Origin of the sequence: Clostridium culturomicium, assembly GCF_000821305.1 — a bacterium.
Lineage (GTDB): Bacteria > Bacillota > Clostridia > Clostridiales > Clostridiaceae > Clostridium_J > Clostridium_J culturomicium.
In genome coordinates this window covers 173,015-288,357 of record NZ_CCXK01000016.1, presented here as the reverse complement: position 1 = coordinate 288,357, position 115,343 = coordinate 173,015, and the positions used below count along the sequence as shown (strand labels likewise).

Here is a 115,343-nt window from a genome sequence, read left to right as displayed (position 1 = left end):
GGTAACGCCAACTCCTGTAAGAGCTAAGTCACCAACACCTGCCATATTACCGATATAAATACGGTCAACTATGTTGTAAAGAACGTTAATTAATTGAGCTAGAATAGCAGGTAAAGCTAAAGTAAACATTAGCTTAGGAATATTTTCTTTACCTAATTTTTCATCTTGTGAATTTGACATTGTTTTTCCCCCTTATTTGATATTATTGTCAGCATATTCATTGAGATTATTAAGTATTTTAATAAGCTTAGTTTCGAAGTCCTCAATCTCTTCAGAAGAAAAGCCTTTAAAATTTATATTTCTCATGGCATCACGAGCTGTTTCATATGGTTCCTCTAATGAACGAGCTTTTTCAGTTAAAACTATACGGATAGCTCTCCTATCTTCTGTACTTAGTATTCTTTTTACATTGCCTTGTGATTCAAGTCTATCAAGCATACTAGTTAAGGTAGTCTTTGCTAATCCTGTTTTTTTGCTTAACTCACTGATGGTTATATTGTCTTCAAGCCAAAGCGTAAAAAGAATTCTGCTTTGAGGACTATTGAAGACCTCAATTCCATTTTCAACAAGAAGGTTTCCAAAAATTCGTTCTTGCAGCAGCTTAATTTTTGCAATATATATTCCAATTGGTTCGTTATTTGCCATTTAATTCACCTCCGAATAATACTAGATAAAATAGTTCTATGTAGTATTATATATCTTTTAAACTATTTTAGTTGTTAATAAAGTGTTAAAAATATTTTGATTACTGGTGGATTGATTAAGTAACAGCATGAGAAATAAGGTATAATTAAAATAAAGTATATTAAAATTTAAATTATTAGGAGTTTTTAAATGAATAGAATTTTATTTGTAGAAGATGATGAAGCATTAGCATTAGGAATTGAGTATACATTACAAGAAGAGGGATATGAGGTTGTAAGAGCGAGTACAGTTAAGGAGGGAAAGGCGTATTTTGATAAAAAAGATTTTGATTTAGTTCTATTAGATATAAATTTACCTGATGGAAGTGGATATGATGTGTGCAAATACATAAAATCTATTAAAGATACACCTATAATTTTTCTTACTGCTTTAGATGAGGAAGTAAATGTGGTTTTAGGACTTGATATGGGAGGAGAAGATTATATTACAAAACCCTTTAGGGTAAGAGAACTATTATCCCGTATTAAAGTGGCTTTAAGAAGAAATTCTAAATTTGAAAAAAATAGCCTGATTATAAAATGTGAGGATATTATTTTAAATACAGCTAAGATTGAAGTATTAAAAAAGAATGAAAGATTAGCATTAACAGCTAAGGAATATAAGCTTTTGTTGATATTTATGAAGAGTCCAGGTGTAATGCTAAGTAAAGATGAAATTCTTAATGAATTATTTGAGGATGAGGGGGCTTTTGTTGAAGATAATACTCTTTCAGTGTACATAAAAAGATTAAGAGAAAAGATTGAAGAAAATCCATCTAAGCCAGAATATATTATTACAAAACGTGGCTTAGGGTATATGTGGAATAAAGATATTCAATAAAGTAGGAGAAGTATATGAAAAACTCAGTAAATCCTGAAGTGAAAAAAAGTTCAGCCATAATATTAATAGTGATAATTTCTTTTAGTTTGATAATTAATTGTGCACTATATTTTAGTTTTAACGGTATAAAACATAGTTATATTAATGGAAGGGCCGCAGTTATTGGGAAAATAACAGAAACTCATCCTGAATTAGCAAACGCATTGGTTAAAGCCTCTTTTGAAAGTCAAAATGAAGAAATTATTGCCAGAGGAAATGAAGTTTTGGCCACTTATGGATATGATGAAAATATAAAATTTACATTTTTACCAGCTATTAATGCTGCTTTTAAGGAAAGTATGCTTATATTGTCAGTCTTGGTGTTGGTATTAGGCATAGCTATTCTTGTACTAAATTATTGGCAGTATGAAATTATATATTCTAGAGTTAGGCTATTAACTAAAGCTTCTAAGGAAATACTCGAGGGCAACTATGATATGAATATTTATAAAGAAAAGGAAGGAGACTTTGCTAAATTGTTCTTTGGTTTTAATAACATGAGAACTATTATTCAAAGTCAGATGATTGATTTGAAAAAAGAAAAAGAGTTTTTGGTAAATCTTTTATCTGATATTTCACATCAGCTAAAGACACCGTTAGCTGCGTTGATTGTGTATAACGATATTTTAAGTAAACCAGGTTTAAATGAGGAAAATAAAAATAGATTTTTAGAAAATAGTAAAAAGCAGCTTAGTAGAATGGAATGGCTTATAAAAAGTATGCTGAAGCTGGCAAAGGTAGATGCTAGAGCAATAGAGTTTTGTATAAAAGAAAACAATCTTAATCAAACAGTTGAAGACGTATTTGAAACTTTAAAGTTAATGGCTCAAAGGAATGAGGTTCAATTGTGGCTTGATGAAGCTTCGCTATCAGGTGAAATTTGTGCTGAATACGATGAGCAATGGCTGGAGGAAGCACTAATTAATATTATAAAAAATTGTATAGAACATAGTGGTGGGGGAAATGTTACAGTAAGTTTAGAGGAAACGCTGATTAATACAAAAATTATTATTAAAGATAATGGAGAAGGGATTGAAGAAAAGGATCTTCCAAATATTTTTAAAAGATTTTACAAAGGTGGAAAAAGTGATTCTGTTGGAATTGGATTATCGTTAAGCAAATCTATAATTGAAGCTCAACAGGGTTATATTGAGGTTAGCAGCAAAGTTAATGAGGGAACGGAGTTTAAAGTTATATTAATGAAAAATATTAAATAGGGGAAAGGGTATGGATATGTATTTCAATCGGATATTTTGGGGGATGATTCTAGTTTTTTTTAATTTGAATATTGGAACCATGGATGTACTCCCTAATATTATTGGAGTGATCATGATAGCTACGGCATTAAATGGTTTACATGAAACAAAAGATGAAGAAGCCTTTAAAAAAGGTGAGATCTACGGGTGGATTATGGTTGGCTTCGAGGCTGTGAATTTGGTTTTCAAATATACTGGATACAGCGATCTAGAGGAAGCTAATAGTTCTATATTATTTGTTATATACGGTCAGATTTCAGCAGTTATTAGAATTGTATTACTATATTATATTTTAAAAGGAATATTTAATTTAGGTGAAAAAAATGGCAATTTAGAAATTAGTTCTAAGGCTAAGGAAAGATGGCACCTATCATTTGCCTGCACGGTTGCCTTCTCAGTTTTAACAGCCTTTAGTTTGAATTTTAAAAATGGATTGTTAGACGGGATGATAATTATTTTAGGTATAACTATGTTTATAGTAAATATTTTAGTTATGGCGATAGTGAGAAAAGCTGCAAAAACATTTGTAGAAAAAGATACGAGCACTAGTATGTAGGGATGGTATGTATGATGAATATAAATAAAAAGTGTATTATCTTTCCCATAGTTTTTGTTTTAACTGTTTGGGTGTTTAATATTATAAGATACCAAATATATTTCTTAGATAAGCCTATTTTTATTAAAGAGTGTGTGGAGAAAAATGTATCAATTGAATCTGATAATAGTGAAATAAATCCATATGTAAAATTTGGATCGAAGGTATTAGAATTCTATTATATAGATGATTTTTCTAATAACACTTATATTACCGATAAAATAGATTATAGAACTATTAGTTTTCCAGAAATTAATTCACAAGAATGTTTTTCTAGCAATGGGAATTTTGGAGGAAGTACTTTCGATATGTTTAATCAAGGAAATCAGGTTACTGGAGTCGAAATATATCCTTATAGATTAAAGGTTTTGAGTGTTGATTTAGGACAAGTTTTTTTGAATGATGGAAGAAGTATATATGATCTATTAGAGGAGAAAAAAGAGATTGTTATAACAAAGATACAGATAGGTAGTGGAGAGTATAGTAGAATTGTTGATATAGGGAATGTAAAGATAAGAGATGTAACAGATCAAGAATTAAGAACAACCTTTGTTAGAGAGATGTATGGTACTAGTGGTGAAATGAACTGGAGTAATATAAATTATGAAGCCTTGAGAAATATTAAAATAACAGAAGTGAATGCAAATTTATTGGATATATCAGATAAATATCTTAGTGTTAAGTTGAATGATCAAGATATAAGTGATATAAAATTTCCAATAGAAATCAAGGAGGGAGAGAGCTTTAAAGTTAGTTATAAAGTGAATCTTTGGAGAGAGGATAAAAATAAGCTTGAACCTAAATTAATTGAAACACTATTAAAAGTTAAAATTATTGATACAAATAAACAAGCTGAAGAGGTAATAATACCAGTTAGCAATTGGTATTATAGTATTGCTGGATACTTAGAAAAAGCAGGAAATCTAAATAAATTGTTTAAGGAATAAAGGTATGGCTGTCATTATAAGAAACAAATGACAGCTATTTCTATAGGTAAAATAGAACAGTTTATAAATTTATGTTATTATGTACAGGATAACTATAATATTGTTATGAAAAATGATACAATGGCCATATAATGGGGGGGAATGTAATGACAGAAGTTTTATTAGTAATAGTGTTGATATTATTAGTTTTGAATATATTTAGCACATTAGCATTAAAGAATAGAGGAAACGGATTAAGTGAAAAGAATATTGACGGGAGATTTGCACAAGTAAGTCAGAAGGCTGACTTACTTGATAAGAGTATTGAAAGGCTTGAAAGAGCTTTTAGAGAAGAAATGCTTAGAGGAAGAGAAGAAGCTCGAAAAGGGGAACTGCAAGCTCGTTTTGAGTTAAATCAACAGGTTCAATTAATGAAAAATGATGTTTTGAAAAGAATGAGTGAAATTGCAGCTTTTCAAAAAAATCAATTAGATATATATTCTGAAACAATGGAAAAATCATTGAAATCTTTTGAAAATCAATTTTCTAAGAGTGTTAATGATTTTAATGAATTACAAAAAGAAAAGTTCACTGAGTTAACGATTAAACAAGGAGAATTAGTAAAGTCAACTGAAGAGAAGCTTGAAAAAATGAGAGAAACTGTAGATGAAAAGCTTCAAAGTACTTTAGAGAAGAGGTTGGGTGAGTCCTTTAAACTAGTAAGTGATAGATTAGAAATTGTTCATAAAGGTTTAGGTGAAATGCAGTCTTTAGCCATGGGAGTTGGGGATTTAAAAAAAGTTCTTTCAAATGTAAAGACCAGAGGGACTTTAGGAGAAATACAACTCAGCAGAATTTTAGATCAGATTTTGACAAAGGACCAGTATGATATCAATGTTGTAACAAAACATGGGTCTAGGGATAATGTAGAGTTTGCCATAAGGCTTCCAGGTAAAGATGATAGTAATGAGGTAATATACCTCCCTATGGATTCAAAATTCCCGCTGGATGTTTATCATAATTTAGTTGATGCTTATGACACCGGTGATTCTAAATTAATTGAAGAAGCATATAAAAAGTTAGAAACATCAATCAAAAAATCTGCTAAGGATATAAGAGATAAATATATTGATCCGCCATATACTACTGATTTTGGAATAATGTTTTTGCCAATAGAGGGACTTTATGCAGAAGTTGTAAAGAGAACTAATTTAGTAGAAATACTTCAAAGAGAATATAGAATAAATGTGACAGGTCCAACAACCTTAGCAGCACTTTTAAATAGCTTACAAATGGGATTTAAAACTTTAGCAATAGAAAAGAGATCTAGTGAAGTATGGAAGGTACTTGGTGCAGTAAAAACTGAATTTGGCAAATTTGAGGATGTGTTAAAAGCAACACAGAAAAAATTAACTCAAGCGAGCTCAGATTTAGATAAACTTGTAGGAACTAGAACTAAACAAATAAATAAAAAGCTTATGGATGTAGAAAGCTTAAGCAATGAAGTTACTGAAACAATTATGGATACAATGCAGATTACAGAAGAGGAGAATTAGTTTAACCCCTGACGTGCAATTGCTTTGTAATTAAAGGGAGATTATTTATGGATGCTTTAAGAGAGGTAAAAGAAAGGCTGTCAATTTTCAAAAATTTATATGATAGTATAAGATTAGTAAACCCAATTAATGATTCAATTATTAATCATGAGTGTGAAAACTTAAGTGTAAAAAGCGGCTTTTGCTATGACATATGGAAAAGAAATGAAAGATGTGAGAATTGTATTTCAAGAGTAGCCTATGATAAAGAGGAAACAGCTGTTAAAATTGAATATAGTGAAGGAAAAATTATATTGGTTATTGCATCTCCATTAATCATTAAAAATAATAAATACGTTATTGAAATGATTAAGGATGTATCGCAAAACGGAAGAATTTCAAACATGGACACAAATTATGAAGAAAGTGTATTGGGATTTTTAAATGTTATTAAGGAGCGCACTGTTAAAGATGAATTAACAGATGTATATAATAAGGCTTATATCAACGAAAGATTGCCAAAAGACCTAAGAATAAGTGTAAACGAAAATTTATCCACTTCTGTTGTGATGATTGATTTAGATTATTTTAAAAACATTAACGACACATATGGCCATGTTATTGGGGATAAGGTGTTAAGAGATTTTGCAGCTATAGTAAAGAATTATACAAGAAGTGATTCTATGTATTGGATAGGAAGATATGGTGGCGAGGAATTTATCCTAGTACTAAATAATGCTGATGAAGATATTGCTCAAAATATTGCTGAAAGAATTCGAAAAAGAATTAATGATAATATATTTAAATACGACGATGTTGAGATAAGAATAACTTGCAGCTTGGGTATATATAGTTCAAACGGTAAGGATATAAATATGGATGATGCTGTTGAAAAAGCAGATAAAAATTTATATAAAGCTAAAGCGAGCGGAAGAAATAAAATTGTAAATTAATAAATAAACCCAGCTGATTTTTTAGCTGGGTTTATTTATTAATCCTTCTTAAATTTTAAAATATTATCTGTAAAGATACCATCGCAGCCTAACTTTTCTAGGTTCGAAGCTACTGAAGGTTTATTTACAGTATAGGAAAATACCTTAAGTTCATTGTCGTGAGCAAAATTAATTAAAGCCTGATCCACTAAATAAACATCTGGATTAATGGAGTAGGCATTTACCTTTAAAGCGAAATCCAACATGGTCATTTTGTTATTGCCAAAAAGTACACCTAGTTTTATTAAATCATCTAATTCACGTAAGATTTCAAGGCTTTGAGGATTAAAGCTAGAAATTAAAACTTTATTTTGCAGATTATATTTTTTTATAGTAGCTAAAACATCAGCTTCTATGTTATTATAGTGGATTAAATCTGTCTTAAGTTCTATATTTATAAATAAATTTCCACTTTTAAGAATCTCAAGAACTTCGTTCAAGGTAGGAAGTTTGCAAAGTTTGCTGTTTTCAAATTCAGGATTTTTACATTTGAAGTTTTTTAGTTCTGCAAGGGTAAAATCCTTAATCAAGCCACTTCCGTTAAAGGTACGTTTTATATCTTCATCGTGTATAACAACAAGTTCACCATCTTTAGTTTTATGAACATCAAATTCTACAGCTTCAGCACCAGCTGTCATTGCTTTATCAAAGGATAATATAGTGTTCTCAGGATAAATTTCACTTAAGCCTCTATGGGCGAAGTAAATCAAAATTGATCACCTCCGTAAGTATTTGAAATTATTTAATAATCATATTATTAATTACACATTATATTTAGAAAGTCCTTCTTTTTAAATGAATAAGGAAATTTAAAGTTGCATGTCATATTTTAATTTAGCAAACTTGTGAAGAGAAATTAGAGGAGATGTGAAGATATTATAATAAGTTATATGTAAAAAAAATACTATTATTCATAATAATAAAAATAAAACTTCTTTTAGGATTAAATAAAGACTCCCATTGAGGGATTCACTCAATGGGAGAAATGTTTAAGTTAATTGAAGTAATAAAGTTGAATTAATTAATATGTTGACTTTGAAAACCCTGACGCTCTACTGAATGTTTTTTTGCTGTTCTATTATGATTTTTACCTGTTTCACTGGTTATAGGAGTTTGATAATTACACTTCTCCATTCTTGCTTGTTTATTATCAGGTTGACTATCTTTTGCCATAAATGATTCACTCCTTAATATAGATTTAGTATTAGTTTTAGCATATTGATGTTTTTTATAATAAGTTTTAAAAGGTAAAATTTCCTTTAAATGAGTTTTATATAATTTTTTATAATCAAGATAAAGAGAGGAAATATAAATGTATAGGTGAATAGATGAATAAAAGCAGATTCGATTTTATTTCGAATCTGCTTTTATTAGTTATATTAGAAATTACTTTTTGAATATTTTTGTGACCATACAGAGAAAGTAGTTTTAAAATTTGTGGAAGCATTTTCTTTGGTATAATCATAAAAGTCCTGTAGAAAATTTGCTCGAGTAGTATCATCTGTTAAGATTATTCCTCCAGCGTCTAACTGTTCATCTAGAATTTCATTCAAGGATTTAAGATTACTTTCCTTCATCATTTGAAACATTGCCATAAACATAGTGGTTCTTCCTTCACCGTGGTCACAGTGAAAGTGAAGATGAGTAGTTGGTGGTGTTTTAACAACAAAAGTAACAAAAGAGTCAACCATTGAAGGAGTAGGTATGTGCCCATCTCTTGTAGCAAATAAAACATAATTAAGGTCAGCGCTTTTAGCTAGAGCTAGCTCTACTTGAGATTTTTCTACCTTGATTTCTTCACGAAAGGCTCCACGTTTATTGAAGATGTTCTCAACGTCACCAGGTTTCATTGCTCCGAATTTTTCATTTTCGCTGATTAAAGTTTCTTCTGAATCAAAACCGTTGTTTAAGAGTCGTTCAGTACTATAAAAACTCACGGCGTCATCATTAAGAAAACCGTGGGATTCTTGGCGCAAATCTACAATATATGTATCAATCACATGAATATGATTTTTAAGGTTTTCAATTTGACTTGGTTCAAATTGAGCACTTCCAGAGATGTTTAATGACGGTAAATCTCTATAGCGTTCTGGAAGAGGAGCATCTCTATCGGTATCCATAACAAGAAAGCCTTCTTTTACATTAGGAGTTGGCATGGGTGAGGGTTCAGTTAGAGTAAAAGCACTTACGGGAATCGAGGATAAGGCAATGGTCAATATCATTGATATGCAAAGAAGTTTTTGAAATCTAATCATATATAATCCTCCTAAGTGTTGAAATAATATATTTTGGTAATTTTATTATCTATCAATATAGAAGTTTTATACTATTGAGTATGTAAAAAGAAAATACATTTGTATAATGGAAAGTAAGAATATTGAATTTTATTATTGTATATGATATAACGATAATATGGGTAGTATAGCAATAACTGCACCATGCTTACTTTAACTATCATCAAAGTTTAATTGATGATAATTCAAATTCTCATGGCAATATGAGAATTATAGATTTCACGGACAGCTCATATCTTTAAGAATGAGACTTAGATGGCAAATCACTCATAAATGTAGTACAAGCTTCATATTTAGACATTAGCTAAAATATGAAAATTGTGTAGAAGGTAAATCTTTATTTGTGGGATTTAGCTTTGTTTAGTTTTATCTATTTTGATTATTCAAGTTAATAGATCAAGACTAATAAAATTATGAAAAATAAAATTCTTTAGGCAAAATTAAATGCCTAAATAAATTTTAGGGAGTGATTGTTATAAAATTTGGTTTTATTGGAGCCGGTAAAGTTGGATTTTCTTTAGGAAAATACTTTGTTGAAAATGGTATTCAAGTTTCAGGATATTATAGTCGAAACCATATTTCATCAAAAGAAGCAGGAAATTTTACAGGTACCAAACAATTTTTAACTTTAAATGAGTTAATAAATGAAAGTGATGGAATCATAATTTCTACTCCAGACTTTGAAATAAAAAGAGTTTGGAATGAAATAAAAGAGTTGTCTATACAAAATAAATTAATATGCCACTGTAGTGGTTTGTTATCTTCGGAAATCTTTTCAGATATAAGTAAGTTTGATGCTTACCCCTATTCTATCCACCCGATGTTTGCCATTTCGGATAAATATTTTTCCTACAAAAATCTTAATGAGGCCTTTTTTACAATCGAGGGTCATGAGAAATATATGGATAATTTAACTTTTTTATTTAGCAGCTTAGGTAATAAAGTTAAGGTTATCGATAAAAACAACAAAAGTCTATATCATTTAGCTTCTGTTATCAGTAGCAATATGGTACTAGGACTTATTAATAGTGGAGTAAATTATTTAAAGCAGTGTGGCTTTGAAGAAAATTTAGCACTAGAAGCTCTTTATCCTCTTATTTTAAATAATATAACTAATATTAAAAGTAAGGGCTTAGTAAATAGTCTGACGGGACCACTTGAAAGAGGTGACCTTGATACAATCAAGTCTCATTCAGAGAATATTAATGGCTTAGATAAAGAGTTGTATGAATTATTATGTAGGAATTTATTATCTTTAGCAAAGGAAAAAAACAAGCATAGGGATTACAGTAAAATCGAAAAATATTTGGGAGATGAGAAGTGATTATGAAAAATACTATTGTGACTTTTAAGGATGCTAAGGAAAGGTGCGAAAAACTAACAATGCTTACTGCTTATGATTATTCTATGGCAAAACTCATTGACGATGCTGGAGTTAATGGTATTTTAGTAGGGGATTCCGTTGGGATGGTATGCCTAGGGTATGAAGATACGATCTCCGTAACTATGGAGGATATGATTCATCATACAAAAGCTGTTTCTAGAGGTGTAAAGAATGCATTAGTAGTTGCTGATATGCCATTTATGTCCTATCAGACTTCAGTATATGATGCAGTTGTAAATGCTGGAAGACTTATGAAGGAAGGAAGAGCTCATGCAGTAAAACTTGAAGGTGGAATTTCCATGTGTGACAGAATAGAGGCAATCGTTAAAGCGTCTATACCAGTGATGGCACATATAGGATTAACACCTCAATCAGTTAATGCAATTGGTGGATTTAAGGTTCAAGGTAAAAATGAAGAAGCAGCAAAAGAGCTTATTGAAGCGGCTAAAGCAGTTGAGAAAGCAGGAGCCTTTGCTATTGTTTTGGAATGTGTACCTTCAAAACTTGCAGCAATAATAAGAAAAGAGGTATCAATACCAACAATAGGAATTGGAGCAGGTTCTGAATGTGATGGACAGATTCTTGTATACCAAGATATGCTTGGTATGTTTAGTGATTTTACACCAAAGTTTGTAAAAAAGTTTGCCAATGTGGGAGAGAAAATGACTGAAGCCTTTAGGGAGTATATAAAGGAAGTCCAAGATGGAACTTTTCCAGGGCCGGAACATGGATTTAAAATCAGTGAAGAAGTAATCACAAAGTTATATTAATTAACTCCAATTAAATATGAAAAGAGGAAGCATAATGAATATATATAATAAAGTGTCACAGGTTAGAAATCAAGTTAAGGAATGGAAAAGAGCTGGCTTATCAGTGGGTTTTGTACCAACCATGGGGTATCTTCATGAAGGTCATGAAAGTTTGATTAGAAAAGCTGCTAGTGAAAATGACAAGGTAGTTGTGAGCATATTTGTTAATCCAACTCAATTTGGTCCAAATGAAGACTTAGAAAAGTATCCAAGAGATTTGAAGAAAGATTCATTAATTTGTGCAGGGGCGGGTGCAGATTTGATTTTTCATCCAGAGATTGAGGAAATGTATGTCAAGGATGCATGTACATCTGTTAATATGAATGGATTAACCGACGGCCTTTGTGGAAAAAGTAGACCAACTCATTTTAGCGGAGTATGCACTGTAGTTACTAAATTATTTAATATTGTTCCTGCAGATAAAGCTTATTTTGGGGAGAAGGATGCACAGCAATTAGCCATAATTAAGAAGATGGTGGAGGATTTAAATATAGATATTCAAATTATTGGATGCCCAATTATAAGAGAAGAAGATGGACTTGCTAAGAGTTCAAGAAATATTTACTTATCTCCTGTAGAAAGAGAAGCAGCGTTAGTTTTAAATAAATCACTTAAAGTGGCTAGAAAAGCTATAGAAGCTGGAGTGAAAAATACAAGTGATTTAAAAGGGTTAATAGTAGATATGATTGAAAAAGAGCCTTTAGCTAAAATAGATTATGTTGAAATTGTTGATAGCAGGTCGTTGAAGGAAGTAGATTTTATTGAAGAAAATGTTTTAGTAGCTTTAGCAGTTTATATTGGTAAAACAAGATTAATAGATAATTTCACATATTTTATCTAGTATTCAATTAAGGTAAATTAATTTTATAGGAGGACATACAATGAAGGTAACAATGTTAAAGGGAAAAATACACAGAGCTACTGTGGTGCAGGCTGAACTAGATTATGTGGGAAGTATTACAATAGATGAAGATTTATTAAAGGCTGCGGGGATTTTAGAATATGAAAAGGTTCAAATTGTTGATGTGAACAATGGAAATAGATTCGAAACCTATACTATAGCTGGAGAGCGTGGTAGTGGTCTTATATGTTTAAATGGAGCAGCAGCACGATGTGTACAAGTTGGTGATAAAATAATTATTATGAGTTATTGTGAGATGGAGAATGATGAAGCAAGAGAACATAAGCCTTCCGTAGTATTTGTAGATGAAAATAATAAGATATCAGAAATAACAAATTACGAAAAACATGGTCAATTAAGACGATAGCAAAAAAACTCCTTATAACAAAATGCGTTATAAGGAGTTTTTTTTATAAAAATACAAAAAATAAACTAAATTTATTTATATTTTAAATATATATTCACAATATATATTTAAAATATATATTATAATTAAGATATTATGTTTAAATGTGCTGTACATAGGGAGGAAAAGACTTGAGTAAATATATTGAATTTATAGATGTGAAAAAAGTATATAACATGGGAGAAGTTGAAATTAAAGCATTGGACGGTGTTAATTTTTCCATTGACAAAGGGGAATTTGTTGTAATTGCTGGTGCCAGCGGTGCAGGAAAAAGCACAATATTAAACATTCTAGGGGGAATGGACACATCAACCTCAGGAGAGGTATATGTAGATGGAAATAGAATAGATAAATATAGTGAAAAGGAATTAACTACATATAGAAGATTCGATATTGGATTTGTATTTCAGTTTTATAATTTAGTACAAAATTTGACTGCTATAGAAAATATAGAATTGGCAACTCAGATCTGTAAGAATCCATTAGATCCAGAAGAAACCTTAGAGGCTGTTGGGCTGAAAGAGAGACGGAACAATTTCCCAGCTCAGCTTTCGGGAGGAGAACAGCAAAGAATTGCAATTGCAAGGGCGTTGGCGAAGAATCCTAAATTACTATTATGTGATGAGCCTACAGGAGCCTTAGATTATAACACAGGAAAAGCTATTTTAAAGCTGCTTCAAGATATGAGTAGAAAGCTTGGGATGACGATTGTTGTTATTACACATAACTTAGCACTTACAGCTATGGGAGATAAGGTTATACATGTTAGAAACGGTAAGGTTAGTGACATGTATGTTAATGATAATCCTACACCAGTTGAAAGGATTGAGTGGTAACATGAAAAGTTCATTAGCTAAGGATATGATACGAGATATAAAAAATAGTTTAAGCAGGTTTATATCTATAGTAGCAATAGTTGCAATTGGAGTAGGTCTCTTTGCCGGGGTAAAGGTATCGTCTCCGGTTATGAAAAATAATGCTGACAAATATTATGATGAGCAGAATTTTATGGATATTCAACTGGTTTCGACCTTTGGACTTACAGATGATGATGTTGAATCGATTCGAAATTTAAAGGGTGTAGAAGGGGTATTTCCTACCTATTCCATGGATGTTCTTTCAAATTTTGATGCTGTAGAAGTTGTGTTAAAGGTTCATGGTTTAGATTTGAATCATTTAAATAAAGATGATAAAGATTATATAAATAGACCAGTTTTAGTAGATGGAAGATTCCCAGAGAATATTAATGAGTGTGTTATCGAGGCTGAGGTACTTGAAAATTACAATTTGAAAATTGGTGATGTAATTGAGGTAGCTTCAGGAAAAGAAGCAGATATAAGTGAAAGTTTAAAAGAAGATAAGTTTACCATTGTAGGAACAGTTCATAGCCCAATTTATGTTTCCTTTCAAAAGGGCAGCAGTTCTATAGGAAGTGGACAGATAAATGGATTTATTCTTGTTGCAAATGAGGCATTTAAAACACCGGCATATACAGAGGTTTTGTTAACAGTAGAAGGCGCTAAGGGCCTTCAGACCTATGATAAAGAGTATGATGAAACTGTTGAGGTGATTTCTGACAAATTAGAAGCTGTTGGTATTGAAAGAAGTAAAATTAGATACTTAGAAATTCTTGCAGAGGCAAAGGATAAGATTGCTGAAAGTAAAGAGGAACTTCAAAAGGCTAAGGATAAAAGTTCAGAGGAGCTAGCAAAGGCAGAAATAGAGTTAAAGGATGCCGAAAGTAAGCTTACTCTTGGAGAAAGTGAATTAGCTGGAAAAGAAGAAACATATAAAGTAACAATTGCAGGAGCAGAGGCAAAGATTTCAGAGGCGGAACAGAAGTTAAGTGAAGGTGAAGCAACATATAATGAGCAATATGAGGAATTTCAGAACTCTAAGGAAGAAGCAGAGCCTAAAATTGCTGAAGCTGAAAAGCAGATAGCTGAAGGTGAAAAGGCTATTTTAGCCATTGAAAGTTATATTGGAGAAATAAAAACTGAAATTGCTAATGGAAATTTAACTGATGAACAAAAGGCCATAGCAGAAGAAAAAATTCAACAGCTTTATGGTATTGTAGAACAATCAAAAGGTGGATTAGAATCTGCAAAAGCGGAGTTAGAAGCTCAAAAGGCTATGTTAACAGATGGAGAAAAAAAGTTAGCTGAAGCTAAAGCAGAGTTAGAAGCTGGTAAAGCTGAATTAGAAATTCAAAAAGCAAATTTCGCCCAAGAAAAGATTAATGCTGAAAATCAATTTGAGAGTGCAAAAGGTGAATTGAATTCAGGAAGAATAGAGTATAATAAAGGAAAAGAAACCTATATTCAGTCAAAGGCAGATGCAGAAAAGCAGATTGCAGAAGTAGAGGACAAGATAGAAGATGCTGAATATAAGCTAAATAATTTAGATGAGCCAGAATGGTATGTGTTAGATAGAAATACTAACTATAGTTATGTAGATTATGAAAACTCTGCAAATAGTATAAATGCAATTGCACAGGTGTTTCCGGTATTTTTCTTCATAGTAGCGGCATTAGTATGCTTAACTACAATGACTAGAATGGTTGATGAACAAAGGGGATTAATGGGAACGCTGAAGGCTTTAGGCTATAGTAAAATTGCTATAGTGTCAAAGTATATTGTATATGCAGTTGCTGCCAGCTTGACGGGAAGTTTATTAGGTATTGCAATAGGATTTACGTTATTCCCAACAGTAATATATAATGCTTATGGAATAATGTATCAATTACCAAAAATAACTTTAAGTTTTAACTGGAGTTATGCTATAATTTCAACTTTAGCAGCTATTTTAGTAACAACTGGTTCGGCGTTAATAGCATGTTATAAGGAATTAGTTGCAACTCCTGCGTTATTAATGAGGCCTAAAGCACCTGCGATGGGTAAGAGAATTTTATTAGAGAGAATTCCGTTTATATGGAATAGGCTAAGCTTTTTAAATAAAGTATGTGCAAGAAATATTTTTAGATATAAAAAGAGATTCTTAATGACGGTAATAGGTGTAGCTGGCTGTACTGCACTTCTGTTAACTGGTTATGGAATCAGGGATTCTATAAGAGCAATAGTTAATGTTCAGTTTGGTGAATTATATCATTATGATATGACTGTAAGCTTAGATAAAAATTTAAGAGATAAAACTTACGATAAAATTATTAATACTGTATCAAATGAAGCTGATGTGGAGGATTATATGATGGTTAATTACTCCAACATTAAAGTTTCAAATAATGAAACAAAGAAAGAAGCTATTTTGTTTACACCTAAGGATTTAACAGAGTTTAAGGATTTCATTACCTTGAGAAAGAGAAGTAATAAGGAAGCGATAAATCTTACGGATGACGGAGTTGTTCTTAATGAGAAATTAGCTAAACAACTGGGTGTAAAAGTTGGAGATAATGTTAACCTTACTAATGGCGATGATGATACAAATAAAAAATATGAGGTTAAAGTAATTGGAATTACTGAACAGTATATATATCATTATATTTATATAACTCCAGGATTATATAAACAATTATTCGGAGAAGAGCCACAATTTAATGATATAATTGCGAAAATAAATGATAAAACAAAAGAAGGAGAAAATAAATTAGCCACAGATTTAATTAATAATGATGAAATAGTGTCTGTAAGTTTTAACACAAGTCTTAAAGCGAATTTTAATGATACAATTAAAAGTTTAAATTTAGTAATTATCGTTATGATAATATCTGCTGGAGCTTTAGCTTTTGTAGTGTTATACAACTTAACCAATGTTAATATTAGTGAAAGAATAAGAGAAATAGCAACTATAAAGGTATTGGGTTTTTATAACAATGAAGTTGCATCCTATGTGTATAAGGAAAATACTTTATTAACATTTATAGGAATGTTAGTAGGGCTAGTTTTAGGTGTGCTGCTTCACAGATATATTATGGTTACTGTTGAATTGGATAATATAATGTTTGGAAGAACAATTCATTTTATTAGTTATGTATGGGCAGCCATATTAACAATGATGTTTGGAGCCTTAGTAAATTTTGTAATGTATTTTAAATTAAAAAATGTACCTATGGTAGAGTCTTTAAAATCCGTTGATTAGTTAAGAATATTATTAACGCATAGGGTAAAACTAATATAAGAAGAACTTAGTTTGATTAAATGAGTTTCAATATTAAATGCTTTAGGTGTACAAAAGAAGTGTTTAGAAATGAATTAATAATCAAACTAAGTTTTTATTTATGTTTATACATAATATGTGTTCCATAAGTTACAATTATTTCTATAATATAGTAGAATAATATTATAAAAGTAATTTTGGGGAGGGTATTATGAAAGTAATAAATGAAGACAATTTTGAAAAAGCAACTGATACAGGTTTAGTTTTGGTAGATTTCTATGCAACATGGTGTGGTCCTTGTCAAAGGCTAAGTCCTGTTTTAGAGGATCTTCAAGAGGATTTTGACGGAAAAGCAAAGTTTTATAAACTTGATATTGATGAAAGTAGAGCGCTTGCAAGAAAATTTTCTGTTATGAGTGTACCTACAATGATTATATTAAAGGATGGACATCCTGTTGATAGAATGATTGGATATATGCCACCAGAGGATATTAAAAATAAATTAGCAAAACATCTGTAGTAAAAATTTTTAATTATGGTTAATATCACCTTGATATTTTTATTGAGGTGATATTTTTATGTTCAATTATATTGTATAGCACAATGTGATTGATAATAGTGCTTAAAAGTGAGTGTTTTATCAAAGACTTTCAAATTAAAAGAAAGAGAGAAATGAAGAAAAATGAAGCAAGGTGGAAAAATAATGTAGCTAATTCGAAATTAACAGTGTTAAAAGTGATACATAATAATTGACTAAGCGAGAAAAGTGATATACAATAATAACAAATAGTACAACAGTTAAACGGGGGTTTATTATGATAAATGTTGGTATAAACGGATTTGGAAGAATTGGAAGAACTTTTCTTAGGATAGCTTGTGAGAAAAATAATAAGAATTTTAATATAGTAGCTATAAATGCTAGAGCAGATGTGGAAACATTAGCTCATTTATTTAAATATGATTCATGCTTTGGAGTTTTCAATGGAGATGTAAGGACTACAAAAGATTCGATGATTATTAATGGAAAAGAGATAAAAATAACACGCTGTAATATGCCAAAGGATATTCCATGGGCTGAGTTAGGCGTTAATGTTGTAGTTGAATCTACAGGTAAATTTAAAAGTAAAGAAGAATTAATGGGACATGTTGAGGCTGGAGCTCAAAAAATAGTTCTAACCGCACCTGGAAAGGACGAGGATATTACAATCGTAATGGGTGTGAATGATGAAAAGCTGGATATTGAAAAGCATACTATAATATCTAATGCATCATGTACAACTAACTGCTTAGCTCCAGTGGCAAAGGTTATAGATGAAAACTTTGGAATAGAAAAGGGATTTATAACAACTGTTCACTCTATGACTAATGATCAACAGATTCTAGATAAGTCTCATAAAGATTTAAGAAGAGCAAGGGCAGCTGGAGAATCTATTGTGCCTACAACAACAGGTGCTGCTAAAGCAGTATCAAAGGTATTGCCACAACTAAAAGGAAAGCTTGATGGTTTTGCATTAAGGGTTCCAACAGCGGCAGTTTCTATTACGGATTTAGTTTGCCAGGTATCAAAAAATGTTACAGCAACAGAGGTTAACCAGGTTCTTAAAGTAGCAGCAGAGGGAGAATTACATGGAATTTTAGGGGTTTGTGAATTACCTTTAGTTTCTATAGATTTTAAAGGCGATAGTCGTGCTTCAATTGTTGATGGTTTGTCAACAATGGCTAATGGAAATATGATAAAGATAGCTGCTTGGTATGATAATGAATGGGGCTACTCTTCAAGAGTATTAGATTTAACAGAAAAAATATCAGAGTTATTAAGTGCAGAGAAAAATAAAAAGATAGCATAAAAGTTATATTGTAATTTAATTAGGATAAAATGTGATAAGGTTAAAAATACAAGAAATTACTTATATAAAGTAGTTTCTTGTATTTTTTTACAATGAAATTTTGTTTATATTATATTATAATGGTTGAGACTATAGTTGAGTAGGTGAGATAATGATAAATAAATTTTTACCAATATTTAAAAAGGATATGATAGAAAGAGGATGGGATCAAGTAGATTTCATTATTGTTACAGGAGATGCATATATAGATCACCATAGTTTTGGGACAGCCATAATTTCCAGAGTGTTAGAAGATGCGGGTTATAAGGTTGGTATTATAGCACAGCCAGCTTGGAATGATACTAAAGATTTTATGAAGCTTGGAAGACCAAGACTAGGGTTCTTGGTAAATGGTGGGAATATGGACTCCATGGTTAACCATTATACAGTATCTAAAAAGCTTAGAGATAAAGATTTTTATTCTCCAGGTGGAAAGATGGGATTAAGGCCTGACAGGGCTACAATAGTATACTGCAATAAAATTAGAGAGGCATATAAAAGTATTCCAATAGTGATTGGTGGTGTTGAGGCAAGTCTTAGAAGATTTGCACACTATGATTACTGGAGTGATAAGGTTAGAAAATCCATGCTAGTGGATAGTGGAGCAGACCTGCTTATTTATGGTATGAGTGAGAAGCAAATTGTAGAGGTTGCAAATTGCATGAATGATGGATTACAGGTAAGATATATAAGACACGTACCAGGTACTTGTTATATAGTAGATGATATTAATGATGTGGCAGATTATATAGAAATTCCATCTTATAAAGATGTTTGCAGAGATAAAATTGAGTATGCAAAAGCTTTTAAAATACAATATGAAGAGCAGGATCCTGTGAGGGGGAAGGTTTTAGTACAAAAACATGCTAATCGCTTTGTGGTTCAGAACCCGCCAGAGATGCCGCTAACAAGAGAAGAATTAGATCATGTATATGGTCTTCCTTACGTGAAAAATTATCATCCATGCTATGAAGCTCAGGGTGGTATAGCTGCTATAGAAGAAGTTAAATTCAGTGTTGTAAGCTCAAGAGGGTGCTTTGGAAATTGTTCTTTTTGTGCTATAACTTTTCATCAAGGAAGAATTGTTCAAAGCAGAAGTGAGGAGTCTATCTTAGAAGAGGTAAAGGAGATAACGGAATTACCAGACTTCAAGGGATATATTCATGATGTTGGTGGACCAACAGCAAACTTTAGACGTCCTGCATGTAAAACTCAATTAAAGCATGGAGCATGTAAGAATAAGCAATGTTTATTCCCTAAGCCATGTAAGAATATTGATGCAGACCATACGGAATATTTAGAGCTGCTTAGGAAGGTTAGAGCAGTACCTAAGGTGAAAAAAGCCTTTGTTCGTTCAGGATTAAGATATGATTACATTATGGCAGATAAAAATGATGTTTTCTTTAAGGAGTTAGTAGAACATCATGTAAGTGGACAGTTAAAGGTCGCTCCAGAGCATATATGTGAAGGTGTGTTAAAATACATGGGTAAACCTGCTGGGAAAACTTATGGTAAATTTGTGGATAAATTTAACAAGATTACTAATGAAGTGGGAAAAAAACAGTATATAATTCCATATTTAATGTCAAGTCATCCAGGAAGTACATTGGATTCTGCCATTGAACTTGCTGAATATCTTAGAGATATTAATTATCAACCGGAACAGGTGCAGGACTTTTATCCAACACCAGGCACTCTTTCTACAACCATGTTTTATACTGGGATTGATCCGTTAACAATGGAAAAGGTATATATTCCTAAAAGCAAAATGGAGAAAGCAATGCAAAGAGCTTTACTTCAATTTAGAAATCCTAAGAAATACGATATTGTATATGATGCCTTAATTATGGCAGGGCGTGAAGACCTTATTGGAAATGGACCAAAATGCTTGATAAGACCAAGAAGTCAAAGAAATAACAATTCTAAAAGAAACAATAAAAGTAAGGGGACAGATGTTAGAAAATCTAGATCTTCAACATTTAAAGGCAAAGATAAGATAGCGGGGAAAACGAAAAATAAGTTTGATGGCAGAAAAGGAAAGTCATCAATAAAAAATAATAAAATGAAAAAAACAAGAGTATAAATTATTATGGAAACAGTAGTGGATCATCGATTCACTGCTGTTTTTTCAGTAGACAATAAATGAGATAAGATGTAAAATTATTATTGAATATTCTGATTTTTTTAAAAATGGAGGGGAAATACATGAACTCTACAATAGATTTAATAAATAAGAGGGTATCTTTGAGAAAGTATTCAGAAAGAGAAGTAGCTCCTGAAGTTTTGGATGTGATACTTAATAGTGCCATGAGAGCACCAACTGCAGGAAATACAATGATGTATTCAATGATTGTTATTAGAGATGAAGAAAAGAAAAAAAGGCTTTCACAAACATGTGATAATCAGCCTTTTATAGCAAAGGCACCAGTGGTGATAGTTTTTGTAGCTGACTCTCATAAAATGAATAAATACTTTAAAGTTAGTGGAGTTGGAGAATATTGCGAAAAAAATAATAAAAACTTAAATACTCCAGATTTAGCTCAATTATTCTTAGCGGCAGGAGATGCTTTTATTGCAGCACAAAATGCTGTTGTTGCAGCAGAATCATTAGGACTCGGTACATGCTATATAGGAGATATTGTTGAAAATTATGATACTCATAGAAAATTATTAAATCTTCCTAATTGGGCGACTCCGGTAGCAATGTTATGTTTAGGTTATTATCCTGAAGATTATCCGAGAACTCCAAAAACAAGATTTGATAAGAAGTATGTTGTTTTTGAAGAGGAGTATAAGGAATTGACAGAAGAAGAAATTTTTGAAATGTATAATGAAAATGACCGAAATGTTCCAATACCTAATGTATATAATGCGGAAAATTTTGGTCAATTACTTTATGGTAGAAAATTTGGATCAGATTTTATGAAAGAGATGAATAATGGCTTAATTAAAGCAGTAGAAAGTTGGATGAAAAAACAAGATAAGTTTTAAAAATAAATTTAAAATGCCAAAATGTATTAATCTAATTTTGCAACCTTTATTATAATTAAGATGAAAATAGGAAACAATAAATAAAAGAAATAAGGTTATATTAAATTTTTAAAACAAAAGAAAATAAGTTTTAAAAATTCAGCTAATATTTAAATTTTTCATTGTTAAAGGGGTGGAGGTATGATATAGTTAAGCCATTGATGTGTCGAGGAGGAATTAATTTTGCAAAAGATAAAAATTATTTCAGATAGTGCATGCGACTTGAGCTTAGAAACTGCTAAAGAGCATAATATAGGAATATTACCTTCAAGAGTAATATATAAAAATAAAGAATACTTGGACAAGGTTGAAATAAGTCCAGAACAGTTATATGCTTCCTTAGCTGAAGAAGTACCAACGACTTCATTACCTAATATGGAGTATTGCAAAAATGTTTTCGATGAAGTTAAAGCTGAAGGATATACTGATGTTATAGTTGTCACTGTTTCAAGTAAATTATCAGGAACCTTAAATAGTTTGAAATTATTAGCTGAAGATTATGAGGGGCTTAATTTTAGTTTCTTTGACACAAGAACTTTAGGATATCCTCAAGGAACAATAGCTCTTGAAGCTGCTGAAATGGTGGACAAGGGAATGAAGGTTGAGGAGATCTTAGAAAAGCTTGAAGATGTTAGAAAAAGAGTTTTTGGGTATGTTGTAGTTAATACATTGGAATATATGGTTAGAGGTGGAAGAATTAGCAAAATTAAAGGTACCTTAGGTGAAATGATTCACTTAAAACCTATAATATCTTCAAATGATGAAGGTTTATTATATAGGTTTTCTCAAAGTAGGGGACGAGTTCAATCTCTCAATAAATTGAAAAAAATCTTGGAAGAGCACTTAGAAAAGTCACCTTGTAAGGTATGGGTTTTAAGCGGAGATGCAATGGAAGAAGCTAAAGCCTTTTTTGATAGTTTTAAAAAAAATTCACGTGTGGAAAGTATAGCTTTAGAAAATATTGGACCAGCTATGGGAGTTCATACAGGACCAAAATCTTTAGGACTTTCGATTCTTCAATTAAATAAGTAAATTAATAGCAGAACATTTCTTTGTGAAATGTTCTTTTTTTATGAAAAAATATGTTGACAAAATAGTACGATGGGTGTACTATTTACTTAAAGGTAAAGTACGAATGTCGTACTAATTATTTTTAATCTTTGGTAAATAATAATAAACAAATGATTTCTTATATAAAATGATGGAGGCTTGTATAGTTTAATGAAGAAAATTGAAAGTCTCTAATGTATTTCATAAAGATTTAATTATAGTATTTTGTTTTAAGGGGTAAGTTAAATGGATGATAGAGATAAGCAAATTGAAGAGTTTTGCAGTTTATGTAAAATGTTTGTAAATCCTTGCAAAGAGGAGGAATTAAAGGAAGAATTTCCGAGAATATATAAACTGACGTCTATGGAAGTTAGCATAATTAATATGGTTTATGGCACTGAAGATATTATATTAAAGGAAATATGTGCCCAGTTAGATATTCCTAAAAGTACATTAACTAGTGCCATAGACAGATTAGAAAGAATGAATTATATTAATAGAATTATCAGCATAAGAGATAGAAGATCCTATGGATTAAAGCTGACGGAGGAAGGATGCAGAGTTCGTGATGAACAGCTTGCCTTTGAACGAAAACTATATGGTTATTTATTAAATGCCTTAGATACAAATGAAGAAAGAGAGCTGCTGATGCAGCTTTTAAGAAAAATGATTAATAATATATAGTGCAGAATTTTATGTTTTAGAAGGGAGAAGACGTTATGGAAAATGAAAAGTTAACTTTGAGAGTACAACAAAGTTTAAATGATGCTTATGATGAAGCAGTAAGATATAATCATCAGCAGCTTGATATAATCCACTTATTTTCAGCACTTTTAAATCAAAAGGATGGATTAATACCAAGTGTATTTGAAAAAATGGGTGTAAATTTAGAAGGTTTAAAAAGCAGGGTCGCTTTAGAACTTAATAGAATGCCACAAGTTTTGGGAGAAGGAGCTCGTTCTTCAGGAATTACAGCAACAAGAAGAATAAATGAAGTGCTATTAAAAGCAGAAGATATTTCTGCTAAGTTTAATGATTCATACATTAGTGTTGAACATGTTATGTTAGCTATTATGGATATAGATGCTAAAGGGACAGTAGGTAAAATTTTAAAAGAGTTTAATATAACAAAGGATAGATTTATGGAAGTCCTATCACAGGTTAGAGGAAATCAAAGAGTTGACACTAATGATCCTGAAGGTACTTATGATGCTCTAGCTAAATATGGAACAAACCTTGTGGAGTTAGCTAAAAATCACAAGCTTGACCCTGTTATAGGAAGAGATGAAGAAATTAGAAGAGTAATTAGAATTCTTTCAAGAAGGACAAAAAATAATCCTGTACTTATCGGAGAGCCTGGGGTTGGTAAAACTGCTATAGTTGAAGGATTAGCGGAAAGAATAGTAAGAGGAGATGTACCTGAAGGCTTAAAAGATAGAATAATATTCTCACTCGATATGGGAGCATTAATTGCAGGAGCTAAGTACAGAGGTGAATTTGAAGAAAGACTCAAAGCTGTTCTTAATGAAGTTAAAGGTGCTGATGGAAAGATAATCTTATTCATAGATGAGATTCACACCATTGTAGGTGCTGGAAAAACTGATGGAGCAATGGATGCTGGAAATTTAATCAAGCCAATGCTTGCTAGAGGAGAACTTCACTGTATTGGAGCAACTACTTTTGATGAGTATAGACAATATATCGAAAAAGATAAGGCTCTTGAAAGAAGATTCCAACCAGTTATAGCAGACGAACCTACAGTTCAAGATACAATTTCTATTTTAAGAGGTTTGAAGGAAAGGTTTGAAATTCATCATGGAATAAGAATACATGATTCAGCCATTGTTGCAGCGGCAAAACTTTCTCATAGATATATTCAGGATAGATTTCTACCGGATAAAGCTATAGATTTAATTGATGAAGCAGGAGCAATGATAAGAAGTGAAATTGATTCTCTTCCAACAGAGTTAGATATGGTTAGAAGAAAGTTATTTACACTTGAAACTGAAAGAGAAGCACTTTTAAAGGAAAGTGATGAAGGTTCTAAAAAAAGATTAGAAGAGCTTCAAAAGGAACTTGCAGAATTAAAAGATAAAAATGATGAAATGACTGCTAAATATGAGAAGGAAAAATCAAAAATTCTTGAAATTAGAAGCCTTAAAGAGCAGCTGGATGAAGCTAGGGGCAAGGTTGAAATGTATGAGCGAGAGTATGATTTTAACAGTGCTGCTGAGCTTAAATATGGTACTATTCCACGTTTAGAAGCTGAAATAAAAGAAAAAGAAGAAAAGATGAGAGAGAGATATGATACTGCCCTTCTTAAGGAAGAAGTAACAGAAGAAGAGATTTCTCAAATCGTATCTAAATGGACTGGAATACCAGTTTCAAGATTAGTTGAAGGTGAAAGAGAGAAGCTTCTACGTCTTGAGGATGATCTTCATAAGAGGGTAATCGGACAGGAGGAAGCAGTTACTGCGGTTTCTAGTGCAGTGATTAGAGCAAGGGCTGGAATGAAGGATGAAAATAAGCCGATAGGTTCCTTTATATTCTTAGGACCAACTGGTGTTGGTAAAACAGAACTTGCTAAAACTCTTGCTAAAAATTTATTTGATAGCGAAGATAATATTATCAGGATTGATATGTCTGAGTATATGGAAAAATATGCAGTATCAAGATTAATTGGAGCGCCTCCAGGATATGTAGGATACGAAGAAGGCGGACAGTTAACTGAGGCAGTTAGAAGAAAACCTTATTCAGTAATTTTATTCGATGAAATTGAGAAAGCTCATGAAGATGTATTTAATATTTTCTTACAGATTCTTGATGATGGAAGACTTACTGATAATAAGGGTAAAACTGTAGACTTTAAAAATACAATAATTATTATGACATCTAACATAGGAAGTAATTTCTTATTAGAGGATAATGGTGAAGTTACTGAGAGAACAAGAAAACTTGTGATGAATGAAATGAAGCATAGATTCAAACCAGAATTCTTAAATCGTGTGGATGATATAATTATGTTCAAACCATTATCCATGGAAGGAATTAAACAGATAATTGAAATCTTTGTTAATGATGTGAGAAGAAGACTTGTTGAAAGAAATATTACGCTTATAGTGGATGATTTAGCAAAAGAAGTTCTTGCAAAAGAAGGATATGATCCTGTATATGGAGCAAGGCCGCTTAAGAGATATATCGGTAATGTCCTTGAAACGATGATAGCTAAAAAAATTATTGCCGGGGAAATTACTAATGGATGCACTGTAGCAGTTACGGCTGATGGGGAAGATAAAATAAAAGTAGAAGTAACTAGTTTAGATAAATAATTATTTTGAAGCCTCAATATAATTTTAATATTGTATTGGTGGCTTCTTTAAAATTTGTTTGCGAATAATAGGTATACATGCTATACTAACAAAGTAAATATTTTATATTAAGCATACTAATATCTAAGCTATAAGAGCAAGTCTTATAGCTTTTATTTTTGCATAGTATGATTAAATAAATTTTGGTAAATTTAATATTGTAGAGATTAATGGTTAAGTTATATAAAAGTTATTTAAATAAATTTTATATAAACAGAAGGGGAAATTTATGAAAAGTGGATTTGAAGAATATAAATTAAATGAAAATATTTTAAAGGCATTAAACAATCTAGGGTTTGAGGAGCCCTCAGAGGTTCAAAAGGCTACTATTCCGGCTCTTTTAAAGCGTGAAGATATTATTGTAAAGTCGCAGACAGGAAGTGGAAAAACTGCAAGTTTTGGAATTCCTTTATGCAATGAGGTGGAGGTTGAGAACTCAAAGATTATGGCTTTAATACTTGTTCCAACAAGAGAATTAGCACTCCAAGTTAAAGAAGACATTTCGAACATAGGTAGATTGAAAAAGGTAAGATGTGCCGCGGTATTTGGGAAGCAACCTTTTAATGAACAGGTTAGAGAGTTGAAGCAGAGAGTACATATTGTAATTGGCACACCGGGTAGAATTAGTGACCATATGAATAGAGGAAACCTTAATTTCGAAGCTTTGAAATTTGTAGTTATTGACGAAGCAGATAAGATGCTTAATATGGGTTTCATTGATCAAATAGGTGATATTTTAAAAAAGCTTCCTAAAGAGAGAACTACAGGTTTATTTTCAGCAACAATTCCAGATACCATAGAGCAATTATGTAACAAATATATGAATAACCCAAAGATGATGGAAGTGGTATCTCAAGTATTTAATAGAGAAAAAATAAAAGAAACCTATCTTCCTATGGAGGTTAAAGATAAGGATAAGGTTCTGTGGAAGAATCTATATGCTCTTCAGCCAGATGCAGCTATTGTATTTTGCAACACAAAAGATAAGGTCAAAGATGTGTATAGCAGACTAAAATCTGAAGGAATTTCAGTGGAGCAGTTACATGGTGATATGGAGCAAAAGGATAGATTAAAAACCATGGAGAGATTTAAAAATAAGGAATTTAAAGTGCTAGTAGCAACAGATATTGCGGCAAGAGGAATTCATGTAGATAATATAACCCATGTAATTAATTATGAAGTTCCAATGGAAAGAGAAAGTTATGTTCATAGAATTGGAAGAACGGGAAGAGCTGGAAGAGAAGGATTTGCAGTGAGTTTTGTTGCACCATATGAAAGAAAGTTTTTAGAGGGAATAGAAGAATATGTAGGATATAAAATTGAAAAAGGTGAATTTCCTAGCGATGATGCAGTAAAGAGTGGAAAAGTGGTTTTCAAGGAAAGTCAAAAGTCATTAAATAGTGGTGGAAGAATAAAAAAGCAATTAATACATGATGAAATAACTAAAATTTATTTAAGTGTGGGTAAAAAGAAAAAAATCAGAAATATTGATATAGTTGGAGCTTTAAGCAATCTTCCAGAATTGACGGGAGAAGATATTGGGATAATTGATGTGCAAGATAATGTGACTTATGTTGATATTTTAAATAAAAAAGGCAAGGTAATATTAAAGAATTACAAAGAAGTAATTGTAAAAGGTAAGAAAGCAAGAGTTGAAAGAGCAAGAAAATAATGTAGAAATTTATATTGTGTTATTTATGGTATCATGTTATACTAGAGAAGTAGAAATACAAAATAAATTTATAAAGATTAACAATAAAATGACTTTCTCCATTTCAGAGATTAGTTAGTTGTGTGTGAATCTTTAAAATGGAGGAATTAAAATGGCAGATAAAAATTTAACATGCAAAGATTGTGGAGCAGAATTCATATTCACTGAAGGCGAGCAAGCTTTCTATGCTGAAAAAGGATTCGAAAATGATCCAGTAAGATGCAACGATTGCAGAAAAGCAAGAAAAGCACAAAGAAACAACAGATAATTATATTTGAGTTTCAGAGAGTTATGATTTATTTCATAACTCTTTTTTTATAAATTTATAAAATTTAGAATGGTAAAAGAAGAAAATGAAAAGGTTTAAAAATCCATATTTTATGTAAAAATGAAATGAATATTCGAAAAATACTTGAAAATATAATTGTGTAATGATAAAATTAAATCATAAAATATAACAAAGATTTCACATATCTATTACTTTCTCCTTTTTTAGAGAATTAGTTAATTGAATGTAAATCTTTAAAATTGGAGGAATAAAAATGGCAGATAAAACATTAACATGCAAAGATTGTGGTAAAGAATTCATATTCACTGAAGGTGAGCAAGCTTTCTACGCTGAAAAAGGATTCGAAAATGATCCAGTAAGATGTGCTGATTGCAGAAGAGCTAGAAAAGCTCAAAGAAATAACAGATAATTTTGCAAGCAGGAGACTATAGGGGTTAAACTCTATAGTCTTTTTTTTATAAAAAAGACATCCATTTAATAAAATTATGGATGTCTAATTTTTTTATATATTTATACTGGTAGATTTAAAAGTACTACGGATAAACTAAAGAATAAAGTTAATGCAATAGCATCAACAATAGTTGTGATTAATGGACTTGCCATAATAGCAGGGTCAAGCTTAAGTTTCTTTGCTATTATAGGTAATATTCCACCTACTAATTTAGCAACTATTACGGTGAAAAATAAACTTATGCATACAGTTAAAGAAATTAAAAAGCTTACTTTTTCAAAGAAGTAAATCCTAATAAAATTTACAATAGCAAGAATACTTCCTGTTAAAAGTGATACTCTGAATTCTTTGAACATAACTTTGAATCCATCTGATAATTTAATTTCTCCTAAGGCTAGTCCTCTAATAACTAAGGTAGAAGATTGAGAACCTGCATTTCCACCAGTATCCATAAGCATAGGTATAAATGAAGCAAGGATAACAACAGATGAAAGTACATCTTCAAAGTGTCTTATTATATTGCCAGTGAAAGTGGCAGAAATCATTAGTACTAAAAGCCAAAGAATTCTATGCTTTGCAAGATCCCATACACTTGTTTTTAAATATTCTTCTTCATTTGGCTCCATTCCGGCCATTATTTGAAAATCTTCAGTATTTTCTTGATCGATAATATCGACAATATCATCAATTGTTATTATACCTACTAGTCTCTTTTCATTATCAGTTACAGGTATAGAAAGTAAGTCGTATTTTTTAAACAAATGAGCAATATTTTCTTGGTCATCTAAAGTATTTACTGAAATAAATTCCTTTTTCATTAAATCTTCGATGAGAATATCATTTGAACTAAGTATTAGTTTTCTCAATGAAATAATTCCTAAAAGTACACGATTATTATCAATTACATAGCAAGTATTAATAGTTTCTTTATCTATTCCTGTTTTCTTAATATGATTTATAGCATCAGAAACAGTCATACTTTGTTTCAAATCAGCATATTCGATAGTCATTATGCTTCCTGCAGAACTATCAGGATAATTTAAAAAGTTGTTTATGATCTTTCTTTTAGTTTCATCTGTATTTTTCAATACTTTTTTTACCACATTTGCTGGAAGCTCTTCAAGAAAATCTACAGTATCATCAATGTATAGGTCATTTATAATATTAGATATTTCACTATCGGTTATAGAGTTAATTATATGCATTCTTTCTTCGTGATCTAAATATGCAAATACATCTGCAGCCATATCCTTTGGAAGAACTCTAAATGTTTTTACAACAGATTCCTTGTCGATACCTTCAAGAAATGATGCGATATCAACAACATTTTCCTTTTCAAGTCTTTCTTTTGCTTCTATGAATTTTTTTTCATTAATTAGTTTTAATATATTTTCCATTGTTATACCTCCCTAAAATTACCAAATTCCTTTTGGAACTTAAAATAAATTATGTTGGTTGTAGCAATAAAAACAATGGAGAAATAAAAAGGCACTAAACTTAATGTATAGTGCCATGAAAAATATGTAAAGTTACTATTATCACTAATATTTTGAGCGTGACAAATAAAACTAGCTTAAACCTTCATTTTAAGAATTTATATTTCAGTATAAAAATTGAGTTGACCTATTTTATAGAAAAAGGTATAAATCAATTATATACAAAATGAAGTGCAAGAATTTACATATGATAAATATTCATAGCTTGACATTAAGTTTGTTATGTGGATTAATAAATCTCCATCGCTGACAGGACTACTACCATCTTCCATGTTTCTTACACCTCCGTAAAATCAAAATAAATATTAGTTTATAGAAATAAAAAATCCCACGTTAACTTAAACGCAGGAATGTATAAACAACAACATTTCTCGTTCAAGTTTTAGCTCTGCAAGGCAATGAAATTGCATTAGATTAAGCCTTCTTTGTTCGGCCAAACCTGCTAACCAGTTAAGAATGTTTCCACTCTTTTACGGCAGCAACCCGTATCCTTGTAGTAACCTCACCTACCGAGGGATATAAAATTAAGTGGAACTTAAGTGAGAGTCTAAATCTATGATTTAGATACTCAAACTTACTCATTTGAATAAAATGAGAATGAGTTTCCTTTACTAATGTTAGACTTAGAATGAAGAATTGTCAACTGTTTTTTAATAATTTATTTAAGTTTATCATTTTTTCGCTGTTTAATAATTTTGGACTAAAATAAGAAATACATATTGCACCAATAGGAGCAGTTAGTAAAATAGCAACTACGGATATGGCAAGGATAGTATCACCAGAAGCAACACCAAGAGATAATGGTACTGCACCCATAGCAGCTTGCACAGTAGCTTTAGGTATATATGAAATCATGCAAAAAATTTTCTCTTTTGTCTCTAGATTAGTGTTAGCTAAAGAAATCCATACACCTATACTTCTAAAGAATAATCCTATAATAATTAATAATATACCAATGACACCTGCTTCAAGGGCAACAGAGATGTTAACTTGTGCTCCAACTAAAACGAAAAGTAAAATTTCTGCAAGAGACCAGATTTTATTAAAGCCTTCTGAAAGGTCTTTTGAAATTTCAGGTTTCTTATCCATGAGGATGAATGATAAAGTCATTACTCCTAAAAGGCTAGCAATAGTAATAATGTGTTCTAGGGCGGTTTCTAAATAAGTAATGAAAATTGCAGCAGCTAAAACCAGTAACATTTTACGAGTACTATTAATATTAAGTCGGTCAAAGATTTTAGTTAAAATTAGTGCTACGACTACACCTAGACCTATTCCTAAAAGGATGGAAATTGGTATTCCAAGAATTTGTCCAGCAATATTAATATTTTCTCCTCCATATAAACCCATAAACACAGTCATTATTGTTATTGCAAATACGTCATCTATGGAAGCAGCTGCAAGAATAAGTGTTGGGATATTCTTATCAGTTCCTCTCTTATTATTAATAAGATTAATCATTTGAGGTACAACAACAGCTGGAGATACAGCGGCAATTATAAATCCTAAAATACCTCCTTGAATGAAGGTGAAATCCAATAACATAGTTGATGCAACAGCAATTGCAAAACCTTCAAGTATACCAGGAATGCAGCTCATTTTAAGGGCTGGTTTTCCAATGTCTCTTAATTCAGATCGCTTTATACCAAAGCCAGCTCTAAGGAGAATGATAATTAATGCAATTTTTCTTAAATCTGCAGAGATATTTAGCAGATTATCATTGATTAAATTTAAAGAATAGGGGCCAATCAGAATTCCTAATAATAACATTCCTAAGAGACCGGGAAGTTTGAATTTTTCAAATAAGTAGCTAGAAAAGATTCCTAGCAAGATAATTAAGGCTAAAGATATTGCCATAATAATAACCTCCTTTAAAATAGTTTTTCAACTTAAAATTTATTCATACATTATAGGCATTTCTTGAAATAAGAAGTAGATAAGTATTTTAAGCATAAAAAATCTCCTACAGTTACACTTATAGTGTTGCTGTAGGAGTCATTAGCATTTGCAGTTAAGGTGAACTCCATCACCTAAGTATTCAATTAATATCATTATACTAGATAAAAGAAGATTGTTCAAGGAATAAAAGTGTTTCGTATGACGAAGTTATTGTAGTATTTGAATTTCACTTATGGTATTATGGTATTTATAGAAGAAATTTACACTTAGGGAGGTAAGGATATGTTAGTTGAAAAATTAGTTAATGCTTTTGGTGTAAGCGGATACGAAAAAGAAGTTAGAAATGTAATTAAAGAAGAGGTTAAAGCTTATGCGGATGAAATCACTGTAGATGCGCTTGGAAATTTAATAGTATTTAAGGGAGGAATTGGTGAAAATAAGAAAAAAATAATGGCTTCAGCTCATATGGATGAAATTGGATTCCAAGTGATTAAGATAGATGATAAGGGATTCATTACAGCTAGAGCTTTAGGTGGAATTCCAGTAGCAGGAACAAATATGGGAAGAGTTAAATTTAGAAACGGTGTTGTTGGTTTAGTATCTTCAACTATTGCTGCAAAAGATTTAACTACAGATACTAAAAAATTATTTATAGATATTGGAGCAAAGGATAAAGAGGAAGCAGAGCAGTATGTAAGAATAGGAGACGTTGCTGCTTATGTTGGTGATTATGCAGAGCTAAAAGGAAATAATATAACAGGCAAAGGTCTTGATGATAGAATTGGGTGTTATATTTTAATCGAAGCTTTAAAGAAAATAGACAAGCCTTATAATGATTTATATTTTGTATTTTCAACTCAAGAGGAAGTTGGATTAAGAGGAGCAACAGTTGCTGCAAATAGAATAAATCCAGATCTTGGAATAGCTTTAGATGTAACTATTGCAAGTGATTATCCTAACTCTGGAGAAGGCAGCAATAAAGTTGGAGCAGGAACTGCAATAAAGATTTCCGATGGATCTGTAATATGTAATGAGTATCTTGTTGATGAAATGATTGCTTGTGCAAAAGAAAATGAGATTAAATACCAGCTTGATGTTATTGATGGTGGTGGAACAGATGCAGGTGCAATCAATAGGTCTAACTATGGGGTTAGGGCAACAGGTATTTCAGTTGCAACAAGATATGTTCATGGACCAAATGCTTTAATAAGCATGGATGACACAAATGCATCAATAGATTTATTAGCAAAATATGTAGATAGAGAGTTTGATTTTGATAAGGAATAATTAAACCATTATTCTTTGTATCATATGACTTTAAAGTTTGACAGAAGGAGTTTCTAAAGTTAGAGACTCCTTTTGTGTTAAAGGGGGAATTTATAATGCATAAAGACAACATTATAGATAATTATCATGGAAGATTAATATGTGATTCATACAGATGGCTTGAAAATATTGAAAGTGAAGAAACTCAGGAGTTTGTGAGGTTACATAATAAGGTAACTAGTGACTATATTAGTGAATACGAGGATTTTTACAAAATAAAAGAAGAGATAACTAAGTATTCAGCCTTTGATAAGGGGGGAGTGCCTGTTAAAAAAGGAGAGTACTATTACTTCTTTTATAAGGAAGCTGCTGAAAATCAACCAGTACTTTATAGGGCAAAAGAACTTTGGGGTGAGAGAGAAGTTCTTGTTAATCCAAATGAATTATCAACAGAGGGAATTTGTGCAATAACAGGTTTTTGGGTGAATGACAAGAAGGATATTATTGCTTATGGAATATCTGAAAAAGGTAGTGATTGGCAGACAATATACTTTAAAAAAATGTCAGATGGACAATTGCTAGAAGATAAACTTGATTGGTGCAAGTTTGCAAGTCTCTGCTGGATTAATGAAGGGGAAAATGTTATTTACACAAGATATCCTAAATCTTATGCTATGCATGATCATAGAATTACATGTCATAACATGGTATCTATCCATAGAGTGGGAACAACTCAAGATGAGGACAAGGATATAATTGATGGTGTTGAGGAAAGTGAGTATTCATATCATTTACAAGTTACTGAGGATGAAAGATATTTAATTATGTATAAAAACAGGCCCTTTGGAGAAGGTTCAGTAATGATTATGGAACTTTCAGATGGTTTGGAAACAAGGGTAGATGAGGTAAGAGAAAATATTAACCTTTATTTTAGTACTATAATAGCAGATAAAGAAGAAAGCTTTCAGTTATTAGGTAATGTGAACAATAAGCTTTACTTTTTAACTGATTATAAAGCAGAAAATAAAAGGATTGTAGAAATAGATATTCTAAACTCTAAGGAAGAACAGTGGAAAACCATAATAGAGGAAAACTCAGAAGTACCAATTGAGACAGCAGAATTCACAGGAAGTCATATTGTACTAGTGAATATGGAACATGGACATCATACTCTTCTGAGCTATGAATTAGGTAAGGTGGAAGGGAAGAGTATTGAACTGCCAGCAATGGGTGCTATAGATGATATTAAAGGGTGTGACAAAGAAATTTTTGTAAGCTTTTCTTCCTTCTTTATTCCAACAACAATTTATAAACTTGATCTGGATAGTAATGAGTTGAAGGTAGTATGGCAGCCACAGCTTGACATAGATTTTGATGACTTTATAACAGAACAGGTTTTTGTAACATCAAAGGATGGTACTAGGATCCCTATGTTTATTAATAGAAGAAAGGATATGAAATTAAATTCTCAAAATAGAACGGTTTTATATGCCTATGGAGGATTTAATTTAAATAGGATACCAGAATATAGGGCTGCGGAGATTGTTTGGACTAAAAGAGGAGGCATATATGCAGTAGCTAATATTAGAGGTGGTAATGAGTATGGAGAAAAGTGGCATAAAGCTGGTATGATGCACAATAAACAAAACTGTTTTGATGATTTCATCAGTTGTGGACAATGGCTTATAGATAACAAGTATACATCAAATAAAAAGCTGGCTATAAGAGGAAGAAGCAATGGCGGTCTTTTAACTGCAAGCTGTATGGTTCAAAGACCGGATTTATATGGTGCTGTAATTTCACAAGTACCAGTGATAGATATGCTTAGATACCATAAGTACACTGTGGGAAGGTATTGGATTCCAGAGTATGGTGATGCAGAGAATAATAGAGAAGACTTTCTCAATATGATAAAGTACTCCCCACTTCATAATATAAAGTATGGAAGCATATATCCACCAGTATTAATTGCAACGGGAGACAGTGATGACAGGGTTTTACCATGTCACTCATATAAATTTGCAGCAACCCTTGAAGAAGCAATGAATACAAAAGACAGAGTATTTTTAAGAGTGGAGAAGGATGCTGGCCACGGTCAAGGAAAGCCTTTATCTAAGCTAATTGATGTTGAAGTAGATATATATAGTTTCTTGGAAAAAGTGTTGGGGTAGAAATAAAATTACATTGAAATGTGATTTGTAAGAATAAAGCTAATAAGTTGAAAGTTTATAAGGGGGAATTTTAGATGCTATTTAAAAATGGATTAGTATTTTTACTTGAGGAAAAAGGATTTGCCAAAAGAGATATTTTAGTTGAGGATGGAAAAATAATAAAGATTGAAGAAAACATAAGTGGAGATGAATACATTGATTGCACTGATAAATATGTAATGCCAGGACTTATTGAGGCACATTCACATATAGGGCTTTTAGAAACAGGAATTGGCTGGGAAGGTGCAGACGGAAATGAAGTTTCAAATCCAGTGACACCAGGTATGAGAGCCATTGATGCAATCAATCCCTTTGATGTTGCCTTTGAAGCTGCATTAAAGGGGGGAGTTACGGTTGCATGTGCTGGACCTGGAAGTGCCAATGTTATTGGTGGTCAATTTACTATTATAAAGTTAGTGGGAAATGTAGTTGAAGAAATGATTATAAGGGAAACTGCAGCTATGAAGTGTGCCTTTGGAGAAAACCCAAAGAGAGTTTATGGAAAAGCTAATAAGGCTCCAGTAACAAGAATGGGCATAGCATATCTTTTAAGAAAAGCATTAACTGATGCTTTAAATTACAAATTGAAAAAGGAAAAGGCATTAGCTGAAGGTGAAAAATATTTTGCTGTAGATTTAGAAATGGAAGCACTTTTACCTGTTATAAACAGGGAAATACCATTAAAAGCTCATGTTCACAGAGCTGATGATATATGTACTGTTATAAGGATCGCAAAGGAATTTAATTTAAAGCTGACTTTAGACCACTGTACAGAAGGATTTTTAATTTCAGATTACTTGAAAGAACAGGGGTATCCAGCAATAGTTGGACCATCTTTTGGAGCTAAGGGAAAAGTTGAGACAAAAGATAAAGGCTTTTTTAATGTGAAGGTATTAAATGATGCTGGAATAAAGGTAGCAATAACTACAGACCACACAGTTACACCACAGGATTCATTAATCATGTGTGCTGCATTAGCTGTTAAGGCTGGTTTAAGTGAATTTGATGCCCTTAAGGCAGTAACAATTAACCCTGCAGAAATTTTAGAGATAGATAACATAAAAGGAAAAATTGCAGTTGGGATGGATGCAGATTTAGTAATTTGGGACAATAATCCTTTAAATCTTCAATCAGAAGTAGAACATGTATTTATTGAAGGTGAGGAAATTTTGCTTTGGTAACAGAAGAAGAATTAAGCATGCTGAAGTTATTCAATGAGGATAAAATTATAAGTAAATAATAAATAACGGGGAAGTTAAAACCCCGTTATTTATTTAATTAAACAAAAATTATTTTGAAATATCCTTCATAACTTTTTAAAATTCTTGTTACTAAGTGTACAGTGATAGTATAATAAAAATAAGTAAAAATTACTAATTATTGGAGTGTAGGAAGTGGGGGATATAAATGTTGGATGCATACAGCATAATTAAAAGGGGAAATATTACGTTGCACTATGTAGGACTTGATAGAATGATTGTAGCAGATACAATTGAAGTACTTAATAATGCATATAATACTTTAGCTGAACATCATGGTTTGCAAGATAAAAAAATAATGGTAAGGGTAATAATTACTCCAAGTCGAAAGGATTATGATAGTATCTTAAGTAAAGAAGTTAATCTTCCTATGGAAGTTCCAACAAAGAAATCAGAAGTTTTAAGAGTACATATTAATAATATTCTTCTTTTATCTACCTTTGCATATGGACCAGAGTCAACGGTGGAATTTACAAGGGAAGAGTACTATAAAAGCTTGATAGAAAGCATGAATAAGGTATTTGAAAACTTCTTAGCTATTCAATTATTTTAAAGGGGATTTTGTTAAGGTATAGAGGAAAAAATAAAGCCAGCTGTTTTAAAGTTAAACAGCTGGCTGAAGTTTTTTATAATGATTCTTTTTTTCCTAATATATAAGTTAAAACAAAACCTGCGACAAATGAAATCACAGAGAAAATTCCCATTGTACCAAGAGTAAAGCCAGGATATACGGAGAAAATTGAACCAAGAATTAATCCGCAGATAGCGAAATAAGTTGGTTGAGGGAATTTATTTAAAAGTGCTTCTATAACCTTAGTCATTGTAATAATTCCTACTAACACACCAAGACCTATTGGAATAAGTAGAGGAATATTGAAGGTGGATACTGCAGTAGTAAATGTAGTGTAAAGTCCAAGAATTAATAAAACTAAAGAACCACTTACCCCTGGAAGTATCATTGTAGCAGCAGCAATGAAGCCAGCAGCAAATAAGCTTATGAAAGATTTAACTGAAAGGGTTGTCATTACGGCAGTAGTTGTATCACCTTCAGTAAAGAAAGACATTGCAATCATAAGTCCTAGTGTAATTAAAAACCAAATAGAGTTTATTGCTTTAACTTTATCTTTAGTTGCTCTTTTATAAAGCAGAGGGAAAGAACCAAGTATTAAGCCTATAAAGAAAAATTTGGTAGGCTCTGCATAGTTATTTAAAAGAGTAGTAATCAGCTTGCTAAATAGAATAATTCCTAGAGCAGCACCAATGGCAATTTCTCCAAGGAAGAAGATGCTTTTTTTCCAATCTTTAAAGAATGTATTGATAGAATTAAGAAGTCTATCGTAGATTCCCATAACTACAGCCATGGTTCCACCACTAACTCCTGGAATTACATTAGAAACACCAATGACCATTCCTTTAAAAATATTCATTATATTGTCCATATTAAATCTCCTTTGTATGTACTTTTGTTCAAAAGAATAACAAATACAATTATATTAATATTATCTGTAATTTGCAAATTAATTAGTAGTATTTAACAGAAAAATTACAGATGTAATATTAAATTAGCATTTAACACATACTAATGTCAGTTTAAGTATAAGGATGTGTGAATATGGATTTATCAAGGAATATTGAGGAAAATTTAAAGATTATAAAAGAAAGATTAAATGTTGATAAAAGTTTTGATTTAATAAATAGAAACATAATTATTGGCGGAAGAAAAACAGCCTTATTTTTTATTGATGGATTTATAAAAGATGATGTCATGGAAAAAATTATGGAGAGTTTTTTTAAGATAACTCCTGAGCAAATGGATGAAATGGCAACGGCAAAAGGATTCAGTACAGCAATTGTTCCCTATGTAGAGGTTGATACACTTAAGGATATAGAAAGTATCATTTCCACTCTTTTATCTGGACCTACAGTTATGATTATTGATGGCTTTGAAGAAGCTATAATCATGGACCTTAGAACTTATCCTGCAAGAACTTATGGAGAGCCGGAGAAGGAGAAGGTTACAAGAGGATCAAAGGATGGCTTTTTAGAAACTATAGTATTTAATACAGCTCTTATAAGAAGAAGAATTCGAGATCCAAGACTGACCTTTGAAATGCTTTCTGTTGGAACTAGGTCTAAAACGGATGTGGCTATTGGGTATATAGAGGGTTTAGAAGATAAAGCACTTCTTGATAGAACCAGAACTAGAATTCAGAATTTGAAGGTTGATTCTTTAACCATGAATATGGAAAGTTTAGTTGAAGCATTGATTAAGCATAAGTTTTTCAATCCATTTCCTAAGGTTAGGTATACAGAGAGACCAGATGTGGCTTCAGCACAGATTTTAGAAGGAAATATTGTTATAATAATAGATAATAGTCCGGATGTAATGATATTACCATCTTCATTTTTTGATTTTGTTCAGGAAATTCAGGATTTTTACTATCCACCTATTATAGGAACCTATCTTAGAATTATAAGAAATTTAATTGCTATATTTACATTACTGTTAACACCTACTTGGTTGTTAGCTATGCAGTATGCAGATAAATTACCAGCGGCGCTAAAGGTTCTTACGGTGGCTGAAATGAATTCTGTTCCATTGGTAATTCAATTTTTATTACTTGAAGTTGCCATTGATGGATTGCATATGTCATCCCTTAACACACCTGGCGTATTAGGGAGTACATTAGGCATTATTGGTGGATTAGTACTAGGTGATTTTGCTATAAGATCTGGATGGTTTGTGCCAGATACAATATTATATATGGCAGTAATAGCTGTGGGAAGTTTTACTCAACCAAGCATTGAACTAGGTTATGCGATAAAATTTTGTAGAATGCTGCTTTTAATATTAACAGCATTATTTAGTTATTGGGGATATATTGGAGGGATAATATTAATTGTTATTATTATAGCTTCCAATAAGACTCTTACAGGAAGAGGTTATTTATATCCTTTAATCCCTTTTAATTGGACGGCTATCAAGGGAAGGTTCTTGAGAAAATCTTTAAAGCATAGAGATAAACAGGAATAAAAAACAATAAGGTAATGAATAAATAATATTTTATGGTTAATTATGTAAATATGAGATTGCATAATTAACCTTTTTTTATTTTGATTTTTTAGTGTTTTATGATATACATATTTATGTAAAATAACTATATATCATGATATAATCAAATAAAGGATTAGTTCTTTCTTATACATAGAAACAAATGAATAAGATTTATAAGACTGAAAGGTTTTAGAGGGGAGCAGGATATGTGGGAAAAGTTCAGAATAGATAAAAAAATGGACATAGACAGGAAATATGTAAAAATAGGAATTGTTGTGTTGGTAGTTGGAATATTCCTTTTTGCAGCATATGAAGTTATAAGCAGAAGTGGAATATACATTACGGTCACAAAGGACTTTTTTCTAGGATTCCTTAGGATTATAAGACCGATAATTGTAGCAGCAGTTTTTACATACTTATTATTTCCACCAGTTTGCTACATAGAAAGAATACTTATGTCTATTTTTCAGAAAAAAGGAGTAGACAAGTATAGATGGGCATATAGGATGGCTAGTATAACAATTGTTTTCATAATAATTATTTTTTCAGTTGTTATAATATTTAATTATATAATTCCGCCATTGCTTGACAATGCGAGATCTTTAATTGAAAATATTCCACAATATGAAAAGGTGGTTAGAGATGGGTTAGTTACTTTAAGCTCCTACTTTGAAAGCTTAAATCTTGATTATCAAAAGATAACCTCTTATTTAGATAAGATTACAGCTATATTTGCAACTTTTGGGGAAAGAATAGTTTATGTTATAACAAATAGTATTTCAGGGGTAAGTTCATTTTTAGTGGATTTTGTTTTAACAGTTATATTTTGTTTTTACTTTCTAAAGGATAAAGAAATGTTGTTTGATACCGTTAATAAATTTGGAAAGGCGTTTATACCTAATAGAATTGGGAAAGCTTTAAAGCGTTTTATTTTTGACTTAGATGAAGTAGTAGGGTGTTTTGTAAGGGGAGTCTTACTAGATGCACTGATAGTTGGAATCGTGTCATCCATTTTAATGCTTATAATTAAGCATCCATTTGCAATTCTTGTGGGAATAATCGCAGGAATATGTAATGTGCTTCCATACATAGGACCAGCAATAGGTGCAGCCACAGCGTTTATTTTAGGAATGTTTTCAAGCATTACAGTTGGAGTATGGGGAGGAGTTTTACTTCTTTTATACCAGCAGATAGATGGTAATATAATACAACCTAAAATCGTTGGAGGAAGTGTGGGTGTACCACCAGTATTTGTACTTGTAGCAATAACCATTGGAGCAGGTTATTTTGGAATAATCGGTATTTTGTTAGCGGTACCAACAGCAGCAATGATTAACCTATATATTCATAGGGCATACAAAAGAAAAGGAATTGAGTAATAGCTTATAAGCTAATGTTAACTTAAGGAGGATAATTATGAAAAATATTTCAGCAACAGAGCTTCAGAATAAAATTAAGGAAAATGATGACTTGGTTATCTTGGATATTAGAGAAAAGGAAGATTATGAAAGGGGCCATATCGAAAATGCAATTTTATTAGCTCAAAATGAGGTGGTTCATGAAATTGAGAATATTGCATTTGAGAAGGATACACCAATTTGTGTATATTGCTATAGTGGGAATAGAAGCAGCAGAGTTGCAATGATTCTAGAGTATCTAGGTTATAGTGAAGTTTATAATTTAGGCGGAATAGATAAGTGGACTTTTGAATTAGTAAGTAAATAATTGATAAAAGCAGGAATTGTTATATTCCTGCTTTTATTATTTAATAAATTAATCTTTTAAAATAAAGTTGTTAAGGATATTTTGACTGAAGTTAAGGGTTTTTGAATCTATATCATCAACATTAAATATTGTTTTAGGATCGTTGGCAATAGCCCTTATTGAAAAATAAGGAGGTAGCCTAAAGCCTTTATTAATGTTTAGAGCTCCTATAAGTTGCTTAGCAACAGAATCACTGCCAGAGTTACCAGATACAATTACAGCAAACATATATTTTTTATAGAAGCTGCTACGTCGATAAAGAGCAGTAAGCCGGTTTATTACAGCGGTGAGATTGGCGGCAACAGCATCATTATAGTTAGGGCATAACCATACAATTACGTCACTTTCATCTATGGAAGGCATAACAGCATCAGTAATAACTCCACCATAGAAGCAGCCTTTTTTCTTGCCGTAATGTAAACATAATTTATATGAACATCCAAGACAGTCTAGAACTTTTCCATTTTCAATCTTTATTTCTTTAATTGATATTCCACTGAGATGCTTAGAAACCATATGCCATAAATCCAAAGTATTTGAAGTTTTGTGGGTACTTGAATATAAAACTAACATTTTACCGTTGGATATCTTTAAAGAATTATCAACCATTAAGCGTTTTACAAGCCCATTGCAGAGAGCATAGCAGATTTCTTCCAGGGGCATGTGCATAGTTTTTTGCCAGGTAGAAAAATTTTTTAAGGAAGCAGTAGCTTCAACTAAGGGGTGGCCAATAAAGGCACATCCAATATTGTTAGTTATATAAACTATATCTTGAGCAATACGTTTAGTGCCATGGTCATCAATACTGTATATCATTAGAGCTCCAGTGGAACCTTTTAAAGAATCTCTTCCTCGCTCTAGTAATTTAGCAAGAAATTGTATCATTGGTATGTCATAACCAACATCTTCAACCTGTGCTACAAAAATGAGTTTTTTGTAAGTTAAATTTGGAATGTTATTTATGTCATCAATAATTTGATGAGGGATATCTTTTGTACTTCTTTCAACCATGTTTTGAAGAATTTTAGATATATTTTTATTTGGTTGAATAATATATAATTCATTCATGATAATCCCTCCTTGCTTATTTAAGTTAGAAGCTTCTTCTCATTTCATTCGAAGGCGTGCTTTTACAGAGTAAATTCGAGTAGCCAAATTAAAATTTGGAGAGTTGATTAATGAAACTCCTTCTCATATACATTCGAAGGAGTAAGTTCGCATAGACCAAATCATAGATTTGGATGCTCACTTAAAAGAGTATAGGTCTCTTCAAGCTTTTTCATTAATAGGCTTGGAATAGGTACTAGTTCATTCTCTGTGCAGCCATGAATATATCTGTTTTTACATCCCATAAAAGTACCGCCTAAGAAGTTAGAGGAATAGTGATAATTTCCTGCTATAGTATCTAGAAGGCTTAAGGTTCCCGAGGATAGGGCTGGTGCGATGTAGGGTTTGAAGCCTGAACTTCTAACCTCTAAATTTGCACTTTTAGTCTTTTGGGTTAAAAGATTAGTTAAATCTTCATTGAAATTTTCTATGCTGTTTGCAATAATTAAACCTTCTCCATGAGGACCGTAGGCTCTGCCTTCTGTAATGTAATTTGCAGTTTCACAATTTAATGAGCTATAGTAAACAGCTCTTGCATTCATTACACCTAAGCCATAACCTCTTATTTGTTCAGGTGCCAAACCCTTGTAATCCATATTTCCTTTTTCATCTCGGTTGCTGTCTTCAAATAAAGATTTACATAATAAATCTACAGGGTCGGAAACAACTGCAAAAACTCCTTTGAAATTAGCATTACGAGCCAATTTTCCATAATGTTTAAGAACTTTTCTATTACCTTCGAATTGAACAAGTCGAACATCCTTTTCTTCTTTTCCTATGGGTGGAACACCCACAGATACACAGAATACAAACATATCGCAATTGAATAATTCAGATTCCTCTAGGACTTGAATTTTAAGATTGCTTTCGTTACCATTTGCAGATAGTATCTGTGAAAGTTCAAATTTTAAACGGGTTACCTTGTTTTTATCTAAATCAAAAATTCCTAGAGTGTTTATGGAATTTGTGCCTAAAAGTTTCAAGCCTGTTAATAATGTTGCTCCAACATCTCCGAGTCCAACTACATTTATGTTCCACTTCTTTGGAGAAGAGTAGGTGAATACATCTTCATAATTTGGATAATTTGGATTAACTGAGATTACAACTCCTTCTTTAAATTTTTCTTCAAGCCAGCTAGGAACCAAGCTATTTTTATCAGAGCTATTATTTAAAGATGAGAGAAGCATTAAAGTTTCATTTTCCAAGAAACACATAGATTTATTTGAAATAATGAAGGAGCGGCGAGATATTTTAGGATTCATTGGATTTAAAATATAAATTTTACCTGAGTGATTTTTTGCCTGTTCTTCGGTTATTATTTGATAATTTGGTTTATCTATTAGTGTTTTGCTTAAAATTAGATTGTTTTTAAAAAGGTAATAATACATTTATAGTTTCCTTTCCTGAAGTATATTTTCTAATCTGATAAGTAATTCTAAGTCTTTTTCTACAAGATTTGATGGGGTAGAAGATAAATCATATTCGATACCTTTACCTATATCAGGACTTCTTGGAACAGTTATTACTTCACCCAGAGACGCAAGAGTCAGGCTACGGCCATAAAGTTTATGATATTCTCCTTCCAAGGCTTTTAAAATCTCAATGGAATTTTCTAAGCAGCATTTGGAAAGATTATAAATTTTATCATGAGAAACTCCTTTAATGAATTCTGGATAAGAGTATGGAAGAATTGAATTAATGGATGGAATGAGATTACGCTTAGGGAAATCACCTCTCCAAATTGCATCGCCTCCAAGAAAAGGGTAAAGTGCATTTTCGTTAAACCATAATTTTAATCTGGGAATAAAGTATACACTTGTAACTTGCCTGTTCTGAATATCCATTAAATCTTTACCTCTACCAGATAGTATTCCACAATGAATTTTATTTACGTTAATTCCTGCTTCAGTTAGAAGAGGATCCAGAGCTCTCATCCTATAGCCCTTATGAAGAATATTATCAACTAAGAAAATAGGTCTGTTAAAGGATTTAATCATCTTCATCTGGTTAATTAATGGCATATAGTAAGGAGCTTCTCCAATGAAGAAGGTTTTCATATCTCCAGCATAGTATTTTTCAGTATGAAGAGATTTAGTCACAGTATTTGGCACTACATATCTATCAAGGATGTCACCATATGGTACACACATGGTTTGGCCATACTCTTTAGGTTCCTTAATTTCAGTGCTAACTTCATTTTCGTGACAGATATTTCCAATCATCTTTTCATGTAAAACTTCGCTGTTGACGCAGAGTAAGAGCTCGTTTGGATAAAGATTTGCCAAATTGTTTTCTAGAGTTTTTCGTCTTTGATTAATAATATTTTTTATTTTGGAATTGCTTCTAAAAGGTTCTTTTAAGATGTTTTCCATATCTAAATTTAATACGCAAGGGCTGGTCATATTTACAGCTAACATTGGAAGTGAATAGTTATTTACACCAATGTTTTTGAAACCTTGAGATAACATTATCTCTATAAGTTGACTGCTGTAAAGAGACTCATGGTTTGGATTGAAAACAGCATACTCATAGTCCTTAGCAATAACATGGGCTAATGTTTCTGTTAAAATGGTTTGCTCCATTAATTTGCTTTTATCCTTATGAGCAATATAAATTCCATCAATAAATATTATTCTTCCTACTGATGTGCTTCGTAATTCTCTAGACGTTGTTTCATTTTGTACTTCTCTGTATAAATTATTTGATCTTACCCAATGTATCATGGAAAGAGCTAAAATTTCCTTGGTTGATGAATTCTTTATTAACACTATTTTAGGAGATTCTTTTTCTTTAAGACTAATCAAACAAGTTTTAAGGGCTTCGTTATTGTTTGTATGATTAAAAATATTTTCGATTACAACTTCATCTATATAATCTAAATAATCAAAATCAAGTATATTTAAATTAAAGGAAACCTTATCAAGAGGCTCTCTTTGATAAAAGCCTTTTTCATGAATATACTGTGATACCAAAGGATCAAGAAGCATTGATACATCCCTGTTTTTATCAATGTAACTTCTTATCTGACTTGAGCTGATAGTGGAGTACTTTTGAGGTAAATTTAATGTAAGAACTTCTCCTGTTATACATGTTTTAGCTTCTTGAAGCTTTTTTGTGTTTCCACGTTCAAATATTATATGCTTAAACCCATGAATAGAGTGTTCTACAGGAGTTTTTTTATAACAGGAAGCATTTAAAAGAACATCACTACCTGCAACAAAGTGAACTTCAGAACCTATGAAAGATTCTTTAAGAGTTTTTAAATCCATCGGATTAGCAATATTTATTTGAAGATTTTCAGGATAAATATAAATATTAAATTCATCACAAATAGAAAGATTGATTAAGTCTTTTCTTATAAGGTTAGGTAGTGTTTTCTTAGACCAAGAGAACTCATCTACAGCTAAGTAAACTTCAAAACCCAAATCTCTGATTGATTTAGCAATGTTTTTATGACCTAACGAAAATGGATCAAAGGTACCAGGAAAAAAGGCTACTTTATCAGGTTTCTTTATAAGGATACGTCCTTTAAAAAAGTTATAGTCGGAGATAAACCTATATATATGATTTAAAGCAGCTGCATTAGTTAAAAGTAAAAGGCGGTCATTTTCGTTATTAGATATAAGAGTAATTAGCTTTTTTGCACATAACTTAAAAATATGAAGTTTATTTTCTAAAGATAAGTTTGAAGTACCGAAGATATCTCTGCCTAAGGCTGTTATTGCTGCTTGTTTAACCTTATTAGTATAATGTCCAATACCATTTAGCAAAATCGCTAAAAGTTTCTTTAAGCGGTTATTATATATTTCATCAGTTTCATCATATCTTTCCTTATATACCTCGTAATTAGCTATGGTGGTTCCGATAGCTTTTAGTATAAGGATTTTAACATCTACATTAGCTGTTTTAATCTTGTACTTTAAATCCTCAATGATTTCATCTAGTTCTTCAGGCTCAAGCCATAAAATAACTAAGCCAAGGAAAGGCGGGATATACTCAGTAAATCTCTGACCCTCAATTTCTAATCCCCTTAATAATTCGATGGCAACTTCATTTCTTTCTGAAGGACTTAATATTGGCATTATCTTCAATATTGATGATCCAGATTTATTTCTTACTGATTCATATTCACTTACCTTAAGCATGTTACAGAGATGGATACAGGTGTGAAGTCCTGTATAAGGTGCTTTAGTAAGAGTAAAATCTAAAAGGATATCTATTTGCTGTTTTTTTACAAACCAGTTTGTTGCAGATTTTAAGTTGCTTAGGAATAGCTCAGGAACCTTTGAATAATCTGATGAGCAGTATTCACTGAAGCGGGTTTCTTGCTCCGTCATTTCAAGTAATTTAAATATATTCATATATAATAGATTTTCAGAAGGATTTTTGCTTTTTAAATTAACAGGAGAAACATATTTAATTATTATATTTTTTATTTCAAGGTTAGTAGCTATTCTAGGAATTATATCTTTTAAACTTTCAAGGGCTGCAAGACGCAGTATCGGACTTTTCTTTGAAGTTAATCTTAAAATAAATTCAATGATTGGAAGTACCTCTAAGTTTGAGTTTTCAAAGGAAATGAATTTTGCAGTATCAAGGAGATAAAGCTGAGTATCAAAGGTTAAGTTTTCGCCTTGATAATGTTTTAGGATAATACTTCTATATGAATTAAGGAGCCCATATCTGCTATTATTAAATAGTGATTTTACCATTGTTTTTGTATTGTATCCTATCCAGGTTTTGTGAGCAGGGATTAGTTTGCTACTTGGATGAAGCATTAAGTTTAAATATTCATCAAATAGTGAAAAGCTTGTTATTGATGGCATTTCTAAAGATGCACTCGCGGGAAGTTCCTTTCTGTATACCTCATCAAAAATAGCAATTAATCTTCCAATCAAATAAGCAGAGTAACGACGTATATCTTCATCGCTATGAGTTAGCGTTTCATATAAAAAGTTAATGGTTTGAAGTTTTTGTTTTTGAGTAAAGTAAGTGCAGTATTCATCTAAAACATTAATGTATTGTCTCAAGTTTTTAAAATTCATTTCACTTCTAGCTTGTTCTAGAATAGCATTTAATGAGTACTCATCACGAAGTATATACATTAGATTAATATTATGAGATATGGTAAGATTTTTCATTGTCCGAATTAGTTCATTACCATGAATTAATGAATATGAAGGCACTTCAAGGGTGCTTAAATAATTTGGTGATTTATCTGGATCAGTTGTCACATTAATGCTGTGAAGATACATCTCAAAGTCAAGGAGCTTTGTGTAAACACGCTTATAGCGATTTTCTTTTTTAGAATCTACATTTTCAAGCTTATCAAGAATTACTTGAAAGGAGTCTTCAAGGGAAAAAACAGTCATTTTATTATCAGGAGAGGAATTTTTTACTCTGAAATCACAATAAATTAAAATCAATGATTCTAAAGATAGATTTTCTAGCTCTAAATCCCAGGTTGAGTGATTTATGGCAATATTTCTTATGTAGTTAATTCCGTGATTTTTAAACCAATGATCTGTATAATAATAATGATAGTGAGGAACCCTCTTTAATTCTTCACCTTTGCAGCCGTACTTTCCAATATCATGACCTGCAGCAGCACCGGATACTCTGCCTAAGTCTATAGGTATACCTTTTGCTTTTAATTGTCTTGCTAAGAACATGGATAAATAGTGAACTCCACAAATATGATCTAAGGTATTGAATTTGAATAATTCACCATTAAGTTTCATCATTTCATATACATAGCCGTTATTAAAGGCTCTAAGGAATTTAACATACTCTTCTTTATATTCTAATTCATTAATATCCTCTTCGGTTAATAGAATAATTGGATATTTGCTTTGCCAGTTTAAATCATTAGAGAGTGTCTTTTCAATATCACAAAGAATTTTGAAAATCTTCAAATAGACTTCGCAGCTTAAATTGAAGTCAGGGTTTAGATTTATATTAATAGCTTCTTTGAAGTTTTTGGAAAGAGCATAGCTATAAATGTATTCCAGCCAATTTTCAGGGCCATGGTTCCATAGCTCAGTAAGGAGCGGTGTACACAGAGTTAAAACCTCTGAAGCTTTAATTTCTCCACTAGATAGAATTTCTTGAAGTGCATAGAGAAATTGTGGAGAGTTTATATGTTTATCCAATAAAGCTGGGGAAAGATTATCATGTTTTGTAAAATGTGCATTTGTTAAGCTTTGAAGTAATCTTTTTTTTATATCTTTTAGCTGTAAAAATTCCATAGAACCTCCTTAAAAGTAAAAAGATTTAAAATATTTATAAAATTATTTTACCATTAGCTAATAATTAATTCTAATTAATTATTTATAAAGGATTTTGAATTGAGGAATTATAGTGAAGAGGGTCAATTGAAATTTCATAAATATTTTTAAAATTGCTTTTAATTTAAAAAATTTTTTTGTATAATTTAAATAATTTACTTTTGGAGGTTTTAAATTTAATGATAGATATAATAAGAAAAACAGATATTTCACTACTACATTTTATTAATTCAAAGTTGAGATGTAAGGTTTTAGATAAAATTATGCCGATAATAACCTTTTTTGGCTCAGCATCCTTTTGTGCAATTTTTGTTGTATTAACGATTATATCCAAGAATAGGGATATAAAAAATCTTGGAGTTATATCCTCACTTTCTATCATTATCTCTAGTGGTATTACACACTTTATAAAAAGAATAAAGAATAGAATAAGACCTTATATTAATATTCCTGATATAATTGTAAACAAAATTGGAGTAGATGATTATTCTTTTCCGTCAGGGCACACAACTGCTGCATTCTCAATAGGAATGAGTATAGCACTTAAGTTTACTGGATTAGCTACTGTTTCATTAGTATTAGCTGCCTTGGTTGGTTTTTCAAGAATTTATTTAGGGGTTCATTATCCTACAGATGTAGGGGCCGGAGTAGTTGTAGGTTCAGCCAGTGCATTTTTGGTTAAGGTGTTAATCTAATACTGAGTTTAAAGATAAACCATATTTAAATTTATTTTATATTTGATTTAAGTACATGTTGATATAGGATATTTTTGGGATTACCTTATGTGAAAAGTCCGTAACGATTAGTTACGGACTTTTTCTATGAAAAAATCATCAATGGACTTGCCATCACATTGGTAAAAATCAATATTTAAAGCTTTTGCTAATGTTGGAGCAATATCAATAAGATTCATATTATCGATAAAATACTCCTTCTTAAAAGCTGGACCTGATGCCATAAAGAAGGTATCTAAATTTGGATTTTCTGGAGAATATCCATGGGTTCCAGTTAAAGATTTAGCATTTTTAGAGGATGATATTATTGAATTAGTATTTATTTTTTCAGAGAAAGCAAATCCTTTTTCAGCTTCTAACATGAAAGCAGCATGAGGGTCACAGCCTAAGGAAGTTAATTGGTTGTTGTTATAAATTGATTTAATTCCATTTTCAGAGTTAGAAGCAAGTGAATCCAGGAGGTTTTTTACTTTATCTAACAGCAATTTATCGGAAGGGTCATTTATGTAAATATAAGCACTTCCATCACAGGATTTTAAATAAGCCTTCCATCTAAGTATTTTATTATTTTTATCAGTAATAAGAAGTCCTTCTTTTTTGAATAAATTATTTACATAAATAATTTTATTGAAATCTTGAAATCCATGATCACCTAATACAATGAAATTTGTTTTATCAAAAAGATTAACTTCTTTTAAAGTGGTAATTAATTTTCCTATGCGAGTATCATGCCTTTTAAGTGCTTCATAAGCTTCAGGGGAGTTTGTTCCATAATCATGACGTTGGGTGTCAAGATCTAAAAGGTGAACCATTAAAAGATTTGGTTTGTAGCTTTTAATAGTATCTACAGCACAAGCTAAAGCAAAATTATCTAACTCAGGTTCTTTAATCCCTTTTTTTATATTTGAATATTTCCTAAAGAGTTTTAGCTGATAAGTGATACTTCCACTTAAAAGGGAACTCATTTCTTGAGGTATATATTTTTTATAAGAAAAAACTTCAGGCATATTGTATTTTATGGATGAATTTGCACTTACAGGCCAAAATATAGAAGCAACAGTAAGATTGTTTTCTTTAGCAGCGTCATATAAGGTTGGGGTTTTAATATATTTTCTATACCAAAACCATGGACATAAGTTGTTAGATGGTTTTAGAAGTTTATTATTTATAATGCCGTGGTTTTTTGGATAGTTACCTGTAACTATTGTAGTATGGGCTGGATAGGTTAATGAGGGATAAATTGTTTTAACTCTTTTTGCAAAAACTCCGTAATTCATTAACAAAGAAAAATTAGGAAGTTTTTTTAGAATTTCTATATCATCTGCTTTTAAAGCATCTAAGGAAATTAAAATCATATTATCTACTAAAGGTTTGTTCATATTATTTCTCCTTAACGTTAATATACAAATTATGATATACTAATTTTATTATTTAATCCACAAGTGAGAGTGCTAATATTTTATTTAGATACTTGAGTTTATTAATAATGCATAGGGTTGTACAAGGGAGGTTTATTATTATGAAGATGACTCATAGAGAGAGATTTGTTGTGAAATTTCATGAGGTTGATTTTAGGGGAAAGGTTAAATTATTTACTATAATGGATTATATCCAGCATACGGCAGAGGTACATGGAACAAGTATAGGGCTGGGATTTGAAAATATGATGAATCATGGATTGTTTTGGGTAGTATCAAGGATGAAGCTTAATATGGAGAGGTATCCAGGAGCTTGTGAAGAGGTAATAATTGAGACTGAGCTTGCAGGATGTGAGAAATTATTCTGTGTAAGAAGATTTACAATATTAGATGGTAAAGAGAATATAATAGGTAATGCAACTTTATATTATTTGATGGTAGATGCAAAGACTAAGTTCCCTCAAAAACCAAAGGTATGTCCAATTGATATTATAAATGTTGATGTGGATAATAAAGGACATGAAGGTTTGAAAAAATTAAAAATGCCTGGAGATGAACCTTTAGTTATTAATAGAGCTTTATATTATAATGAAATAGATGCAAATAACCATGTTAATAATGCTAAATATGTATCTTTTGTAGAAGACTGCTTTTCATTAAAGTGGCATGAAGAACATGAAATAGCAAGCATGCAGATAAATTATGTTAAGGAAATAAAGGCTGAGGATACACTGAAGTTAAATATCTATTCAGAGGAAGTAGCAGAGAAAATATACTATATAAATGGAACTAATGAGGATTCATTATTGGAATTCTTCCAGTGTAAGGTTAATTATAGATAAAAAATTGGGATATAGTATATCCCATTTTTTTATGAAATAATAGATTTGTTTTTATCTATATTATGATCAAAAATTATATCCATGTAGTGGAATAGAACTCCGGTTCTTAAGCCAGATTCACTGAGAATAATTTTATCAAAATTTAAATATTTAACAAAGTTATTGATAATTTCACAGCCACCTAAAATAATATCACTTCTTTTAGATGAGAGCCCCTTAAGAGCTTTTCTTTCACTTAATGATAGTTTTTTTAGAAAATTGCATAGAGAATTTAATTCATCAAGCGACATTTCAGTAATGAAGTTATTAGGGAGTGACTTTACATTTAAATTATTATAAATGTTTCTAAAATTTTTCAAGGTACCACCAATACCAATTAAAGTTGAATTATTAAATTCATTAATCCATCTTATTTTTGAAAAAAGTTCATTAAAATAATCTTGTGTATATTCACAGAAAATAAATTTACCATTTGAATCAACATGGATTTTTTCAGTAACATTTATGGCTCCTAGTGGAATGCTAGCTGAAGTAACAAAAGAATTGTTAATTACACCAATAAATTCTGTGCTTGCACCACCACTATCAATAATTATGCCTTTAGGAATGTTAAAGGTCTTTTTTACACCTAAGAATGCAAGGTAAGCTTCTTCATGAGATGATAATAGTTTTATGGGAAGACCAAGTTTAGTTTTTATTAAGTCTAAAATATAGTGGTTGTTTTCAGCAGATCTTAAAGCTTCAGTTGCGACTGCAATGATACTAGAAGCTTTAAAGGTATTTGAAATACTTATATATTTTTTTAAAATTGTTAAAGTATCTGCTATTTTTATGTTGCTTATTACTTTATTTGTTGCTAGTTCAGAGCCTAATCTTAGATGTTCTTTATCTTCGTATAGAATACGAAACCTGTCTTTGCTTGGTATATCTACTATAAGTAAATGAATTGTATTAGAACCAATATCAATGATGCTAAGGGTACCCATATTACCTCCAAAGAAAAGCCTTTTATTATTTATATGTATTTTATAAATCACATATGTAAAGTTAGTTTCTATTTGTAAAGATAAGATAATTTATAAAGTAACATACAATTTAGTTAAAACAGCAAGTTAGATTTTATTGTCTAAATTATTCTTCAAACAATTCATAAATCCTTTTTAACATTTTATATATAGCAAAAAATGAAAGAATATAACAAAATTTGAGGGAAATTAGATAGATTATAATGTTTTTAAAAGAAAAAAATGAAAAATAAATGATACGATGGGATTTTATTTGCGTATAAATAGTATAATAATCACAAACATATAGAATTTGAGGAGGAACGATTGATTATGAAGAAAATACTTAGTGTTATTTTAGCTGGAGTTATGGTTTTAGGTTTAGTAGGATGCGGAAGTAAGGGTGGAGATTCTTCATCTACTAAAGATGTACCTACAGCTGATTTAGTTAACACTGTACTTGAAAATGAAGAAATACAAATGAGAATGCTAGGTCCGGTTGAGGGAGAATTAGCTGAAACTACTTTTCACTTAAAGCTTGACGATATTGAAGAATATACTATACAAAAAGGTATGATGAACACTGGTCTTGAAACAGTAGCTGTAATAAAAGCTAAAGAAGGCAAAGTAGATGCAGTAAAAGCTTCTTTAGAAGAATATTTAAAAGATTTAAAAGCATTAGCGCTATACCCAGGTGAACCAGAGGCAGTTGAAGGTGCAGCATTAGAAACAGCAGGAAATTATGTTATATTAACTGTAGTTCCAGATTATGATGAAACAGGAACTAATTTCTCTGAGAAAGCAGCTAATCTTATAAAGGATGCTTTAAAATAAGAGTTTAGATAATAGATGTTTTAATGCCTTAGAAGTGTATTTATATGCATTTTTGAGGCATTTTATTATATATAGTGTAGTTAAGCAACAAAAATAATAATGAATAGGGAAAGATTTATGTGCTTCAAGAATTCTTGTTAAGCATAGTTTAAAGAAGGAGCAGTAATGGTTTTTAGTAGTATATTGTTTATATTTAGATTTTTACCAGTAGCACTTATATTATATTTTTTAACTCCGAAAAAGTATAAAAATTTTACTCTTTTGATTTTAAGCCTGGTATTTTACTCATGGGGAGAGATAAAGTACATTTTTATAATGTTTGCATCGATCTTTGTTGATTATTTTGCTAGTCTTGGAATAGAAAAGTACAGGGGAAAAAAGAAAGCAACAATATTGTTTTTATGTATATCTGTTTGTTTTAATTTGGGAATGTTATTTTTCTTTAAGTATTTTAATTTCTTTATAGATAATATAAATAGTATTTTTGATTTAGCATTAAATCATGTGAAAGTGACATTACCATTAGGGATAAGTTTTTATACCTTTCAAACTATGTCCTACACCATAGATGTTTTTAGGGGGAATGTTAAAGCAGAAAAAAATATTATTAATTTTGGGGCTTTTGTATGTTTATTTCCACAATTAATTGCTGGTCCAATTGTAAAGTATACGGATATAAATAAGGAGTTAGTCGAAAGAACAGTTGATAAAAATCAAATTCAAGAAGGTGTAGAATTATTTATAGTTGGACTTGGTAGAAAGGTATTAATTGCAAATAATATAGGAATGCTTTGGACAGAAGTTGAAGCATTGGGGTTTATGAGCATATCAACACCTCTTGCATGGCTTGGGATAATTGCATTTGGCCTTCAAATCTATTTTGATTTTAGTGGATATTCCTTAATGGCAATAGGACTTGGAAAGATGCTTGGATTTAATTTTCCAACGAATTTCAATCATCCATATATAGCAAGGAGCATGTCTGAATTTTGGAGAAGATGGCATATTACTTTAGGTTCTTGGTTTAGAGAATATGTTTATATACCTTTAGGTGGAAATAGAGTCTCTAGTGGAAGAATAATGCTTAATTTATTTATTGTGTGGTTTTTAACGGGATTTTGGCATGGAGCAAGTTATAATTTTATTATGTGGGGACTTTTTTTCTTCATATTAATTTCCATAGAAAAACTAGGATTTATTAAAATTTTAAATGAACATAAAATTATTTCTCATGTATATGTAATTTTATTTTTAATCATTGGATGGGCTTTATTTGCTGTGACGGATTTAGCAAGGCTGAAAGAATTGATGACTATAATGTTTAACTTTAATGGTGGCACAGATTGGATATATTATTTGAGAAATTATGGTGTTACATTAGTTTTAGCTATAGTATTTTCAACACCTTTAATTGAAAATTTATATAAAAAGGTTGTAAGGAATAAAAATATAAATGCAATTATAATGATTTTAATTTTCATTGTTGCAGTAGCATATCTAGTGGATTCAACTTATAACCCATTTTTATACTTTAGATTTTAGGAGGGAGATTATGAAGAAGTACCCTTTATTATATGCATTTATAGTATTGTTATTTTTATTAACTATTTTTGACCTTATTAATCCAGAAAAAATATATTCAGAATTAGAAAATAGAAAGCTGGCTTCAAAGGTGAAATTTACAGTTGAAGGAGCGATTAATGGTTCATTTTCAAAGAAATATGAAGAATATATAAATGACCAGTTTATTGGAAGGGATTTATGGATAGATCTTAAATCAAGAAGTGAGTATGTTCTTGGTAAGATTGAAAATAATGGAGTTATTTATGGGAAGAATAACTATCTTTTTGATAAGTTTGATGCTTTAGATACGGATAGAGTTATAACCAATATAAATGCATTAAATATTTTTATAAAAAATGCTGAAGAACTGGGTAGTGATGTATCTGTAATGATTGTTCCTAGTTCCTATGAAGTTTATAAAGAAATGCTTCCAGAAGAAGCACCACTTATAAATCAAGAGGAAGAAATAAAGTTTATATATAATGAACTTGATGGTGGAAGAAAACTCAATATAGTAAAGTTGTTTCAAGAAAATAAAGAAAATCAGCTTTACTATAAAACTGATCATCATTGGAATATAAATGGTGCTTATTTAGCTTATAAAGATTATATTGAAGAAATAGGTGAGAAGCCAATAAATTTAAATGAACTTAAAGAAAATAATGTTGATAACTTTTATGGTACATTCTTTTCTAAGGCAAAGCCTTTTAAATTGGAACCTGATGTATTAACATATTATGATATTTCTAATATTGAGATGAAAATAGGAGCAGAAACTTATGATAGTCTTTATGATTTTTCATATTTAAATGCGAGAGATAAATACTCTATTTTTTTAAGAGGGAATAATCCATTAACAATAATAAAAAATAGAGACTTAAATAATGGTAAGAAGTTACTTGTAATTAAAGATTCCTTTGCAAATTCAATGGTACCATTTTTAACACAAAACTTTGAAGAAATTCATGTTATAGATTTAAGAGCTTTTATGCCACAATTATCTAATTATATTAGTGAAGAAAAATTTAATAATATATTAGTTTTATATAACTTTATGAATTTTTCAAAGGATACAAACTTGATTAAATTTAAATTTTAATCTTTATAAAAAATGAATATTAAAAGGAACTTTAAAGGTTTCATTTAATATTCATTTTAATTATTAATTAAAGGTTTCAATAAACAAGAAATTACTATTAATATCACTTTTTAGTTCAAATACCTCATCATTTATTTTTAATCCATCGGCACCCACTAAAGTAAGTTCTTCTTTAGTATTATATCCTTTAAATATGCTTCCACCAAAGCCTTGAAGTAAGTAGGCTTGACGATGTCTATTCACTTTGAAATCTGTAATTTCGCCAGAATTTAAGCTTAAGGAATAAACATTGATATCACAATAGGATCTTATAGGGGCAAGTCCATTTTTGGAACTTATTCTATATTTCCATTGATTTTCGGGAATATTTTCGTCTATAGAATATAATACTTTAGGTGTATAATATTCAATTTGAGACTTAACTTTAGCATCGGTAGACATATAAGGCTCTGTATTAATCTCTATAAAATCAACTAAATCACAGCCGTTATTGAAAATTTCATAGGTTATACCTTGTCCGGCATTTATATAAACTATATTTCCTCGGGTTAATTCTTTGGTATTTCCTATATTATCAGAATACTGAAGAGAACCGCTAATTATATATATAATAACTTCTTCTTTTAATTTAAAGTTATTATGCGTTCCAGAGCGAGGAACTAAGGTAATATTTTTTATTGATTTTATACAGCTTTTTTTACCATTTTCTTTAATAGAGGGTGACAAATTATAAGTAGTTTTTATATATGATAAATCTTCATCCATATCAGATGCATTAATCCTTCTATTATTCAAAATATTACCTCCTTATAAATATTTGCGTAAAACACAAAGAAATTTTAATATAATTCATTATAATTAAATAAAGCAACCTTTATTTAATATTAGTATCTGCAGTTTTCGCAATTAAATAGTAGGTATGTTTTGCACTGATTATATAAATGTTTAGTTTCTTTGTAATTCATACTAAGTAAAAATATTATATGATAATATGGTAATTTTTAAATAAAATATGGTAATATTAATATAGTATATTCAAAGCATGAATTTAGGGGGCGTAAAAGTGGTAAAATTTTTAAAAGAATGGGCTGCACCAGTTATTATTGCAGTTGTATTAGCCGTTTTGATAAATAAGTTTATATTCTTTAATGTGGGAGTGCCAACTGGATCAATGTATCCGACAATAAAACCAGGAGATAAAATTTTTACATTAAGAACATATAGAGAATCTTCAATTAAAAGAGGTGACATTTTAGTTTTTCATTCTGAAGAAGTTGATAAGGATTTAATAAAAAGAGTCGTAGGATTGCCAGGCGAGACAGTTGAAATTCAAGCCGATGGAAGTGTTTATATAAATGGAGAATATTTAGTTGAGGAGTATGTTAAAAATCCAAGTGATAAACAGGGATTATTTGTTATACCAGAAGACTGCTATTTATTCTTAGGGGACAATCGAGGAGATTCTATTGATGCAAGATATTGGAGCAATCCATATATCAACTTTGAAGATATTAAGGGTGAAGCTAAATTTGTAATTTTTCCCTTTAATAGATTTGGTAAATTAAAATAAATGTTAAGCATTAAAGACAAGTGAAATTACTTTTCTTTAATGCTTTTTTATGTGGAAAATAGATAGTATTTACAACGAAGATAAAAGTTAAAATCTCTGAGATTAAATATAAAATTTACTGAAAATAACAAATAAATTAAAAAGTATTTTAAAAATGTCGAAATATGTTAGAATTAAATGGATTTATATTTATACATTTTATACATAGGAGGAAAGTACCATGGACGAAAGAAGAAAATTATCGCATAGCGCCTATGGTGGAATAAATGGAGAAGAATATATACCTTTTATACCAACATCTCAAGCTATGCCGGAATTAAGCATTTATTCAATAATTATGGGAGCAGTATTTGCAATGATATTTGCTGCAGCTAATACTTATCTTGGATTAAAGGTTGGACTTACAATTGCAGCAGGTATTCCTGGAGCAATATTGGCTACAGGATTATTAAAAGGTCTATTTAAAAGAAATAATATATTAGAAGCCAATATGGTTGCGTCTATAGCAGCAGTTGGAGAATCTATAGCAGGAGGAATAATATATATCCTGCCAGCAATTATATTATGGGGATTAGAATTAAAAATCTCAACTATTGTAGTTGTAACTTTATTAGGAGGACTTGTAGGAATATTTTTTGTTACACCTCTAAGAAAGTTTTTAATTGTTGAGGAGCATGGACATTTAGTTTATCCAGAATCTATGGCTGCAGCTGAAGTTCTAGTAAACGGAAGTGAAGGCGGAAGTGGGTTCAAAACAGTTCTTTTAGGACTAGGAATTGGTGGAGGATATAAACTTGCTTCTGGAGGATTTGCTCTTTGGAGTGAAAGACCAGAATGGGTTATGAAATCTTATCAAGGTGCGGTATTTGGGATAGATACCTTAGCTTCACTTTTAGGAGTTGGATTTATAGTAGGAACAGAAGCTTCATTATATATGTTTGGTGGAGCAGTTGTTGCGTGGCTTGGTTTAATACCACTTATAAAATACATAGGGACAGGCCTTACGGAACCATTATTCCCATCAACACAATTAATTTCTGAGATGGGAGCTTCAGATATATGGAGCCAATACATAAGATATATAGGAGCTGGAGCAGTTGCAGCTGGAGGATTTATATCTTTAGGTAAATCAGCGCCAACAATTATTAAATCTTTTAAATCTGCTATGGCAGGTTTAGGTAAAAAGTCTGGTGAAAAAGTAACAAGGATTAATGAAGAGCCACCAATTACATGGGTTATTGGAGCAGCAATTTTAGTGTTTATTTTATCATGGATATTACCACAGGTTAATGCTGGTTTCATTGGTTCATTAATGATTGTTATATTTTCTTTCTTCTTTGCAGTTGTTTCAGCAAGGATGGTTGGGATAATCGGAGCATCAAACAATCCGGTATCAGGAATGACAATTGCAACGCTTCTATTTGTTACAGCAGTTTTGAAATTAACTGGCAACATAGGTCAAAAGGGTATGGTAACGGCTGTTCTTGTGGCTGGAGTAATCTGTGTAGCAATTGCAGTTGCAGGTGGAACAGCACAAAGTTTAAAAACTACCTTTATTATTGGTGGTTCACCAAAGCAGGTCCAAATAGGAATGTACTTAGGGTTGGTATTTGGAGCTGTTGTAGCTGGAGCAGTATTATTAATGCTTAACAATACTTATGGAATAGGTTCCGAATCAGTTCCAGCACCACAAGCAACATTAATGTCTATGGTTATTGAAGGGGTAATGACTGGTGAATTACCATGGGTATTAGTATTTATAGGTGTTTCAATTGCTGTATTTGCAGAATTATCTGGGCTTCCAGTACTTCCGGTTGCTCTTGGGTTGTATTTACCAATACATTTAAGTGCGGGAATACTATTTGGTGGTATAATGAGAACTTTAGTAGAGAGAAAGTTTAAAAATGATGAAAATATGATGAAGGCTAAAGTTGAAAAAGGTATTCTAATTTCATCAGGGTTAGTAGCAGGAGATGCTTTAATGGGTATTGTAGTTGCTGGCTTTGCTACTTTTGGATTAGATGTTGCCTTTGGAACAAAAATACTTCCAAGCATAACGCAGAGTCCCATATTCGCAACAATTATTTTCGTAGCACTTGGAATACTTATTTATACAATTTCTTGTAAGGAAGATAAATAAAATTAATTTGGAAATAATAAATAATAATGTTAAGAGCCGTTAAGGCTCTTAACTAATTCATAGGTGGTTTAAATGAAAAAAAATAATAACTCAAAAGGGAATATCAATGAAGAAAGCAATTTTCTAATGTATGTCCCAGTGATAATACACGAAAATTATAAGGTAAGTGATAACAATATAGTCACTCTATATTTTGAACATAATAAACTTGTAGAAAAATTTGCACGCTGGCTTGTTAAGAAAAGCAATATAAGTGATATAGAATTAGATGAAAGATGTTCGCATGCATGGCTTTTGATTGATGGTGAAAAAAACATATATGAAATTGCTGTAAAAATGGCTGAGATGTGTGGAGATTCAAAAGAAGTAGCCATTGAAAGATTGGTACATTTCATAAGGTATATCTTAAAAAAGAATTGGATAAAATTTAAGAGTATAAAGTCTCAATAATCTTGACTGATTTACTCTATAGTGTATAATAATTATTTGAACCAAGCTAATATTTTCTATTTAAATAATCATTTAAAAATTTTTTGATAATATTTGTAGTTGATTTAGCATATTTGTGGTTATTTTAATAATAAATGTATAGAAAGCAAATTTTCAATAGTAGAGGTAAGAATATGATTATTGAGGATATTAAAGTAGGAAGAATTACGGTTCCTCTGAAAAAACCATTTAAAACTAAGCATGGAGTTTATAATTTTTCTAATGAAGTTGTTGTGAAAATTTATACTTCAAATGGCATTTTAGGAATCGGAAGTGCAGCTCCTGCTCCTAGAGTTACCGGTGAAACGGAAAGTTCAATTGTCGGAGCTATAAAGCATATTGCGGAAAATATTAAAGGGTTAGACCTTACATGCTTCCAATACGTTTTAAAGGTTATGGATGAATGTATAAGAGGAAATAATAGTGCCAAAGCAGCTGTTGAAATAGCTATCTATGATCTTTGGAGTAAACATCTTGGAGTACCTTTATATAAACTTTTGGGCGGATTTAATTCCAGTATTGTTACTGATATGACAATTATGGATGATGCTAAGATGGAGAATATGGTTAATGCTGCTTATGAAGCTACAAGAGAAGGATATACTCATATTAAAATAAAGCTTGGAAATAATATTGATTCAGATTTTGAAAAAGTTAAGTTTATCAGACGTGCAATTCCTAAGGGGGTAAAGATTAGAGTTGATGGTAATCAAGGTTGGACACCTAAGGAAGCAGTCAGATTAATTAAAAAGATGGAACAATTAGATTTAGATATAGAGTTTGTTGAACAGCCAGTAAAAGCGTGGGATGTTCAAGGGCTAAGATTTATTAAGGATAATGTTGATACCATGATTGTGGCTGATGAATCAGTATTTGGTTCACCAGAAGCTTTTAGGGTTATACAGGATAGAGCCTGTGATTTAATTAATATTAAGCTAATGAAGTGCGGCGGCATACAAAATGCAACCAAAATATATAACATGGCAGATACCATGGGAATTCGTTGTATGGTTGGATGTATGCTTGAAAGCAAAATTGGAATAACAGCTGCAGCAAGCTTTGCAGCTTCAAAGGGAAATATGATAATTGCTGATCTTGATACAATTATATATTTTGCCGACGATCCAATCGTTGGAGGCGTGACCTTTGAAGGAAATAGAATTATGCTGCCAGAAGAGCCAGGCCTTGGTATAAAAGAAATACGAGGTTGGGAAGAAATATTATAATGAGGATGTTGAAATTGCAGACAGAGGGCATAATGCTTAATGTCTGTGTTTCTTATTATATAGAAAAATAATATAAAGGAAGCTCCTTCTTATATGAATTCGAAGGAGTAAGTTCGCCTTAGCCAAATCAAAGATTTGGAGGCTCACTTAAGGAGGGTGATTTTATGACAGATGGAATTAAGAGTGAAATAGAAAAACAATTACAATTTGGCCTTGAGGAAGAAAAGCTAAAAGAAGTAATTGAAATAATTAATGCTGAAATATTAAAATGTGTTGAAAGAAGACAATACATTACAAATACTATATTAGAATACAGAAAAAATATTCTAGAAGAGTATAAGGATGACGAAGATAAAGTAATAGAGTACTTCGACCATGAAAACTATATCAAAGAAGAGAGCTTTAGAAGTACAGATAAAAAGCTTAAGGAATTAACTATCTTAAAACCGTCCCCATATTTTGGAAGAATAACCTTTAGAGAAGAGGATTATGGAATTGAAGATATTTATATCGGAAGATTTGGTGTAACTTTAGAGGAAACATTTGAACCCCTTGTGGTTGACTGGAGAGCGCCAATAGCTGCTTTATTTTATAATGGTACAGGGGATGAAGGCCACTATATGTCACCTAACGGAGAAGTAGATGTATCAATTCTTGGAAGAGTGCAGTATATAATTAAAAAAGGCAAATTAGAAGGTTTATTTAACTCTAATATAGAAATTAAAGATGATATGCTTCAGATGGTTTTAAGTAAAAACTCTTCTGATAAACTTAAAGATATCATTATGACAATTCAAAAGGAACAGGACGATATTATAAGACAGGATAAAAATAAAATTGTCGTGGTTGATGGAGTTGCAGGAAGTGGAAAAACAACTATTGCCCTACATAGAGTTGCCTACTTAATTTATAATTACAGAAAATTAATTGAGAATAAGGTATTAATTTTAGGGCCTAACAGAATCTTCATAGACTATATATCTAATGTTCTTCCAACCTTAGGAGAAACGGGAGTATACCAAACTACATTTTTAGATTTAGCCCTTGATATGATAGAAGTAGACGATGCTATTGATGTTAAAGCTGTAATGGAAAGAATTCTTAGTGGAGATAAAAAACTAGAGGAAACAATTAAGTATAAAAGAAGTCTAAAGTTTAAAGAAGACTTGGATAACTTGATAAATGAACTTAGTATTAATGGATACCCTATTAAAGATGTGGTATTTAAAGATAAGGTTTTAGTTTCTAAAGAAGAAATAGATAAAATGCTTCAAGAAGAATTGATTAATTTACCTCTATTTAGAAGAGCAAAAAAAATAAAGAGAATTTTATTTGCGAAAATTAAGGATGCCAGGGATGAAGCTTTTAGAGAAATAGAGAGTTGGTACAAAGAAAAGAAAGCTTCTTATACTCAAGAGGAATTATTGCTTCAATTAAATCATTTAGATTTTGAAAGAAGAATAAAGATAAGAGAGCTTATAAAATATGTAATGGACATAAAAGTTAACCTTAATTATCTTAATGAAAAGCCTATTGAGGAAATTTATGAGAAGTTTAATGGACACAAAGACTATACTGAAGATGATTTAGTTGGAATCCTATATTTAAAAATAAAACTTATGGGATTAAAAATAACTAGGGAAATTAAGCACCTTGTTATTGATGAAGCTCAGGATTATTCGACCTTACAATTTGAAGTGTTAAAGGATTTAACTAATACTAAATCTATGACCATTGTAGGTGACAGTAATCAACAAATTCTCCCTAAAGATGGGGCATCTTCTCTTCAAGAATTACCAGCGATATTTAAAGATGAACAGGTTGAAATTTTTAAGCTTAATAAGAGTTATCGTTCAACGAAAGAAATAATGGAGTATAGCAATAAATATTTAAATGATGTGTCTATAGTTCCTATGGTGAGAACTGGTGAACCGGTGGAAGAAGTTGAAGTGGCTGGAGATAATGAAGTTAAAGCAGCTGTCATTGAGGCAGTGCAGAATTTCAAAAAAGAGGGTTTAGAAAACATTGCGGTTATATCCAAGGATTTAACTTCTGCAAGCAAGTGGTTTAAGCTAATGGAGAGTGAGGTTTCTGCAAGGCTCATTGAGAAGGAAAACGTTCATCTAAATGAAGGAGTTATGGTAATGCCTTCATACTACGCAAAAGGACTTGAATTTGATGGAGCTATAATAATTGATGAAGAAATAAATCATAACTTTAAAGATAACTTAATGTACATTATGTGTACGAGAGCTCTTCATAAATTAAAGGTAATTAAAAAAAGTAAATAAACATAAAACATATGCCACTACACTTAACAGTTTTAAGCTAAGTAGACTTATACTGTTAAGTGTAGTGGCATTTTCATTTTAGACTGTTAAATCTTTTTCATATCCTTCTATTTTATTCAAAACTTCTTCATAAATTTCATCGGCTTTTGTGAAGTCCATGTTAGGTGCATAGAATCCTTCAAGATCATCATGAAGTGATTTTGCACATTTTATACAGTCTAATCCTTTTTGAAGGAGAATATAGAATATAGCTCTAACATCCATAATTGAAGATAAATTATATCCAATGGAATCTTTATCAAGATAATCTTCCAGGTCATATATAATTCCTTCACCTTCAAAGCTCATTTTGTTAATCTCATTACTAGTTAGAATAGCTGTGTTTAACTCAGGGATAATTAGATGTTCAATGTTTTGTGGGCAAAGAGGAGTATGAAGTATTTCAACATTAAAACCACGTTTAACTGATTCATCTGCTATATATTGAAGAATAGATGTTTTTCCTGTACCAGGACCTCCCTTCAATACATAAACTTTAGAAAAGTCTTTTATTATAGTAGGAATATAAGTAACAATCCCCTTAGGAGTAAAGGCAGTGGCAAAGAGGTGCCTTGCTTCGCCAGGCTCACTTAAAGCGTCGGGAAGAATTGTTGTTTTAAGTTCTTCTTTAAGAAGGTTAACTTTATAAATATCAAGAGCATTATTGTTGAAGGTATACCAATCTTCGTAGATTGATTTTGCGGCTCCAAAGAATCTATAAGCTCGCCTAAAGGTATTTCCTATTTCACCATTTACTTTTAAAACATCTTGTTTTAAGGACTTGAAATTTTCTTCCTTTAGGCATACTCCCATGTTTACAATATCATCAACAGCGCCAGGATTTATTGGATCTATCATATGAGGAGCTGTTCCATCAAGAAGTGCAACATTTAATTTCTTTATTAAAATTCCATCTAAAGAATCACTGTCAGAAGAACAGTGATGGAATTCAACATCAAAGCCTTTATCTAAGTAAACTTTTCCGATTTTTTTCATTAAAGAAGACTTACCAGTACCAGGACCTCCTTTTAAACAGATAATTCTTGTAGCCTTTTTCTGGGAGATAATGTAGTTAAAATGAGAATAGAAGCCTTGGCCTGTATTACCACCTAAAAAGTAGTGAGTAGCTTTTCCAGTCATATATTAATCCTCCAATATTTGTTTACATATTATACTATGCAAGAATTTAAAATATGTAGAGTAAAGAACAGTGATTTTATAAGAAAAAAACATCTATATCTTTGTAGACATAGATGTTTTGGGATTATAGCTCTATTTGTTAAGACGTGTTTAGTAATAAGATGGATCGACAGTTACGATAGCATTATGATTTGGCTGGATTTTTTTAAGCTCCATATTGATTTGTTGCTGCAGCTTTAGCTGAGATTCCTTAGTGATAACAAAGTCATGATTAACTACTACATCAAAAATAAGATTTTTGTAATCTCCTTCACCAACTACTCTGAAGTCATGGAAGGAATTGATAAAAGAAAACTTATCCAATACAGTCATTAATTCGTCTTTAGCACTTAGTATTTCTTCATCTTTTGTAGTAACTGGATCCATGTGAATTAAAAGATGAATATCAAGCTCTGCAGATATTTCTTTTTCAGCTCTATCAACAACTTCATGAGCTTTTACCACAGAAATGTCTTCAGGTATTTCTGCGTGAATTGAAGCTATTATTCTTCCAGGTCCATAGTTATGCACCATTAAATCATGAGTTCCATCGATATGTTCATAAGCTAAAAGCATTTTATGGATATCTTTAACTAATTCCTCATCAGGAGCAACTCCAAGTAATGGATCAAGAGTATCTTTTATAAGGTTATATCCAGCATAAAGAATAACTAAAGACACAATAACTCCTATATAACCATCGATAGGAAGAGTGGTGAATTTTGAAATAAGTAATGAGATCACTACTGTAGAAGAGGAAACAACATCGCTTAGAGAATCTACTGAAGAAGCTTTTAAAGCAGAAGAATTTATTTTATCTCCAACAGTTTTATAAAATTTGCTTAACCATACTTTGAATAAAATAGAAACTAACAATAGTATGAAGGGAACCCATGCAAATTGTACAGGAACAGGGTTTTTAATTCTGTCAATAGAAGTTCTGATAAACTCAAATCCAACCATTAAAACTAAAAATGCCACAATAAGACCTGAGATATATTCAATTCTACCATGTCCAAAGGGATGCTCTTTGTCAGCTGGTTTACTTGAAAGTTTAAAGCCAAATATAGTAACCATAGAAGCTCCAACATCAGATAGGTTATTTACTGCATCTGCTATAACGGCAATACTGTTGACGAACAAACCAACAGAAAGCTTAATTAAAAATAAAAATATGTTTACAACAATACCTACAATACCACCAAGGTATCCATAATCAGAACGAACCTTTTTACTTCTAGTATCATTGCTGTTCTTTATAAATTTTCTAATTAGAAATTCTGAAATCAATTAATACACCTGCCTAAATTAAAATTATAAGGATAGTATAAATTACTACCTTAAAAGTAAATTATAACAAAAAAAGTTATGAAAGCCAAATCAATAATGCATGATGTGAAAGTTTCACTGACCAAATCAAAGATGTGTAGTTTCATTTATTAGTATGAACTATATTTTAATATAAATTAAAGATTATAAGATTTTAAAGGAAAGTTGAATGAAAATTTGGTATACTAATGGTAATGTATTTGGTTAAAGGAGGAAATAAAATGAAGGAAGAATTAAAATATGCACAGCAGCTGATTGATTTTTTATATGATAGCCCTACAGCATTTCATGCAGTAGCAAATGTAAAATCAACACTTGAAGACAATGGGTTTGTTGAGGTGAAGGAAGCTGATAAATGGAGCCTAGAAAAAGGCGGTAAGTATTATACAACGAAAAATGATTCAGCATTAATTGCATTTACAGTAGGAAATGGTGAAGTAGAGGAAAATGGTTTTAAGATTGTAGGAGCTCATACTGATTCACCAACTTTCAGGATAAAACCAAATTCTGAAATGATCTCTGAAAATAATTATGTGAAGCTTAATACTGAGGTATATGGCGGACTAATCAGAAGCACATGGATGGACAGACCATTATCTGTAGCAGGAAGAGTTGTTGTAAAAGGAGAAAATCCACTTTATCCTGTATCAAAATTAGTTAATATTAAAAAGCCTATATTAATAATACCGAGCCTTGCTATACATATGAATAGAGAGGCAAATTCAGGCTGTGAATTAAACCCTCAAAAGGATACGCTGCCACTACTTGCAATGGTGACTGAAAAATTAGAAAAAGGAAATGCTCTTTTAAATGCAGTGGCTAAAGAGTTAGAAGTAGCAAGAGAAGAAATTATAGATTTTGATTTATTCCTATATGAGTTTGAAAAAGGTTCTATCGTTGGTTTAAATGATGAGTTTATATCAGCAGGAAGATTAGATGACTTACAAATGGTTCATGCAGGAATAGAAGCTCTTATACAAGCTCCAGTTACTTCAGGTGTTAACGTGATGGTTTGCTTTGATAATGAGGAAGTAGGAAGCTCTACAAAGCAGGGGGCAGATTCTGATATGCTTGCAAATGTATTAGAAAGAATTGTTCTATGTTTAGGAAAGGGCAGAGAAGATTTCTTTAGAGCTTTAGGAAAATCATTTATTGTTTCAGGAGATAATGCTCATGCAGTTCATCCTAACAGCCCAGAGAAGGCAGACCCAACTAACAGACCGATAATAAATGCTGGTCCTGTTATAAAAATAAACGCAAACTGTGCATACACTAGTGATTCTGATTCATCAGCAGTATATGAACTGATTTGTAAAGAAGCTGGTGTTCCAGTACAGAAGTTTGTTAATCGTTCAGATGTTAGAGGAGGGTCAACTATAGGACCTATTTCTTCAACTCACTTAAATATACGTTCTGTTGATATTGGAAATCCAACTTTAGCGATGCACTCAATTAGAGAATTAGCTGGTGTTGCAGATCATACTTATGTAACTAAGTCCTTCGTGAAATTCTTTAGTTTATAATAAAAAAGATACAGCTTGATAAAATTCAAGCTGTATTTTTATTGGAGTGATTTTATGTATCAATTTTATGTTATTTTTTAGTATCGAGAATATCTGAATCTTCATTATAGGTGTAGTCAAATTCAGCATTAGAAATATTATTTGCAACGATTGGATCAACAACATGGTTTGGTAGAAGAACGTAATCTTCAAGGGAGTAAGATTTAACAGGGGCTTCACTAGCTTCTAAAAAATCTCTTTCGTTTGGTCCATATTGTTTAGATTTAGTATTAGTTTTATTGTTTTTATTATCCATAAAACTTACCTCCTTTAATTGGGTATATATTTAAATATAAAATATGCTATCAATGGATTTAGTTTGTGCTATATAAACAAATAAATACTATATAAATAAAAAATATTAAAAGATTTGAATTGCTTTATCACAGAGAAAGAACTATTGACATAAGTTATTATAAGAATTATAATAATAAAAAATATTAAAAAATCGTTGAAGCGAAGTAAGTAGTATTAAAAACAGATTTAAAGAGAGTGATAGCTGGTGGGATTATCATAATTATGCTTAATATGAATGGGTCGCTGAGATGCTGGGTGAATTTTAAGTAGCTTAGCACGTTAGCTCACGTTACAGAGCTAGGATATGAATGTATCTTAAGGAGATGAAAGCTAAGCTTTCAAGATAGGTGGTACCGCGTAATTTATGCCCTATGGAATTATTTCCATAGAGCTTTTTTTATTATATTGATGAAATGAAGGGAGAATTAATTATGGATGAAAAGAAAAAAGTAATTGTTAGTGGAATAAAGCCTTCTGGCGATTTAACTTTAGGAAATTATTTAGGAGCTATAAAGAACTGGGTTAAGCTTCAAGATGAGTATGACTGTTATTTCTTTATTGCAGATTTACATGCAATAACAGTAAGGCAAGTACCAGCAGAGCTTAGAAAAAGAAGTTTAGAGGTTTTAGCTATTTATATTGCTGCAGGGGTTGACCCAGAGAAGAATACTATGTTTATTCAATCACATGTACCAGCTCACTGTGAGGCTTCATGGCTTTTAACTTGCAACAGCTACATGGGAGAGCTTGGCAGAATGACTCAATACAAGGATAAATCAAAGAATAAAGAAGGGGACAGCATAAGTGCAGGTCTTTTCAACTATCCAGTTTTAATGGCAGGGGATGTTCTTTTATATCAAGCTGATTTAGTTCCAGTAGGAGTTGACCAGGTACAGCATTTAGAATTAGCTAGAAATATAGCTGAAAGATTTAATAGAGCTTACAGTCCAACATTTACAGTGCCTAATGCTTATATAGGAAAAGCTGGTGCGAAGATTATGGATTTACAAAATCCAACTAAGAAAATGTCTAAGTCAGAAGAAAATCCAAATGGATATATCTTAATCTTAGATCCACCAGAAGTAATAAGAAGAAAAGTTTCTAGAGCTGTTACTGATAGTATTGGTGAAGTAAGATTTAGTGATGACCAGCCGGGAGTTAAAAATCTTATGACTATATTAAGTACTATAACAGGAATGACAATGGAAGAAATTGAAGCTAAGTATGAAGGTCAAGGGTATGCGCAATTTAAAAAAGATGTGGCAGAGGCAATAGTTGAAGAATTAGAACCTATACAAGAAAAAGTTAAGGGATTATTGAGTGATAAAAAGCAGTTAGAAGAAATATATAAAGCGGGAGCTGAAAAAGCTAACTACATTGCAACAAAAACTTTAAGGAAAATGCAGAAGAAAATAGGTTTAGTTCAGTACTAATAAAAGCCCCAATATAAAATTTCACTAAGGTGAAAAGCTTATATTGGGGCTTTTATATATGATTATTTAGACTCAGTATCGTCTTTTAATTCAGCTTTGATGTTTAGTATATCAAGAACTTGTTTTGCTCTTTCTTTAGTTGAACCTGTTAGGGTTGTATAAGAAATAGCTTCTGTTTTTAAGAAAGATAAGATTGCGTTATCTACTGCTATTGCAATATCTTCATCCTGCCATCTAACTCCATCTTTTTCATATCCAAATTCTCTACCAACATAGAAAATATGATCATAGTTTTGGATATCTTTAATCGCAAGACCATATAAATCTTTAAGGATTTCAATTTCTTTGTTAGTACGAGTTTTGTCTCCAAGCATAAATCTTGCGTAAATATAAGGTACAAAAGTTGCATAGTCAGTTAAAGCGTAATCAAAAACTGAAAGCTCTGCCTCTAATTTGAATTGACCAAGGTAAATTCCATATTGCTCTGAAATTGTCTCAATCATACCTTTTTCTCTTAAATAATCTGTGCTGTACTCAGCTGCACATCCAACATTAAGTCCAGCAATTTTCATATCTACATAAAGTTGTTGCATAAGGGTGGTTTTACCACAACGTGGGCCACCTAAAATAGCTACTCTAACAGTCATAATTATAGCCTCCATATTCTAATAGAATATTATTATAACAATAGGGAGTAGATTTTTCAATAATAATCCCTATAAAAACACATACATTACTGTAGGTTTTCATAAGATTGTATGGAAAATTGTCAAATTATGATGAAGTTTTTTAAAAAATATAGTATAATTTTAGTGATTTGATTTATGCAAGAAAAGGTGTATAATATATTAATGATTTACTTGATACATTGGGGGGTGATGTTATGGAGAACGGGAAAAAAATATACGTAATGCTTAGCCAGACTGGCACATACTTTTCAAGGCTTATAAAGTTTTATACTGGATATAATTATAATCACACATCCATTGCCCTAGATAAAGATTTAAGGGAATTGTACAGCTTTGGACGTAGAACAAGCTATTTTCCATTCTTCCCTGGGTTTGTTAAGGAAGAAATTGATGGCGGGATATTTAAGATGTATGATAAAACAACCTGCAGAGTATATGAACTTACCGTTACTGAAGAAGAGTATAATGAAGTGAAAAAAATAATTGATGGATTTAACAGTGAGTATGATAAATATAAGTACAGTTTTTTAGGAATTCTGGCTATTATGCTTCATATACCACATGAAAGACGATATCGTTTTGTATGTTCACAATTTGTGGCTCATGTGCTTAAAGAAGGAAAAGTGGTTGAGTTTGATAAACCAGTTTCATTAATTAAACCAGAGGATTTTGATAACTTAGAGAATGGACATGTTGTTTATACTGGATTGTTAAGAAATTATGCAGTTAGCTAAAGAGGAATTATATTTACTTAATTTAAATTTTTATATATTTTAAAGATTGAAAAGCAGCAAGAAACAAAACCTTGCTGCTTTAATTTTGTATTAATAAATTTTTTATAATATTATTTGTGTTTATAAGTTATATTATGTTATTATATAAATTGTGTAAAAAAGAGAAATAATAATATGGATTCTTAATTATAGATGTTAATTTGATAAAGGAGTTAATTATAAATGGCTGATTATATAAATGAAATAGAAAAAAGAAGAACCTTTGCAATTATATCTCACCCAGATGCTGGTAAAACAACACTTACTGAGAAGTTGCTTTTATATGGAGGAGCAATAAGACTTGCAGGTTCTGTTAAAGCAAGAAAAACTTCAAAACATGCTGTATCTGACTGGATGGAAATTGAGAAGAAGAGAGGAATTTCCGTTACTTCTTCTGTAATGCAGTTTGAATATGAGGGATATTGCATCAATATCCTTGATACTCCTGGACACCAAGATTTTAGTGAGGATACTTATAGAACTCTTATGGCGGCAGATAGTGCGGTAATGGTTATCGATGGAGCAAAAGGGGTAGAGGATCAAACAAGAAAGTTATTCCATGTAGCTAGTATGAGAGATATTCCTATATTTACATTTGTAAATAAGATGGATAGAGAAACTAGAGATCCTTTTGAATTAATGGAAGAGATTGAAAATGAGCTTGGAATAAAGTCATATCCAATTAATTGGCCAATAGGAACTGGTATGCACTTTAAAGGGGTTTATGACAGAGAACATAGACAAATTCATATATTCAAAGCTGGTGACCACGGCCAAGTAGAGGTTAGTGAAACAATTATAGATTTAGATGATGAAGCTACAGCTAGGGAAGCTATTACTGATAGTCTTTATGAAAAGCTACTCGAAGATATAGAATTACTTGATATAGCTGGAGATGAGTTTGATGAAGAGAAGGTTAGAGTAGGAGATCTTACTCCAGTATTCTTTGGAAGTGCTTTAACTAACTTCGGAGTAGAACCCTTCCTTGAAAGCTTCTTAAAGCTTACAACATCACCATTAGGAAGAAATTCAGATATAGGGGAAATTGACCCAAAGGAAGATAACTTCTCAGCTTTCGTATTTAAAATTCAAGCAAATATGAATAAAGCTCACAGAGATAGAATAGCATTTATGAGAATATGTTCAGGGCAATTTGAGAAGGGAATGGAAGTATTCCACGTTCAAGGTGGGAATAAAATTAAACTAGCTCAGCCTCAGCAGTTCTTAGCACAGGATAGAGAAATTGTGGATAATGCTTATGCTGGAGATATTATAGGTGTATTTGATCCAGGTATATTCAGTATAGGGGATACTCTTTGCTCACCAAGTAAGAAGTTTAAGTTTGAAGGAATACCAATCTTTGCTCCAGAACATTTTGCTAGAGTTAAAGCTGTTGATACTATGAAGAGAAAGCAGTTTATTAAAGGGGTAACTCAAATTGCGCAAGAGGGAGCTATTCAGGTATTTAAAGAACTTTATATTGGAACAGAGCAGATTATCGTTGGAGTTGTTGGAGTTCTTCAGTTTGAGGTTCTTGAGTTCAGATTAAAGAATGAGTACAATGTTGACATCAAAATGGAGATGCTTCCATTTAGAAATATTAGATGGATTGAAGCATTAGAAGGTAAAGCTGAAGATTTAAGTATTACTAGTGATTCTAAAATAGTAAAAGACTTTAGAGACAGAGACCTTATCATATTCCAAAATGATTGGGGTATCAGTTGGGCTTTAGATCACAATAAAGGCTTAGTGCTTTCTAATATTGGAAAAGGTGAATAAGTTATAGATTTTTAGGCATGTAGTAGGATTATACTACATGCCTTTTTAATTTTGAAATAAATTAAGAGGATATGGAATGATGTTTTTTTATATTATTCTCTATTTGTTAGGAGTGAGTTTCATTTAACTTACTTCTATTTTTCATTTTTTCGGGAAAGCTAAAGGAAAATACTTATTATTAAATTTTTTATATTTGTGTTGACAAAATGGAAAATGAGGATTAATATAAAGATACACCCCCCCCAGGGGAGGGGAGTAGGAGGTAGAAATGAGCGAAGAAAGAAAAAAAGCACTTCAGCTATTGAAAACAGCTAGAGGTCAGATTGATGGAATCATAAAAATGATTGAAGAAGATAGATATTGCATAGATGTATCTAATCAGATTTTGGCATCTCAATCACTTGTAAAGAAAGCTAACTTAGAGGTTCTTAAAGGACATTTAAATCATTGTGTGAAGGAAGCTTGTACTAGCGATAATAATGCTGATGCCAAAATTAAAGAAATAAATAGCATATTAGAAAAAATTATATGTAAATAAGAAGGTGATAAAATGGAGAATAAATCTTTTAAAATAGAAGGGATGACTTGCTCAGCTTGCGCTAATAGAGTAGAAAGAGCAGTTAAAAAATTAGATGGAGTTGAAAGCTCAGTAGTTAACTTTGCAACGGAAACCTTGACTGTTAAATATGATAATGGAAAGGTTGGAGCTGACAATATAGTTGGTGCAGTTACAAAGGCTGGATATGGAGTAAAGAAAAATATGAAACTTCATAATTTCAAAGTAGAAGGAATGACTTGTTCGGCATGTGCTAATAGGGTAGAGAGAGTCACAAAAAAATTATCAGGGGTAGAGAGTTCCTCAGTTAATTTTGCTACAGAGAAGCTTACAATAGTAATGAATGAGGATGAAGTTAGTTACGGAGATGTAAAGGCGGCAGTTGAGAAGGCTGGATATAAACTTATAAGAGAAGAAGAAAAGGTTGATGAGGGAAAAGAAAAAAAGAAAGATGAAGCTCATACCTTGTTGATGAGATTTATATGGTCTTTAGTATTTGCAATTCCACTTTTAATAATAAGTATGGGTCATATGGTAGGGATGCCTCTTCCAGCGGTTTTAGATCCAATGATAAGTCCACTTAATTTTGCTCTAGTTCAACTAGTATTAACTGTACCAGTAATGCTAATAGGATATAAGTTTTACAAAATTGGAATTAAAAATCTTTTCAGATTAAGTCCAAATATGGATTCACTTATAGCAATAGGAACACTAGCAGCTTTTGTATATGGGATATTTGCAATATATAAAATTCAAGGCGGAGACCATGGATACGCTATGCACTTATACTTTGAGTCAGCAGCGGTTATTCTAGCTCTTATTACTCTAGGAAAATATTTAGAAGCTGTTTCAAAGGGAAAGACATCTCAAGCTATAAAAGCACTTATGGGATTAGCTCCAAAGACTGCTAGAATCATAAGAGATGGCAATGAAATAGAAGTACCATTAGATGAAGTAGTGGCAGGAGATATAGTTTTAGTTAAACCAGGGGAGAAACTTCCAGTTGACGGAGAAGTTATAGAAGGAAGTACAGCTATTGATGAATCAATGCTTACAGGTGAAAGCTTACCAGTAGAAAAAACTGTGGGAAGCAAAGTTATTGGAGCAAGTATCAATAAAACAGGCTTTATCAAATATAAGGCTACAAAGGTTGGGAAAGATACAGCCCTTGCTCAAATAATAAAACTTGTGGAAGATGCACAAGGTTCCAAAGCACCAATAGCAAAACTTGCAGATGTTATTTCAGCATATTTTGTACCGATAGTTATAGGATTAGCAATATTAGCAACAGTAGGATGGTTAATTGCGGGTGAATCACCAGAGTTTGCCATGACAATATTTATAGCAGTCCTTGTAATAGCATGTCCATGTGCCCTTGGACTTGCAACTCCAACAGCAATTATGGTTGGAACAGGAAAGGGTGCAGAAAATGGAGTTTTAATTAAAGGTGGAGAGGCCTTAGAAGTTACTCACCAGCTTAAAACTATTGTGTTTGATAAAACAGGAACAATAACTGAAGGAAAGCCGGTTGTTACAGATGTTGTAACTGATGGATATTCAGAAGATGAGATTCTTGCTTTAGCAGCTAGTGCTGAAAAAGGATCAGAACATCCACTAGGAGAAGCTATAGTAAAAGGTGCAGAAGCAAGGGGATTAAGTCTTAAGTCTATAGAAAAGTTTAATGCAATCCCAGGCCATGGGATAGAAGTTATTATTGATGGGAAAGATATTTTCCTAGGAAATAAAAAATTAATGACAAGAGAAAAAATTGATATAGAACATCTAGGCGAAAAATCAGATACTTTAGCATCAGAGGGAAAAACTCCAATGTATGTAGCTATTGATGGAAAACTTGCAGGAATTATAGCAGTTGCTGATACTGTAAAGCCTAGCAGTAAAAAAGCTATAGAAACTTTACATGAAATGGGTATTAAGGTTGCTATGATAACTGGAGATAATAAAAGAACAGCAGATGCTATTGCAAAGCAGGTTGGAATAGATATTGTTCTATCTGAAGTTCTTCCAGAGGATAAATCTAACGAAGTTAAAAAGCTTCAAGCAAATGGCGATAAGGTAGCTATGGTTGGAGATGGTATTAATGATGCTCCAGCTCTTGCGCAAGCGGATATAGGAATAGCTATAGGTTCAGGAACAGACGTTGCAATTGAATCAGCAGATATAGTTTTAATGAGAAGTGATTTAATGGATGTTATTACAGCAGTTAAATTAAGTAAAGCAACCATTAGAAATATAAAACAAAACTTATTCTGGGCCTTTGGATATAACGTGCTAGGAATTCCAGTTGCAATGGGTGTATTACACATTTTTGGAGGACCACTTTTAAATCCAATGATAGCAGCTGGTGCTATGAGTTTAAGCTCAGTATCAGTACTTACTAATGCTCTAAGGCTTAGAAGATTTAAAGCTTAATATATAAAAATTAATAATAAATATTAGTAAAATTATAGGAGGAATAAAAATGAAAAAGAAAATATTAATTGAGGGAATGAAATGTAATAACTGTGTAGGTCATGTTAGAAATGCATTAGAAGAGATGGAAGGTGTTTCATTACTAGAAGTTAACCTTGCAGAAAAGTATGCTTTAGTGGAAACTGAGATTGACAATTCAGTTTTAAAGGAAGTAATTGAAGATGAAGGCTACGATGTAGTTGGAATTGAATAGGATAGAATAAAGATAATAACCTTCTTTTGGGTTAGTAATAGATAACACTTATAGATTTAAAGTCCAAATTTAATTTATAAGTAAATAAAGATGCTTTTAATTAAAGCATCTTTATTTTGTTTTAATAATTTTATTAATTTATTAATTAAGTATACAATAATAGAGAATATAATTGAAATAAATATAATGAAGGTGAAATATATGTTTTTCATAGGTGTTTTTGGAATTGAAAATAAACAAAAGGAAATATGTGAAGTTAATCAAGTGCAGTGTAAAAATTGTGAAGGAATTTCATCAGGCAAATTATATAAAACTTTTCAATGTTTTCATTTTTTCTTTATTCCAATAATAAAATGGAATGAGGAGTATTATTTAAAGTGTAATAGCTGTAGAAATATATTTAGAATTTCTTCTGAAAAGGGAGGAAATTTTGAAAAAGGCATGGGGGAAGAGTTAACTTATTGGGATTTAGAAGAAGTTAAAAATAATTATGGTAGTGATGCAACTGAGGATAAGATAATTTGCCAAAGTTGTGGAGCTAGTATTGATAATAAATATAAATACTGTCCTTATTGTGGTAATAAGATGTAAATTAAATGTTAATTGACTAATTTAAAGTGATTAAAATAAACTTTACAGGGTAGTAATTAGAATATGAAATGCAATAAGATTAAATTATCTAAAAAGGGGTGATATTAACCAGTGATTTTCATATATATGAGTAAGAAGATTTTCTTTACACAGTATTAAGTTTAGAAAATCAATCATATATTTTAAATTTAATATAGCAATTAATTTAATTTATCAGAATATTGAAAAATATTTTAAATATTGTATAATTAAATTAATTAAACTTATTGTATTTTATTAATAAAAAGTTTGGGGGCGTTTAAAATGATTCAAGTATTTTGTAAAGAAAAAGGCTCTGGAAAAACAAAAGCATTAATAAACTTAGCAAACTCTAAAGTAAATGAGTGCAAGGGCAATATGGTATACATTGATGATGACAATAAGATGTTATTGAAGGTTGATAAGCAAATTAGGTTTATATGTTCTACAGATTTTAACATTCACAACTATACTGATTTTTATGGATTTATCTGCGGAATAATTTCCAAGGATTATGATGTTGAAAGCATATTTATTGATGGAGTTTTGAGCGATGTGTGTAGGGACCAGCATGATATTAATGAAATACTAAATAAGTTAGATTACTTATCAGAAAAGTTTAAAATTGATTTCTATGTGAACATTAGTTGGAAAGAAAATAGCATACCTGATACTATTAAGAAATATGTTGTTTGAAGAAAATTTTTATTTTCCCTTGCAAAGTAGTTGCTTTGATAGTAATATGTATTTAAAATATAATATTTTAAAGACGATGATAAAAAGAAGTATCTAGGAGAATTTTAAAGAGAGCTGATGGGTGGTGTGAATCAGTAAAGGACTTAGTGAAATACATTTTTGAGTCTTAGGCTGAAATAATAGTAGGCTGTTACGGGTTCCTAACGTTATTAAGGAAGAGGAAATTAAAATTAATTATTTAATTTTAGTTTTGAAATTTGGGTGGTACCACGATATTTTCGTCCCTAGTATTTTATATACTAGGGGCTTTTTTTATTGAAATAAGATTAGGTAATAAAATGCTTAAGAAAAGATACCATAAGGTATATAAGTAAGCATAAGAAGAATTAGGAGGGTATTATGAGTAATAATGTTTATGATGTGTTAAAAGAGCGTGGCTTTTTAAAGCAACTTACACATGAAGAGGAAATGAGAGAAATACTTGGAAAGGAAAAGGTAACTTTCTATATAGGATTTGATCCAACGGCAGATAGCCTTCACGTTGGACACTTCATTGCTATGATGTTTATGGCACACATGCAACAGGCTGGTCACAGACCAATAGCGCTAGTTGGTGGAGGAACTGCCATGATTGGAGACCCATCAGGAAGAACTGATATGAGAAAGATGTTAACAAAGGAAGACATCGATCACAATATAGCTTGTATTAAGAAACAGTTATCAAAATTAATAGATTTTAGTGATGGAAAAGCAATATTAGAGAACAATGCTGATTGGCTTTTAAACTTAAACTACGTTGACTTCATAAGAGACATAGGAGTTCATTTTTCAGTTAATAAAATGCTTACTGCTGAATGTTTTAAGCAAAGATTAGAGAAAGGATTATCATTCCTTGAGTTCAATTACATGTTAATGCAAGGATATGATTTCTTAGTATTGAATCAGAAGCACAACTGCACAATGGAGTTAGGTGGAGATGACCAATGGTCTAACATTTTAGCAGGTATGGACTTAATAAGAAGAAAAGAAGGAAAGTCAGCTTACGGTATGACTTGTACACTTCTTACTAAGAGTGATGGACAAAAAATGGGTAAGACTGCTGGTGGAGCTGTATGGCTTGATCCAGAAAAGTTCTCACCATTTGATTTCTACCAATACTGGAGAAATGTTGATGATGCAGACGTTGATAAGTGCTTAAGACTTTTAACTTTCGTTCCAATGGATGAAGTAAGAAGACTTGTAGCTTTAGAAGGTTCTCAGATCAATGAAGCTAAAAAGGTTCTAGCATTTGAGGTTACAAAGCTTATCCACGGAGAAGAAGAAGCAGAAAAAGCTAAGAAGGCTGCAGAAGCTTTATTCAGTGGTGGAGCTGATATGAGTAACGTTCCAACTGTTGAAATAAGTGTAGATATGAAGGATGGATCTATTTTAGATATTATTGCTTCAACTGGAATTGTACCATCTAAAAAAGAGGGTAGAAGATTAATTGAGCAGGGTGGACTTACAATTAACGATATAAAAATTGATGATGTAAATGCTACCTTCAATGAGAGCTATGTTGAAAAAGATGGTTATGCTCTTATAAAAAGAGGTAAGAAAAAATACTATAAGTTAGTTATAGCTTAGTATTTTGAAATAAAATGTAAATAAATTTAAAGAATAAGGAGTAGGCTTTGGCATACTCCTTATTTTAAATGAAACTCCTTCTCATATGCATTCGAAGGAGTAAGTTCGACAATCCAAATCATAGATTTGGGTGCTCACTTATGGTATAGTTTAAGAGACATATTTTCTTGATACCAGATTTAGAATTATTTATGATTATATAGATAACTAGTTATTATAGGACGAGTTTTGGTCAATATTAGTAAGTGAAGGACTAAATTTTTGATTTAGTTACTGGAGCTTAAGTCAGTAGAGTACTCCTTAGAATAGACACAGAAGGAGTTTCTAAGTAAATTAAAAATAGTAGGTGATATAATGGCATTATATGCAATTGCGGATCTTCATTTGGCATCTTCAGGAGAAAAACCTATGGACATCTTTGGTGAGAAGTGGAGCAATCACCATGAGAAGATAAAGGATAATTGGCTGGGGAAGATAACAGAAGAAGATACGGTTTTAATAGCAGGCGATATTTCATGGTCAATGAAAATGGAACATGGAATTGAGGATTTAGAATATATAAATAAGCTGCCAGGAAAAAAGTTCTTCGTAAGAGGAAATCATGATTATTGGTGGACTAGTATTAATAAATTAAACTCTATGTTTGAAGGAATGAAGTTTATTCAAAATAATTTCTTTACCTATGGAGATTACGCAGTATGTGGAAGCAGAGGCTGGATATTAAAGAACAATCCTAAATTTAATGAACATGATCAAAAAATTTATGATAGAGAATTAATTCGTTTAAAGCTTTCTTTAGATACAGCGGTAAAGGCTGGATATGAAAAAATTATGGTTATGATTCATTACCCACCGATAGTACCAAATCAGTTAGATAATGAGTTTACACAGTTATTTGAGGAATATGGTGTGGAAAAAGTTATTTACGGACATCTTCATGGATGGGGCCTTGCCAATGTGTTTGAGGGCGAACATAATGGGGTGGAGTATATATTAACTTCATGTGATTATATTCATTTTAATCCTATAAAAATTATGGAGTAATTATATTAAGTGAAAAATGAAAAATGATAGATTGAAGAAAGAGTTTCTATAGATAATAAAAGATATAGAAACTTCAAAGGAATTTCAACCTTAGTGTTCAGCTTTAATCTTTCATTTTACATAAATATTAAAAGGAGTAATGGGAATGGGATTATTTAGTGGCGTTATGGGCAATGCATCAGAGGTGAACGTAAATAAAATTCAAGATGACTATGGTAGATTATTAGGTTCTAATGAGCAGATTGAGAAAGCCTTTAAGCTTATAAGAGACATGATGATTTTTACTAACAAAAGATTAATTATCATTGATAAGCAAGGGATGACTGGTAAGAAGGTTGAATATCATTCAATACCTTATAGAGCAATAACTAACTTTAAGGTGGAAACAGCAGGACATTTTGACTTAGATGCAGAGCTTAAAATTCATATTTCAGGTATGTCAATGCCAATTGAAAAAACTTTTGGAAGTGGATGTAATATTTATGAGGTTCAAGCACTGTTAGCAGAGTATTGTTGTAAATAAGTTGAATTTTAATATTTAAAGTAGAAATAAGGTGTGAACTCTCATTTTAATATGAGAATACACACCTTATTTTTATATGCGTTTCTTTATTAATTTATCTATGGAGCATTTGTGATAGCTTTAACAAAAATATAATATAGAATTAAAATTATTTTGAAATATATTGAAATTATTATAGGATAATGATATTATTCATATATAATTAAAATTAAATAGGCAAATTTAGAGAAATCTAGAGACGCAAAGCTATAGGGACTAAGGTTTATCTAGTTGCTATCATTGCTAACACTCCATGGGAGCTAAGCATTGCTACTGTATGGATAAGTTCTTCTAAGTTTTAGACAAGAGTAAGATATTCATTTTAAGGAAACTCCATCTGAAGCTAAGAATTACTTGATAACTATGTCAGCCAGTTGCCAAAGAGTACATTATACTTTTTGTTTCAAAATGAATTAGTATTGTTACGTCTATTAATTATGTAAAATATTAAATTCAAAAGAATAATATAAAGCTGCTCTTTTTGAGTAGCTTTTTTTAATGTAACTCTACGGGAAATAATAATTAGGGGGTAAAAATGAATAAAAGAAAAATAGCAGCCATAATGGCAGCCACAGTAATTATTAATTTTTCTGCAACATCAATTGAGGTTTTCGCAGATGAAATGTTAAGAAGTGAAACTTCCATAGTAAAAGAGAAATCCACTAAAGCAACTATAAGTAAGTTTGAGTTATCAAACCACAGTAATATAGATGCTTATAATCAAATGTTCAAAATGGATAACTCCAATATTGAATCAATAACTAATAATGGTGGGAAATATGGTTCTTCAACTATTGATAAAGCTATAGATGAAGATTTTAGTACCCATTGGGAGACAGGAAACCCAAATAAGGCTGAGTTTACAAATGAGGTTGTTTTTAAATTAAATGAAATAACTACTTTAAACAGAATAGTATATGCAGCAAGACAATCATCGGCTAAAGGTAAAGGCTTCGCCGAGGAGGTAGAAATTTACGGATCACTTACTGATGAAGGAGACGATTTTACTTTAGTAAGTACTGGTGAATATAAGGGCTCAACTGGGGATACAGTAGAGATTAAATTTAATCCGACTCAATTTAAGAGAATAAAGTTTAAATTTATAAAAGCTAATCAAGACTGGGCTTCAGCATCAGAATTTATGTTCTATAAAGAAGATAAAGTAAGTGAAAAAATTAAGAACTTATTTACTGATGATACAATGAGTAAGGTTAACGAAGAATTTAATAGTATAGATAAGTTAAATGCTTTAGAAGAAGTTAAAGAGCATCCACTCTATGAAGATTATAAAATTTCTTTAGAAGATGCAAAAATACTTTTACAAGGAAATAAAATTGAACCCACAACTGCAAAAGTTTCAAGATTAGAAGCTTATCATAATGAAAAAGATGCTGAATATAGTGAGCTTTACAGAATGCCAAATGATAACATAACTAACGTAAGTGCAAATGGAGGAGTTTATCCAACTACTAAGTTAGAATATATGTTAGATGATAATCCAGATACACATTGGGAAACAAAAACTAATAATAATGAAGATTTTACTAATGAAGTAATATTTACATTAGACAAGCCTGAAGTGTTAAATAGAATAGCATTTTTAGCAAGAGATAATAGAAAAGGGTTCCCAGAAGAATTTGAAATATACGGTTCAGAAACAACGAATGGGGATACGTTCCAACTAGTAGCAAGAGGAAGTGCAAAAAGCACAAATGACTTCTTAGAGTTTAAGTTTGAGCCAACTAAATTTAAAAGAATAAAGTTTAAGTTTGTAAAAGCTAATATAAACAGACCATTTGTGGCTGAATTTAGATTTTATAAAGAAGACGCTATAAGTGATAAGTTTGATAGGTTATTTACAGATAACACAATGAGCACGGTTAGTGAAGAATTTAATACTACAGATAAAATAAATGCATTAGAGGAAGAAGTAAAAAAACATCCGTTTTATGAGATTTTCAAAGAAAACTTAGAAAATGCTAGAGAATTGTTAAATGAGCAAAAAATAGAAGCTATAACAGCAAAGACAAGACAATTTGAACATTATTCTAATGAAGAATATTCAAGTTTATTTAAAATGGATAACAATAATATAAAGAGCATTAGAAATAATGCAGGTCATTATTCAACTGCAGTGATAATAAATGCTATAGATGGAGATTTAAATACTTATTGGGAAACTAACAAAGGAAATACAAGTGAGTTTACAAATGAGGTAGAAGTAGAATTTATTGAAGCTGTAGAATTAAATAGAATAGTATACGGAGCAAGAAAATCTGATAACAAAGGATTTGCTAAAGAGTTTGAAATATATGGTTCTACAACATCTAAGGGAGATACATATCAACTTGTAACTACTGGTAGTCATAACAAAGTATCTGGATTAGTTGAAGCAAAGTTTAATCCAACTAAGTTTAAAAGAGTGAAATTTAAATTTAAAAATTCAGATCAAAACTGGGCTACATTATCAGAAATAGAATTCTATAAGCAAGATGCTATAAGTGATAAGGTTGATAGTTTATTTACAAATGGATTAATGAATAAATTATCAGAGGAATTTAATACTATTGATAAGTTACAAGCTTTAGAAAATGAAGCTAAGGGACATCCTTTAGAAGATTCATTTAAAGAATCATTTGAAATAGCAAATAAAATACTTAATGGTGAGCTAGAAACTGTAAAAGTTATTGAAGCAGAGCAACATGGAAATATGGTAGCTCATGCTAATAAAAACTTAAAGTTTGGATTTGGTAATAATAATCAACCAACAGGTGTAGCTGCAAAACCAGGTGAAGAGATAATAGTTTATGTAGATGCAGATCCAAGTGAGCCAATGCCAAGTTTAGCATTTGCACAGCAAGAAGGAAGTTTTGCTAACTGGATGAGAACAGTGAATTTAAAGCCAGGTAAGAATGTGATAACTGTTCCTGAAGTAGCGATAGATAGTTGGTATAAACATGATGTAACTAGAGGTGGATCAATATATATAGTAAATCCGTATACTCTAGAAGAGCAATCTAAAGTCCCAGTTATAAGATTTGCCTCAGGTGGAGAGAAGTATCCATATTTAACAGCTGATACTGATGTAGAAGAATTTAAAAACTATTTGATAGACTATAAGAAAGCAATTGACGAAGATATAGCTAAAAATCCTAATGTTTTAGATAGAGAAGTATTAGATATCTTCGAGTTTGTAAGTGACCATATAGTGTGGACAGGTACTGCATCAGGAGCATATAAAGCATATATAGAACAAGGTGCAAATCCACTAGGTACAGTAAATCGTTACAATAATCATATGAAAGAGCTTTTTAAATACTATGGACTAGATGGTAGCAATGAGCAAAATGATCCTAAATATATAAGAGAAAATGTTAGACTAGCACAACCTTATGGATATATGTATGCATACACAAATCATATAGGAGTACAAAGTGATGTAATGACAAGCTTACTAGTTGGTGAGCCAGGTTGGGGATTAGATCATGAGATAGGTCATAGAATGGATGTAAATGCGAGATTATATGGTGAAGTTACAAATAATATGCTACCTATGTATATGTCTGCATATTACAATAAGATAGATAATAGAATACCATATGAAAATGAAGTTTATAAGAATGTTATAAGTGAAAATTCTAATAAGTATTCAGAAGGTGGACTTGCAGAAAATTTAGCTGTATTTTGGCAGCTAGAAATGTATAAGCCAGGTTATTGGGGTGAATTAAATAAACTGTATAGAGAAAGAAATGTTGACCTAGGAAAAGAAAATCCTGATAATGTTAAGATGCAATATTTAGTTAAATTCTCATCAGAAGTAGTAGGTGAAGACTTAAGCGAATACTTTGCAAGACACGGCTTTGAGGTTAATGAGGAAACTAGAGTGGAAACTAGTAATTATCCAAAACTAGATAAAAAGATATGGTATCTAAATAATAGTAAGGCTAATTATAAAGGAAATGGATTTGAAGAGGATACTAGTTTAGATCTTTCACTTAATAGAGTAGAAAATGGAGTTAAGTTAACATTTAATATAAGTGAAAATGCTAAATCAGATTTACTAGGATATGAAATATTTAGAGATGGTGAGTTAATAGGATTTACTTCAACAAATACATTTATAGATACTAATGCAGATAGAACTAAGAATTCTAGGTATGAAGTAATACCTTATGATCTTAACTTAGGAATAGGAAAATCTGCTGTGGTAAATTCATTTACACCAAGTATGAGCATTAAACAAGATAATATGACTTTATCATTAGGAGAAGAGTTTGATCCTATGGATTATATAAAAGTATTAGACCATGAAGGAAATGATATAACTTCTAAGGTTAAGGTTACACATAATGTAGATACAAGCAAAAAAGGTGTATATGAAGTTAAGTATGCAGTAAGTGATGAAGGTATTGAAGTAGAAAAAGTTGTAGATGTTAAAGTAGTAAGCTCATATGATTATGCATCAGACTTACAAGAGGTATCTTCAAAAGTTGGGTCAGGTTCACTAACAAAAGATAAATCTATTAGAGGTGGAACTATTACTTTCTTAAGAAATGGAAGTGAATTTACTTATAATAAAGGCATAGGAGCTCATGCAAATTCTGAAGTAGTTTATAATATTGAAGGTAAAGGCTATGAATATTTCGAGAGTTACATAGGGGTGGATCAATGGGCAAAAAATACTGCAGCCTCAGTTACTTTTGAAGTATGGGTAGATGGAGAGAAGAAGTTCGATAGTGAAGTATTTAAACATGATACAGATTCTGGATATGCGAGAGTTAATGTAAGTGAAGCTAAGGAAGTAAAACTTATTACAACAGATGCTAAGATTAGCGGAAACACATATGACCATTCAGTATGGGCAGATGCTAAGTTTATTAAAAATAATATAAAACCTGTTATAAATGTAGAGGAAGAAGTTTCTTATGTTAAATTAAACAGTGATTTTGATTTAACGTCAGGTGTTACTGCAAATGATAGGGAAGATGGTAATATAACCGAAAATATTAAGGTTAATAGTAATAATTTTAATATAGAAAAGTCAGGAGAATATACTATAACTTACACTATAACTGATAGTGATAATAATATTACAACTAAAGACAGAAAAGTTGTAGTTTATAGTGAAAGTGATTATTTATCTGATATGGAATGGGAATCAGCGGTATCAGGATGGAAAACTGTAAATAAAGATTCAGCAGTTAATTCAACTAGCAAAATAAAGCTTAAGGTTAACGGTGAAATAAAGGAATTTGATAAAGGTATAGGAGCTGCAACAAATGCAGAAATAGTATATAACTTAGATGGGAATTACACTAATCTCTCAACATATGTAGGTACTGATAAAAACTACGATGACAATAGAACTACTATAATATTTAAAATATTTGCAGATGGAGAGGAAGTTTATACTTCAGATGTAATAAGAAGAGATACAGAAGCAGAACTTGTAAATCTAGATGTTACTGGAGTAAAAGAACTTAAGTTAGTAGCAAATGATGCAGATGGAAATGGTCTTGGAGATTTTGCTTCATGGGGAGATACTAAAGTATATACTACAAATGCAAAACCAAAATTAACTATACCAACATCAGTATCAACTAAGCTTGGACAAGAAATAGATTTAAATGAAGAATTTAGTGCAATAGATGCTGAAGATGGAGATATAACTGAAAAGGTTGAAGTGACAGGTAAAGTAAACTTCAACAAAACAGGAAAATATCCAATTACTTATACTGTAACTGATAATGATGGTAATGAAGTAGCTAAAACTAGAACTATAGCAGTAGTTGATATGAATGATTATAAATATCTAAGTGATTATGATTGGAAAGCTACTCAAAATAGTTATGCTGCTCCGAAAAAGGATATATCAGCAAGTGGTAAAGCTTTAAGATTAACTAATGAAGATGGTAATGAAGTATCTTTTGAAAGAGGTATAGGATCCCATGCAACTTCAACCATAACATATGATTTAACAGATAAAGATTATGGATACTTCAGCTCATATGTTGGTGTAGATAGACAAATGTTTAATTCGGTAGGATCAGTTACCTTTGAAGTATATGTAGATGGTGAAAAGAAGTTTGACAGTGGGTTAATGACTGGAAAAACTCCTATGAAATATGTAGAAGTTGATATAAATGGAGCTAAGGAATTAAAACTTGTAGTAACTGATGGTGGAAATGGAATTGGTTCAGATCACGCTACATGGGGAGATACTAAACTTCATTTTGCAAAAGATGTACAAGGTAATTATGAAGAATTAGAATCATTAGTGAATGAAGCTAAGAAGTACGTGAGAGATGATTATACTGAAGAATCATTTAAGGTACTTGAAGAAGCTTTAAATAAAGCTGAGATTATGCTTACAGATAAAATAAGCAATCAAGCTGAGATAAATTCAATGGTTTCAGAATTAAATGAGTCAATATCTAAGTTAGAGGAATATGTAGATCTAAATGAAGTTATAACTATCAAAGATGAAGCTCTTAAAGATATTATTAAGAAAGAGCTTAACTTAGCAAGTGATAATATAACTATAGGTGATATGTATAAATTAACAAAGTTAGATGCTTCAAGCAAATGGATTTCAAGTTTAGAAGGCTTAGAATATGCTAAAAACTTAGAATCATTAGATGTATCATATAACGAAATTAAAGATTTATCACCACTTAAAAACCTTAAAAAATTAACTAATTTAAATGCAGAACTTCAAATAATAACAGAAGGTATGCTATATGCAAAAGATAATAAAATAACTTTAGATTATAAAGTATTAAACAGAAATGGTGAAAGGTTAGCACCAAAAGAAATAGTTATAAGAAGTAATAGAAGTACTGAAGCTATTAATTTAACTTTAGATGAATTAGTAGATGAAAATGGAGTTATTTCTTTTGATATTTCAAACTTTGATAAATATGTTCATAGTATATATTTAGTATATGAAGATGAGCAAGATAATTTCTTAACTCAATCACTTTATATGTTTGATGTAAAATAATTGATATAAAATCCCTTCTTAGATTATAAAGATTTAATCTAAGAAGGGATTTTGTTACAATGAAGAGGATAGCAACCAAGCTAGGAATAAGATTATACTTTCTATTCTTAGCATTAAACCTAGGTTGAGGGTGAAGACACAAAGTTTATGGCGTAATAAAAGGAAATAGAGGGGTACATATGAAGATTTTATTAATTGAAGATGATATTAAATTAAAAGCATATATCAGTGAGTATTTAGAGGCCTATGATTTTAAGGTTACAACACTAGAGGATTTTGATAATGTGATGAATAAGATTGAGGAAGTAAATCCTAATTTAATAATATTAGATATAAATCTACCAAAGTTTGATGGATATTACTATCTAAGAGTTATTAGAAAAAAATATAAAACACCAGTGATCATATTATCTGCAAGAAGTGATGAAAGTGAACAAATAAGGGGAATGGAACTAGGGGCAGATGATTATATAACAAAACCTTTTGTTATAGGAATATTGCTTGCAAAGATAAATGCATTATTACGAAGAACAAATGAGTATATAAATATAGTGGATAGTAGTGAAGAAACTAAAAGTAAAGGTGAAAGTTTATTAGATTTAATTCATGAAAGTATGAAACTAAGATATAAAGATCAAATTATAGAGCTAACGAAAAATGAATATAGAATACTTAATATCCTATTAAGCAATATAGGAAAAATAGTAACGCGGGAAGATCTGCTTGAGGCATTATGGGATGATACGATTTTCGTTGATGATAATACATTAACTGTAAACATCACTAGGGTTAAGAAGAAGTTAAATGATTTAGGTATTCAAAATTCAATTGTAACTAAAAGAGGAGTAGGCTATGTATTTAATGAAGTTGATAATTAAGGTAGGTAAGGCTAAGAGTAGAGAATTAATTACACTTACAATAAATTCTTTGACGGTAATTATATTTTATTACTTATTTTTCGAAAATAGTGAAATTATATATCCATTAATGCTAAGTGCCTTTATAATAATTATTTATTTTATTTTTGAGGTTATAAAGTATAAGGTTTTCCAAGAAAAATTAAAAGATAGTCAAGTTAGTCCTAATTATCGCAATGTTAGCTTAAGCTCTAGTGAAGAGGAGATTTTAGGTGTAATTAGTGAAATACATAAAGAATATTTAAATAGAATTGATACATTAAAACAGGAAATAAATGAAAGAGAGCAGCTATTTTCTCAGTGGATTCATAATATGAAAACATCAATAACTGTAATAGATTTAGCTTGCAATCAAAATGATTTAGTTAATGGGAGCAACAAGTATATTGAAGATATAAAAGAAGAAAATAACACTCTTAAAAAGAACTTAGAAGAGTGTTTAAATGTATTGAGATTAGATGATTTTTCAAGAGATTATATAACTACATCATGCAATTTAAGGGACATTATAAATAGTGTGGTTAACTCAAAAAAGAGAGATTTTATATATAAAGGTGTATTTCCAGTAGTGAATATAGATGAAGGTATAAATATTTATACTGATAGGAAGTGGTGTATATATATGCTGGAACAAATAATATCTAATGCAATAAAGTATTCTGAAAGTAAAAGCAGCAATAAAATAGAAATATTAGCAGTTGAAAATAATGAAGAAATAGAACTTTTAATTATGGATGAGGGTATTGGTATTACTAAAGAAGATTTACCAAGAGTATTTGATCCATTTTTTACAGGTAACAATGGAAGGAAAGAAAGAAGTTCGACAGGTATAGGGCTTTATATGGTTAAGATAATATCTAAAAAATTAGGCCATGGTATTAGTTTAAATTCAAAAGAAGGAAGTGGAACAGAATTTAAGATCATATTTAGAAAAAATAGTGATGTTTATTAATATAGTAATATATCAAACCTTTCAAAAATGTAAGGTTACGTAAGGATAATCAATTAGAGAGATTTGGAGCCTCCTTTATACTTGTATTGTAAGGTGTGTAGGAGATGAAGACACAGCATAATAATATAAGTGAGGTAGAAGTAGATGGAAATTTTAAAGGTTGAAAATTTAACTAAGGTGTATAACTCTTATAAAGGAGCGAAGGAAGTTACAGCTTTAGGTGGAATAAATTTAATTATAAGACAAGGTGAGTTTGTTGGAATAATGGGGCCAAGTGGAAGTGGTAAGACTACTTTACTTAATATTCTTTCAGGAATAGATAAAAGCACGTCAGGTCAAGTTAGTATAAGTAATAGAGATATAAGTAAGATGAAAAAAGATGAATTAGCTTTATTTAGAAGAAAAAATATAGGTTATATTTTTCAAGATTTTAACTTACTGGACAGTTTAACCTTAAAGGAGAATATAGGATTGCCTTTAGTCTTAGATAAGAAAAATCCTAAGGAGATAGAAAATAGGGTTGATGAATTAATGAATTTCTTTAATATTGGAGATTTAAAGAAAAAGTATCCTTATCACATTTCAGGAGGACAGAAGCAAAGGGTGGCTGCTGCAAGAGCATTAATAAACGATCCTGAAATAATTTTTGCAGATGAGCCTACAGGAAATCTAGATTCTAAATCAGCTAACAATATAATGGGAACAATAAGTAAAATGAATGAAGAGATAAACAGTACGGTATTAATGGTAACCCATGACCCTTTTGCAGCATCCTTTTGTAAAAGAATAATATTTATTAAGGATGGAAAAATTGTAATGGAAATCACATCTGATGGAGATAGAAAAAAGTTTTTTGATAAGATTCTTGAGGTTCAAAGTGTTATAGGAGGGGAAAACTAATGACTTTTTCTTCGATAATACGAAAAAACTTTTATTATAATTTTAATAAGTTTATTTCTTTCTATTTTGTAAATTCACTAATTATAGCCATGCTGTTTATGTATGGTAGCTTAATATATAATCCGTCTATCTTAGACAGCGTAGGAAAAACCACATTATATGAAACTGTTAATATGGCGCTACTTGGAATTGTATTATTTTCAGTGGTGTTTATAACCTATACTAATATTTCCTTTCTTAAAAATCGAGGAAAGGAATTTGGAATGTATTTGACCTTAGGGATGACTACTAAGGATTTAACCAAGATTATCTTTGTTGAAAACTTAGGGATAATGAGTGCCTCTCTTGTAACTGGAGTTTTTACAGGAGCTTTATTTGGAAGACTATTTTATTTAGGCTTAAATAGATTTTTAATCAACACTAAGGTGGTTTATGAGTTAAATTACAAAAGCTTTCTTTTAAGCATAGGGGTTTTTGTTTTAATTTTTATTGGAAATCTTATCTTCAATATTATTTATATTAAAAGAATATCAATCATTGATTCAATCAAAGCTTCAAAGAAGAAGGAAATAGGAAATACCCATGTGATATTGGGAGCTATAGCTCTTGTGGTTTTAGTAATTTCTATGTATTGTCTTCCAAAGACATTACTTAAGGAAATTTTTAAAGATCAGTCCTATATGATAGGAGTATTTGTTGCATTGATAATGATTTGTCCTTATATAGTTATAGGCTCTTTAATAGGTGTAGTAAAAAGCTTACTAAGGAGATTTCCTAAGACATACAATAGCAATTTATTAGTGCTTTCAAATCTATCCCATAGGTTTTTGAGCTATAAGAATATATTATATATGCTATCGATTTTAACAGCAGGAGCCATGTTCTTTGTGGGATATTCATACTCCATGTTCAAATCCAGTGAAGAGTTTGTAAGAAGAGATAATCCCTATGATCTTATGTTTATAGAAACAGAAAAATATAATGTGACTGAAAAGGAAGATATAGAGGAAGTTATAAGTGATAGTGGTGGAAAAATTGAAAAATATAGCGTTTTAGAATATGTAGAAATACCTTTATTTAGAGAAGATAGAGACCAATATATTTATAGAACAGGTAGTCAAATGATTTTAAGTGAAACAAATTATAATGAGCATATGGGAACTAATATTGATATTAGCTTAAAGGGAGCTTTATATGTTACCACTTATGAGGAAAAAATGGAATTTCAACATCCAACAAGTATCTTAACATCTATAGATGAAAGCAGAATGGATGAATTTCAAGAAGTAGCTTTGAAAAATAATTTTGTAATAAGTGAAGAACAGATAAATGAATTTAAAGATGATAATATAGCTCTAGTTATAAATGGTGAAAATATAAAAGAAGAAAAAGGTGTACCATTTGTTAATGAGAGGAGTACTATGGAATATTCATTGGGAAATGCCTTGGTACTTGATGATGAAGACTATGAATTTCTAAAAAGTAGTAGAAAAGAAGAATATATAAAAAAGGTTCATTTACTTAATGTGAAAAATGGTGATGTTGCATTTGAAGGCTTAGTATATTACTTAAGAGATAAAAATGGATTTGATGAATCCTATTGGCAGGAAGGAAACCTTTGGGGAACAGCTTCCTATGATGAAAGGGGAACAAGGGAACTATACAGACCTATATATACTGAAGAACTTATAGAAATACAGCTTAATGATAATGGAATGATGTTTTTCACTATGATATTTATAGGAGCTTTATTTGTTATTGCTAACGGAGTAGTTCTATACTACAAGGTCTTAGCTGATATTGCAGAAGAAGAGGAAAGATTAACCGCTTTAGCTAGAATTGGGATCCATGAAAAAGAAATAAAAACAATGATAAGTAAGGAAATCGGAATAACCTTCTTTATGCCAGTTTTATTTGGTGGAGGTTTAGGCTTATACTTCCTTTATGTAATGGTATCTAATTCAGGAGTGGAGCAGATTATTATGAAGCAAAGCATGTTAGTTTTGATTTGTGGCATTGTATTTCAGATTATATTCTATTTAATCTGTAGAAGGAAGTATATTAAAGAAGTAGTAAGATAAATATAAAAAATCAATCGAGGAACTTGATTCTGAGGTTGATTTTTTTGCTATAGTATTTCATAAATTTTTGTGTCATATAAAGAAACAGGCCTTTATTATCTGAAATATTGGTATTAGAATCCAAAGAGTAGAGGAGGTTACTAAGGTCTTTTGAAAACTGATTCTAACAATAAATATTCAAAGGGGGCATAACATTTTACCAAGAAAATTTTAGATTTTATGGGTAAGGTGCTTTTTAAATATTATATTTACAATTTATTCATAACTCAAAGTGGCTTTGGAACAGAGAACGGAACAAAACGGATTTTTCTTACTCTAGTACATCAAAAAAATAATTATTCATTTTTACAAAAAACTCATCTTTTATTTTCTTGTACATCACTATTGCATTCAATTAATTGTTCTTTTGTTCCATATAGCTACTAAATGGGACTGGGGCTTAATTCTTTAAAGGAATAAATGTGGGAACAGTTAAAAAATTTCTGTTCCTTTTTAAGGGTCTGTTCCTTGGTTTTAATAGTTAATTTATCATGGCCAGGAGATGGAGTAAAATTTGATGGAACAGACTTCTAAAGTGGAGGAACAGATTAGATTCCATATAAAGAACAAAAATTTTAAAATGGAGTAAGCTATAGTGAATTGTTAAATTTTGATGAACTAAGTTTATGGGTATTTTGAAGGCTTCAATGTTTGAAATTTTATAGATAATATGATTTTATATGAATCCAGCTTAGTTGGATTTATTTTTTTATATAAAAAATTTCTAGCAAGGCCAGGGTTAAACACTTAAAATTGAGATAATGGAATAGTTAATACGGTGTAAGAATTTAGCACAGTATGATAATATAATATTCAAAGTATTAAAAATGAAGAGGTATGGAGTAATTATGTTTAAGATAATGATTGTTGAAGATAATGAACAGTTACAAAATGAAATAGGAAATATATTAACTAAAAATGGTTATGAAATAATAAAGGTCACTGATTTTAATAATGTTCCCAATAGGGTTAAGGAGGATAGTCCTCATTTAATTCTGTTAGACATTAATCTTCCTAAGGAGGATGGCTTTAAAATTTGTACGGAGATTAGAGGTTTTTCATCTGTTCCAATTATTTTTGTTACAAGCAGAAATACCAATGTTGATGAGCTTATGAGCATTACCTTAGGTGGTGATGATTTCATAGCTAAGCCTTATAATACACAAATTTTATTAGCTAGGATAAACGCACTTTTAAAAAGGGCATATCCTAATGAGAGAACCATGGATACCGTTGAGTTCAATGGTGTTAAACTAAATATTTTATCAAGTACAGTTGAATATGAAGGCGCTAATGTTGAGTTAACTAAGAACGAACTTAAAATATTACATTTCCTAATTGAGAATAAAGGTAAGATAGTATCAAGGTATGATATCATGGAGTATTTGTGGGATAGCTCCTTATTTGTAAATGATAATACCCTTACCGTTAATATTACAAGAATAAGAAATAAGCTTGAGGAAATAGGAGTAAAGGATTTTATAAAAACTAAAAGAGGGCAAGGGTATATCATATGAGTTTAAAAGATTTTATAAAGGATAGAGCGGGCGCCATTACATTAAATTTTATAGGTTTAATAACACTTATAATATTTTTATTTAGTGTGGGAAATAGCTTTAATACTTTGGGAGCTATATTTTTCACATGGATTAGTATTTCCTATATTTTTTATGGAGCAGAGTATTATAGAAGGAAAAAGTATTTTCAGTTGGTTTTTAAAGCGGTTGATAATTTAGATAAGAAGTATTTGATTAGTGAAGTCATCGAGGAGCCACCTTATAAAGATGCTGTACCCTATTTTGAACTTATGAAAAAAGCCAGAAAGTCTATGCTTGAAGAGATTAATTCAATTAGAAACCAACGTAAGGAATATAAGGAATACATAGAGCAGTGGATTCATGAAGTTAAGACACCCATAGCCTCCATTAAGTTGTTAGAGGAGAATAATAAAAGTCCAATCTCAAGAAGTGTACTTTTAGAGCTTCAGGATATTGACAGATATGTTGAACAAGCTTTATTTTATGCTAGAAGTGAAGAGGTTGAGAAGGATTATTTAATAAAAGAAATAACCTTGCAGGACTGTGTTAATGAAGTAATTATTAGAAATAAACATATGCTAATTTCTAATGGAATAGATGTTGATTTGAATAGCTTGGATAAGAATGTATACTGTGACAGCAAATGGCTGGAGTTTATAATAAATCAAATAGTGGTTAATGCCATAAAGTATAGGAAAAATGTAAGTTCACAAATTAGGATTTATGGACAGGATATTAAAAATGGAGCTCAGCTAATAATTGAGGATAATGGAATAGGGATAAAGCCAGAGGAAATCAGCCGTGTGTTTGAGAAGGGATTTACAGGCACCATAGGAAGATTCAATAATAAATCTACGGGAATAGGTCTATATTTGTGCAAAAAGCTTTGTGATAAGCTTGGGTTACTGATAGACATAGAGTCAGAAGAGGGAAAATTCACAAGAGTTATAATTACTTTCCCTAAAGGTACATTTTCTAAAGTTTAGAATGAAGGAAACTCCGCCTCACATGCGTTCGGTGGAGTGCTCTACTGAGTAAGTTCGAGTGACTAAATCAAAGATGCACGCTGTGAAAGTTCCACTAGCAAAATCATAGATTTGGAGTGTCACTTTTGGAGTGTCACTTAAGTGACGATTTTGTAACTTTAAAGTAAGGTTTAACGAAGCTAACTAGGTTTGGGTTTGTGTACAATAAAGGGGAGGTGAGGATGATGGAAAAAATATTAAGTATTAAGAATGTAGAAAAGTATTATGGAAACAAAGGAAATATAGTGAAGGCTGTGGATGATGTATCTTTTGATGTTTTAAAGGGTGAGTTTGTTGGGGTAATGGGTCCATCAGGGTCAGGGAAGACAACCCTTTTAAATACGATATCAACTATAGATGAAGTTAGTTCAGGACATATTTACATAGGAGATAAGGATTTGACAGAGGTTGGAGAAAAGGAAATTGCAGCCTTTAGACGTGAAAACTTAGGCTTTATATTCCAAGAGTATAATCTTTTAGATACATTAACTATTCATGAGAATATTGCTTTAGCCCTTACAATTAATAGGTATCCTAAAAAGGAGATTGACAAAAAGGTTCTGTGGATAGCGGAAGAGTTAGGGATTAAAGATATATTACATAAATACCCTTATGAGGTTTCAGGTGGACAAAAGCAAAGATGTGCCTGTGCTAGGGCTTTAGTAACAAGTCCAAAGGTTATTCTTGCTGATGAGCCTACTGGTGCTTTAGATTCGAAATCTGCACAAATGCTTATTGAAACCATGGCAGATTTGAATAAAAGTTTAGGGGCTACCATATTAATGGTTACTCACGATTCCTTTACAGCCAGCTATTGTGAAAGAATTTTATTTATTAAGGACGGAAAAATATTCACGGAGTTAGTTAAGGGTAAAAATACGAGAAAGCAATTCTTTAATCAGATTCTGGATGTGGTTGCATTGTTAGGTGGTGACATCACAGATGTACGTTAAATTAGCCTTAGGTAATGGAAAAAAAGCACTTAGAGATTATTTAATATATTTTATAACATTAACCCTTTGTGTTAGTTTATTTTATGCTTTTTCAACTTTATCAAGTTCAAGCTATGAACTTATAACGGAAGATTCTTTTAATTTTGAGGTGTTAAAGCAGATTATGAAATATGCCAGTATGCTCATTACTGGACTTTTAGCCATACTGGTTGCCTATGTTAATAAGTATATGATGAGGAGAAGGCAAAGGGAATTCGCTACTTATATCTTACTAGGAAGTGAGCAGAGAAGTGTAGCTTTAATGTTTTTCATAGAAACCTTAATTATTGGACTAATTTCCATTGTTTTAGGGATATTCTTAGGAACTTTATTTTCTCAGGTGGTTACATCTTTAGTTTTAATGTCTGCAAATCAAGAAGTAACTTTTTCGCTAAAGCTTTATTGGGATACCATTAGAAATACCTTCCTTTTCTTTATTATAATGTTTTGTATTATAGGATTTTATAATGTAAGAACCATAGGAAAAATAAAACTTATTGATATGCTTAATGCAGATAGAAAAACAGAATTCCAATTTAAGAGAAGTGGAAAGATATACCTAGGAGTTTTTGTTATATCATTAATTTGTTTTACACTATTTGGATTTTGTGGTTACAAGATTATACAAGCTAAAAATAATCCAGCTTTAATAACAGGAAATGAAATGATATACATATTTGTATGTTTTCTTTCATTTATTTTGGGAACCTATGCTTTGTTTTATTCCTTGGCTTATATAATTATCTTTATCAATAAAAGATGCTTAGGTTTTAAATATGAAAACACTAACTTAGCTCTGATGGGCTCCATAGTTTCAAAGATTAAGACCACACCAATATTGATGGCTTCTATATCCATGACATTTTTAGCAGCAGCTTTAAGCATTGCAGCTACTTTATTAATGGCTCAATGGAGTCTGGGCTATTTAGAGTATAGAGTACCCTACGATATTAATATTAGAAATGAATATGATATACTAGACCTAGAAGAAATTCCAAGGATAAACTACTCTGCAATAATGGAGAAGCTACAGACTGATGGCTATGACATCAAGGAATATGTTCAAGTGGAAAAGTATATTATAAATCCAGAAGATATAAATAACAGAGACCCAAGGGAGGCGCCCTTAGCAGTTATCAGCTTAAGTGATTATAACAAGTCAAGAGAGATGCTAGGCTATGATAAGGTTAAGCTAAAGGAGGACCAGTATACTACTCACTGGGCAACCATGCTAGAGGAAGATGAAATTTCAATATTTATTGAAGATAACCCAATTTTAAAGATAAAGGATAAAGAGTTGAAAATAAGCTCTACTCCATATTATACAGAGTCTATAGGTGAAGGGATTTATAACGGATACAGCAACAATATTTTAATAGTTCCAGATTATATATGCGAAGAATTAACCTTTGTGGGAGCTGATTTATTTGCTAATACAAATAAACCATTACCTTACAATAAAGCTGTAGACATAGTTTCAGCCTATATTCCTAATTGGATTAATGAAAATTATGAGGAGATAGTAAATAAGTATGAGGAAGTTGATAGACAACCATACTACTTTATGGATGGAAGAGTTAAGGTTATGGAGAGAAATAATATTATCAATATAACTTTAGGAATGAGGCTTCTAGGAATTTATTTAGGAATTGTAATGCTTATGATAAGCTTAACGGTGTTGGCATTACAACAGTTGTCTGATTCTATAGAGCATAGAAGTAGATTTAAGGTTCTGAAAAAGTTAGGAGTAGATAAATCAGAAATAAATAAATTGATTCTAAAACAGATTTCTGTATATTTCATTATGCCAGTATCCATTTCTTTAATAGGTTTTGTTATGTTTATGGTTAATTTTATGGATATTATAAGTAAACAGATTCAATCTTTTATTGGTGATAAAGGGCTGATACTCAACATTGGAATATCTTCAGCGTTAATGATATTAATATATGCATGTTATTTCATTGGAACCTATTATTCCTTTAAAAGAAATGTAAATGAAGAGATAAAATAAGTTAAAAGGTTTAATTGAAGTGATTTTCAATTAAGCCTTTAATTTTGGATTATTATTTATGGTATTGGAATAATATAATATCAAGTCATATGAATTTTATGTAAGGGGTGAAGATCAAATGAATTATTTTCTTATGCCACATCCGCCTGTAATAATTCCAGAGATAGGTCAAGGTGAAGAAAGAAAGGTAATTAATACAGTAAAAGCTTGCATTCAGATTGGTGAAAAAATTAATGCTGTAAATCCAGATACTATAATAATAATTTCTCCTCATGGAGTTGTGTTTAAAGATGCGGTTGCAATGATTACATCCAAGGAACTGAAAGGTGATTTTGGAAAATTTGGAGCTCCACAGGTAGAGTTTAATTGTCATATAGATTTAAAATTAACCAAAAGTATTATAGATAATGCTAATAACTATGGAATCCAAGTTGCAGAAATTAATGAGAAAAGTTCTGTTAGATATAATGTACCTTTTGAGCTGGACCATGGGGCCATGGTTCCACTTTATTTTATTGATAAGAATAGAAGCTATGATTTAATACACGTTACTTATGGATTTTTATCAGCCACAGAGCTTTTAAAGTTTGGATTAGCTATAAGAAGGGCTGCTAAGGAGTCAAATAAAAATATAGTTGTAATAGCATCAGGCGATTTGTCACATAGGTTAACAAAGGACGGCCCTTACGAATATAGTCCTAATGGAAATGAATTTGACAAAACTTTAATTGAAGTGTTACAGTCAGGAGATTTAAAGGGAATATTTAATATAAATAAAAGGTTGATTATGGATGCTGGTGAGTGTGGTTTAAGATCATTATATATATTAGCAGGGATTATTAGCACAGAAAAAATAAAAACAAAGTTATATAGTTATGAAGGTCCATTAGGAGTAGGATATGCAGTTATGGATTTTCAAGAGGGCAGTGGAGATCTTTATAAGGCTGTTGTTGAAGAAAAAAGGAAGGAACATGAAAGAAAAATTAAGGAGGGATCACCTTATACAAGATTGGCAAGAAAAAATTTAGACAGTTACTATAGCTCAGGAACTTTATTGAACATAGATGACATAGAAGAGGAAGCTCTTATATTGGATAAGAAAGGTGTGTTTGTATCTTTAAAAGCTGATGGAGAACTTAGAGGCTGCATTGGTACTATAGAGCCAACTACATCATGTGTAGGGGAAGAGATCATTAGAAATTCTATTAGTGCAGCTCTTGATGACCCAAGGTTTCATCCAGTTAAAGCTGGGGAATTAATGGACATAGATATTTCCGTGGATTTATTATATCCTCCAGAGCCTGCAGATTTTGAGGACTTAGATCCAGCCTGCTATGGAGTAATTGTAACTTCAGGAAGTAAAAAAGGACTTCTTTTACCCAATTTAGATGGTGTTGATACAAAGGAACAGCAGCTTCAAATTGCAATGAGTAAGGGAAATATATCTCCTTCGGAGGCTTATAAGTTAGAGCGTTTTAAAGTGGAAAGATTTAAGGAATGGGAAGAGTCTGAATAAAGAAGAAACTTGTGAAAAACACGAACATTGCATACGGAATTCGACTTTAAAGGTCCGTAAATAGGGGTAAAAACGATAAAAACAACAATCAAATTAAAAAATGTTCACTAAAACTATTGCAAAACATAAGAAATTCAATTATTATATGAAACCGGAGTGATTTTATTTACGAAAGAGGGATTCGATGAAAAACTTATTTAAAAAGGGTGGAAGGCTTGATAGTTATTTCGGGCTTTCAAAAAATGATACAAATGTAAGAACAGAAATGGTAGCTGGAATTACTACATTCATGACAATGGCATATATCTTAATCGTTAACCCATCTATTTTATCTGCTGCAGGAATGGACAGTGGAGCAGTATTTACTGCAACAGCTTTATCAGCAGTAGTTTCAACTTTAATAATGGGTATCTATGCAAAATTACCTTTTGCTCAAGCACCTGGTATGGGTTTAAATGCTTATTTTGCCTTTACTGTAGTTCTTGGAATGGGATATTCTTTTCAATTTGCATTAACAGCAGTATTTTTAGAAGGTATTATATTTATACTTTTAACTTTATTTAATGTTCGTGAAGCTATAGTGGACTCAATTCCATCTAATATAAAAAAAGCAATATCTGTTGGTATAGGATTATTTATTGCTTTAATTGGTCTTGAGGGAGCAGGAATAATTGTTCATCCACAAGGCGGCGGTACAATTCTTGCCCTGGGAAATATTACTGAAGGAGCTGCATTACTTGCAATAATAGGAATTCTTATTACAGGTATTCTTTTAGCTAAGAATATTAAAGGTGCTTTATTCATTGGAATGATTGTCACTGCAGTAATCGGAATTCCAATGGGAGTTACACCATTACCAGAGAGCATAATTAGTATGCCTCCATCAATCAGCTCAGTATTTTTAAAATTTGAGTGGCATAATATATTTACTTTGGATATGGCAATAGTTTTATTTACACTTTTATTTATGGATATGTTTGATACCATAGGAACTTTAGTTGGAGTTGCAACAAAGGCTAAAATGTTAGATGAGAATGGCAAGGTACCAAACATAAAGAAAGCTTTATTTGCTGATGCCATTGGAACAACTTTTGGAGCATGTGTTGGAACAAGTACAGTAAGTACCTTTGTTGAGAGTGCTGCCGGAGTTGCTGAAGGTGGAAGAACTGGACTCACTTCAGTTTCAACAGCAATTATGTTTACATTAGCTTTATTTTTCTCGCCATTATTTGCATCAATAACTCCAGCGGTAACATGTTGTGCGTTAGTTCTAGTTGGATTATTCATGATTGAGCCAATAAAAGAAATTGATTTACTTGACTTTACTGAAGCCATACCAGCATTTTTAACAATAATTATGATGCCTTTAGCTTATAGTATATCAGATGGCATAGTATTTGGAGTTATATCATATATAGTACTTAAAGTTTTCACAGGAAAAAGAAAAGAAATTAGTATTACTACAGTAATCGTAGGAATAGTATTCCTATTAAAGTTTTTAATATAATTTTAAAAAGATATATTGATACCATCGCAGACTTTTGTGGTGGTATTTTTATGTTAAGAAGTGTAAAAGTTTCTTAACTAGCACAACTAGTGAGTATATGTTATAATTAATTTGCTTTTAGCAATTGGTATGAAAAGGAATGTAGTATATGGCAGTTATTGAATGGAAAAGCTTTTTAATTCCCTACGACCAAGCTGTTGAGGAATTGAAGGTTAAATTAAGAAGTATAAGAAAAGAGCTTAGAAGAAAAAGTGAATATTCGCCAATAGAATTTGTTACTGGAAGAGTTAAAGAAGTTTCAAGTATTCTAGAAAAGGCGAATAAATTCGATATACCCCTTGAGAGAATCCAATATGAAATGGAAGACATTGCAGGGCTTAGAATCATGTGTCAATTTGTTGATGATATTGATAAGGTAGTTAACATTATAAGAAATAGAAAAGATATGCAGATAATATATGAGAAGGATTATATAACTAATGTTAAATCTAGTGGCTATAGAAGCTATCATATGATTATCAAGTATCCAGTTAATATGTCAGAGGGAATGTGTGAGGTTTTGGCTGAATTTCAGATTAGAACATTAGCCATGAACTTCTGGGCGACAGTAGAGCATTCACTCAACTATAAATATAAGCATGATATACCTGCGGATATTCGAGTTAAGCTTAAGAATGCAGCTGATGCAGCCTTTAATCTTGATGAGGAAATGTTAAATATAAAGGATGAAATTAAGGATGCTCAAAAGCTCTTTGAGGTAAAATCATCTTTAGTAAGTAATATCGTGGAAAATATACTCACATTATCATCGCAAGGTAAAATTGGAGAGGCATCAAGGTTTACAGAAGAGCTTAATAAGCTTTTAGAATGTGGAGAAGTTTTTGAACTTACCAGCTTACTAGAGGAAACTAAGAGAGTGTTAAATAGATATAAATAAATATAAATAAAGTAAAGAGTACATGGTTTAGCAACTGTGTACTCTTATTGTTTAGTTTAACGAAATAAGTTGAATAATTTGTAATTAATGTATATCATTATAATATAACTTGGATTTTAATAGAAGTTTAGGAGGAGAAGTCAATGAAAATAATGGATTTAACTAAATTCCAAGATAAATTTTCTGAATATACTGAATTGAGAGTGCAGGAAAATTTATCGACAACTATTTTGATTGTTGATGGAGATGTAAGAGTAAACTCGAAGACCAATTGCGCAGGAGTAAGTGCAAGATGTTTTATAGAAGGAAATTGGGGGTTTGCGTCCAGCTCTAATATGGATGATAGTTCTATAGAAAAAGTACTTTTAAAAGCTAAATATAATGCAGAGTATTTAAGAGAGAGAAATATAGAAAAGACTTTTGAACCTTTAAAGGTTGAAGAGAATTCCTGTGAGAAATCATTTGAAACTAAAAAGGCAAAAAAAACCACAAAGGAATTAATTGATTTTGCTAAAGCTGTATATAATCACATAAAAGAAACCTATAATGATTTGGCATCAGTGATGGTAAGAATAGCTTGTGATGATATGGAAAAGCAGATTTTAACTTCTTCAAGAGCCTATTATTATACCCTTACCCCTAGAAGTAATGTTGTAGTAAAAATGATTATGGATAGAGAGGGAAGTCCTATTGAGCTTGTTAAGAGCTTTGGCGGTCTTGGACAATTTGAAGATAATTTTGATGAACCATCAGATTTAAATGAGGGTATTCATAAGCTATATATGCAATTAAAAGAAAAAGTTCAGGGAGTGTATGCAGAGGCTGGATTAAAGGATGTTATTATTGACTCTTCCATAGCTGGTCTATTTGCCCATGAAGCCATTGGACATACTGTAGAGGCAGATTTTGTTCTTGGTGGTTCTATCGCTGGATATAACATGAATAAACAGGTTGCTTCACCATTGATTACTTTAATTGATTTTGCACATACTGCTTATGGTAAAACTTGTCCAGTACCAGTATATATAGATGATGAAGGCACAAAAGGAAAAGATGTAGTTGTTTTGGAAAAGGGTATACTAAAATCCTTTATGCATAATAAGGAAACAGCCAATATTTTTAATGTTGAACCTACTGGTAATGCAAGAGCTACGGAATATTACGATGAGCCTTTAATAAGAATGAGGAATACTTGTATTGCACCAGGAGTGGATAAACTTGAGGACCTGATAGCATCTATTGAAGATGGTTATTACCTTGTAAGTGCTACAAATGGACAAGCTGATACTACTAGTGAGTTTATGTTTGGAATAAGCTTTGGTTATGAAATTAAAAATGGAAAATTAGGAAGAGCAATTTTGGATACTACTATTTCTGGGATTGCATTTGAAGTATTGAAAAGTGTAACTATGGTATCAGATGAACTTAAGTGGAGCAATGGAGGATGGTGTGGCAAGAAGCAGCTCATAAAAGTTGGAATGGGAGGCCCATCAATAAAATGCAAGGTGAATATTGGAGGTAGATAATATGATTAATTCAGAACTTGGTAGCAGATGTATTAAATATATGGCTGAAAAAGGTGCTGATAAAAGCCAATATACTTTAGTTATACATGATAAAGAGGAAATTAACTTTAATGAAACGGGTATTGTTCTATTTAGAAGCACAAATCATAGTGAAATAACCTTAAGAGCCATTAAAGCTAATAAGATGTCTAAGGTTTCTATGACAAATTTAGAAGAAGACTTTATCAGGGAGAGAATTTCAGATTTAATGGATATGTGTGATGCATCAGAGGTTGATGAAAATAACGATATTGCTCCATACCAAAATTCAGAGGAGTTTAAGGATGGTGAAGACAAGGCCGATGTTGAGAAGATTCATAGAGTAATTTGCAAATTTTTAAGAGATTGTAAAGAGCAGTATCCATCCTTAAAGATCAATGAAAGTTATGTTTGCTTTAATAAAGTAGAGGAGCATATTGTAAATTCAAATGGTGTTGATTTTAAAACTTCTACCGGAGAATATGAGATTAATATATTTTATGCCGCAAAAGAAGGGGATAAATCGTCCTCCTTTAACGCTGTAGTAATTTGTGTAAATGAACTTCCAGAAGATTTATTGGAGTGTTCAAATGTAAGAAATAAGCTGGAGGAGAGCATTGAGCAGTTAAGTTGTACTGGAATAAATGGAAAGTTTAATGGCAACATGATAATAACACCGGAGTGTCTTTTAGATTTTATCAGGTCTTACAACAATGCTTTTTTATCTGACATGCCTTTAATTACTAAAACCAGTATTTTAGTAGATAAGCTAAATGAGAGAGTGGCTAGTGAGAAGCTTACAATAAGCTGTAATGCAAATCACCCGGATATAAGCAGTAAGGCTTTTGTTACAAAAGATGGATTTAAGGCTGAAAATGTTACCTACATTGAAAAAGGAATATTGAAAAGTTATTTATTAAGTCAATATGGAGCGAAGAAGACAGGACTAAAGCTAAATCCTACTGAACATATAATAATGGTTGAGCCTGGAGAGAAAAGTCTTGAAGAAATGATAAAAGGAACAGATAGAGGAATAATTCTTGGCAGATTTTCAGGGGGAGAGCCTGCTTCCAATGGAGATTTTTCGGGGGTTGCTAAAAATAGCTATTATATTGAAGCGGGGGAAATTAAATTCCCTCTAAAGGAAACCATGATTAGTGGAAATTTATATGACATATTTAATTCTATAGATGACATTTCTAAAGAGGTATTGAATTTGGGATATGCATCCTTACCATGGATTAAGGTTAATGGTATTACTATATCAGGAAAAGAATAATAAAAAAATGGTTAAGCCAGGTTTTGGCTTAACCATTTTAATTTTAATTAGTTTGCAACTATATTTACAAGTCTTCCTTTAATAACGATAACTTTTCTAACTGTTTTTCCTTCAAGGGCAGCTTTTACATGGGCATCATTTAAGGCTGTTTCTTTAATTTCTTCATCATTAGCAGAAGTAGAAACATTTATTTTAGCTTTAATTTTACCGTTAATTTGGATTGCTATTTCAACTTCATCCTTAACTAAAGCTGAAGGATCAAAAGTTGGCCACTCAGTATTGAATACAGAGTAGTTCATTCCAAGGTTCTCCCATTGCTCTTCAGAAAAATGAGGAGCAAATGGAGCAAGAAGTTTTACGTAATCAACAATAACTTCTTTTAAGAAGTCGCCGTTTTTAACTTCTTCACCAAGGTATTTGTTAAGAGCGTTTGTGAACTCCATCATTCTAGCTATAGCAGTGTTGAATTGAAGTTTTTCACTATCTTCAGTTACACCTTTAATAGCAGTATGTCTCCAGAAGTTAAGCTCTTTTTCAGCTTTATCTATTGTAGATTTAGAATTTTCACCTTTAATAACTTCAATACAGTTATCAAGAGTTCTTTCTATTCTATCAACAAACTTACCTATAGACTTAATTCCGTCATCACTCCAAGCTCCACCGTCAACATATCCAAATCCAAACATTAGATACATTCTAAATACGTCTGAACCATAAGTCTTGATGTAATCATCAGGAGAGATAGTGTTTCCTTTAGATTTACTCATTTTTTGTCCGTCTGGTCCAAGAATTAATCCTTGGTGAGTAAGAGATTTAAATGGCTCATCAAAGTTTAAAAGTCCCATATCTCTAAGTGCTTTAGTGATAAATCTAGCATATAGAAGGTGCATGCAAGCGTGCTCTGGTCCTCCTACATATTTATCTACTGGAAGCATTTGATTTATTAAATCTGTATCAAAGGCTTTTTCTGAATTCATGTTATCAGGATATCTTAGATAATAGAATGAAGAACAAACGAATGTATCTAGAGTATCAGGATCACGGTGTGCGTGTCCGCCACACTTAGGACAAGTTGTATTCATGAATTCTTCTGATTTTGCAAGAGGAGATTTTCCGTCTGGTGCAAAATCTACGTCATATGGAAGCTCTACTGGTAGATTTTCCATTGGGACTGGTACAGTTCCACACTTTTTACAGTGAATCATTGGAATTGGAGCACCCCAGTATCTCTGTCTTGATATAAGCCAGTCTCTTAATCTGTAGTTAACTTGTTTCTTGCCAAGACCATCTTTAGCAAGTTCTTCAACGATGGCATCCTTAGCTTCTTCACCAATAAGCCCATCAAATTTTCCGCTGTTAACAAGTGGCCCGAATTCAGTAAATGGAAGACCTTCTCCACCGTCTATAACTCTTTCTATTGGAAGGTTATATTTAGTTGCAAATGCAAAGTCACGATCATCGTGAGCAGGAACAGCCATAACAGCACCAGTACCATAAGTGTTTAGAACATAATCTCCAACCCAGATTGGAATCTCACGTCCGTTGATAGGGTTGATTGCATAAGAACCAGTGAATACTCCTGTTTTTTCTCTTGAAATAGATTGTCTTTCAATATCAGACTGTTTTGCAGAAGCGTCTTTATAAGCTTCTACTGCTTCTTTATTTTCAGGAGTAGTAAGTTTATCAACAAGCTCATTTTCAGGAGCAAGCACAACGTAAGTAACTCCAAATAAAGTATCTATTCTTGTTGTAAAAGTGTTGAATTCTAAATCAGAGTTTACAACTTTGAAAGTTAATTCTGAACCAGTTGATTTTCCTATCCAGTGCTTTTGCATAGCCTTTGTTTTTTCAGGCCAGTCAAGCCCATCAAGACCTTCTAAAAGCTCATCTGCATAATCTGTGATTTTAAGGAACCATTGAGTAAGGTTCTTTTTAGTAACCTCACTGTCACATCTTTCACAGTGACCTTCAACAACCTGCTCATTTGCAAGAACTGTACTACAGCTAGGGCACCAGTTTACTGGAGCATTCTTTCTGTAAGCAAGACCTTTTTCATAAAGTTTTAAGAATAACCATTGAGTCCACTTATAGTAATCAGGTCTGCAAGTGACAACTTCGTTTTCCCAGTTGAACATTGCCCCCATAGCTTTTAATTGAGTTTCCATTGTAGCGATATTTTGGTCAGTTGAATCCTTAGGGTGAATACCAGTTTTTATTGCGTAGTTTTCAGCTGGTAATCCAAAGGCATCAAAGCCCATCGGTTGGAACACGTTGTAACCTTGCATTCTCTTCATTCTTGCCCAAGAGTCTACTGGTCCATAGTTAAACCAGTGTCCAGCGTGAAGCTGGCTTCCTGATGGATAAGAGAACATCTCAAGGACGTATAATTTTTTATCCATTTTATCTTTATCAAATTTGTATAGGTTAGTTTCTTCCCATTTTTGCTGCCACTTTCTATCGGTAGCAGTTCCGTATCTAGCCATAGTAATCCTCCTCGTTAATAAGAAAATATTTTACAAAATAAAAAAAGCCTTTGTCTCTGAATAAACAGAGACGAAAGCTATAGTTCCGCGGTACCACTCTAATTGAATCTTACAAATAGATTCCTCTTAATAAAATAACGGTTTTGAATCCGTACTTGCTTCTGACAAGTAAGCTCCTAGGCAAGTTCATATAAGCGCACTACTACATCACACCAAACTGTAGCTCTCTGAAAGTGAAAATTATATTACTACTCCTAATCACTGCAATAATTTATTTAGTTTGTTTAAAATTATACATAAACCTAATGTTTATGTCAAGTTATTTAAACCTTCTATTTCTTATACTGTTAACAAACACTGTTAGAACATAATCAAATACAAAGAAAGCGATATTTCCAACCAAAATTACTAAGGCTATAGAGTACTGTAGCTCTGCATTTGGCATGAAAAAGCTCTTATAGATGAAGAAGGTAAATGCTATTACAGCATTAAAGTAAATTAACTTTAAAATAATTTCTATTACTGTACTTCTGCGTTTTTCAATGAAAAGCTTAACTATTCCATAGGGTCCAAAAACAATAGTGTATAGCAGCCATAAGGTTTTATCTGGAATGATTAAATAGCTTAAAATAGCTGAGGCTACGTACACCATAATACTTGTAGGAACATCACTAATGATTATTGCTAGTGGTATTAAGGCTGAAGTTAATCCAAGTAAAAACAGAGTATTAAAGGTTATAAAATTTGCAGCATATAATATTACAAGGGTTAAGGCTACTAGTAGCCCGCCTTTAGCAACATTTGAAGCAGAAGAATTTTTCATAACAACCCTCCTAAGTGAGTGCCTAAAGGTGACACTCCAAATCTTTGATTTGGTTAATGAAACTTTCATAGAGTACATCTATGATTTAGCTTAACCAAGACTATTTTTTCAAAATGAACAAGATAGATTTGAATTTAGAATGCTAGAATGTAGAATTAAGAATGAGGAGGAGATCTAGCAAGAGCTGGATTTCTTCATTAATAAAAAATGTATAAATTCCCAAGGAATTTCATCCACTATTCTGTGATCTACATTTTTAATTCTTAATTTAAATAGGTATTAATTTCGTTGGGTATGACAATTTTTTATATAGCTACATACAGCTTATGCAATCTCCACCCATACATTCACAGCAGGTATCGAGCATCCAAAGATTCAAGCATGTGTTGCACATATCATCAGAACTGTTTCTGCGTCCATAATAAGTATTTCTATAGGAATTTTGAGTTCTAGTCAATTGGTTTAATGTTTGTCTATATTCAAAGTTGTTTGGCTCCATTGTGCAGGCTGTGTTGATATAGTTAAAAGCGCTGTCATGCCAGCCTTTTCTATAATGGATTATTCCCATAAGGAAATTCCATTCAGCATTTCTATTAGTAATGCTGTTAAGAGTAGCTTCAGCTCCACCGATGTTACCTCTGTTTATATCCATTCTGACCTGTTGTAAATTTCCATAGTTGCTGCTAGTATTATAGCTCGTGTTATGAGAAGTATTGTAACCGTTAGAGGAAGAAGAACTTCCATAACCGTTTGATGAAGCATTTCCTTTTTTCGTAAGGGTGTCATAGGCTTCATTAATATCTCTTAATTTTTCTTCAGCTAAGTCCTTTAAGGGGTTATTTTCATATTTATCTGGATGGTATTGTTTAACTAATTCTCTATATGCTTTTTTTATTTCGTCTGGGGTGGCAGTTTCTTTAATGCCAAGTACTTCATATGGATTTTTCATCTTTTTTGTCACTCCTTGATTTTATACTTTCTATTTTATTCATAAGTCCAAATTGTAGTATGTTAAAGAGTAAATCACCGTTTTTTTCAATCGGTAAATTATTTAATGCATCAACCGTTGAACTAGCACTCATCATCAGGTTAAATTCAATTCTATCACGTTGAGCTTTAATAAGTTCTTCAAAGGATAATCCTTCAGTATTGAAGGCTTTATTTATTGCATTAAACTTTTGTTTTTTTAAGTCCTCTTCTAAATCATCATAGGCATCTATGATATAGATCCATCTGCCTAAATTATAGCCAAGCTTATAGAGTTCTTGGTGGAAATCCTTATCTTTGAAATAAAAAGATATAAGAAATCCAGTTAAGTCTGCAAAGCTATGACTTAATTCATCGATAGATATACATTCTTTTGAATTTTCAAGTTCAGTAAGTTTTGTTATGTTATCCTCAATGTTTTTAAGCAGAGGTTTTAATTCCAGGTTTTCCTTCTCAATAAACTTTTTTAAGTATAAGGAAAGAAGTTTTTTGTTAATAGCATTATCATCGGTATAGTCATCTAAAAGTTTATAATAAACTAATGCTACATTACAGAATGCAGCATAGTTCAAAGCTTTATTATTAATAACCTTTGGCTTTTTCTTTAAGGGATGAGCAATACATTTGCTAACCTCGTAGGAATTTTTCTCTTCTGAAAAGCTGTCTAACAGTATTCCAAGAAAAGTCATATCATAATTTAATGATAATCTGCAAAGGTTTGAAAAGTTTTCTTTTATTGAAATACATAAACCACAGTAATATGCTTTAAACATCTCATAGTCTTTTATTTTAAGTTCTAACTTATATGGCATGACATATCCGAACATTATACTCCCTTAACTATCCCTTCACTTTGTAGTAACTCATATATTGTTTTAGAAGTTGTATCTTCCATGGTGTAACCAAGAAGGGCTACGATTTCTTTTATTTCATCTTCGTTGGTTCCTTCAATTTCTAAGTAAGGAAAAGGACAGAAGCTAGGGTCATTTATATCTATTTCTATAAGAGAGGTTTTGAACTGATAGCTTTCTCTATGTTTTTTTATAGATTCTACTAATTCTAAACCTAAAGAAGTGAAAATCTGAGCACCTATAGTACTATTGTCTATAATTACTTCATTTTCCTCCATAATTTTATATTTTTCTTGACTAAGTAATTTTTTTGTGGTCATATAATTAACTACTACATTATTTAAATTGTCTTCAACAATTCTAATACGTGCATAGCCTTTTTTATTAAGCATTCTTCTATCTGGAAAATCATAAAGATTATTAATTTGATTTTCATCTTTAACTTTTTTACAACCAAGATTAATAAGTTTCTCTTTAATTTTATTCACATCTATTTTAATTATTCTTGTTTCAATCTCTTGCAAGTGTAACACTCTCCTTAGTTGGCATCTAAATTTATAATTTAGTAAATAGAACTTACTCCTTTGAATGAATATGAGAAGGAGTTTCCTTAAGTGATATTCCAAATCTTTGATTTGGTTAAATAGAACTTACTCCTTTGAATGAATATGAAAAGGAGTTTCCTTAAGTGATATTCCAAATCTTTGATTTGGTTAAATAGAACTTACTCCTTTGAATGAATATGAAAAGGAGTTTCCTTATCTATGTCATTATACCCTATGTAAAAGATTATAACAATTTTTATCCATATTGTTAAAAAAAAATATATAAATTGAAGAAATTCGTTATCTTAAAGAGGTTCTCCTAAATTCTAACAAAATATTGAGTTTTCAAATCAATTAAAATGGGATAATATAATATAGGATATAATTTGGAAAGAGAGAATTTTGTTGAAAAGTAATTTTACATAAATGGTTGATAAAATTTATACTTTGAGCAGGTCAATATTGATCTTTGAGAAATTTATTCTTCGAAGGCTGGGCCGTTTATAAATAACATGGGTGAGAAAGAGAGGTAATAATTATGGAATACATAAATGAGATTAATATACTAGACGCCATAATTCATATCTTAGATAACAATTCAGATGAAGCAATACTAAATGAGTATCCACTTCAGTTAACAGAAGAAGTATATGAATTTGTATTTAAGCATGTTCAAAGGTGTTTAAAGGATGAGGAATTGAAATATGCCATTTTCAATAAAGAAAGAAATATAGTCAAGGAAGTATCAGAAGAATATTTAAGTGGAGAAAATGACTTGATTAATGTATCGAAGGAATTGGCAAGTCAGATGTTTATTTTAATGAGAGCAAAAGGGAATATACCTTCTTGCGATTTGCTTACAGTGGCCTTTACAACTGAACATGGTCCTTTTATAGGGATTTTCAAGATGGATTATATAAAGAATTACATGCATAATGTAGAATTTGTTGAAGGAAAAATTGGTATACATATAGTACCGCAGTTTACAGGTCTTCCTACAAGCAGCGGAAGAATTCAAAAATGTGCTTTTATAAGACCATTAAGAGAAGAAAATCCATATGATTTATTAGTTATAGACAAACAACCAAAGAATAATAAAGATGACAATGATTATGGTACGAATTACTTCATTGAAAATTATCTTGGTTGTACAATTATAGAAAATGGAAGAGACAAGACAAAACAGTTTATAAAGGCTGCCGAAAAGTGGACTCAAAGCGCCTTAAAAGAAAATGCAGATGGTCAAGAGGTTGTACGTAGAGAAATTAAAAGAAGGCTTAAGGAAGAGGAGTCTATAAATTTAGATACATTTACTGAGGAAGTTTTTGGAGCAGATGAAGAGTTAAAGCAAAACTTTAGAACTTATGCAATCGAAAGCGGAGTAAGTGAAAACATTGAATTAGATAAGCAATGGGTAGAGAAAAAGTTAAAACGTGTAAGACTTAAAATAGATAAAGATATAGATTTGTATATTTCTGAAGAAGCTTATAATGATTTGAATCGTTTTGAGATTGAAAGAGTTGGCGATGGAAGTATAAATATGATTATAAAACATATTAGAAATTACACTGAGAAATAGAAAAGACACAGGACTTGAATTTTAGGTCCTGTGTCTTTTTTAGCACATATAAATCAAAATATATTACTTATAGAAAGTGATTCCATTTCTTTAACTTCTTTAAGTAGTGCTTTAATTACATGAATGGAAGCTAAGGCTTCATCTTCGGTTTCACATTTTGTATATTGGCTTAATTTTATAATTTCGTTATAAATATTATGAAAGTCTAAGTGATTTAGAAATATGGTTAAATTGCTGACATGTCCTTCGTAAATATTTAAAAGCTCGAATGAAAGCATGTAACTTTCATCCCACTTATTATCAACTAGATTATCTTCTATCTGACAGGTTACTTCTAACATTTTATCACAAGTTAAGGTTATATATCTGCTTGCAAAAAAAAGAAAAACTAGCATGATTATAAAAATAATAGAAGTTCCAATCATATTTTTCATATCTATTTCTCCTTTATTTTTTCTTATTGTTAAGAGTGTTAGTAGTTTCATTTTTAAGTTGATAATAAAATTTATGCTCGTTAGAATAGATAATTGCAACTAAGACATCTTTATGGGATTGAATGTGGTTGTGAGAAAGTTTTTTTTCAAGCCAGTACTGATCTTTTCCTATTGTTTTTAAATTTTCGAAATTTATAATGCCGTCAAGGATAACTGGCATTGGGAGAGGTTCGTTATCAACTTTAACCTTTAAATCCTGCCTAGTTGGAGGTTCATAAGCAGTATAGGGAAGTACTGACAAAGAACCATCTGTTTCCAAGATTGCATAATGAATTTCCATTAAATTGAAGAATCCTTGTTGTCTTAATTCTGCTAATAAATCATCAAGGTTATATCTTAGTTGTCTTAATTCCTCAACATTAACTAATCCATCTTTTATGACAATACTGGGCTGACCATTTAAAATACTTCTAAAGCCTTCACTTTTTAATTCTAGGAAAGAGGTGAAGACTTGAAGAAATACTAAGGTTGTAATTGGTACTATTGCATAGATTAAAGGAATTCTATTATCTGCCATTGGAAGAGTTGCAAGTTCTGAAATCATTAAAGCAACTACAAAGTCAACAGGTTCAAGCTGACCAATCTGACGCTTTCCCATTACACGCATAATTAAAATCAAGTAAATATATAAAATTATTGTACGAACGATAAGAATAAACATAATCATCACCTTTATTTCTAATACTAATATTTATATTATGTACTCATATATATAAAATTATTTACATTTAGTATGGTTCTAATTTGAAATTGTGTAATATAATATCATTAAATAGACCTATTATAAAAATGAAAGGAAGTAGCCTCGCTATGAAATGGAGGTGTAATGAACATGTTAAAAGTAAAAATAAAAAGAAATTTAACAGAAGAGATTTTAAGCGTGGATAAGGAGACTTTGTGTATTGATTTACTTAAGCAGTATGAAAATGATAGTGAAGTTCCAATAGTTTTGGTGAAGATTAATGGTGTGTTAAAAGAATTATCTACTCCTATTTTAGAGGATTGCACATTAGAGTTGCTTGATATTACAGATAAGGCAGGAATGATGTGTTATATCAGAAGTTTGCAATTTGTTTTAATTAAGGCTGTTAATGAAGTGTTTCCTAGAAGTAAATTAACAATTGAGCATTCTTTAAGTAAGGGACTTTTTGGAGAAATAGAAAAAAAACCACCTTTAGTTATAGATGATGTTTATGATATAAAAAATAAAATGGATGAAATTATACAAGCAGATTTACCTATTGTGCGAAAAAAACTATTGAGAAAAGATGCTATAGAATTATTTAAAGCTAAGGGTATGGAAGATAAAGTTTCTTTACTTAGCACTGTAAATCAAGAAAAGGTGACTATATATTCTTTGGGCGGTACTTATGATTATTTTTATGGACCTATGGTTTATTCAACAGGTCAATTAAAATATTATGATTTAATATCCTATGATCCTGGCTTTATATTAAGATATCCCACAAGTGAAGCACCAACACAGATTCCAAGATTCGTAAGTCATAAAAAATTAGCTAAGATATTTAATGAAGCAGAAAATTGGGGCAATATACTTAATGTAACTCATGTTGGGGCATTAAATGAAAAAATTCAGGAGGGAGATGGTGAAATTGTAACTTTAATAAGAGTTGCAGAAGCTCTCCATGAAAAGAAAATAGCTCATATTGCAGATGAAATAAATAAAGACAGGAGCATTAAACTAATAACTATAGCTGGGCCATCGTCTTCAGGTAAAACTACATTTTGTAAAAGACTTGATATTCAGTTAAGAGTAAATGGATTAATTCCTATACCAATTTCATTAGATGATTATTTTGTAAATAGAGATGAGACTCCACTGGACGAATTTGGGGAATTAGATTTTGAGTGCATTAATGCATTAGATTTGCAATTATTTAATGAACATTTACTACTTTTAATGGATGGAAAGGAAGTTGAGCTACCAAGCTTTAATTTTAAAACAGGACGAAGGGAATGGAATGGAAATAAGGTTAAACTACCTAAAGATGGGGTTATAATTATTGAAGGTATACATGGATTGAATAATATGCTGACCGAAGCCATAGATGATGAAAATAAGTTTAAAATATATATAAGTCCACTTACAGAAATCAATATAGATTACCATAATAGAATTTCAACAACAGATGTAAGAATGATTAGAAGAATTGTAAGAGATCATTTATCTCGTGGATATGATGTGGAATATACTTTGAAAATGTGGCCATCAATAAAAAGAGGAGAAGATAAGTATATTTATCCATTTCAAGAAGAAGCAGATATTATGTTTAACACTGCATTAATATATGAATTAGCAGTTTTAAAGAAATATGCTATTGAAGAATTAAAGAAAGTTAAGCCAGATA

92 protein-coding genes, 3 riboswitches and 3 other annotated features (2 of these 98 running past the window's edge) are annotated in these 115,343 nt (G+C 31.1%); of the genes, 67 read left to right on the top strand and 25 right to left on the bottom strand.

The genetic code is table 11. The features are described from left to right. Nucleotides 1-180: the 5' end (the start) of an MATE family efflux transporter gene (locus tag BN1075_RS10765; RefSeq protein WP_040193157.1), read on the bottom strand. The gene continues 1,194 nt to the left of window position 1, outside the view; the window shows 180 of its 1,374 coding nt (coding positions 1-180); it begins with the start codon at nt 178-180; its stop codon lies off the left edge, out of view. Nucleotides 181-192: 12 nt separating this feature from the next. Next, nucleotides 193-645 (bottom strand): MarR family winged helix-turn-helix transcriptional regulator, encoded by a 453-nt coding sequence (locus BN1075_RS10760; RefSeq protein ID WP_040193156.1) that lies wholly within the window; start codon nt 643-645, stop codon nt 193-195. Between the two features lie 189 nt (nt 646-834). Here BN1075_RS10760 and BN1075_RS10755 point away from each other — a divergent pair, with 189 nt between their 5' ends. From BN1075_RS10755 to BN1075_RS10730, 6 genes are all read left to right on the top strand, one after another. Beyond that, nucleotides 835-1,524, top strand: a complete 690-nt coding sequence (locus tag BN1075_RS10755) for a response regulator transcription factor (protein WP_040193155.1) — start codon at nt 835-837, stop codon at nt 1,522-1,524. A gap of 14 nt (nt 1,525-1,538) precedes the next feature. Continuing rightward, nucleotides 1,539-2,780 carry a sensor histidine kinase gene (locus BN1075_RS10750; protein WP_040193154.1) on the top strand — a complete coding sequence of 414 codons (1,242 nt, stop codon included), beginning with the start codon at nt 1,539-1,541 and terminating at the stop codon, nt 2,778-2,780. Between the two features lie 43 nt (nt 2,781-2,823). Continuing rightward, nucleotides 2,824-3,375, top strand: a complete 552-nt coding sequence (locus tag BN1075_RS10745) for a hypothetical protein (protein WP_148315493.1) — start codon at nt 2,824-2,826, stop codon at nt 3,373-3,375. A gap of 11 nt (nt 3,376-3,386) precedes the next feature. Then, nucleotides 3,387-4,361 (top strand): hypothetical protein, encoded by a 975-nt coding sequence (locus BN1075_RS10740; protein WP_040193152.1) that lies wholly within the window; start codon nt 3,387-3,389, stop codon nt 4,359-4,361. A gap of 146 nt (nt 4,362-4,507) precedes the next feature. After that, nucleotides 4,508-5,896: a DNA recombination protein RmuC gene (gene rmuC / locus BN1075_RS10735; RefSeq protein WP_040193151.1), complete on the top strand. Its 1,389-nt coding sequence runs from the start codon at nt 4,508-4,510 to the stop codon at nt 5,894-5,896. 47 nt (nt 5,897-5,943) lie between these two features. After that, nucleotides 5,944-6,828 carry a GGDEF domain-containing protein gene (locus tag BN1075_RS10730; RefSeq protein ID WP_040193150.1) on the top strand — a complete coding sequence of 295 codons (885 nt, stop codon included), beginning with the start codon at nt 5,944-5,946 and terminating at the stop codon, nt 6,826-6,828. Between the two features lie 38 nt (nt 6,829-6,866). On the opposite strand, the gene BN1075_RS10725 is transcribed toward BN1075_RS10730, so the two are convergent. From BN1075_RS10725 to BN1075_RS10720, 3 genes are all read right to left on the bottom strand, one after another. Beyond that, nucleotides 6,867-7,577 carry a glycerophosphodiester phosphodiesterase gene (locus BN1075_RS10725; protein WP_040193149.1) on the bottom strand — a complete coding sequence of 237 codons (711 nt, stop codon included), beginning with the start codon at nt 7,575-7,577 and terminating at the stop codon, nt 6,867-6,869. A 307-nt stretch (nt 7,578-7,884) separates the two neighbouring features. After that, nucleotides 7,885-8,040: a hypothetical protein gene (locus BN1075_RS21925; protein WP_197072299.1), complete on the bottom strand. Its 156-nt coding sequence runs from the start codon at nt 8,038-8,040 to the stop codon at nt 7,885-7,887. A gap of 206 nt (nt 8,041-8,246) precedes the next feature. Next, nucleotides 8,247-9,023 (bottom strand): protein-tyrosine phosphatase family protein, encoded by a 777-nt coding sequence (locus BN1075_RS10720; RefSeq protein ID WP_197072298.1) that lies wholly within the window; start codon nt 9,021-9,023, stop codon nt 8,247-8,249. Between the two features lie 604 nt (nt 9,024-9,627). On the opposite strand from BN1075_RS10720, the gene BN1075_RS10715 reads away from it, so the two are divergent. The 16 genes from BN1075_RS10715 (at nt 9,628) to BN1075_RS10640 (ending at nt 28,517) form a co-directional block, all read left to right on the top strand. Then, nucleotides 9,628-10,485: a Rossmann-like and DUF2520 domain-containing protein gene (locus BN1075_RS10715; protein ID WP_449727764.1), complete on the top strand. Its 858-nt coding sequence runs from the start codon at nt 9,628-9,630 to the stop codon at nt 10,483-10,485. 2 nt (nt 10,486-10,487) lie between these two features. Then, nucleotides 10,488-11,315, top strand: coding sequence for a 3-methyl-2-oxobutanoate hydroxymethyltransferase (panB, locus tag BN1075_RS10710; protein WP_040193147.1), 828 nt, complete (start codon nt 10,488-10,490; stop codon nt 11,313-11,315). Between the two features lie 34 nt (nt 11,316-11,349). Then, nucleotides 11,350-12,195: a pantoate--beta-alanine ligase gene (gene panC / locus BN1075_RS10705; RefSeq protein WP_040193146.1), complete on the top strand. Its 846-nt coding sequence runs from the start codon at nt 11,350-11,352 to the stop codon at nt 12,193-12,195. A 40-nt stretch (nt 12,196-12,235) separates the two neighbouring features. Continuing rightward, entirely contained in the window at nt 12,236-12,622 is a 387-nt protein-coding gene (gene panD / locus BN1075_RS10700; RefSeq protein ID WP_040193144.1) for an aspartate 1-decarboxylase, read from the top strand. Between the two features lie 170 nt (nt 12,623-12,792). Beyond that, entirely contained in the window at nt 12,793-13,497 is a 705-nt protein-coding gene (locus BN1075_RS10695) for an ABC transporter ATP-binding protein (RefSeq protein WP_040193143.1), read from the top strand. 1 nt (nt 13,498) lies between these two features. After that, on the top strand, nt 13,499-16,756 hold the full coding sequence (locus BN1075_RS10690; protein WP_040193142.1) for an FtsX-like permease family protein: 3,258 nt from the start codon (nt 13,499-13,501) through the stop codon (nt 16,754-16,756). 229 nt (nt 16,757-16,985) lie between these two features. Next, nucleotides 16,986-17,294: a thioredoxin gene (gene trxA / locus BN1075_RS10685; RefSeq protein WP_040193141.1), complete on the top strand. Its 309-nt coding sequence runs from the start codon at nt 16,986-16,988 to the stop codon at nt 17,292-17,294. 292 nt (nt 17,295-17,586) lie between these two features. Next, nucleotides 17,587-18,621, top strand: a complete 1,035-nt coding sequence (gap, locus tag BN1075_RS10680) for a type I glyceraldehyde-3-phosphate dehydrogenase (RefSeq protein WP_040193140.1) — start codon at nt 17,587-17,589, stop codon at nt 18,619-18,621. Nucleotides 18,622-18,769: 148 nt separating this feature from the next. Then, nucleotides 18,770-20,743 (top strand): YgiQ family radical SAM protein, encoded by a 1,974-nt coding sequence (locus tag BN1075_RS10675; RefSeq protein WP_407637973.1) that lies wholly within the window; start codon nt 18,770-18,772, stop codon nt 20,741-20,743. A 122-nt stretch (nt 20,744-20,865) separates the two neighbouring features. Beyond that, nucleotides 20,866-21,651, top strand: coding sequence for a nitroreductase family protein (locus tag BN1075_RS10670; RefSeq protein WP_040193138.1), 786 nt, complete (start codon nt 20,866-20,868; stop codon nt 21,649-21,651). A gap of 222 nt (nt 21,652-21,873) precedes the next feature. Next, a complete protein-coding gene (locus tag BN1075_RS10665) occupies nt 21,874-22,722 on the top strand; it encodes a DegV family protein (protein WP_040193137.1) in 849 nt (282 codons plus the stop codon). 264 nt (nt 22,723-22,986) lie between these two features. Beyond that, nucleotides 22,987-23,424: a MarR family winged helix-turn-helix transcriptional regulator gene (locus tag BN1075_RS10660; protein ID WP_040193136.1), complete on the top strand. Its 438-nt coding sequence runs from the start codon at nt 22,987-22,989 to the stop codon at nt 23,422-23,424. 35 nt (nt 23,425-23,459) lie between these two features. Then, a complete protein-coding gene (gene clpB, locus BN1075_RS10655) occupies nt 23,460-26,069 on the top strand; it encodes an ATP-dependent chaperone ClpB (protein ID WP_040193135.1) in 2,610 nt (869 codons plus the stop codon). A 268-nt stretch (nt 26,070-26,337) separates the two neighbouring features. Beyond that, entirely contained in the window at nt 26,338-27,780 is a 1,443-nt protein-coding gene (locus BN1075_RS10650; RefSeq protein ID WP_040193134.1) for a DEAD/DEAH box helicase, read from the top strand. A 151-nt stretch (nt 27,781-27,931) separates the two neighbouring features. Next, nucleotides 27,932-28,087, top strand: coding sequence for a zinc-ribbon domain-containing protein (locus tag BN1075_RS10645; RefSeq protein ID WP_040193133.1), 156 nt, complete (start codon nt 27,932-27,934; stop codon nt 28,085-28,087). Between the two features lie 274 nt (nt 28,088-28,361). After that, the gene (locus tag BN1075_RS10640) at nt 28,362-28,517 is read left to right on the top strand and encodes a zinc-ribbon domain-containing protein (protein WP_040193132.1); all 156 of its coding nucleotides are present in this window, start codon (nt 28,362-28,364) and stop codon (nt 28,515-28,517) included. 101 nt (nt 28,518-28,618) lie between these two features. Here the strand turns inward: BN1075_RS10640 and mgtE are convergent, their stop codons facing one another. Further along, on the bottom strand, nt 28,619-29,956 hold the full coding sequence (gene mgtE, locus BN1075_RS10635; RefSeq protein WP_040193130.1) for a magnesium transporter: 1,338 nt from the start codon (nt 29,954-29,956) through the stop codon (nt 28,619-28,621). Between the two features lie 462 nt (nt 29,957-30,418). Next, a riboswitch (M-box (ykoK) riboswitch) is annotated at nt 30,419-30,576 on the bottom strand. A 118-nt stretch (nt 30,577-30,694) separates the two neighbouring features. Then, nucleotides 30,695-31,912, bottom strand: coding sequence for a cation:proton antiporter domain-containing protein (locus BN1075_RS10630; RefSeq protein ID WP_040193129.1), 1,218 nt, complete (start codon nt 31,910-31,912; stop codon nt 30,695-30,697). Nucleotides 31,913-32,037: 125 nt separating this feature from the next. After that, nucleotides 32,038-32,095, bottom strand: a riboswitch (Fluoride riboswitch). A 141-nt stretch (nt 32,096-32,236) separates the two neighbouring features. Between BN1075_RS10630 and BN1075_RS10625 the strand changes: the two genes are divergently transcribed. From BN1075_RS10625 to BN1075_RS10610, 4 genes are all read left to right on the top strand, one after another. Continuing rightward, entirely contained in the window at nt 32,237-33,241 is a 1,005-nt protein-coding gene (locus BN1075_RS10625; protein ID WP_040193128.1) for a M42 family metallopeptidase, read from the top strand. Between the two features lie 95 nt (nt 33,242-33,336). After that, entirely contained in the window at nt 33,337-35,391 is a 2,055-nt protein-coding gene (locus BN1075_RS10620; RefSeq protein WP_040193126.1) for a prolyl oligopeptidase family serine peptidase, read from the top strand. 74 nt (nt 35,392-35,465) lie between these two features. After that, nucleotides 35,466-36,611, top strand: coding sequence for an amidohydrolase (locus BN1075_RS10615; RefSeq protein ID WP_040193125.1), 1,146 nt, complete (start codon nt 35,466-35,468; stop codon nt 36,609-36,611). 226 nt (nt 36,612-36,837) lie between these two features. Further along, nucleotides 36,838-37,242, top strand: a complete 405-nt coding sequence (locus BN1075_RS10610; RefSeq protein WP_040193124.1) for a hypothetical protein — start codon at nt 36,838-36,840, stop codon at nt 37,240-37,242. 73 nt (nt 37,243-37,315) lie between these two features. On the opposite strand, the gene BN1075_RS10605 is transcribed toward BN1075_RS10610, so the two are convergent. Beyond that, on the bottom strand, nt 37,316-38,128 hold the full coding sequence (locus BN1075_RS10605) for a DUF368 domain-containing protein (protein ID WP_040193123.1): 813 nt from the start codon (nt 38,126-38,128) through the stop codon (nt 37,316-37,318). A gap of 173 nt (nt 38,129-38,301) precedes the next feature. On the opposite strand from BN1075_RS10605, the gene BN1075_RS10600 reads away from it, so the two are divergent. The 3 genes from BN1075_RS10600 (at nt 38,302) to BN1075_RS10590 (ending at nt 41,469) form a co-directional block, all read left to right on the top strand. Continuing rightward, nucleotides 38,302-39,723, top strand: a complete 1,422-nt coding sequence (locus tag BN1075_RS10600; RefSeq protein ID WP_040193122.1) for a spore germination protein — start codon at nt 38,302-38,304, stop codon at nt 39,721-39,723. A 227-nt stretch (nt 39,724-39,950) separates the two neighbouring features. Then, nucleotides 39,951-41,123 carry an AI-2E family transporter gene (locus tag BN1075_RS10595; RefSeq protein ID WP_040193121.1) on the top strand — a complete coding sequence of 391 codons (1,173 nt, stop codon included), beginning with the start codon at nt 39,951-39,953 and terminating at the stop codon, nt 41,121-41,123. 37 nt (nt 41,124-41,160) lie between these two features. Continuing rightward, the gene (locus tag BN1075_RS10590) at nt 41,161-41,469 is read left to right on the top strand and encodes a rhodanese-like domain-containing protein (RefSeq protein WP_052406505.1); all 309 of its coding nucleotides are present in this window, start codon (nt 41,161-41,163) and stop codon (nt 41,467-41,469) included. Nucleotides 41,470-41,517: 48 nt separating this feature from the next. Here the strand turns inward: BN1075_RS10590 and BN1075_RS10585 are convergent, their stop codons facing one another. From BN1075_RS10585 to BN1075_RS10575, 3 genes are all read right to left on the bottom strand, one after another. Next, a complete protein-coding gene (locus BN1075_RS10585) occupies nt 41,518-42,576 on the bottom strand; it encodes a flavodoxin family protein (protein ID WP_040193120.1) in 1,059 nt (352 codons plus the stop codon). Nucleotides 42,577-42,737: 161 nt separating this feature from the next. Continuing rightward, nucleotides 42,738-43,877, bottom strand: a complete 1,140-nt coding sequence (locus tag BN1075_RS10580) for a lactate/malate family dehydrogenase (protein WP_235777784.1) — start codon at nt 43,875-43,877, stop codon at nt 42,738-42,740. 126 nt (nt 43,878-44,003) lie between these two features. Further along, on the bottom strand, nt 44,004-48,863 hold the full coding sequence (locus tag BN1075_RS10575) for a cytidyltransferase (RefSeq protein ID WP_040193117.1): 4,860 nt from the start codon (nt 48,861-48,863) through the stop codon (nt 44,004-44,006). 218 nt (nt 48,864-49,081) lie between these two features. Between BN1075_RS10575 and BN1075_RS10570 the strand changes: the two genes are divergently transcribed. Then, nucleotides 49,082-49,597 (top strand): phosphatase PAP2 family protein, encoded by a 516-nt coding sequence (locus tag BN1075_RS10570; RefSeq protein WP_052406504.1) that lies wholly within the window; start codon nt 49,082-49,084, stop codon nt 49,595-49,597. Nucleotides 49,598-49,704: 107 nt separating this feature from the next. Here BN1075_RS10570 and BN1075_RS10565 read toward each other — a convergent pair whose 3' ends face one another. Beyond that, nucleotides 49,705-51,015: an alkaline phosphatase family protein gene (locus tag BN1075_RS10565; RefSeq protein ID WP_040193116.1), complete on the bottom strand. Its 1,311-nt coding sequence runs from the start codon at nt 51,013-51,015 to the stop codon at nt 49,705-49,707. Between the two features lie 140 nt (nt 51,016-51,155). Between BN1075_RS10565 and BN1075_RS10560 the strand changes: the two genes are divergently transcribed. Next, on the top strand, nt 51,156-51,896 hold the full coding sequence (locus BN1075_RS10560; protein WP_040193115.1) for an acyl-[acyl-carrier-protein] thioesterase: 741 nt from the start codon (nt 51,156-51,158) through the stop codon (nt 51,894-51,896). 29 nt (nt 51,897-51,925) lie between these two features. On the opposite strand, the gene BN1075_RS10555 is transcribed toward BN1075_RS10560, so the two are convergent. After that, nucleotides 51,926-52,882, bottom strand: a complete 957-nt coding sequence (locus BN1075_RS10555; protein ID WP_040193114.1) for a Ppx/GppA phosphatase family protein — start codon at nt 52,880-52,882, stop codon at nt 51,926-51,928. A 351-nt stretch (nt 52,883-53,233) separates the two neighbouring features. On the opposite strand from BN1075_RS10555, the gene BN1075_RS10550 reads away from it, so the two are divergent. The 3 genes from BN1075_RS10550 (at nt 53,234) to BN1075_RS10540 (ending at nt 56,396) form a co-directional block, all read left to right on the top strand. Further along, a complete protein-coding gene (locus BN1075_RS10550) occupies nt 53,234-53,734 on the top strand; it encodes a DUF4358 domain-containing protein (RefSeq protein ID WP_040193113.1) in 501 nt (166 codons plus the stop codon). A 165-nt stretch (nt 53,735-53,899) separates the two neighbouring features. Continuing rightward, nucleotides 53,900-55,276: an MBOAT family O-acyltransferase gene (locus BN1075_RS10545; protein ID WP_040193112.1), complete on the top strand. Its 1,377-nt coding sequence runs from the start codon at nt 53,900-53,902 to the stop codon at nt 55,274-55,276. A gap of 10 nt (nt 55,277-55,286) precedes the next feature. Continuing rightward, a complete protein-coding gene (locus BN1075_RS10540) occupies nt 55,287-56,396 on the top strand; it encodes a DHHW family protein (RefSeq protein ID WP_040193111.1) in 1,110 nt (369 codons plus the stop codon). A gap of 63 nt (nt 56,397-56,459) precedes the next feature. On the opposite strand, the gene BN1075_RS20780 is transcribed toward BN1075_RS10540, so the two are convergent. Continuing rightward, nucleotides 56,460-57,191 carry a pirin family protein gene (locus BN1075_RS20780; protein ID WP_052406503.1) on the bottom strand — a complete coding sequence of 244 codons (732 nt, stop codon included), beginning with the start codon at nt 57,189-57,191 and terminating at the stop codon, nt 56,460-56,462. A 268-nt stretch (nt 57,192-57,459) separates the two neighbouring features. Between BN1075_RS20780 and lepB the strand changes: the two genes are divergently transcribed. The 5 genes from lepB to BN1075_RS10510 all read left to right on the top strand — a co-directional run bounded on the left by lepB (nt 57,460) and on the right by BN1075_RS10510 (nt 64,112). After that, the gene (lepB, locus tag BN1075_RS10530; RefSeq protein ID WP_328286191.1) at nt 57,460-57,966 is read left to right on the top strand and encodes a signal peptidase I; all 507 of its coding nucleotides are present in this window, start codon (nt 57,460-57,462) and stop codon (nt 57,964-57,966) included. 220 nt (nt 57,967-58,186) lie between these two features. After that, nucleotides 58,187-60,106: an OPT family oligopeptide transporter gene (locus BN1075_RS10525; RefSeq protein WP_040193108.1), complete on the top strand. Its 1,920-nt coding sequence runs from the start codon at nt 58,187-58,189 to the stop codon at nt 60,104-60,106. A 72-nt stretch (nt 60,107-60,178) separates the two neighbouring features. Continuing rightward, a complete protein-coding gene (locus tag BN1075_RS10520; protein WP_040193107.1) occupies nt 60,179-60,556 on the top strand; it encodes a PqqD family peptide modification chaperone in 378 nt (125 codons plus the stop codon). Nucleotides 60,557-60,690: 134 nt separating this feature from the next. After that, the gene (locus tag BN1075_RS10515) at nt 60,691-61,821 is read left to right on the top strand and encodes a dipeptide epimerase (RefSeq protein ID WP_235777783.1); all 1,131 of its coding nucleotides are present in this window, start codon (nt 60,691-60,693) and stop codon (nt 61,819-61,821) included. Nucleotides 61,822-61,985: 164 nt separating this feature from the next. Continuing rightward, nucleotides 61,986-64,112 carry a HelD family protein gene (locus tag BN1075_RS10510; protein ID WP_040193105.1) on the top strand — a complete coding sequence of 709 codons (2,127 nt, stop codon included), beginning with the start codon at nt 61,986-61,988 and terminating at the stop codon, nt 64,110-64,112. 78 nt (nt 64,113-64,190) lie between these two features. On the opposite strand, the gene BN1075_RS10505 is transcribed toward BN1075_RS10510, so the two are convergent. Next, nucleotides 64,191-65,291 carry a PRK06851 family protein gene (locus BN1075_RS10505; RefSeq protein WP_040193104.1) on the bottom strand — a complete coding sequence of 367 codons (1,101 nt, stop codon included), beginning with the start codon at nt 65,289-65,291 and terminating at the stop codon, nt 64,191-64,193. 150 nt (nt 65,292-65,441) lie between these two features. Then, complete coding sequence (locus BN1075_RS10500; RefSeq protein ID WP_040193103.1) at nt 65,442-66,620, bottom strand: cation diffusion facilitator family transporter; 1,179 nt, start codon at nt 66,618-66,620, stop codon at nt 65,442-65,444. 260 nt (nt 66,621-66,880) lie between these two features. On the opposite strand from BN1075_RS10500, the gene BN1075_RS10495 reads away from it, so the two are divergent. Further along, nucleotides 66,881-68,182, top strand: coding sequence for a M18 family aminopeptidase (locus tag BN1075_RS10495; protein WP_040193102.1), 1,302 nt, complete (start codon nt 66,881-66,883; stop codon nt 68,180-68,182). Nucleotides 68,183-68,252: 70 nt separating this feature from the next. On the opposite strand, the gene BN1075_RS10490 is transcribed toward BN1075_RS10495, so the two are convergent. Then, on the bottom strand, nt 68,253-68,477 hold the full coding sequence (locus tag BN1075_RS10490) for a hypothetical protein (protein ID WP_040193100.1): 225 nt from the start codon (nt 68,475-68,477) through the stop codon (nt 68,253-68,255). Nucleotides 68,478-68,663: 186 nt separating this feature from the next. Beyond that, nucleotides 68,664-68,893 (top strand) — a binding site (T-box leader). Nucleotides 68,894-68,949: 56 nt separating this feature from the next. Between BN1075_RS10490 and trpS the strand changes: the two genes are divergently transcribed. Continuing rightward, a complete protein-coding gene (trpS, locus tag BN1075_RS10485; protein ID WP_040193099.1) occupies nt 68,950-69,951 on the top strand; it encodes a tryptophan--tRNA ligase in 1,002 nt (333 codons plus the stop codon). Between the two features lie 62 nt (nt 69,952-70,013). On the opposite strand, the gene BN1075_RS10480 is transcribed toward trpS, so the two are convergent. After that, nucleotides 70,014-70,598, bottom strand: coding sequence for an AAA family ATPase (locus tag BN1075_RS10480; protein WP_040193098.1), 585 nt, complete (start codon nt 70,596-70,598; stop codon nt 70,014-70,016). 236 nt (nt 70,599-70,834) lie between these two features. Here BN1075_RS10480 and BN1075_RS10475 point away from each other — a divergent pair, with 236 nt between their 5' ends. The 24 genes from BN1075_RS10475 to BN1075_RS10360 all read left to right on the top strand — a co-directional run bounded on the left by BN1075_RS10475 (nt 70,835) and on the right by BN1075_RS10360 (nt 105,212). Further along, nucleotides 70,835-71,374, top strand: a complete 540-nt coding sequence (locus BN1075_RS10475; protein ID WP_040193097.1) for a hypothetical protein — start codon at nt 70,835-70,837, stop codon at nt 71,372-71,374. A 222-nt stretch (nt 71,375-71,596) separates the two neighbouring features. Further along, nucleotides 71,597-73,192, top strand: coding sequence for a peptide chain release factor 3 (locus tag BN1075_RS10470; protein WP_040193096.1), 1,596 nt, complete (start codon nt 71,597-71,599; stop codon nt 73,190-73,192). 268 nt (nt 73,193-73,460) lie between these two features. Further along, nucleotides 73,461-73,730 carry a metal-sensing transcriptional repressor gene (locus BN1075_RS10465; RefSeq protein ID WP_040193095.1) on the top strand — a complete coding sequence of 90 codons (270 nt, stop codon included), beginning with the start codon at nt 73,461-73,463 and terminating at the stop codon, nt 73,728-73,730. A 12-nt stretch (nt 73,731-73,742) separates the two neighbouring features. After that, a complete protein-coding gene (locus BN1075_RS10460; protein ID WP_040193094.1) occupies nt 73,743-76,178 on the top strand; it encodes a heavy metal translocating P-type ATPase in 2,436 nt (811 codons plus the stop codon). Between the two features lie 49 nt (nt 76,179-76,227). Then, complete coding sequence (locus BN1075_RS10455; RefSeq protein WP_040193092.1) at nt 76,228-76,431, top strand: heavy-metal-associated domain-containing protein; 204 nt, start codon at nt 76,228-76,230, stop codon at nt 76,429-76,431. Between the two features lie 186 nt (nt 76,432-76,617). Beyond that, complete coding sequence (locus BN1075_RS10450) at nt 76,618-77,022, top strand: zinc ribbon domain-containing protein (RefSeq protein WP_235777782.1); 405 nt, start codon at nt 76,618-76,620, stop codon at nt 77,020-77,022. A 303-nt stretch (nt 77,023-77,325) separates the two neighbouring features. Then, nucleotides 77,326-77,736, top strand: coding sequence for a hypothetical protein (locus tag BN1075_RS10445; RefSeq protein WP_040193091.1), 411 nt, complete (start codon nt 77,326-77,328; stop codon nt 77,734-77,736). 67 nt (nt 77,737-77,803) lie between these two features. After that, nucleotides 77,804-78,025 (top strand) — a binding site (T-box leader). Between the two features lie 110 nt (nt 78,026-78,135). After that, nucleotides 78,136-79,362, top strand: a complete 1,227-nt coding sequence (gene tyrS / locus BN1075_RS10440) for a tyrosine--tRNA ligase (protein WP_040193090.1) — start codon at nt 78,136-78,138, stop codon at nt 79,360-79,362. 354 nt (nt 79,363-79,716) lie between these two features. After that, nucleotides 79,717-80,406, top strand: a complete 690-nt coding sequence (locus tag BN1075_RS10435; RefSeq protein ID WP_040193089.1) for a metallophosphoesterase — start codon at nt 79,717-79,719, stop codon at nt 80,404-80,406. 145 nt (nt 80,407-80,551) lie between these two features. Beyond that, the gene (locus BN1075_RS10430) at nt 80,552-80,929 is read left to right on the top strand and encodes a PH domain-containing protein (protein WP_040193088.1); all 378 of its coding nucleotides are present in this window, start codon (nt 80,552-80,554) and stop codon (nt 80,927-80,929) included. Nucleotides 80,930-81,134: 205 nt separating this feature from the next. Continuing rightward, nucleotides 81,135-81,207: riboswitch (cyclic di-GMP riboswitch) on the top strand. A 296-nt stretch (nt 81,208-81,503) separates the two neighbouring features. Next, complete coding sequence (locus BN1075_RS10425) at nt 81,504-87,971, top strand: NPCBM/NEW2 domain-containing protein (RefSeq protein ID WP_040193086.1); 6,468 nt, start codon at nt 81,504-81,506, stop codon at nt 87,969-87,971. Between the two features lie 179 nt (nt 87,972-88,150). Further along, nucleotides 88,151-88,849, top strand: coding sequence for a response regulator transcription factor (locus BN1075_RS10420; RefSeq protein WP_040193085.1), 699 nt, complete (start codon nt 88,151-88,153; stop codon nt 88,847-88,849). Further along, a complete protein-coding gene (locus tag BN1075_RS10415; RefSeq protein ID WP_197072297.1) occupies nt 88,833-89,840 on the top strand; it encodes a sensor histidine kinase in 1,008 nt (335 codons plus the stop codon). Before BN1075_RS10420 ends, BN1075_RS10415 begins: the two co-directional genes overlap by 17 nt. A 144-nt stretch (nt 89,841-89,984) precedes the next feature. Next, on the top strand, nt 89,985-90,740 hold the full coding sequence (locus BN1075_RS10410) for an ABC transporter ATP-binding protein (protein WP_040193083.1): 756 nt from the start codon (nt 89,985-89,987) through the stop codon (nt 90,738-90,740). After that, nucleotides 90,740-92,821 (top strand): ABC transporter permease, encoded by a 2,082-nt coding sequence (locus BN1075_RS10405; protein ID WP_040193082.1) that lies wholly within the window; start codon nt 90,740-90,742, stop codon nt 92,819-92,821. The genes BN1075_RS10410 and BN1075_RS10405 overlap by 1 nt, the downstream gene beginning before the upstream one ends. An 887-nt stretch (nt 92,822-93,708) precedes the next feature. Continuing rightward, nucleotides 93,709-94,377 (top strand): response regulator transcription factor, encoded by a 669-nt coding sequence (locus tag BN1075_RS10400; RefSeq protein WP_040193081.1) that lies wholly within the window; start codon nt 93,709-93,711, stop codon nt 94,375-94,377. After that, nucleotides 94,374-95,384 carry a sensor histidine kinase gene (locus tag BN1075_RS10395; protein WP_040193080.1) on the top strand — a complete coding sequence of 337 codons (1,011 nt, stop codon included), beginning with the start codon at nt 94,374-94,376 and terminating at the stop codon, nt 95,382-95,384. The genes BN1075_RS10400 and BN1075_RS10395 overlap by 4 nt, the downstream gene beginning before the upstream one ends. A 224-nt stretch (nt 95,385-95,608) precedes the next feature. Then, on the top strand, nt 95,609-96,376 hold the full coding sequence (locus BN1075_RS10390; protein ID WP_040193079.1) for an ABC transporter ATP-binding protein: 768 nt from the start codon (nt 95,609-95,611) through the stop codon (nt 96,374-96,376). Then, the gene (locus BN1075_RS10385; RefSeq protein ID WP_040193078.1) at nt 96,366-98,429 is read left to right on the top strand and encodes an ABC transporter permease; all 2,064 of its coding nucleotides are present in this window, start codon (nt 96,366-96,368) and stop codon (nt 98,427-98,429) included. The genes BN1075_RS10390 and BN1075_RS10385 overlap by 11 nt, the downstream gene beginning before the upstream one ends. A 118-nt stretch (nt 98,430-98,547) precedes the next feature. Continuing rightward, on the top strand, nt 98,548-99,945 hold the full coding sequence (gene amrA, locus BN1075_RS10380; RefSeq protein ID WP_040193077.1) for an AmmeMemoRadiSam system protein A: 1,398 nt from the start codon (nt 98,548-98,550) through the stop codon (nt 99,943-99,945). A gap of 184 nt (nt 99,946-100,129) precedes the next feature. Next, nucleotides 100,130-101,452: an NCS2 family permease gene (locus BN1075_RS10375; protein WP_040193076.1), complete on the top strand. Its 1,323-nt coding sequence runs from the start codon at nt 100,130-100,132 to the stop codon at nt 101,450-101,452. Between the two features lie 148 nt (nt 101,453-101,600). Beyond that, nucleotides 101,601-102,389, top strand: a complete 789-nt coding sequence (locus BN1075_RS10370) for a GTP diphosphokinase (RefSeq protein WP_040193075.1) — start codon at nt 101,601-101,603, stop codon at nt 102,387-102,389. Nucleotides 102,390-102,532: 143 nt separating this feature from the next. Further along, on the top strand, nt 102,533-103,915 hold the full coding sequence (locus tag BN1075_RS10365) for a TldD/PmbA family protein (RefSeq protein WP_040193074.1): 1,383 nt from the start codon (nt 102,533-102,535) through the stop codon (nt 103,913-103,915). A 1-nt stretch (nt 103,916) separates the two neighbouring features. Then, a complete protein-coding gene (locus tag BN1075_RS10360; RefSeq protein WP_040193073.1) occupies nt 103,917-105,212 on the top strand; it encodes a metallopeptidase TldD-related protein in 1,296 nt (431 codons plus the stop codon). A 47-nt stretch (nt 105,213-105,259) separates the two neighbouring features. Here BN1075_RS10360 and leuS read toward each other — a convergent pair whose 3' ends face one another. From leuS to BN1075_RS10335, 5 genes are all read right to left on the bottom strand, one after another. Then, on the bottom strand, nt 105,260-107,695 hold the full coding sequence (leuS, locus tag BN1075_RS10355) for a leucine--tRNA ligase (RefSeq protein ID WP_040193072.1): 2,436 nt from the start codon (nt 107,693-107,695) through the stop codon (nt 105,260-105,262). A gap of 63 nt (nt 107,696-107,758) precedes the next feature. Beyond that, nucleotides 107,759-107,966, bottom strand: a binding site (T-box leader). 48 nt (nt 107,967-108,014) lie between these two features. Continuing rightward, nucleotides 108,015-108,518, bottom strand: a complete 504-nt coding sequence (locus BN1075_RS10350) for a hypothetical protein (RefSeq protein ID WP_040193071.1) — start codon at nt 108,516-108,518, stop codon at nt 108,015-108,017. 313 nt (nt 108,519-108,831) lie between these two features. After that, on the bottom strand, nt 108,832-109,467 hold the full coding sequence (locus BN1075_RS10345; protein ID WP_040193070.1) for a J domain-containing protein: 636 nt from the start codon (nt 109,465-109,467) through the stop codon (nt 108,832-108,834). Further along, on the bottom strand, nt 109,451-110,332 hold the full coding sequence (locus tag BN1075_RS10340; RefSeq protein WP_040193069.1) for a DUF5685 family protein: 882 nt from the start codon (nt 110,330-110,332) through the stop codon (nt 109,451-109,453). The genes BN1075_RS10345 and BN1075_RS10340 overlap by 17 nt, the downstream gene beginning before the upstream one ends. Beyond that, entirely contained in the window at nt 110,332-110,880 is a 549-nt protein-coding gene (locus BN1075_RS10335) for a class IV adenylate cyclase (protein ID WP_040193068.1), read from the bottom strand. Before BN1075_RS10335 ends, BN1075_RS10340 begins: the two co-directional genes overlap by 1 nt. A gap of 559 nt (nt 110,881-111,439) precedes the next feature. On the opposite strand from BN1075_RS10335, the gene BN1075_RS10330 reads away from it, so the two are divergent. Continuing rightward, nucleotides 111,440-112,480: a nucleoid-associated protein gene (locus BN1075_RS10330; RefSeq protein WP_040193067.1), complete on the top strand. Its 1,041-nt coding sequence runs from the start codon at nt 111,440-111,442 to the stop codon at nt 112,478-112,480. Between the two features lie 53 nt (nt 112,481-112,533). Here BN1075_RS10330 and BN1075_RS10325 read toward each other — a convergent pair whose 3' ends face one another. Together BN1075_RS10325 and BN1075_RS10320 are read right to left on the bottom strand one after the other, a co-directional pair. Continuing rightward, nucleotides 112,534-112,914, bottom strand: coding sequence for a DUF4363 family protein (locus BN1075_RS10325; protein WP_040193066.1), 381 nt, complete (start codon nt 112,912-112,914; stop codon nt 112,534-112,536). A gap of 13 nt (nt 112,915-112,927) precedes the next feature. After that, the gene (locus BN1075_RS10320; RefSeq protein ID WP_040193065.1) at nt 112,928-113,635 is read right to left on the bottom strand and encodes a DUF421 domain-containing protein; all 708 of its coding nucleotides are present in this window, start codon (nt 113,633-113,635) and stop codon (nt 112,928-112,930) included. A gap of 165 nt (nt 113,636-113,800) precedes the next feature. Between BN1075_RS10320 and BN1075_RS10315 the strand changes: the two genes are divergently transcribed. Next, nucleotides 113,801-115,343, top strand: partial view of a nucleoside kinase gene (locus BN1075_RS10315; RefSeq protein ID WP_040193064.1) — the 5' portion only. 131 nt of this gene lie beyond the right edge of the window; 1,543 of the gene's 1,674 nt are visible here — the first part of the coding sequence; the start codon lies at nt 113,801-113,803; its stop codon lies off the right edge, out of view.

Bases quoted from the DNA above. Each gene is read 5' to 3' on its own strand.
- BN1075_RS10605 (WP_040193123.1), bottom strand. From the start codon at position 38,128: ATGGACAATATAATGAATATTTTTAAAGGAATGGTCATTGGTGTTTCT.
- BN1075_RS10375 (WP_040193076.1), top strand. From the start codon at position 100,130: ATGAAAAACTTATTTAAAAAGGGTGGAAGGCTTGATAGTTATTTCGGG.
- BN1075_RS10395 (WP_040193080.1), top strand. From the start codon at position 94,374: ATGAGTTTAAAAGATTTTATAAAGGATAGAGCGGGCGCCATTACATTA.
- BN1075_RS10415 (WP_197072297.1), top strand. From the start codon at position 88,833: ATGAAGTTGATAATTAAGGTAGGTAAGGCTAAGAGTAGAGAATTAATT.
- BN1075_RS10490 (WP_040193100.1), bottom strand. From the start codon at position 68,477: ATGGATAATAAAAACAATAAAACTAATACTAAATCTAAACAATATGGA.
- BN1075_RS10370 (WP_040193075.1), top strand. From the start codon at position 101,601: ATGGCAGTTATTGAATGGAAAAGCTTTTTAATTCCCTACGACCAAGCT.
- BN1075_RS10480 (WP_040193098.1), bottom strand. From the start codon at position 70,598: ATGACTGTTAGAGTAGCTATTTTAGGTGGCCCACGTTGTGGTAAAACC.
- BN1075_RS10435 (WP_040193089.1), top strand. From the start codon at position 79,717: ATGGCATTATATGCAATTGCGGATCTTCATTTGGCATCTTCAGGAGAA.
- BN1075_RS10460 (WP_040193094.1), top strand. From the start codon at position 73,743: ATGGAGAATAAATCTTTTAAAATAGAAGGGATGACTTGCTCAGCTTGC.
- BN1075_RS10625 (WP_040193128.1), top strand. From the start codon at position 32,237: ATGTTAGTTGAAAAATTAGTTAATGCTTTTGGTGTAAGCGGATACGAA.
- BN1075_RS10515 (WP_235777783.1), top strand. From the start codon at position 60,691: ATGTATAGAAAGCAAATTTTCAATAGTAGAGGTAAGAATATGATTATT.
- BN1075_RS10745 (WP_148315493.1), top strand. From the start codon at position 2,824: ATGATTCTAGTTTTTTTTAATTTGAATATTGGAACCATGGATGTACTC.
- BN1075_RS10430 (WP_040193088.1), top strand. From the start codon at position 80,552: ATGGGATTATTTAGTGGCGTTATGGGCAATGCATCAGAGGTGAACGTA.
- BN1075_RS10390 (WP_040193079.1), top strand. From the start codon at position 95,609: ATGGAAAAAATATTAAGTATTAAGAATGTAGAAAAGTATTATGGAAAC.
- BN1075_RS10660 (WP_040193136.1), top strand. From the start codon at position 22,987: ATGGATGATAGAGATAAGCAAATTGAAGAGTTTTGCAGTTTATGTAAA.
- BN1075_RS10425 (WP_040193086.1), top strand. From the start codon at position 81,504: ATGAATAAAAGAAAAATAGCAGCCATAATGGCAGCCACAGTAATTATT.
- BN1075_RS10580 (WP_235777784.1), bottom strand. From the start codon at position 43,877: ATGAATCCTAAAATATCTCGCCGCTCCTTCATTATTTCAAATAAATCT.
- clpB (WP_040193135.1), top strand. From the start codon at position 23,460: ATGGAAAATGAAAAGTTAACTTTGAGAGTACAACAAAGTTTAAATGAT.
- BN1075_RS10755 (WP_040193155.1), top strand. From the start codon at position 835: ATGAATAGAATTTTATTTGTAGAAGATGATGAAGCATTAGCATTAGGA.
- amrA (WP_040193077.1), top strand. From the start codon at position 98,548: ATGAATTATTTTCTTATGCCACATCCGCCTGTAATAATTCCAGAGATA.
- mgtE (WP_040193130.1), bottom strand. From the start codon at position 29,956: ATGGAAAATATATTAAAACTAATTAATGAAAAAAAATTCATAGAAGCA.
- BN1075_RS10615 (WP_040193125.1), top strand. From the start codon at position 35,466: ATGCTATTTAAAAATGGATTAGTATTTTTACTTGAGGAAAAAGGATTT.
- BN1075_RS10410 (WP_040193083.1), top strand. From the start codon at position 89,985: ATGGAAATTTTAAAGGTTGAAAATTTAACTAAGGTGTATAACTCTTAT.
- BN1075_RS10595 (WP_040193121.1), top strand. From the start codon at position 39,951: ATGTGGGAAAAGTTCAGAATAGATAAAAAAATGGACATAGACAGGAAA.
- BN1075_RS10330 (WP_040193067.1), top strand. From the start codon at position 111,440: ATGGAATACATAAATGAGATTAATATACTAGACGCCATAATTCATATC.
- BN1075_RS10600 (WP_040193122.1), top strand. From the start codon at position 38,302: ATGGATTTATCAAGGAATATTGAGGAAAATTTAAAGATTATAAAAGAA.
- BN1075_RS10750 (WP_040193154.1), top strand. From the start codon at position 1,539: ATGAAAAACTCAGTAAATCCTGAAGTGAAAAAAAGTTCAGCCATAATA.
- BN1075_RS21925 (WP_197072299.1), bottom strand. From the start codon at position 8,040: ATGGCAAAAGATAGTCAACCTGATAATAAACAAGCAAGAATGGAGAAG.
- BN1075_RS10620 (WP_040193126.1), top strand. From the start codon at position 33,337: ATGCATAAAGACAACATTATAGATAATTATCATGGAAGATTAATATGT.
- BN1075_RS10325 (WP_040193066.1), bottom strand. From the start codon at position 112,914: ATGAAAAATATGATTGGAACTTCTATTATTTTTATAATCATGCTAGTT.
- BN1075_RS10365 (WP_040193074.1), top strand. From the start codon at position 102,533: ATGAAAATAATGGATTTAACTAAATTCCAAGATAAATTTTCTGAATAT.
- BN1075_RS10540 (WP_040193111.1), top strand. From the start codon at position 55,287: ATGAAGAAGTACCCTTTATTATATGCATTTATAGTATTGTTATTTTTA.
- BN1075_RS10585 (WP_040193120.1), bottom strand. From the start codon at position 42,576: ATGAATGAATTATATATTATTCAACCAAATAAAAATATATCTAAAATT.
- BN1075_RS10575 (WP_040193117.1), bottom strand. From the start codon at position 48,863: ATGGAATTTTTACAGCTAAAAGATATAAAAAAAAGATTACTTCAAAGC.
- panC (WP_040193146.1), top strand. From the start codon at position 11,350: ATGAATATATATAATAAAGTGTCACAGGTTAGAAATCAAGTTAAGGAA.
- panD (WP_040193144.1), top strand. From the start codon at position 12,236: ATGAAGGTAACAATGTTAAAGGGAAAAATACACAGAGCTACTGTGGTG.
- BN1075_RS10525 (WP_040193108.1), top strand. From the start codon at position 58,187: ATGGACGAAAGAAGAAAATTATCGCATAGCGCCTATGGTGGAATAAAT.
- BN1075_RS10465 (WP_040193095.1), top strand. From the start codon at position 73,461: ATGAGCGAAGAAAGAAAAAAAGCACTTCAGCTATTGAAAACAGCTAGA.
- BN1075_RS10720 (WP_197072298.1), bottom strand. From the start codon at position 9,023: ATGCCAACTCCTAATGTAAAAGAAGGCTTTCTTGTTATGGATACCGAT.
- BN1075_RS10450 (WP_235777782.1), top strand. From the start codon at position 76,618: ATGAAGGTGAAATATATGTTTTTCATAGGTGTTTTTGGAATTGAAAAT.
- BN1075_RS10520 (WP_040193107.1), top strand. From the start codon at position 60,179: ATGAAAAAAAATAATAACTCAAAAGGGAATATCAATGAAGAAAGCAAT.
- BN1075_RS10565 (WP_040193116.1), bottom strand. From the start codon at position 51,015: ATGAACAAACCTTTAGTAGATAATATGATTTTAATTTCCTTAGATGCT.
- BN1075_RS10645 (WP_040193133.1), top strand. From the start codon at position 27,932: ATGGCAGATAAAAATTTAACATGCAAAGATTGTGGAGCAGAATTCATA.
- BN1075_RS10505 (WP_040193104.1), bottom strand. From the start codon at position 65,291: ATGACTGGAAAAGCTACTCACTACTTTTTAGGTGGTAATACAGGCCAA.
- BN1075_RS10510 (WP_040193105.1), top strand. From the start codon at position 61,986: ATGACAGATGGAATTAAGAGTGAAATAGAAAAACAATTACAATTTGGC.
- BN1075_RS10590 (WP_052406505.1), top strand. From the start codon at position 41,161: ATGAAAAATATTTCAGCAACAGAGCTTCAGAATAAAATTAAGGAAAAT.
- BN1075_RS10445 (WP_040193091.1), top strand. From the start codon at position 77,326: ATGATTCAAGTATTTTGTAAAGAAAAAGGCTCTGGAAAAACAAAAGCA.
- BN1075_RS10345 (WP_040193070.1), bottom strand. From the start codon at position 109,467: ATGAAAAATCCATATGAAGTACTTGGCATTAAAGAAACTGCCACCCCA.
- BN1075_RS10350 (WP_040193071.1), bottom strand. From the start codon at position 108,518: ATGAAAAATTCTTCTGCTTCAAATGTTGCTAAAGGCGGGCTACTAGTA.
- BN1075_RS10470 (WP_040193096.1), top strand. From the start codon at position 71,597: ATGGCTGATTATATAAATGAAATAGAAAAAAGAAGAACCTTTGCAATT.
- BN1075_RS10495 (WP_040193102.1), top strand. From the start codon at position 66,881: ATGAAGGAAGAATTAAAATATGCACAGCAGCTGATTGATTTTTTATAT.
- panB (WP_040193147.1), top strand. From the start codon at position 10,488: ATGAAAAATACTATTGTGACTTTTAAGGATGCTAAGGAAAGGTGCGAA.
- BN1075_RS10475 (WP_040193097.1), top strand. From the start codon at position 70,835: ATGGAGAACGGGAAAAAAATATACGTAATGCTTAGCCAGACTGGCACA.
- BN1075_RS10640 (WP_040193132.1), top strand. From the start codon at position 28,362: ATGGCAGATAAAACATTAACATGCAAAGATTGTGGTAAAGAATTCATA.
- trxA (WP_040193141.1), top strand. From the start codon at position 16,986: ATGAAAGTAATAAATGAAGACAATTTTGAAAAAGCAACTGATACAGGT.
- BN1075_RS10670 (WP_040193138.1), top strand. From the start codon at position 20,866: ATGAACTCTACAATAGATTTAATAAATAAGAGGGTATCTTTGAGAAAG.
- BN1075_RS10555 (WP_040193114.1), bottom strand. From the start codon at position 52,882: ATGGGTACCCTTAGCATCATTGATATTGGTTCTAATACAATTCATTTA.
- BN1075_RS10730 (WP_040193150.1), top strand. From the start codon at position 5,944: ATGGATGCTTTAAGAGAGGTAAAAGAAAGGCTGTCAATTTTCAAAAAT.
- BN1075_RS10340 (WP_040193069.1), bottom strand. From the start codon at position 110,332: ATGTTCGGATATGTCATGCCATATAAGTTAGAACTTAAAATAAAAGAC.
- BN1075_RS10405 (WP_040193082.1), top strand. From the start codon at position 90,740: ATGACTTTTTCTTCGATAATACGAAAAAACTTTTATTATAATTTTAAT.
- BN1075_RS10385 (WP_040193078.1), top strand. From the start codon at position 96,366: ATGTACGTTAAATTAGCCTTAGGTAATGGAAAAAAAGCACTTAGAGAT.
- tyrS (WP_040193090.1), top strand. From the start codon at position 78,136: ATGAGTAATAATGTTTATGATGTGTTAAAAGAGCGTGGCTTTTTAAAG.
- BN1075_RS10760 (WP_040193156.1), bottom strand. From the start codon at position 645: ATGGCAAATAACGAACCAATTGGAATATATATTGCAAAAATTAAGCTG.
- rmuC (WP_040193151.1), top strand. From the start codon at position 4,508: ATGACAGAAGTTTTATTAGTAATAGTGTTGATATTATTAGTTTTGAAT.
- BN1075_RS10560 (WP_040193115.1), top strand. From the start codon at position 51,156: ATGAAGATGACTCATAGAGAGAGATTTGTTGTGAAATTTCATGAGGTT.
- BN1075_RS10610 (WP_040193124.1), top strand. From the start codon at position 36,838: ATGTTGGATGCATACAGCATAATTAAAAGGGGAAATATTACGTTGCAC.
- BN1075_RS10740 (WP_040193152.1), top strand. From the start codon at position 3,387: ATGATGAATATAAATAAAAAGTGTATTATCTTTCCCATAGTTTTTGTT.
- BN1075_RS10570 (WP_052406504.1), top strand. From the start codon at position 49,082: ATGATAGATATAATAAGAAAAACAGATATTTCACTACTACATTTTATT.
- BN1075_RS10630 (WP_040193129.1), bottom strand. From the start codon at position 31,912: ATGGCAATATCTTTAGCCTTAATTATCTTGCTAGGAATCTTTTCTAGC.
- BN1075_RS10650 (WP_040193134.1), top strand. From the start codon at position 26,338: ATGAAAAGTGGATTTGAAGAATATAAATTAAATGAAAATATTTTAAAG.
- BN1075_RS10690 (WP_040193142.1), top strand. From the start codon at position 13,499: ATGAAAAGTTCATTAGCTAAGGATATGATACGAGATATAAAAAATAGT.
- BN1075_RS10320 (WP_040193065.1), bottom strand. From the start codon at position 113,635: ATGTTTATTCTTATCGTTCGTACAATAATTTTATATATTTACTTGATT.
- leuS (WP_040193072.1), bottom strand. From the start codon at position 107,695: ATGGCTAGATACGGAACTGCTACCGATAGAAAGTGGCAGCAAAAATGG.
- BN1075_RS10360 (WP_040193073.1), top strand. From the start codon at position 103,917: ATGATTAATTCAGAACTTGGTAGCAGATGTATTAAATATATGGCTGAA.
- BN1075_RS10455 (WP_040193092.1), top strand. From the start codon at position 76,228: ATGAAAAAGAAAATATTAATTGAGGGAATGAAATGTAATAACTGTGTA.
- BN1075_RS10545 (WP_040193112.1), top strand. From the start codon at position 53,900: ATGGTTTTTAGTAGTATATTGTTTATATTTAGATTTTTACCAGTAGCA.
- BN1075_RS10420 (WP_040193085.1), top strand. From the start codon at position 88,151: ATGAAGATTTTATTAATTGAAGATGATATTAAATTAAAAGCATATATC.
- BN1075_RS10400 (WP_040193081.1), top strand. From the start codon at position 93,709: ATGTTTAAGATAATGATTGTTGAAGATAATGAACAGTTACAAAATGAA.
- trpS (WP_040193099.1), top strand. From the start codon at position 68,950: ATGGATGAAAAGAAAAAAGTAATTGTTAGTGGAATAAAGCCTTCTGGC.
- BN1075_RS10550 (WP_040193113.1), top strand. From the start codon at position 53,234: ATGAAGAAAATACTTAGTGTTATTTTAGCTGGAGTTATGGTTTTAGGT.